Annotated in this window: 97 protein-coding genes, 2 tRNA genes and 1 pseudogene; 67 read left to right on the top strand and 33 right to left on the bottom strand. The window is 72.1% G+C overall.

Annotated features, from left to right (window positions below):
* Positions 1 to 4 precede the first annotated feature (4 nt).
* The 6 genes from AB0J10_RS18110 to AB0J10_RS18085 all read left to right on the top strand — a co-directional run bounded on the left by AB0J10_RS18110 (position 5) and on the right by AB0J10_RS18085 (position 4,494).
* Positions 5 to 148: a hypothetical protein gene (locus AB0J10_RS18110; RefSeq protein ID WP_363062644.1), complete on the top strand. Its 144-nt coding sequence runs from the start codon at positions 5 to 7 to the stop codon at positions 146 to 148.
* Between the two features lie 476 nt (positions 149 to 624).
* Positions 625 to 2,475, top strand: coding sequence for an ATP-binding protein (locus tag AB0J10_RS18105; protein WP_363062642.1), 1,851 nt, complete (start codon positions 625 to 627; stop codon positions 2,473 to 2,475).
* Between the two features lie 7 nt (positions 2,476 to 2,482).
* Complete coding sequence (locus AB0J10_RS18100) at positions 2,483 to 2,917, top strand: roadblock/LC7 domain-containing protein (RefSeq protein ID WP_093661476.1); 435 nt, start codon at positions 2,483 to 2,485, stop codon at positions 2,915 to 2,917.
* A gap of 2 nt (positions 2,918 to 2,919) precedes the next feature.
* Positions 2,920 to 3,291, top strand: a complete 372-nt coding sequence (locus AB0J10_RS18095) for a DUF742 domain-containing protein (protein ID WP_363062640.1) — start codon at positions 2,920 to 2,922, stop codon at positions 3,289 to 3,291.
* Positions 3,269 to 3,928: an ATP/GTP-binding protein gene (locus AB0J10_RS18090; protein ID WP_363062638.1), complete on the top strand. Its 660-nt coding sequence runs from the start codon at positions 3,269 to 3,271 to the stop codon at positions 3,926 to 3,928. The genes AB0J10_RS18095 and AB0J10_RS18090 overlap by 23 nt, the downstream gene beginning before the upstream one ends.
* Positions 3,925 to 4,494: a GAF domain-containing protein gene (locus AB0J10_RS18085; protein ID WP_363062636.1), complete on the top strand. Its 570-nt coding sequence runs from the start codon at positions 3,925 to 3,927 to the stop codon at positions 4,492 to 4,494. The genes AB0J10_RS18090 and AB0J10_RS18085 overlap by 4 nt, the downstream gene beginning before the upstream one ends.
* A 96-nt stretch (positions 4,495 to 4,590) precedes the next feature.
* Here the strand turns inward: AB0J10_RS18085 and AB0J10_RS18080 are convergent, their stop codons facing one another.
* Positions 4,591 to 5,787, bottom strand: a complete 1,197-nt coding sequence (locus AB0J10_RS18080) for an acyl-CoA dehydrogenase family protein (protein ID WP_363062801.1) — start codon at positions 5,785 to 5,787, stop codon at positions 4,591 to 4,593.
* Positions 5,788 to 6,527: 740 nt separating this feature from the next.
* Between AB0J10_RS18080 and AB0J10_RS18075 the strand changes: the two genes are divergently transcribed.
* The 4 genes from AB0J10_RS18075 (at position 6,528) to tgmB (ending at position 9,658) form a co-directional block, all read left to right on the top strand.
* Positions 6,528 to 7,484 (top strand): alpha/beta hydrolase, encoded by a 957-nt coding sequence (locus AB0J10_RS18075; protein WP_363062634.1) that lies wholly within the window; start codon positions 6,528 to 6,530, stop codon positions 7,482 to 7,484.
* A 113-nt stretch (positions 7,485 to 7,597) separates the two neighbouring features.
* The gene (locus AB0J10_RS18070; RefSeq protein WP_363062632.1) at positions 7,598 to 7,966 is read left to right on the top strand and encodes an MmcQ/YjbR family DNA-binding protein; all 369 of its coding nucleotides are present in this window, start codon (positions 7,598 to 7,600) and stop codon (positions 7,964 to 7,966) included.
* Positions 7,967 to 8,512: 546 nt separating this feature from the next.
* Positions 8,513 to 8,704 (top strand): putative ATP-grasp-modified RiPP, encoded by a 192-nt coding sequence (gene tgmA / locus AB0J10_RS18065; protein ID WP_138051927.1) that lies wholly within the window; start codon positions 8,513 to 8,515, stop codon positions 8,702 to 8,704.
* Positions 8,705 to 8,719: 15 nt separating this feature from the next.
* Positions 8,720 to 9,658: an ATP-grasp ribosomal peptide maturase gene (gene tgmB, locus AB0J10_RS18060; RefSeq protein WP_363062629.1), complete on the top strand. Its 939-nt coding sequence runs from the start codon at positions 8,720 to 8,722 to the stop codon at positions 9,656 to 9,658.
* 42 nt (positions 9,659 to 9,700) lie between these two features.
* Here the strand turns inward: tgmB and AB0J10_RS18055 are convergent, their stop codons facing one another.
* Together AB0J10_RS18055 and AB0J10_RS18050 are read right to left on the bottom strand one after the other, a co-directional pair.
* The gene (locus tag AB0J10_RS18055; RefSeq protein ID WP_363062627.1) at positions 9,701 to 10,609 is read right to left on the bottom strand and encodes a transketolase C-terminal domain-containing protein; all 909 of its coding nucleotides are present in this window, start codon (positions 10,607 to 10,609) and stop codon (positions 9,701 to 9,703) included.
* Positions 10,610 to 10,693: 84 nt separating this feature from the next.
* A complete protein-coding gene (locus tag AB0J10_RS18050; RefSeq protein ID WP_363062625.1) occupies positions 10,694 to 11,410 on the bottom strand; it encodes a transketolase in 717 nt (238 codons plus the stop codon).
* Between the two features lie 125 nt (positions 11,411 to 11,535).
* Here AB0J10_RS18050 and AB0J10_RS18045 point away from each other — a divergent pair.
* Positions 11,536 to 11,609: transfer RNA gene (locus AB0J10_RS18045), tRNA-Pro, on the top strand.
* Positions 11,610 to 11,872: 263 nt separating this feature from the next.
* Here AB0J10_RS18045 and AB0J10_RS18040 read toward each other — a convergent pair.
* Positions 11,873 to 14,797: an AAA family ATPase gene (locus AB0J10_RS18040; protein ID WP_363062623.1), complete on the bottom strand. Its 2,925-nt coding sequence runs from the start codon at positions 14,795 to 14,797 to the stop codon at positions 11,873 to 11,875.
* 193 nt (positions 14,798 to 14,990) lie between these two features.
* Positions 14,991 to 16,685: a S8 family serine peptidase gene (locus AB0J10_RS18035; RefSeq protein WP_363062799.1), complete on the bottom strand. Its 1,695-nt coding sequence runs from the start codon at positions 16,683 to 16,685 to the stop codon at positions 14,991 to 14,993.
* A 594-nt stretch (positions 16,686 to 17,279) separates the two neighbouring features.
* On the opposite strand from AB0J10_RS18035, the gene AB0J10_RS18030 reads away from it, so the two are divergent.
* Entirely contained in the window at positions 17,280 to 17,699 is a 420-nt protein-coding gene (locus AB0J10_RS18030) for a DoxX family membrane protein (protein ID WP_363062621.1), read from the top strand.
* A gap of 344 nt (positions 17,700 to 18,043) precedes the next feature.
* On the opposite strand, the gene AB0J10_RS18025 is transcribed toward AB0J10_RS18030, so the two are convergent.
* Entirely contained in the window at positions 18,044 to 18,529 is a 486-nt protein-coding gene (locus AB0J10_RS18025) for a DUF309 domain-containing protein (protein WP_363062619.1), read from the bottom strand.
* A 146-nt stretch (positions 18,530 to 18,675) separates the two neighbouring features.
* On the opposite strand from AB0J10_RS18025, the gene AB0J10_RS18020 reads away from it, so the two are divergent.
* The 5 genes from AB0J10_RS18020 (at position 18,676) to AB0J10_RS18000 (ending at position 23,810) form a co-directional block, all read left to right on the top strand.
* A tRNA-Pro gene (locus AB0J10_RS18020) sits at positions 18,676 to 18,749 on the top strand.
* Between the two features lie 533 nt (positions 18,750 to 19,282).
* Positions 19,283 to 19,450 (top strand): hypothetical protein, encoded by a 168-nt coding sequence (locus AB0J10_RS18015; protein WP_363062617.1) that lies wholly within the window; start codon positions 19,283 to 19,285, stop codon positions 19,448 to 19,450.
* Complete coding sequence (locus AB0J10_RS18010) at positions 19,447 to 19,941, top strand: hypothetical protein (protein WP_363062615.1); 495 nt, start codon at positions 19,447 to 19,449, stop codon at positions 19,939 to 19,941. The genes AB0J10_RS18015 and AB0J10_RS18010 overlap by 4 nt, the downstream gene beginning before the upstream one ends.
* A 686-nt stretch (positions 19,942 to 20,627) precedes the next feature.
* Entirely contained in the window at positions 20,628 to 20,831 is a 204-nt protein-coding gene (locus AB0J10_RS18005; protein ID WP_363062613.1) for a DUF6229 family protein, read from the top strand.
* Positions 20,832 to 20,960: 129 nt separating this feature from the next.
* Positions 20,961 to 23,810 carry a type 2 lanthipeptide synthetase LanM family protein gene (locus AB0J10_RS18000; RefSeq protein WP_363062611.1) on the top strand — a complete coding sequence of 950 codons (2,850 nt, stop codon included), beginning with the start codon at positions 20,961 to 20,963 and terminating at the stop codon, positions 23,808 to 23,810.
* Positions 23,811 to 23,927: 117 nt separating this feature from the next.
* On the opposite strand, the gene AB0J10_RS17995 is transcribed toward AB0J10_RS18000, so the two are convergent.
* From AB0J10_RS17995 to AB0J10_RS17980, 4 genes are all read right to left on the bottom strand, one after another.
* On the bottom strand, positions 23,928 to 24,587 hold the full coding sequence (locus AB0J10_RS17995; RefSeq protein ID WP_363062609.1) for a 4'-phosphopantetheinyl transferase superfamily protein: 660 nt from the start codon (positions 24,585 to 24,587) through the stop codon (positions 23,928 to 23,930).
* Positions 24,584 to 25,447 (bottom strand): metallophosphoesterase, encoded by an 864-nt coding sequence (locus tag AB0J10_RS17990; protein WP_363062797.1) that lies wholly within the window; start codon positions 25,445 to 25,447, stop codon positions 24,584 to 24,586. The genes AB0J10_RS17995 and AB0J10_RS17990 overlap by 4 nt, the downstream gene beginning before the upstream one ends.
* 239 nt (positions 25,448 to 25,686) lie before the next feature.
* A complete protein-coding gene (locus tag AB0J10_RS17985) occupies positions 25,687 to 26,148 on the bottom strand; it encodes a cyclic nucleotide-binding domain-containing protein (RefSeq protein ID WP_138051910.1) in 462 nt (153 codons plus the stop codon).
* A gap of 347 nt (positions 26,149 to 26,495) precedes the next feature.
* Positions 26,496 to 26,930: a hypothetical protein gene (locus tag AB0J10_RS17980; RefSeq protein ID WP_363062607.1), complete on the bottom strand. Its 435-nt coding sequence runs from the start codon at positions 26,928 to 26,930 to the stop codon at positions 26,496 to 26,498.
* Between the two features lie 368 nt (positions 26,931 to 27,298).
* Between AB0J10_RS17980 and AB0J10_RS17975 the strand changes: the two genes are divergently transcribed.
* The 3 genes from AB0J10_RS17975 (at position 27,299) to AB0J10_RS17965 (ending at position 31,452) form a co-directional block, all read left to right on the top strand.
* The gene (locus tag AB0J10_RS17975; protein ID WP_363062605.1) at positions 27,299 to 27,700 is read left to right on the top strand and encodes an STAS domain-containing protein; all 402 of its coding nucleotides are present in this window, start codon (positions 27,299 to 27,301) and stop codon (positions 27,698 to 27,700) included.
* A 65-nt stretch (positions 27,701 to 27,765) separates the two neighbouring features.
* Positions 27,766 to 28,215, top strand: coding sequence for an ATP-binding protein (locus AB0J10_RS17970; RefSeq protein WP_363062795.1), 450 nt, complete (start codon positions 27,766 to 27,768; stop codon positions 28,213 to 28,215).
* 126 nt (positions 28,216 to 28,341) lie between these two features.
* Positions 28,342 to 31,452: a HAMP domain-containing protein gene (locus tag AB0J10_RS17965; protein ID WP_363062603.1), complete on the top strand. Its 3,111-nt coding sequence runs from the start codon at positions 28,342 to 28,344 to the stop codon at positions 31,450 to 31,452.
* Between the two features lie 70 nt (positions 31,453 to 31,522).
* On the opposite strand, the gene AB0J10_RS17960 is transcribed toward AB0J10_RS17965, so the two are convergent.
* Both AB0J10_RS17960 and AB0J10_RS17955 read right to left on the bottom strand, forming a co-directional pair.
* Positions 31,523 to 33,847, bottom strand: coding sequence for a SpoIIE family protein phosphatase (locus AB0J10_RS17960; protein WP_363062601.1), 2,325 nt, complete (start codon positions 33,845 to 33,847; stop codon positions 31,523 to 31,525).
* A gap of 118 nt (positions 33,848 to 33,965) precedes the next feature.
* The gene (locus tag AB0J10_RS17955) at positions 33,966 to 34,232 is read right to left on the bottom strand and encodes a DUF6381 family protein (protein ID WP_363062599.1); all 267 of its coding nucleotides are present in this window, start codon (positions 34,230 to 34,232) and stop codon (positions 33,966 to 33,968) included.
* Between the two features lie 341 nt (positions 34,233 to 34,573).
* Between AB0J10_RS17955 and AB0J10_RS17950 the strand changes: the two genes are divergently transcribed.
* Entirely contained in the window at positions 34,574 to 35,002 is a 429-nt protein-coding gene (locus AB0J10_RS17950; protein ID WP_363062597.1) for a CBS domain-containing protein, read from the top strand.
* Between the two features lie 225 nt (positions 35,003 to 35,227).
* Here AB0J10_RS17950 and AB0J10_RS17945 read toward each other — a convergent pair whose 3' ends face one another.
* The 4 genes from AB0J10_RS17945 to AB0J10_RS17930 form a co-directional block, all read right to left on the bottom strand.
* Positions 35,228 to 35,575 (bottom strand): PRC-barrel domain containing protein, encoded by a 348-nt coding sequence (locus AB0J10_RS17945; RefSeq protein ID WP_363062595.1) that lies wholly within the window; start codon positions 35,573 to 35,575, stop codon positions 35,228 to 35,230.
* A gap of 123 nt (positions 35,576 to 35,698) precedes the next feature.
* Positions 35,699 to 36,595: a SigB/SigF/SigG family RNA polymerase sigma factor gene (locus AB0J10_RS17940; protein ID WP_363062593.1), complete on the bottom strand. Its 897-nt coding sequence runs from the start codon at positions 36,593 to 36,595 to the stop codon at positions 35,699 to 35,701.
* 216 nt (positions 36,596 to 36,811) lie between these two features.
* A complete protein-coding gene (locus AB0J10_RS17935) occupies positions 36,812 to 37,012 on the bottom strand; it encodes a hypothetical protein (RefSeq protein ID WP_093661412.1) in 201 nt (66 codons plus the stop codon).
* Between the two features lie 352 nt (positions 37,013 to 37,364).
* Positions 37,365 to 37,787, bottom strand: a complete 423-nt coding sequence (locus AB0J10_RS17930; protein WP_363062591.1) for a DUF350 domain-containing protein — start codon at positions 37,785 to 37,787, stop codon at positions 37,365 to 37,367.
* Positions 37,788 to 38,224: 437 nt separating this feature from the next.
* Between AB0J10_RS17930 and AB0J10_RS17925 the strand changes: the two genes are divergently transcribed.
* Together AB0J10_RS17925 and AB0J10_RS17920 are read left to right on the top strand one after the other, a co-directional pair.
* The gene (locus tag AB0J10_RS17925; RefSeq protein ID WP_363062589.1) at positions 38,225 to 39,433 is read left to right on the top strand and encodes an RNA ligase; all 1,209 of its coding nucleotides are present in this window, start codon (positions 38,225 to 38,227) and stop codon (positions 39,431 to 39,433) included.
* Positions 39,434 to 39,435: 2 nt separating this feature from the next.
* The gene (locus AB0J10_RS17920; protein ID WP_363062587.1) at positions 39,436 to 40,350 is read left to right on the top strand and encodes an AAA family ATPase; all 915 of its coding nucleotides are present in this window, start codon (positions 39,436 to 39,438) and stop codon (positions 40,348 to 40,350) included.
* A 142-nt stretch (positions 40,351 to 40,492) separates the two neighbouring features.
* Here the strand turns inward: AB0J10_RS17920 and AB0J10_RS17915 are convergent, their stop codons facing one another.
* The 3 genes from AB0J10_RS17915 to AB0J10_RS17905 form a co-directional block, all read right to left on the bottom strand.
* Positions 40,493 to 40,807: a hypothetical protein gene (locus AB0J10_RS17915; RefSeq protein ID WP_363062585.1), complete on the bottom strand. Its 315-nt coding sequence runs from the start codon at positions 40,805 to 40,807 to the stop codon at positions 40,493 to 40,495.
* A gap of 300 nt (positions 40,808 to 41,107) precedes the next feature.
* Positions 41,108 to 42,166 carry a YihY/virulence factor BrkB family protein gene (locus AB0J10_RS17910; protein WP_363062583.1) on the bottom strand — a complete coding sequence of 353 codons (1,059 nt, stop codon included), beginning with the start codon at positions 42,164 to 42,166 and terminating at the stop codon, positions 41,108 to 41,110.
* Positions 42,167 to 42,219: 53 nt separating this feature from the next.
* A complete protein-coding gene (locus AB0J10_RS17905; protein ID WP_363062581.1) occupies positions 42,220 to 42,495 on the bottom strand; it encodes a DUF6343 family protein in 276 nt (91 codons plus the stop codon).
* Between the two features lie 366 nt (positions 42,496 to 42,861).
* Between AB0J10_RS17905 and AB0J10_RS17900 the strand changes: the two genes are divergently transcribed.
* The 4 genes from AB0J10_RS17900 (at position 42,862) to AB0J10_RS17885 (ending at position 47,483) form a co-directional block, all read left to right on the top strand.
* Complete coding sequence (locus tag AB0J10_RS17900; protein WP_363062579.1) at positions 42,862 to 43,089, top strand: DUF5133 domain-containing protein; 228 nt, start codon at positions 42,862 to 42,864, stop codon at positions 43,087 to 43,089.
* Between the two features lie 514 nt (positions 43,090 to 43,603).
* Entirely contained in the window at positions 43,604 to 44,248 is a 645-nt protein-coding gene (locus tag AB0J10_RS17895; protein ID WP_363062577.1) for a ScbR family autoregulator-binding transcription factor, read from the top strand.
* Between the two features lie 467 nt (positions 44,249 to 44,715).
* Positions 44,716 to 46,203: an FAD-binding oxidoreductase gene (locus tag AB0J10_RS17890; RefSeq protein WP_363062575.1), complete on the top strand. Its 1,488-nt coding sequence runs from the start codon at positions 44,716 to 44,718 to the stop codon at positions 46,201 to 46,203.
* 50 nt (positions 46,204 to 46,253) lie between these two features.
* A complete protein-coding gene (locus AB0J10_RS17885) occupies positions 46,254 to 47,483 on the top strand; it encodes an acyl-CoA dehydrogenase family protein (protein ID WP_363062573.1) in 1,230 nt (409 codons plus the stop codon).
* Positions 47,484 to 47,539: 56 nt separating this feature from the next.
* On the opposite strand, the gene AB0J10_RS17880 is transcribed toward AB0J10_RS17885, so the two are convergent.
* On the bottom strand, positions 47,540 to 48,538 hold the full coding sequence (locus tag AB0J10_RS17880; RefSeq protein ID WP_363062571.1) for an NAD(P)-dependent oxidoreductase: 999 nt from the start codon (positions 48,536 to 48,538) through the stop codon (positions 47,540 to 47,542).
* A gap of 101 nt (positions 48,539 to 48,639) precedes the next feature.
* Here AB0J10_RS17880 and AB0J10_RS17875 point away from each other — a divergent pair, with 101 nt between their 5' ends.
* Entirely contained in the window at positions 48,640 to 49,404 is a 765-nt protein-coding gene (locus AB0J10_RS17875) for a glucose 1-dehydrogenase (RefSeq protein WP_363062569.1), read from the top strand.
* Positions 49,405 to 49,807: 403 nt separating this feature from the next.
* On the opposite strand, the gene AB0J10_RS17870 is transcribed toward AB0J10_RS17875, so the two are convergent.
* On the bottom strand, positions 49,808 to 50,680 hold the full coding sequence (locus AB0J10_RS17870) for a ScbA/BarX family gamma-butyrolactone biosynthesis protein (RefSeq protein ID WP_363062567.1): 873 nt from the start codon (positions 50,678 to 50,680) through the stop codon (positions 49,808 to 49,810).
* Between the two features lie 598 nt (positions 50,681 to 51,278).
* On the opposite strand from AB0J10_RS17870, the gene AB0J10_RS17865 reads away from it, so the two are divergent.
* The 32 genes from AB0J10_RS17865 (at position 51,279) to AB0J10_RS17710 (ending at position 89,696) form a co-directional block, all read left to right on the top strand.
* On the top strand, positions 51,279 to 52,865 hold the full coding sequence (locus tag AB0J10_RS17865; RefSeq protein ID WP_363062565.1) for a class I adenylate-forming enzyme family protein: 1,587 nt from the start codon (positions 51,279 to 51,281) through the stop codon (positions 52,863 to 52,865).
* Entirely contained in the window at positions 52,862 to 53,314 is a 453-nt protein-coding gene (locus tag AB0J10_RS17860; RefSeq protein ID WP_363062563.1) for a hypothetical protein, read from the top strand. Before AB0J10_RS17865 ends, AB0J10_RS17860 begins: the two co-directional genes overlap by 4 nt.
* A gap of 105 nt (positions 53,315 to 53,419) precedes the next feature.
* Positions 53,420 to 53,767, top strand: a complete 348-nt coding sequence (locus AB0J10_RS17855) for a LysR family transcriptional regulator (RefSeq protein ID WP_363062561.1) — start codon at positions 53,420 to 53,422, stop codon at positions 53,765 to 53,767.
* Between the two features lie 413 nt (positions 53,768 to 54,180).
* Positions 54,181 to 55,716, top strand: coding sequence for an FAD/NAD(P)-binding protein (locus AB0J10_RS17850; RefSeq protein ID WP_363062559.1), 1,536 nt, complete (start codon positions 54,181 to 54,183; stop codon positions 55,714 to 55,716).
* A 59-nt stretch (positions 55,717 to 55,775) separates the two neighbouring features.
* Positions 55,776 to 56,588 carry a class II aldolase/adducin family protein gene (locus AB0J10_RS17845; protein WP_363062557.1) on the top strand — a complete coding sequence of 271 codons (813 nt, stop codon included), beginning with the start codon at positions 55,776 to 55,778 and terminating at the stop codon, positions 56,586 to 56,588.
* 109 nt (positions 56,589 to 56,697) lie between these two features.
* Positions 56,698 to 57,882, top strand: coding sequence for a chorismate synthase (gene aroC, locus AB0J10_RS17840; protein WP_363062555.1), 1,185 nt, complete (start codon positions 56,698 to 56,700; stop codon positions 57,880 to 57,882).
* 8 nt (positions 57,883 to 57,890) lie between these two features.
* Positions 57,891 to 59,027 (top strand): 3-dehydroquinate synthase family protein, encoded by a 1,137-nt coding sequence (locus AB0J10_RS17835; RefSeq protein ID WP_363062553.1) that lies wholly within the window; start codon positions 57,891 to 57,893, stop codon positions 59,025 to 59,027.
* 6 nt (positions 59,028 to 59,033) lie between these two features.
* Positions 59,034 to 60,284: a transposase gene (locus tag AB0J10_RS17830; protein ID WP_363062551.1), complete on the top strand. Its 1,251-nt coding sequence runs from the start codon at positions 59,034 to 59,036 to the stop codon at positions 60,282 to 60,284.
* A gap of 27 nt (positions 60,285 to 60,311) precedes the next feature.
* Entirely contained in the window at positions 60,312 to 62,447 is a 2,136-nt protein-coding gene (gene tkt, locus AB0J10_RS17825) for a transketolase (RefSeq protein WP_363062549.1), read from the top strand.
* On the top strand, positions 62,444 to 63,559 hold the full coding sequence (locus AB0J10_RS17820; RefSeq protein ID WP_363062547.1) for a transaldolase family protein: 1,116 nt from the start codon (positions 62,444 to 62,446) through the stop codon (positions 63,557 to 63,559). The genes tkt and AB0J10_RS17820 overlap by 4 nt, the downstream gene beginning before the upstream one ends.
* 160 nt (positions 63,560 to 63,719) lie before the next feature.
* A complete protein-coding gene (locus AB0J10_RS17815) occupies positions 63,720 to 64,667 on the top strand; it encodes a helix-turn-helix domain-containing protein (protein WP_363062545.1) in 948 nt (315 codons plus the stop codon).
* Positions 64,664 to 66,367 (top strand): AMP-binding protein, encoded by a 1,704-nt coding sequence (locus tag AB0J10_RS17810; protein ID WP_363062543.1) that lies wholly within the window; start codon positions 64,664 to 64,666, stop codon positions 66,365 to 66,367. The genes AB0J10_RS17815 and AB0J10_RS17810 overlap by 4 nt, the downstream gene beginning before the upstream one ends.
* Positions 66,364 to 68,304: a BTAD domain-containing putative transcriptional regulator gene (locus tag AB0J10_RS17805; protein WP_363062541.1), complete on the top strand. Its 1,941-nt coding sequence runs from the start codon at positions 66,364 to 66,366 to the stop codon at positions 68,302 to 68,304. Before AB0J10_RS17810 ends, AB0J10_RS17805 begins: the two co-directional genes overlap by 4 nt.
* Before the next feature lie 121 nt (positions 68,305 to 68,425).
* The gene (locus tag AB0J10_RS17800; RefSeq protein WP_363062539.1) at positions 68,426 to 68,626 is read left to right on the top strand and encodes a hypothetical protein; all 201 of its coding nucleotides are present in this window, start codon (positions 68,426 to 68,428) and stop codon (positions 68,624 to 68,626) included.
* A 476-nt stretch (positions 68,627 to 69,102) separates the two neighbouring features.
* Positions 69,103 to 70,338, top strand: coding sequence for a transposase (locus AB0J10_RS17795; RefSeq protein ID WP_363062537.1), 1,236 nt, complete (start codon positions 69,103 to 69,105; stop codon positions 70,336 to 70,338).
* Between the two features lie 218 nt (positions 70,339 to 70,556).
* Entirely contained in the window at positions 70,557 to 72,188 is a 1,632-nt protein-coding gene (locus AB0J10_RS17790; protein ID WP_363062535.1) for a carboxylesterase family protein, read from the top strand.
* A 172-nt stretch (positions 72,189 to 72,360) separates the two neighbouring features.
* Positions 72,361 to 73,530: a 3-deoxy-7-phosphoheptulonate synthase gene (locus tag AB0J10_RS17785; protein ID WP_363062533.1), complete on the top strand. Its 1,170-nt coding sequence runs from the start codon at positions 72,361 to 72,363 to the stop codon at positions 73,528 to 73,530.
* A gap of 59 nt (positions 73,531 to 73,589) precedes the next feature.
* On the top strand, positions 73,590 to 74,360 hold the full coding sequence (locus AB0J10_RS17780; protein WP_363062531.1) for a 2,3-dihydro-2,3-dihydroxybenzoate dehydrogenase: 771 nt from the start codon (positions 73,590 to 73,592) through the stop codon (positions 74,358 to 74,360).
* A 61-nt stretch (positions 74,361 to 74,421) separates the two neighbouring features.
* Positions 74,422 to 75,045, top strand: a complete 624-nt coding sequence (locus AB0J10_RS17775; RefSeq protein WP_363062529.1) for an isochorismatase family protein — start codon at positions 74,422 to 74,424, stop codon at positions 75,043 to 75,045.
* Positions 75,042 to 77,000 (top strand): anthranilate synthase family protein, encoded by a 1,959-nt coding sequence (locus AB0J10_RS17770; protein ID WP_363062527.1) that lies wholly within the window; start codon positions 75,042 to 75,044, stop codon positions 76,998 to 77,000. The genes AB0J10_RS17775 and AB0J10_RS17770 overlap by 4 nt, the downstream gene beginning before the upstream one ends.
* Positions 77,001 to 77,091: 91 nt before the next feature.
* A complete protein-coding gene (locus AB0J10_RS17765) occupies positions 77,092 to 78,138 on the top strand; it encodes a ketoacyl-ACP synthase III (RefSeq protein WP_363062525.1) in 1,047 nt (348 codons plus the stop codon).
* 67 nt (positions 78,139 to 78,205) lie between these two features.
* Positions 78,206 to 79,006: an arylamine N-acetyltransferase gene (locus tag AB0J10_RS17760; protein ID WP_363062523.1), complete on the top strand. Its 801-nt coding sequence runs from the start codon at positions 78,206 to 78,208 to the stop codon at positions 79,004 to 79,006.
* A gap of 5 nt (positions 79,007 to 79,011) precedes the next feature.
* Positions 79,012 to 80,706, top strand: coding sequence for an FAD-dependent oxidoreductase (locus tag AB0J10_RS17755; RefSeq protein WP_363062521.1), 1,695 nt, complete (start codon positions 79,012 to 79,014; stop codon positions 80,704 to 80,706).
* On the top strand, positions 80,703 to 81,188 hold the full coding sequence (locus AB0J10_RS17750; RefSeq protein WP_363062519.1) for an Rrf2 family transcriptional regulator: 486 nt from the start codon (positions 80,703 to 80,705) through the stop codon (positions 81,186 to 81,188). Before AB0J10_RS17755 ends, AB0J10_RS17750 begins: the two co-directional genes overlap by 4 nt.
* A 74-nt stretch (positions 81,189 to 81,262) precedes the next feature.
* Positions 81,263 to 82,744, top strand: coding sequence for an MFS transporter (locus AB0J10_RS17745; protein ID WP_363062517.1), 1,482 nt, complete (start codon positions 81,263 to 81,265; stop codon positions 82,742 to 82,744).
* A gap of 179 nt (positions 82,745 to 82,923) precedes the next feature.
* The gene (locus AB0J10_RS17740; RefSeq protein ID WP_363062515.1) at positions 82,924 to 84,117 is read left to right on the top strand and encodes an MFS transporter; all 1,194 of its coding nucleotides are present in this window, start codon (positions 82,924 to 82,926) and stop codon (positions 84,115 to 84,117) included.
* 100 nt (positions 84,118 to 84,217) lie between these two features.
* Complete coding sequence (locus AB0J10_RS17735; protein WP_363062793.1) at positions 84,218 to 84,844, top strand: NAD(P)H-dependent oxidoreductase; 627 nt, start codon at positions 84,218 to 84,220, stop codon at positions 84,842 to 84,844.
* Between the two features lie 59 nt (positions 84,845 to 84,903).
* The gene (locus AB0J10_RS17730) at positions 84,904 to 85,713 is read left to right on the top strand and encodes an arylamine N-acetyltransferase (RefSeq protein ID WP_363062513.1); all 810 of its coding nucleotides are present in this window, start codon (positions 84,904 to 84,906) and stop codon (positions 85,711 to 85,713) included.
* A gap of 186 nt (positions 85,714 to 85,899) precedes the next feature.
* Entirely contained in the window at positions 85,900 to 86,277 is a 378-nt protein-coding gene (locus AB0J10_RS17725; RefSeq protein ID WP_363062511.1) for a DUF4440 domain-containing protein, read from the top strand.
* Positions 86,278 to 86,411: 134 nt separating this feature from the next.
* Positions 86,412 to 87,059, top strand: coding sequence for an NAD(P)H-dependent oxidoreductase (locus tag AB0J10_RS17720; RefSeq protein ID WP_363062509.1), 648 nt, complete (start codon positions 86,412 to 86,414; stop codon positions 87,057 to 87,059).
* A 198-nt stretch (positions 87,060 to 87,257) separates the two neighbouring features.
* Complete coding sequence (locus AB0J10_RS17715) at positions 87,258 to 88,862, top strand: AMP-binding protein (RefSeq protein ID WP_363062507.1); 1,605 nt, start codon at positions 87,258 to 87,260, stop codon at positions 88,860 to 88,862.
* A gap of 249 nt (positions 88,863 to 89,111) precedes the next feature.
* Complete coding sequence (locus AB0J10_RS17710; protein ID WP_363062505.1) at positions 89,112 to 89,696, top strand: NAD(P)H-dependent oxidoreductase; 585 nt, start codon at positions 89,112 to 89,114, stop codon at positions 89,694 to 89,696.
* Between the two features lie 138 nt (positions 89,697 to 89,834).
* Here AB0J10_RS17710 and AB0J10_RS17705 read toward each other — a convergent pair whose 3' ends face one another.
* The 9 genes from AB0J10_RS17705 to AB0J10_RS17665 all read right to left on the bottom strand — a co-directional run bounded on the left by AB0J10_RS17705 (position 89,835) and on the right by AB0J10_RS17665 (position 103,059).
* Entirely contained in the window at positions 89,835 to 91,049 is a 1,215-nt protein-coding gene (locus tag AB0J10_RS17705) for an FAD-dependent oxidoreductase (RefSeq protein ID WP_363062503.1), read from the bottom strand.
* Complete coding sequence (locus AB0J10_RS17700; protein ID WP_363062501.1) at positions 91,046 to 92,500, bottom strand: FAD-dependent oxidoreductase; 1,455 nt, start codon at positions 92,498 to 92,500, stop codon at positions 91,046 to 91,048. The genes AB0J10_RS17705 and AB0J10_RS17700 overlap by 4 nt, the downstream gene beginning before the upstream one ends.
* On the bottom strand, positions 92,497 to 94,581 hold the full coding sequence (locus AB0J10_RS17695; RefSeq protein ID WP_363062791.1) for a molybdopterin oxidoreductase family protein: 2,085 nt from the start codon (positions 94,579 to 94,581) through the stop codon (positions 92,497 to 92,499). Before AB0J10_RS17695 ends, AB0J10_RS17700 begins: the two co-directional genes overlap by 4 nt.
* A gap of 19 nt (positions 94,582 to 94,600) precedes the next feature.
* The gene (locus AB0J10_RS17690) at positions 94,601 to 95,974 is read right to left on the bottom strand and encodes a nitrate/nitrite transporter (RefSeq protein WP_363062499.1); all 1,374 of its coding nucleotides are present in this window, start codon (positions 95,972 to 95,974) and stop codon (positions 94,601 to 94,603) included.
* Between the two features lie 97 nt (positions 95,975 to 96,071).
* A complete protein-coding gene (gene pcaB / locus AB0J10_RS17685) occupies positions 96,072 to 97,439 on the bottom strand; it encodes a 3-carboxy-cis,cis-muconate cycloisomerase (RefSeq protein ID WP_363062789.1) in 1,368 nt (455 codons plus the stop codon).
* A gap of 149 nt (positions 97,440 to 97,588) precedes the next feature.
* Positions 97,589 to 99,568, bottom strand: coding sequence for an FAD/NAD(P)-binding protein (locus AB0J10_RS17680; protein ID WP_363062498.1), 1,980 nt, complete (start codon positions 99,566 to 99,568; stop codon positions 97,589 to 97,591).
* Positions 99,569 to 99,700: 132 nt separating this feature from the next.
* Entirely contained in the window at positions 99,701 to 101,266 is a 1,566-nt protein-coding gene (locus tag AB0J10_RS17675; protein WP_363062496.1) for an AMP-binding protein, read from the bottom strand.
* A 112-nt stretch (positions 101,267 to 101,378) separates the two neighbouring features.
* Positions 101,379 to 101,930, bottom strand: coding sequence for an SRPBCC family protein (locus AB0J10_RS17670; protein ID WP_363062494.1), 552 nt, complete (start codon positions 101,928 to 101,930; stop codon positions 101,379 to 101,381).
* A gap of 151 nt (positions 101,931 to 102,081) precedes the next feature.
* Positions 102,082 to 103,059 carry an NADPH:quinone reductase gene (locus tag AB0J10_RS17665; RefSeq protein ID WP_363062492.1) on the bottom strand — a complete coding sequence of 326 codons (978 nt, stop codon included), beginning with the start codon at positions 103,057 to 103,059 and terminating at the stop codon, positions 102,082 to 102,084.
* 134 nt (positions 103,060 to 103,193) lie between these two features.
* Here AB0J10_RS17665 and AB0J10_RS17660 point away from each other — a divergent pair, with 134 nt between their 5' ends.
* The 5 genes from AB0J10_RS17660 to AB0J10_RS17640 all read left to right on the top strand — a co-directional run bounded on the left by AB0J10_RS17660 (position 103,194) and on the right by AB0J10_RS17640 (position 107,910).
* Positions 103,194 to 103,646 carry a GNAT family N-acetyltransferase gene (locus AB0J10_RS17660; protein WP_363062490.1) on the top strand — a complete coding sequence of 151 codons (453 nt, stop codon included), beginning with the start codon at positions 103,194 to 103,196 and terminating at the stop codon, positions 103,644 to 103,646.
* 105 nt (positions 103,647 to 103,751) lie between these two features.
* The gene (locus AB0J10_RS17655) at positions 103,752 to 104,138 is read left to right on the top strand and encodes a hypothetical protein (RefSeq protein WP_363062488.1); all 387 of its coding nucleotides are present in this window, start codon (positions 103,752 to 103,754) and stop codon (positions 104,136 to 104,138) included.
* On the top strand, positions 104,139 to 104,774 hold the full coding sequence (locus AB0J10_RS17650; RefSeq protein WP_363062486.1) for a DsbA family protein: 636 nt from the start codon (positions 104,139 to 104,141) through the stop codon (positions 104,772 to 104,774).
* A gap of 454 nt (positions 104,775 to 105,228) precedes the next feature.
* The gene (locus AB0J10_RS17645; RefSeq protein WP_363062484.1) at positions 105,229 to 106,239 is read left to right on the top strand and encodes a 2-oxoglutarate and iron-dependent oxygenase domain-containing protein; all 1,011 of its coding nucleotides are present in this window, start codon (positions 105,229 to 105,231) and stop codon (positions 106,237 to 106,239) included.
* Between the two features lie 147 nt (positions 106,240 to 106,386).
* The gene (locus tag AB0J10_RS17640; protein ID WP_363062482.1) at positions 106,387 to 107,910 is read left to right on the top strand and encodes an FAD-binding oxidoreductase; all 1,524 of its coding nucleotides are present in this window, start codon (positions 106,387 to 106,389) and stop codon (positions 107,908 to 107,910) included.
* A gap of 135 nt (positions 107,911 to 108,045) precedes the next feature.
* On the opposite strand, the gene AB0J10_RS17635 is transcribed toward AB0J10_RS17640, so the two are convergent.
* Together AB0J10_RS17635 and AB0J10_RS17630 are read right to left on the bottom strand one after the other, a co-directional pair.
* Positions 108,046 to 108,690, bottom strand: coding sequence for a TetR family transcriptional regulator (locus tag AB0J10_RS17635; protein ID WP_363062480.1), 645 nt, complete (start codon positions 108,688 to 108,690; stop codon positions 108,046 to 108,048).
* A 477-nt stretch (positions 108,691 to 109,167) separates the two neighbouring features.
* Positions 109,168 to 111,159 carry an AAA family ATPase gene (locus AB0J10_RS17630; protein WP_363062787.1) on the bottom strand — a complete coding sequence of 664 codons (1,992 nt, stop codon included), beginning with the start codon at positions 111,157 to 111,159 and terminating at the stop codon, positions 109,168 to 109,170.
* Between the two features lie 214 nt (positions 111,160 to 111,373).
* Here AB0J10_RS17630 and AB0J10_RS17625 point away from each other — a divergent pair, with 214 nt between their 5' ends.
* Positions 111,374 to 112,297, top strand: coding sequence for a BTAD domain-containing putative transcriptional regulator (locus AB0J10_RS17625; protein WP_363062478.1), 924 nt, complete (start codon positions 111,374 to 111,376; stop codon positions 112,295 to 112,297).
* A gap of 90 nt (positions 112,298 to 112,387) precedes the next feature.
* On the opposite strand, the gene AB0J10_RS17620 is transcribed toward AB0J10_RS17625, so the two are convergent.
* Positions 112,388 to 113,608, bottom strand: coding sequence for a metallophosphoesterase (locus AB0J10_RS17620; protein ID WP_363062476.1), 1,221 nt, complete (start codon positions 113,606 to 113,608; stop codon positions 112,388 to 112,390).
* Positions 113,609 to 114,392: 784 nt separating this feature from the next.
* Here AB0J10_RS17620 and AB0J10_RS17615 point away from each other — a divergent pair.
* Positions 114,393 to 115,343 (top strand): annotated as a pseudogene (locus tag AB0J10_RS17615) (IS110 family transposase); the annotation flags it as partial.

The raw sequence follows: 115,343 nt of genomic DNA, 5'->3' as shown, positions 1-115,343 counted from the left end.
ATCGGTGATCGAATCCGGCGGCGAGATCCGCGAGATCCGCGAGATCCGCGAGATCCGCGAGATCCGCGAGATCCGCCAGATCCGCGAGGTGCCGGGGTTGCCGGAGTCGGCGGCGACGTCCCCACCGGCCTGCCCCACGTCGGGATGAGGCTGATCGACCAGCCCCGCAACTGGGCCCGGTCCTCGCTGCGGGTCGGTCGGGGACGCGCCGGTCCGGTCCGCGGAGCACATCCGAGCCTCGGGAGGCGGTGCCGGCCGGTGCTCTCCCGAGGAGGGGGGTCGAACCGCCGGTCCTCCCCGGGCACCGTCCCGGCCCCGGACGTCGGGCGATCCGCCGCACGGCCGGCTCTCTCACGAATTGTCCGGACACTCCGCCCCATCAGCCGAGGACGAGGACGTACCCGGGCACACGCCCCGCCGTCGCCCTGGGAAATTTCGCCTGTGCGTGCGATCCCTCATACCAGAGCGGGACGCTCTACGGGCAAGTTTGTCAACTGCCCACCGCACATGAACGGTTCACGACTACCGTGAGTGCCCGGTGATCAACGGTGGGCTCTCACACCCCCCTTGGCGCCGCGCACACCGATCGGTACACGATTCCCGGGCCACGTACCAAGGACGCTGATGTCTCAACTACGCGCACCCGCCGCGCGGCAGGACCGCCGCGAGGGCGGGCGGCACGGCCGGTCAGGCGCCCGCGCTCTCTCCTCCGCGGGCCGGCCGCAGTCCACGCCGCCGAACTCCGAAGCCCGTACACGTTCCCAACTGATGCGAACCGCCGTGCTGCCCGCCGTCGTCGTGTCGCTCAGCGGGGCGGCCGCGGTGCTGTTCACGATCCGCTCCACCGACGCGCGGCCGTCCGCCGCGCTGTGGGTCGCGCTCGCCGGCTCGGCGGCCCTCGCAGCCGTCGCCGTGGTGGCGGCGGCCCTGGGCGCGGAGCGCACGGCCCGAACCATGCTCGACCGCGCGCAGAACCTGCGCCGGTCCAGCGCCCGCCGGCAGGCCGAGCTCACGGCCGTGGTGGACGGACTGCGCCGCGGCGAGCGTCCGCCGCCCCGCGAGGACCTGCCCGCCCCGGCCGCCGGTGGCGACGAACTCGATCTCCTCGCCCAGGAGCTGACGCGCTCCCACGAGACCGCCGTCACCGCCGTGGTGCAGGCATCCAGGCTGTCCAGCAGCGTGGGAAACGAGCAGAAGGTCGAGGTCTTCGTCAATCTCGCCCGCAGGCTCCAGTCGCTGGTGCACCGCGAGATCCAGCTGCTCGACGAGCTGGAGAACGAGGTCGAGGACCCGGAACTGCTCAAGGGCCTCTTCCACGTCGACCACCTCGCGACCCGGATCCGCCGGCACGCGGAGAACCTCGCCGTCCTCGGCGGAGCCATCTCCCGCCGTCAGTGGTCCAACCCGGTCACCATGACCGAGGTCCTCCGCTCCTCCATCGCCGAGGTGGAGCAGTACCCCCGGGTCAAGCTGGTGCCGCCGATCGACGGCACGCTGCGGGGTCACGCCGTCGCCGACGTCATCCACCTACTCGCCGAACTGGTGGAGAACGCCACGCTGTTCTCCGCCCCGCACACCCAGGTGCTGCTGCGTGCCTCGCACGTCACGGCGGGGCTGGCGGTGGAGGTCGAGGACCGGGGGCTCGGCATGCCCCTCTCCGAGCAGAACAAGATGAACGCCCTGCTCGCCGACCCCGACCAGGTCAATGTGGCGCACCTGCTGCAGGACGGTCGCATCGGACTGTTCGTGGTCTCGGCGCTCGCACGCAGGCACGGCATCGCGGTCCGTCTCCAGTCCAACATCTACGGAGGCATCCAGGCCGTTCTGGTGCTGCCACAGGGGCTGCTCGGTGCCGAGCCGGGAACCCAGGGCGGAGCCGGGCAGCAGGGCGCCCAACGCCACGCCGACCATCCGCCGGCCGCGGCCGCCGCGGTGGCGGGCGGGGTCGCCGGCCGTGAGCGCGCCGCAGCCCCCGCCGTCGAGCCGCCGCACACCGCCGACGCACGACACACGGGCGGTCAGCGCACCCTCAGCTACGCGGCGAGCATGCCGGGCATGCCGCACCAGCAGCCCGCGGCGGACCCGGCGGCCGGGCCGCTGCCGGTGCGCGGCGAGCACCCGGACCGGGCCAACCCGGCCACCGTCCGGACCGGCGCGGCCCACGCGGGCACCCCACCGGCGCAACCGCCTCCGCGACCCCCCGCGCCGCGCCACGCGTCCTCGTCGTCCGACTCCTCGGCCGTACGCGGCACCATGGGCCGCCCACAGCTGCCCAAACGGCGCGCCCAGGAGCACCTGGCGCCCCAGCTGCGGGACGAACCCGCCCCGCGCAGGACCGAGGAACAGGCCCTGCACGACCCCGGGCTGATGGCGGCCTTCCAGCGGGGCATCGGCCTCGCCGAGTCCCGGGCGCCGGAAGCCGCGGACCCCGTCCCGCACGAACCGCAGCGACAGCTCGACACCCACAAGGAGTAGATGCACCATGGCGAGCGATGTGCCCACGGGCCATTCCTCGGATCTCGACTGGCTGCTCAGCGGCCTGGTCCAGCGCGTGCCGTACACCCGTAACGCGGTTCTGCTCTCCTCCGACGGCCTGGTGAAGTCAGTGCACGGCCTCGATGCGGACAGCGCCGACCACATGGCCGCGCTGGCGTCCGGGCTGTACTCGCTCGGCCGCAGCGCCGGCGCCCGGTTCGGCGACGGTGGGGAGGTCCGTCAGGTCGTGGTGGAGCTCGACTCCACCCTGCTGTTCGTGTCGACGGCCGGATCGGGCACCTGCCTGGCCGTGCTGGCGGGGCGGGAGGCGGACGCCGCGGTCCTGGGGTACGAGATGGCGATGCTGGTCAAGAGCGTACGGCCGTATCTGGTCACTCCGGCCAGACAGGCCGCCGGGGCGCCGAGCGCCACGGGGCTCTGACCGTGCCGGCCCCCAAGGACGGGCCGTGGCTGGACGATGCGGCAGGCCGGCTGATCCGCCCCTACTCCGTGATCGGGGGCCGTACCCGTCCTACGGCCGCCCTCGATCTGCTGTCCCTGGTGATGGCCACCGGCACCGTCCCGCAGATGGCGCTGGGGCCGGAACACGCGCTGGCCCTGGGGCTGTGCGGCGGGCCCACGTCGGTGGCGGAGATCTCGGCGCACTTACGGCTCCCCGCGGTCGTCACCAAGGTGCTTCTGTCCGACCTCGTGGACTGCGGGGCGGTCACCGCCAGGGCGCCCCGCTTCCAGGACTCCCCGACCGACCGTTCCCTGCTGGAGGCAGTGCTCGATGGCCTACGACGACGGCTCTGACCACCGCCCTGACCGCACCCCCGAGCACAGCCGGAGCTGCCCCGACCGCGACGACCCCTTTCCCACCGCACTGAAGATCCTGGTCGCGGGCGGCTTCGGGGTGGGCAAGACGACCTTGGTGGGCGCGGTGAGCGAGATCGAACCGCTGAGCACCGAGGAGCTGCTGACGGCCGTGGGCGTCGGCACCGACAGTCTGGCGGGAGTGGAGTCCAAGACGACCACCACGGTGGCCATGGACTTCGGCCGGATCACCCTCGACGAGCGCCATGTGCTGTACCTCTTCGGCACACCGGGCCAGGAGCGCTTCTGGTTCATGTGGGACGAGCTCTCCGGAGGAGCGCTCGGCGCGGTCGTCCTCGCCGACACGCGCCGGCTGGAGGACTGCTTCTCCGCCGTGGACTTCTTCGAGCGGCGCGGCATCGGGTTCGTCGTCGCCGTCAACGAGTTCGACGGCTCCTACCGCTACGAACCGGACGAGGTCCGGGCCGCGATCGACCTCAAGGAGGAGGTCCCGGTCGTGCTGTGCGACGCGCGTATCGCCAGCTCCGGGATCGGCACCCTGGTCACCCTCGTCCAGCATCTGCTCACCACCACCCCGGCACCGGCAGCGGCGCCGAGCTACGGAGCTCAGTCATGACCTACGACCCGACCGGCCATCTGCTGCTGACACCCGTCGACCGGGAGGCCCCCGCCCGGGTGCAGCGGCTGCGTCAGCTCGGGCTGGGCGAACGCCCCGAGCCGGCGTTCGACGAATTCGCCCACAAGCTCGCGGAGGTGACCGGGGCCCCGTACTCGATGGTCAACTTCATCGACGAGCACCGGCAGTTCTTCGCCGGGCTGCACACACCCGCCGGCACCCACGCGGGCGGGGGCGACCTCGCGGCGGCGGGCGGCGGGGACGTGGGCCGGTTCATGGCGCGTGACCACGGCTACTGCCCGCACGTGGTCGTGCGGCGCAAGGCGCTCGTGCTGGAGGACGTCTGCGACTACCCCCGGTTCGCGGGCAATCCGGTAGTCGACGAGATCGGCATCCGCTCGTACCTGGGGGCGCCGCTGATCGACCGTACGGGCATCGCCCTGGGCACGATCTGTGTGGTGGACACCGAGCCGCGGCCGTGGGGCCGGGCGGGCCTGGAGACCATCAAGTCACTCGCGGCCGAACTGGTCGAACAGATCCACCGCCGCGAGGACGGGCTGCTGTGACCGTGACGCGGTGACGTCCCCGGGAGCCGTACGGCCCTCCCGGGGACGTCGCGCTCTCCGCGTCCCATCCGCGGGACCCCTCTCGTCCGCCCCGGGTCAGACCAGGGCCTCCATGCACGTCAGCTCGGCCAGCCGCTCCGACCACTGGCCCTTCGACTGGCCCAGGGCCACTTCGGCCAGTCTGAGCAGCTGGATGTCGGAGGTGCCCGCGGGCGCGAAGATGTGGTGCGCGTCACGGAGGTAGCGTTCGATCGGATGCTCCGTGAACAGCCCGGACGCCGCGTGTATCTCCATCGCGTTCCGTGCCGAGTCGAGTGCGGACTCGACGTTGACGAGTTTTGCGTTCATCAGCTCCGCGTCGCATGCCAGTCCCTGGTCCAGCAGGTGTACCGCGTGGTAGGCGGCGAGCCGCGCCGTCATCAGCCGTGACTGGAGCTGCCCCAGCTTCAGCTTGATGGACGGCAGTTCGTGCAGTGGCCTCCCGTAGCGGTGGCGCTCGGCGCAGAACCGTGTCGTCTCCTCCAGGACGGCCTGGTGTATGCCGAGTGCGACGGCGGTCAGATTGGCCCGGCCGTAGAGCACGCTGGAGGAGTAGGCGACGGCGAGGCCGTCCCCCTCCTCGCCGAGCCGGTTGGCCGCCGGTACCCGGCAGTCGTCGAAGTGGAGCTCACCGAAACTGAAGCCGTGCAGTCCCATGGTGGGCTTCTGCTCGCCCGTGCGGCAGCCCGGGCGGCCGGACTCCACCAGCAGGGCCGTGAGCCCCCTGGAGCCGGGCCCCGTCCGGACGACCACCCCGTGCAGATCACCGACGTGACTGTTGCCGACATACACCTTGCGGCCGTTGATGACGTAGTCGTCGCCGTCACGTACGGCGGTGGCGCTCATCCCCAGTACATGGCCGCCCGACTCGGGTTCGGTGACCGCGATCGTGGGCAGGCACTCGCCCGCCGCGATCAGGGGGAGCCATGTCTTCTTCTGCTCCTCGTTCCCGAAGTGGACGATCTTGGCGACGCCCAGCTGGGAGGCCTGGACCATGGCTCCCATCGCGCCGCTCACGCGGGACAGTTCCTCGATGATGATGGTCTTGGCCAGATGTCCGACGCCCATCCCGCCATGGCCCTTGCTGATCGTCGCTCCGAGCCAGCCCTGGCGTGCGATGAGCCGCGAGAGGTCGCGGTGCACCGTGCGGGCGGCCTCCATGGCCGGAATGCGCGGGCGGACCTCGCACTCGGCGAAGTGTCGTACCCGCTCACGGAGCTGATGATGAAGCCGACTGGCGAAGTACCCGTCCATCGCGAGCCCTCCTCTGCGAAACGCCTGCTCGTGCGAGTGTTCGAGCAGGTGGTGCATCGGCATGGTCCCGTCCCGTACAGGCCGACCACCTCATGGTGTTGATCGCTTACGAGTGGTACAACTCGGTGGCCAACTTTGGCCGAAATGGAATCCATTGACGTGTGATTGAGGCTGTGTCCCTGGTGGTAGTGGCCCGTCCGGTCACCCGCAGGGCTTGCCCACGGGTCTTCTTTCTGCCACATGCCCTGGGCAATGGGCTCTTGGGCATATGGCTCCGAGGGACAGCATTCCGCTTCCGGGGACGGCCGACCAGGCCTCGGGGACACGGAAATGCCCGCAACTCGGTCGGAATCAACGGGCTTTGAGCGGAAAACGGCCCGGGCGTAGAGGGGCGCTGACCGGCGCACGCCCTTCCGTGTGCACGCCCCGATCCCGCACCGCCGTCCGGGGACGGTGCCCACCCTCCGCTGCGCCGCACCCCGGCGAGAGCGATGTCTCGGCCTCGAGCCCGACGGACGTGCCCGGACCCGACAGGTGCCCGGGATGGCGTAGGCCACGCCGGCCCCACCTCGGCCGGGGACCGGCCGAGAGCCGAACCGTCCCGGCCCGAGGGTCCCGGTCGCCGGTCCGGACACGACGGGCGCGGCGAGCGCATTCGGGGCCTGGTGGGTGTGACCGGCGGCGACCGGGGGAGGGACCCCCACGTACCCGTGACCGTCCGACCGAGGAGGCCGGCCCCCATGACCGCGACCGCATACCGCCCCGGACTGCTGGACGCCGCCGACGGCGTGCAGATCGCCACGTACTCCTGGCTGCCGGAGAGCGGCCGCCCCCGGGCCCTGGTGCAGCTCGTCCACGGGGCGGCGGAGCACGCGCTGCGGTACGACCGGTTCGCCCGCCACCTCGCCGCCCACGGCTACGGGGCGATCGCCTCGGACCACCGCGGTCACGGCGCGACGGCCCCGTCCACCGGCGGCTACGGGGTCGCGGAGACGCCGGACGCCGCACCGGTCGACGGCTACGACAGCTGGCGCGCGATGGTGGAGGACATCAAGGCGGTCGGTGACCAGGCGCGGCTGCTCCATCCGGGCGTTCCCGTGGTCGTCCTCGGGCACAGCCTGGGCTCCATGCTCGCGCGCGACTATGCCCAGGAGTACCCGGACGACCTCAGCGGCCTGATCCTCTCCGGCGCATTCCGTACGCTGCCGGGCGCCGACATCGAGGGCTCCATCGCCCGTCTGGAGGAGCGGGCGGCCACCGAGGGCCGCTCGGCCCCCTCCGAGTACGTCTCCGAGCTCTTCGCGTCCTTCAACGACCCGTACCCGCACCGGACCGGCTTCGAGTGGCTGTCCCGTGACGAGGACGAGGTGGACGCCTACGTCGTGGACGAGCGCTGCGGCTTCCCCTTCAGCACGGGTCTCGTGCTCGACTGGCTGCGCGCCGTGCGGAAGATCAACGACCCGAGCAACCTGGCACGTGTCCCGGCCGATCTCCCCGTCCACGTCGCCGTCGGCACGGAGGACCCCTGCCACCAGGGGATGACACTGGTCCACGCACTGCTGGAGGACTTCCGCCACGTCGGTACGGAGTCCTTGACGTGGAAGGCGTACGAGGGCGCCCGCCACGAGATCCTCAACGAGACCAACCGTGAGGAGGTTCAGCAGGACCTGGTGGAGTGGCTGGACAAACACGTGTGAACAGGTGTGAACCGGCAGGTGGCGCGCGTCGCGGGGGCGGGCGTGAGCGGGAGGTCCGGGCGCGGGGCCGGGTGACCCCGGGCGCTGTCGGTGGGGCGCCGTACCGTCGGAGTATGGCCACTGCCGACGACGTACGCAGAATCGCGCTCGCCCTCCCCGGCACGGTGGAGAAGCCCGCCTGGGGCCTGCCCACCTTCCGGGCGGGACCGGGCGGAAGGATCTTCGCCTCGCTCGACGGCGACGACCAGGTGATCGGGGTCAGGTGCCCCAGGGAGGACCGCGAGGAGCTGATCGCCTCCGAGCCGCACAAGTTCTTCATCCGCGAAGGGCACGACGACGCCTACGCCTGGCTGAGGGTGCGGCTCGGCGCACTGGAGGACGAGGAGGAGCTGTACGCCGTCCTGCTCGACTCCTGGCGGCAGGCGGCTCCGCGGAGGCTGCGCGAAGCCCATCCCGAGCTGGGCGCGGTGTCCGGGCCCTGACCCTGGCGACTCCTTGCGCCCGGGCGAGGCCGGCAGAGCCGTACCGGCGCGGGACGAGGGGCGCGGATTGCTGCAGGCGCACGCCTGTCGCTCCGGCGCGCGGGGCGCATGCGCACGCGAGGTCCGCGCGCGGGCCGGTGCGCGCCTGTCACGTACGGTGATGGTATGCGCACGGCCCACTGGCACGCGTGACGCACGGTCATGACGCGTGCGCGGGTGACGGAAGTGTGTGACACATGGTCATGGCGTGTGCGCGGAGGACGCACACGCATGACGGACGGTCATGACGTATGTGCGCGCGATCACGGGTGATGGCTCAACTCACCCGTCTTCACGGGATGTTCACAACGGTCTACACCATTCAGTGCTCTCATGGGGGAACCCCACGCATTCCCCCATCCGTCTACCGATGGGGCGATCCCGTGGGGTCCGTCCACTGTGACGACATTCACTGCCAGCACGTCCGGAAGTAACGGATAGTAATGAGTGCCCTACATCATCGGCACGTACTGTTACGTGTGCCCAGACAGACGACGAAGGAGACTCATGCGACCGTTCGTACTGAACTACGTACTTCCGGCCGAGAGTCCTGCGGTCACGCTGCCGTACACCTACGACTCCGCGCTGCAGCTGAACGTGCTGCCGGACGGGCGGCCCGCCATCGTCGACCGCGATCTGATCCTCGTCACCGGCACGACGACGTCCACCGCCGGCTCCAAGACGCACTTCGACGACTGACGGACCGGCACAGCGATGACCGTACTGATACTGACGTGCCGTCAAGACGTCACCGCGGACATGGTGATCGCCAAGCTGCACGACCGGGGTGTGCCCCTCGTGCGGCTCGACCCCGCCGATCTCCCGGGCGAGGCCGCCCTGTCCGCCGAGTACGTGCGCGGTGACTTCTACGGCCACCTCTCGACCGACGGCCGGCTGCTGAGCATGGGCGCCCTGCGGTCGATATGGGTGCGCAGACCCGGCGAACCTGCCGCGCACGCCGAGGAGCCCTCCGCCTGGCTGACCGCGGAGACCGAGCAGGCCCTGTACGGAATGCTGTACTCGGCCGCCGCGCGCTGGATGAACCACCCCTGCGTGTCCGCGCAGGCCCGCTGCAAACCCTGGCAGCTCAGCCTCGCGCAGCGCAGCGGCTTCGCCGTGCCCCCCACCGTCGTCACCACGTTCCCCCGCGTGGCCCGGCAGTTCGCGGCGCAGTACCAGGACATCGTGGTGAAGTCCGCGTCCGGGCCCCCGCCCGGCGATCCGCCGGTGTCCCTGCCCACCACCCGCATTCCCCCCGACGCAGACTTCTCCGGTGTGGCCGCCGGGCCCACGCTGCTCCAGCAGTACGTGCCCAAGTTGTCCGACATCCGCCTGACCGCCGTGGGTACACGCCTGTTCGCCGCCCGGAAGGTCTCCGAGGACGGACAGGTGGACGGACGGTACGGCGACACCGGTCAGCCCTGGAAGGCGGTGGACGTACCGGAACGCATCGCCCGGGCCGTGCGGGACTACATGGGCCTCGCCGGACTCGCCTACGCCGCCTTCGACTTCGCCGAGGACGAGGAGGGGCTGTGGTGGTTCCTGGAGTGCAACCAGGGCGGCCAGTTCGGCTTCATCGAACTGGAGACCGGTCTCCCCATCGCCGAGGCCGTCGCCGCGTGGCTCGCCCCGCCGGCCAGGGACCAGGGGTGACAGCCGCGGGCAGGGCCCGCGCGGACGTACGGGGCCGCCCGCTCAGTGGTGACCGCCGGAGCCCAGGAAGCGCCCGATCCGCTCGCGCAGCCCGGCCGGGTCCAGACCGTGCGCCACGAGGTGCTCGTCCATCCGCCCGTACCGCCGGAGCTCACGCCGGGCGACACCGAGCCCCAGCACACGGTGCGGCACGTCCGCCAGCGCGTCGTTGACGGCGGAGGTCGAGGTGCCCGCAAGATACGGCTCGACGACCACCACGTCTGCGGATCCACGCCCGGCCGCCCGGCGGACCGCGGAGGCGTCGAAGGGGCGGACGGTCGTCGCGTACAGCACCGTCACGTCCATGCCCTCGGTCGCCGCCACGACGGGCTCCAGCATCGGCCCCACGGCGACCACCACGCCGCCGCGCCCCTCCCGTACGACCGCGAACCGGGTGCCGTCGACCGGCCGCGCGTGTGCGTTCGACTGGAGCGATAGGCGTACGTAGACCCGGTCGTCCCCGCGGGCAGCCGCCCGCAGCAGGGCCTCCGCCTCGTCCGGGTGCCCGGGTACGTGCACGGTCCACTCGTCTAGGGTGCCGAGCAGGGCCACATCGCCGGGCGCCATGTGGGTGAAGCCGCCCGCCGGCCAGTCGTACGAGGCGCCCGCGCTCACCAGCACCCCGCCGACGCCCTGGTGCCCGAAGTCGAGCTTGATCTGCTCGAACGGCCGCTCGACGAGAAAGCTCGCGAAGGTGTGCACGACCGGCCGCAGCCCCGTCAGGGCCAGTCCGCCTCCCACGCCGATCATCAGCTGCTCGCGGATGCCGACGTTGATCACCCGGTCGGGGTGTGCCCGTGCCGCGGGCCCGAAGCCGTCCCCGCTGACATCGGCCAGGACGAGCGCGAGCCGGGGGTCCTCGTCCAGCAGTCGGGTCGTCGTCGAGATGAAGCGTTCCCGCATCGTGTCCATGATCAATTCCTTCGTGGTGTCCGGGTACCCGTGCTCCCGTGCCGGGGTCCGGCGTCCGGGCCGGGCGCGCGGCCGGTGTGCCGGTCAGGCGCCCTTCGCTTCGACGCGGGCCACGACGGCTCGCGGGCGCCCGGAATGGGGTGCGGTGAACGCCGTGTGCAGCGCCTCGTGGTCGCGTCCGTCCACGGTCGTCGCCGACCAGCCCGCCGCCTGGAAGCGGGAGGCGATGCCGCCGTGCCAGCCATGGGTCGCGGACCCGTTGTCGATCACCAGCGTGTGGAGGCGTCGGAGTCCCGCCGCGCCGGCGTAGGCGATCGCCTCGTGGTTGCTCCCCTCGTCCAGCTCGGCGTCGCCGATCAGCACCCACACCGCGGGACCGTCCAGCCCCTGCGCCCGCAGGCCCAGTGCGGTGCCGACCGCGAGGGGCAGTCCGTGCCCGAGCGAGCCGCTCCCGATCTCCACACCGGGCACGAGCACCCGGTCCGGGTGATGGCCGAGCGGGGAGTCGTACGACCCGAACCCGGTCAGCGACTCCTCGTCGATGAACCCCTTCGCCGCGAGCACCGCGTAGTAGGCCATGGGGCCATGGCCCTTCGACAGCAGGAACCGGTCGCGTTCGGCCGAGCCGGCGGTCTCCGGGGTCACCCTGAGCACCCGGTCGTACAGCACCCACAGGGCGTCGAGCGTGGAGGTGGCGGCGGGCCCGTGCTTCTCGTCGCCCGTCATCCGGGCCATCAGGCGGTCCAGGTCCTGGTGGGTGTGGGTGCGGTCACGAGTCGTGGTCGGTCCTGTGAGCGTCATGGGACCCACCGTGCAACTTCAACCGCACTTGAGGTCAACCGGCAATCGGTTCGTGACCACCCGGCGAAGTGCGGTATGGTTCTCGTGCGCGTTCGGCCGGGGGAAACCCCAGGTCAGACGGGCACCGGGACGTGGCGCAGCTTGGTAGCGCACTTGACTGGGGGTCAAGGGGTCGCAGGTTCAAATCCTGTCGTCCCGACGGAAGCTCTGCTTCGTAGTCGCAGGTGAGAGGCCGTGTCGGAGTCAATCCGACACGGCCTCTCCGCGTCCTCCGGCCACCGTGCGAAGGTGCGGCCACCGGCCGGACCACGTTCGGTCCGCCGCCAGGTGTCCGTGCTGGGCCGGCTCGCCTCCCGACCTGCCGGGACCGCGGCTGCGGCACTGCCGCGTACGGTGATCGCCACCGGGTGGGGGCGGCGCAGGGATCCGCAGGACTTTGCGGCGCCCCGGGGCCGGCGGCGCTCAGCCGACCGCGGGCCCGCCGGCCGGGATCTCCGGCGGCCTCAGCCCGGGCCAGACGCTGAGCGCGGTGGCCAGCTGGGCCCGCGAACGCACGTCCAGCTTCTGGTAGATGCGGGTCAGCCGGGCCTCTACCGTCTTCACACTCAGATAAAGTCGCGCCGCCGCCTCCTGGTTGCTGGCGCCCTGCCCGACCAGCAGCGCCAGATGCAGTTCCGCCTCCGTCAGCGACGACAGCGCGCCGTCGCGGGAGGGCGCGGGCTCGGCCGAGCCCGACGGCGACTCCGACGCCAGCGCCAGCCAGGGCGCCGCCCCCGACCGTTCGAAGACCGTCGCCGCCGACTGCAGGGCCTGCTGCGCCGCCGAGCGCCTGCGGCGGCGGCGCTCCACCCGGGCGAGCGCGATCAGCGCCCGGCCGCGCTCCAGCGGCAGCCCCGCGTCGCCGAACCGGTCGGCCGTCTCCGCCAGCAGCCCGGTCGCCTCGTCGGCCTTCCCGCTCGCCGCCAGGTACAGCGCGTACACCCGGTCGCAGCCGAGCAGCACCGTCGTACGGCCCAGCCGCTCCGCGACCGGCCTTACGTCGAAGAGCACCGCTGCGGCCTCCTCCGGGGCGTCGTTGGCGATCAGCGCCTCGGCCAGTTCCTCGTGCCAGCGCAGCATGGACGGGTCCACGGCGGACTGGGCGCGCTCCCCGGCCTGGACCCGTCTCAGGGTCTCCAGGGCGTTGGCCACGTCGCCGGTGACGAGCTGGACCCGCCCGAGCGCGTAGAGGCTGCGGGACAGGAAGACATGGTCGCCCTCCTCCTCGGAGGCCTGGGCGCTGCGGCGCGCGTAGCCGGCGGCGCGGGCGAAGCTGCCGCCGGCCGTTTCTGCGAGGGCCAGCGAGTACCAGGCGGGTCCCGGGGAGAGGCCCGCCTCCAGCGTCAGGGCGAGTGACCGTCCGGCGTGCGACAGCGCCGCCGCGCACTGGCCACGGCGGGCCTCGACCTCCGCGGACGTGTTGAACAGCTCGATGGCGTCCTCGACGGTGCCACGGCGCTCGACCAGCGGCAGCAGCGCGTTGAGCTGGTCCCGGGCGTCGCCGAGCCGGTCGTCGAAGAGGGCGTGACGGATCGTCAGTATCTGTGCGGCGTTGCGGATCCCGGGCGGCCGCTCGACCATCTCCAGGGCCCGCGCCTCGGCCAGCACCCGCTCCGCGTCCGGCGAGCCGAGGAAGCGCTCCATGCGCGCCCGCACGGTCAGGGCCCTGGCCGCCGTCCTCGCGTCGCCGACGGAGGAGGCCAGTTCCGCCGAGTCGACGGCGGCCGCCCGTGAGCGTACGGGGTCGCCGTCGGCGAGGACGTACTTCACGGCGAGGCGGAGCTGTACGGCGGCGCGCAGCGCGGTGTCGCCCTCGGAGTCCTCCATCGCGTGCACATAGATCTCGTCGAGGCCGGTGAGTCCCTGACCGGCGGTGTCCAGCACCGCGAGGCGGGCCCGGACCCGGTCGGCGGGAGCGGCGTCCCGGGAGAGGAGATCGGTGGCGGCGCGCACCGCGAGGTCGGCGCGGGCGGCGCGGGCGGCTTCCTCCGCCGCGTCGACCAGCCGGGCGATCCGCTGCGTTCCCTCCCGCCCCGGCGTGGACTCCGCGGCGAGCAGGGCGAGTTCGGCCGCCAGGGCGCTGTTGCCGCGGCGCCGTGCGGAGTCGGCCGCGGCGGCGACCTCGGCCGCCAGCCGTTCGTCGGGTACATCGGTGGCGAGGGCCCGGTGCCGTACCTCCTCCACCGGGTCGTCCACGACCCGCGCGAGCGCGGCGTGGCCCTGGCTGCGCTCGATCCAGCAGGCGTCGTGCACGAGTGTGGACGGCAGCACACCCGCCGTGAAGGACACCGTGCCGTCCTCGGTGAGAGCGATCAGTCCGGCCCGTTCGGCCATGGCCAGGTCGGACTCCGCGGTGGGCCGGCCCGCCCTGCGGATCAGCGACGCCGAGGGCCGCAGTGCGAGCGCGGCGAGCAGCAGCGTGGCGCGCACGGCGGGGGAGGCCACACCGAGGAGCTGCCGGGCGAGGTCGCGGGCGCGGCCGGACAGGGACAGCGCCTCGGCGTGGTGCACCGGCGTCCGCGCGTCGGCGAGGGAGCGACCGATGGCGAGGGCGAGCCGTGGGTTGCCGCCGCTGGCCCGGTGGATGCGGCCGGCCATCCGGGAGGGGAGACGGTGGTGGATGAGGAGTTCGGCGATCTCGTCCGCGTGCAGCGGCGCCACGTTCAGCACGTCCGCCTCGGACGGGACCCACAGCGGTTCCGGGCCTTCGCCGGAGGAGCCGGGTCCGTACGCCTCGGCGTCCGGGGTCTCGACGGCGACGACCCGCAGCGCGGGCGGGGCGAGATGGAGGGCGAAGCGCAGCAGATCGGCGCTCTCCGGGTCCACCCGCTGGACTCCGTCCACGACGAGCAGGACCGGACTGCCGGCGGTGAGCGTCCGGAGGATCCCGGCGAGGGCGAGTCGCAGGGCGATGCGGTCCCATCCCTCCTCGGGCACGGGTGCCTCCCGGCACAGCATCGCCACGGCGGCGCGCTGCGGTCCGGGCAGCAGCCGGAGGGAGTCCTGCTCCCCGGCCGGATTCCCGCCGCTCGGGGCGAGGCCCGTCCGAGGCCCCGGGTCGGTCGCCGACGCGGCGACGGAGGCCACGAGCGCCGCCGCGGCCGCGCCGGGAATCCCGCGGTCGGTGGGGAGCGTGGCCAGCCACAGCACCTTCTCGCCGCGCGCCTCGGCGCGCGCCGCGATGGCGAGCGCCACTTCGGACTTGCCGACCCCCGCGGGGCCGGTGAGCAGGGCGCGCCCGCGGGCGTGCAGGACCCGGTCGAGGCGGTCGAGGAGTTCGGCCCGGCCGACCGGTACGTGAGGCCTCCCCGCGTGCGCGCGCGGAGGGAGGTACGCGCCGACGTTCACGTACCCACCACCACCTTCCGGCGTGCGCGGGCCCCCTGCCCGTTCGAGCAGAGGATACGAACCCGATCGGCCCAGTCCAGGCCCGGTGTCCGGCATGCGGACAGGTCCGGACCGGGCCGACCACGGGGCGCGCCCGCGGACCGTGCCCGCGAACGCGCCCCTGACCTGCGTGAATGCTGGTCGTACCGGTGTCTCAGAAGGTGAGACTCCAGCTGTCGATGTAGCCGGTGTCACCCGACGCCACGTCGCGGACCTGCAGCTTCCAGGTCCCGTTCGCGACCTCGCTGGAGGCGTCGACGGTGTACGTCGCGAGGACGTCGTCGGCGCTGTCCGAGCCGGACGAGGTCTTCAGGTTGCGCACGGTCCCGTCCGGGGCGATCAGGTCGATGACCAGGTCGCCGCGCCAGGTGTGCTTGATGTCCACGTCGACCTTGAGGGCGGCGGGGGCGTTGCCGGAGCGGCCGGTGACGGTGATCGAGGACGAGACCGTTGAGTTGTCCGAGATCGTGACGTTCGTACCGTTGGTGAAGGTCGTGCCGCCGGGCGTGGTGCCGGAGACCGCGTTCACCGTCTTGGTGGCGTCGGCGATGCCGCTGCCGCAGCCGCCGGTGCAGGTGCCGGGCAGCGGACGGGCATTGGCCTTGATCGCCGACTCGATGTCGGCCGGGGTCAGCGCCGGCTTCACGGACTCCAGCAGGGCGGCGAGCCCGGCGATGTGCGGTGCGGCCATCGAAGTGCCCTGGTAGGGCTTGTAGTTCTCGGCCGACTGGGTGGTGGTGCCCGAGTTCAGCGTGGAGAGGATGCCGTTCTCGGGGGTGGTGACGGTGCCGGGTGTGTCGGTGGCACGGCGGGTCTCCCCGCCGGGCGCCGCCACGTCGACGACCGAGCCGTAGTTGGAGTAGAAGGACCGGTTGCCCTCACGGCTCGTCGACGCGACGTTGATGATGTTCGCACAGTTGGCCGGGGTGAACCCGGAGGCGTTGGCGTTGCTGTTGCCGGCCGCCACGACCACCGTGGTGCCGCGGGACACGGCTCCGTTGATGGCGTTCTGGTAGACGCTCGGGCAGGTGGAACTGGCTCCACCGAGGCTCAGGTTGATCACCTTCGCCGGGGTCGCGTTGGCCGGGACGCCCGGGACGCTCCCGCCGGACGCCCAGGTGATGGCGTCGGCGATGTCCGAGGACGAGCCGCCGCACTTGCCGAGCACGCGCACGGGCTGGATCTTCGCCTGGTACGCGATGCCCGCGACGCCCTTGCCGTTGTGGGTGGTGGCGGCGATGGTGCCCGCGACGTGCGTGCCGTGCCACGACGAGTCGCTCGCCTTGGAACCGAGACCGCACTCGTTGTCGGTGGCGTTCCAGTCGCCCTCGTCCCTGGCGTTGCTGTCGCGGCCGTTGCCGTCACGGGCGTCCGCGGAGCTGGAGATGAAGTCGTAGCCCGAGACGATGTTCGCCGCCAGGTCGGAGTGGGTGGCGTAGCCGGTGTCGATGACGGCGACGGTGACACCGCTGCCCGTGGTCTTGTCCCAGGCGCCCGGGACGTTCATGCCGCCCGTGGCCTCGAACAGGTCCCACTGCTTGGTGTAGTCGGTGTCGTTCGGGGTGACCGCCATGGCGTAGGCGCGGATGTCCGGCTCCACCGAGGCGACCGAGGGGTCGGCGCGGTAGGCGTCCATCACCTCGGCGAGGTCCTTCTTCGAGGCCTCCCCGCCCAGGTCGACCAGGGCGGCACCGCCGGCGAGACGGCGCTCGAAGCGCAGGCTCTCCCCGGTCTCGGAGCCCTTGGCCTTGGCGTCACCTGCGGCGGCGGCGTTCGAACCCGCCTCCGCGGCCTGGGACTTGTAGGTGACGATGACCTTCTCGACGGGCGAGGAGGGGAGTTCGGTCATCGCCTGCGAAGCCGGTGCGGGCTTCGGCGAGGGCTCCCCCGAGGCGGCGGCGAACGCCACGGAGGAAGTGGCCGCGGCACCCAATATCGTGGCGCTCGCGGCCACGACGGATATGAGTCTCCGTCCGGAACCGTTCAAGATGATCCCTTTCAAATGACGGTGCGGAACGCAGAGGGGCGGCGCATGGCTTCCGCGGTTCGCTGTGGGGGTGCGATCCGTGGTGCCCCGGGCCGGGTGAGCCCGTGCGCCGCCGCCTGCGTGACGGCCCCTGGTCAAGAGCCGCCACCGGATGTCACCCAGCATTAACATGCACCTGACATTCAGGTCGGGATGGCCGGGATCCACCGGTGCGGCAGACAGTAGGGAAAGGCGCGGTGAACCCGATACGGGGAAAACCCTTGTCACCCCCCGCGTGCCCCCGGGAACCGGTGCGGGCCTCTCCTGCCCGCGGTGCTGACCTGCGACGACGCTCCGATCTGAGCGTTCCTCCGGCCGGATGGACAATGGAGGCGGAGGCCGGCGCCCCCTCGAACGACGAGACCATCGGTCTCCCGGCCGCGGAGACCGTCGCCCTCGTGAACCCCGGAGGCCGGAATGGATGTCCTGGTCCTGATCGGGCGCGTCCTGTTCGCGATCGTGTTCCTCTTCTCCGCGGTGGGACACCTCACCCAGCACAAGCAGATGGGCGCCTACGCCGCCTCCAAGGGCCTGCCCGCCGCGGAGGCCGCGACCGTGCTGAGCGGAGTGCTCCTGCTGCTCGGCGGCCTGAGCGTCGTGCTCGGCGTCTGGGCGGACCTCGGCGCCCTGCTGATCGCGGTGTTCGTCCTGCCGACCGCGCTGATCATGCACGCGTTCTGGAAGGAGACCGACCCCCGCACCCGACAGACGGAGCAGATCTCGTTCCTGAAGGACACCGCCCTCGGGGGCGCGGCGCTGGTGATGCTGGCGTTCTTCGCCTACGCCGGACACGACCTGGGGCTGACACTCACGGGGCCCCTGTTCCACCTGGGGTGAGCCCGCCCGTGACCCCGGGCCCGGCGCCCGGGATCGACGGCCCGACGGGCCTCACTGCGGTCCGGTGCCCTGCCCCAGCCCTGCCGCGCGGAGCGTCGGACAGCGCCGCTCCGGCAGGCTCTGCCGCCGCCGCGCAGTGGTCACCGGCCGCGCGGCCTGGCGGTTCCCGGCCGGTTCCGGCAGGTGCGCCCGTGCCTCCGTGCCTGCCCCCGTGCCCCCGTGCGGCCGGTGACGGCGCCGCAGGTCGCCGATCGCCGAGCGGGACCAGTCCGCCCCCAGGCCCGGTCCGGGCCGTGCTTCCGGCATGAGTGAGCAGCGTCAGCGCCGCCCGCGCTGCGGCCGGCTCAGCCCGCGCGCAGCCGCGGTGCCCGTCCCGCGGCGGGGACCGGGCTCCCGTCCTGCCGCAGTTCGTCCCGCAGCTCCTCCGCCCAGCGGGCCAGCCCCACGACATCGATCGCATACGGCCGCCCCGACGCGTACGGGGCGATGGAGTGGGCGCCCCGGGTCAGCAGCGCGGCGCCGCCCGTGGGATTGCCGCGCGCCGCATGAGTCAGCCCCACGGCCAGCTGCGCAAGGCCCCGCCACAGCCCGCGTTCCTCCTCCGGTCCGGACTTCCAGGCGTCCTCCAGCACCTCGTGGGCGTGGAACGGCATGCCCGCGTCCAGCAGGCGCTGCGCCTCGGCCAGAGTCTCATCGGGTGACCGGACCACCCCTTCCGGTTGCCGCTGCACTCCTTCCTGCCCGTACTGGAGCGGCCGCCCCAGCCCGTCCCTCGGACGGGCGTTGCGCGCCCGGCCCTCGTCATCGCGATCCCTCGACGTCCTGGTCACGCCCCGATTGTCACTCCTGACCGGGCGACGGGCCCACCGGCGGGCCCGTCGCCCCCGGCGGGGGTCGTGTCCCCGGGCGAGGTGCGGATTGGGGTAATGTTCTCTTGCGCGGTCAGCCGGGGGCAGACCCTGGGGGATGCGCGCATCGGGACGTGGCGCAGCTTGGTAGCGCACTTGACTGGGGGTCAAGGGGTCGCAGGTTCAAATCCTGTCGTCCCGACTCGGAAGAGTCGCAGGTCAAGGGGCCGTTTCAGAGTGATCTGAAACGGCCCCTTGATCGTTCTTGGGGGCCAGTCGGGGACCAGCGCCCCTGTCCGGGGCGAAGCGCACCTTGACCCGGTCAGGATGCGCTTCGGGCGGGGTTCAACGGCCGGTCTGTCGCCGATCGGTGGGCGCGCGGGCTGGTGAGCGGCGATGCGTGCGGCATGGTGGTCGAGTACTTGCCGTTGGGCTCACTCACCATCCGGGCTGCTGCGAGGAGGGGATGGAGCACGATCCGTGCACACGTGGGGTGAGCCGGACCCCTCGGCGGCCGGGGGACTGCTGACTCCCGTTCCGATCGCCGGTGACACGGTCCAACGCACGGTGGACTGTGGCCTGGCGCCTCCCTGACGACGACAACGCCGGCATCGGCGCCGCGACTTCGGGCCCGGGAGGGTGACGTTCACCTCGCTCTTCCCGGCCGGCCCGAGCGGTCGTCGTCCCGGTCAGGTCGATCACCGATGGGATGACCCTCGCCGATACAGTTGCGCCATGACGACCGCTTCTCGCCGTGGACTCTCGTTTCACTCCGGCCGAGCCCACCCCGGACCGGCCGCACGGGCCGAGGGCGTCCCTGTCCACACCGCCGACGTCCCGGAGCTCGCGTTCCGGACGGAGGCCCGGACGGCCTTCATCGGCGGCTGGCGGGTGCCGCGTTGAGCGAGGAGCCGGTCTTCGTCAGGAGCAGGTGGGGAACCAGCCGGTACGTCTTCAACCACCGCAACCCGGTCGGTCTCGCACTCATCATCCTGACGCCGCTCATCGCGTTCGGCGCGCTGTTCGGCATGCGGGCCGAGTCGACGTGGAGCGAGGGCGAATTCCGCGACGCCGTCGAACAGGGCGTCGCGGACCTGGACGGAGAACGGCACTACACGAGCCTGGACGGCGACCGTGGCTTCCTGATCGCCGAGGCGATCCGGGAGAGCGGCATCGGACCCGGGCACGGCGTCGACACACACAAGGAGGAGGACGGCGGCTACACGGTCAGCACCGAGGACACCGAGACCGAGTACTGCGTCCGCGTCACACTGACTCCGGACGAGCAGCCGCCCCTGGTCTTCCCGGGAGCCGAGGACCTGCCGCCGCCCGGCCCGGACACGCCCGCCTTCCACCTCTCCCACGCGACCTCCAGCGAGGGCGCCTGCAGCTGACCGCGGTCACCCCTGAGACCGCGGCCGCCGTGCAAGGGCGCTCGTATCGCCGAACGCCCGTGCGCGTGGGCGGCTGTGGCCGCTCGGGGTGAGCCCCACCTCCGCTCCCACTTCTCAGCGGACCTCGCCGACGACCTGGCCGTTCAGCCCGGTACTGCCACCGGCAAGCTGCCGATGACAGCGGCCCTCTGCCCGGCCCCGAGCCCGGACGGCCGCGAGCTGTGCGTGGCCACCCACGGGCGCGGCACGGGAAGACCGCGATGCCGTAGCCGACCGCATGTGTACGACCGACCGCCGCCGCCCCGCGTCTCGTGTGTACGAAGGCGGCGGCGTATGCCGCACTCTCGCGGTCGGCGGCGCGGACCGGGATACCGCCCAGGGAGTGAATGGCCGGATGTGTATGGGCCGCGCCTCTTGACAGGCGCCGTCGCCGTCCCCTTCGGGGCCCCACGGTGGTCTCGCCGGACGGGGCCGCGCACGGGCGGACACCGCCCGCCATCATGGATGGCGTCCTCGGTGCGCCGGCGGCGGCCGCGGGCCCGGCCGTGCGACGGCGATCTCCGGAGCGGGCCGGGTGCGCCCGGATTCCCGCTCGACGATTGGCCGGTTCTGGGAGATCCCGGATGGATCGATTCCGGTGGATTCTGTAGCCCCGTGCACTTCCGGCGATTCGTAGGAGGAACTCCATGTCTGTCATGTCCACGACGCATACGGACGAGGTGGTCATCGCCTGGCTCCAGGGTGCAGAGACGGCCTTCGGTGCTGACAACCCGGCCGGCCCGCTCTACGTGGGCGGTGCGGCCGGCGAGGCCGCGCTGACCGACGGCACCGAGGCGCTGTTCACCGGGTGCAGCAGCTGCACCGGTTCGTGGCACAGCTACTGCTGCTGACGAACCGTCGTACCGCACCGAACGCACCACCCGGGGAGCCCTCACGGGTTCCCCGGCCCGCGCCGGCCGGACCCGCGGGTCCGGCCGGCACCACCCGGGGAACCCCCAGCCGTCAGGAGAGGAAGCAGCATGGTGGAACCGGTGGCAGCGGCCCGTCCGGCCGACGGACCGCCGCCCGAGGGATGGTTCGCCGGCCCGGTGGACGCCTTCGCGGCCCCGCTGTTCGCGGAGCTGGACGAGCGGATCCCGGGGACGGCCGGGCTGGCCTCCGACGAGCGGGAGGTTCTGCGCGAGGCCACGCGCGAAGTCCTACGCCGCACCCTCCAGCTCCGGCTCAACCGGGTGCTGCTGCTCGAACTGCAGGCCGCCGCCCTGGCCGGTGGCCTGCCCGGCGCGGACCCGTCCACGCGATGGGACGCCTTCCTCCTGCACGCCTCCGCCCCCGGGTTCTCCGAGACCCTGCACCGGCGCTATCCGGCACTGCGTCGACGGGCCTTCGCCTCCGGGCGCCTGCTCATCGACGGCGCCATGGAACTCGGCACCCGGTTCGCCGCGGACCGGCGCGCCGTCGCCGACCTGCTCGGCGGCGACCCCGGACCACTGCGCACCCTGGAGCTCGCCCGCGGGGACACCCACCACGGGGGCCGGGCGGTGGCCCGGCTGGTCTTCGACAGCGCCGGCGTCATGTACAAGCCGCGGCCCGTGGACGTGGACGCGGCGCTGCGCTCCTTCGTCGCCGCCGTCCCCGGCGCCGAGGACCTGGGCGTGCCGAGGGTCGTGGTCCAGGACGGCTACGGCTGGGCCGAGCACCTCGGTCACGACTACTGCCGGGACGAGGCGGAACTCGCCCGCTTCTACCGTGCCCTGGGCGGCTGGCTGGCGGTGATGCGCCTCCTCGGCGGGACCGACCTGCACGCCGAGAACCTGGTGGCCCACGGTCCGGTGCCCGCCGTGGTCGACGCCGAAGCCCTGTTCACCCCCGACGTCGAGGTACCGCCGAGCGGGCGCGGCGACGCCGTGGACCGGGCGGCCCGGACCATCCGCAACACCGTGCTGCGCACCGGCATCCTCCCGCTCCGCACCGACGGCTACGCCCTCGCCGGCGTGGACCTCTCGGCCGCCGGCGGCCTGCCCGGCCAGCAGCCGCAGATCCGCGTCCCGGTCATCGTGGACGGCGGACGGGACACCGCCCGGATGGAGATCGGCGTGGTGGACCTGCCGGCGGCCCGCAACCACCCCAGCCCCGAACCCGTACTGATCCGCCACTGGGACCAGGTCCTGGCCGGTTTCGACGGGCTCACCGAAGCCCTCGCCCAGCTCGACGCGGACGGTCGGCTCGACGCGCTGTTGCGGGTGTTCGACGGATGCCGGGTCCGCAGGATCCGGCGGCCCACTCAGACGTACACGGACATCGGCCGGATGCTCTGGCACCCGGCCTCGCTGCACGACCCCGACGCCGCCCTGGCACGGGCCCGGGACATCCTCCGCCGCAACGCCCTCGCCGCCCCGGGAGCACCTCGCGAACCGGCGGTGATCGACGGGGAGATCGCGGACCTCCTGGTCGGGGACGTCCCCGCGTTCGGCGAGCAGGTGGACGCACAGCGGCTGGACTCCTTCCTGACGGGGTGGCGGCGCGCGGACCTCACCCGTGAGCGGGACACTATCCGCAGCGCCCTGGTCGGCGCCTATCTGAACGAACGCCGGCTGCCCGACCGGGTACGCACCCCCGCCCGTGCGCCGCACACCGAGGACCTGGACAGGCGGCGGCGCACATTGGCGGCCGAGGTCGTGCGGACCATCTGCGCGGCCGCCGTGCGCGGCGCCGACGCCACCGCGACCTGGATCAGTCCGGTGCTCACGGACTACGGCTGGGCGATCCGCCCGCTCGGCGCGGACCTCTACACCGGGCAGGGCGGCGTGGCGGTGGCCCTCGCGGAGCACCTGCGGGAGCAGCGGGCCGGCCGAGCCGATCCGGTGGCCGATGCCGAATCCGTGCTGGCCGGCACCCTGGAAGTGCTGGCCGCCACCGAGGACACCACGCCGACCCGGCCGCTCGGGGCCTTCACCGGAATCGCCTCGCAGGTGTGGACCTGGAGCGTACTGCACCGCCTCCTCGGCACGCCCGGGCTCCTCGACCGCGCCCGCGCCAGGGCCGCGCTGCTGACCCCGGAGATCCTCGCCGAGGACCGGGCGCTCGACGTGCTCAGCGGCGCGGCCGGAATACCGGTCCCGCTGCTCGATCTCGCCGAACTCACGGGCGAGGAGCGGTGGTTGGACGTCGCCGCAGAGGCCGGGCGGCAGCTGGAACGGACTGCGGTCCTCGACGACCGCGGAGCCCGGTGGTCCACGCTGATGTTCCCCGAGGGCATCGGCGGATTCGCCCATGGCGCCACCGGTGCCGGGTGGGCACTCACCCGGCTCGCCCTGTCCGCTGCCGGGAGCCCGGCCGACCGGCGTCGATGGCACGAACTCGGCGCTCTGGCCCACGACTTCGAGGAGTCGCTGTACGTGCCGGAGGAACGCGCCTGGGCCGACGCGCGGATCGGAGGAGACGTCGACTTCCCCACCGCGTGGTGCCATGGCAGTACGGGCATCGGCCTGGCCGCCGTCGACCTCCACCGGCGCACGGGCGATCCCCGGTACCTGGACACCGCCCTCCGCTCGGGTCCGGCCGGCCTCCGCGAGGGGTTCGGCTGGAGCCACACCCTCTGCCACGGCGACCTCGGACTCTGGGAGCTCCTCCACCACCTGCGCGGCCTGAAGGGGTACGAGGGCCCCTCCGCCGCCCAGGCCGACGCCGAGTTGATCACCGGCATCGAGCAGCGCGGTCCGGTCGGCGGCCTCGCCAAGGAAGCGTTCGCACCGGGGCTGCTCCCCGGCCTCTCCGGGGTGGTGCACCACTTGCTCCGGATGCACCCCGACGCCCGGCTGAGCCTGCCGCTCCTCCTTGCCCACTCCGGGCCTGACAGCCCCGGGTAGTACTTCGTCGGGTTGTGCTGGACGGTGCGGCGGCCTTGATCGTGGATGGGCGTGGGGCTGAGCCCGGACGTGAGTGCGGGGCGATGCCGTCACCGTCGCGCTCCATGCGCTCGCGCCTCAGCGCACCACCGCGATCGCCGTGACCACCAGCCCCGACTCGACGAGCCAGCGCCCGTCGAATCCCGTCAGCGGGCGGCCGTCGACGACCGGGCCGTCCACCAGCAGCCGGGCGTGGAAGGTGGCGTCGTCGGGGTCGATGGTGAGGGCGGCCTCCTCGAAGTCCAGCCATCGCCGGGCCAGCGGGAACCAGGCCTTGTAGACGCTCTCCTTGGCGCTGAACAGGAGCCGGTCCCAGCAGACATCCGGGCGCAGGACGCTCAGCCGGTCCAGCGCCGCGCGTTCCTCGGGGAGCGTGACCAGGTCGCGGACTCCCTCGTCCGGCAAGGGCAGATGGGGCTCGGCGTCCAGGCCGATCGTCAGGACGTCGGCGGCGTGTGCGACGGCCGCCGCACGGTAGCCCTGGCAGTGGGTCATGGCGCCGACCGCACCGGGCGGCCACTGCGGGTCCCTCGCGGCTCCCGGCAGGATCGGCCCGGGCGCGTAGCCGAGTTCTCCGAGCGCCTTGCGGGCGCACGCCCGGACCGTGCCGAACTCCTGCCGGCGTTGGGGCACGGCGTTCGCCACGACGGCGCGTTCCTCGGGGTACATCTCCAACACCGGTGGGTCGCGGAAGGCTTCGCAGACCGCGATCGGCGGGGGCAGCAGCTTGCCGATCACGTGCACGCTCCGTCCGGAACCAACGGGAAGACCTCCACGGGACGGCCGGGCGTACCCGGACGCCTGCGCCACTCGCGCGGATACCCGAGGGAGACCTCCTGGTGGGGTACGCCCTCCCACCACACCAGCCCAGGGATGTGCAGATGGCCGTACACGACGGCGGAGGCACGGAACCGGCGCGGCCAGTCCGCCGTCGCCTCCGTCCCGCACCAGAGGGCGAACTCCGGGTGCCACAGCACCTTGGTGGGCTCGCGCACCAGCGGATAGTGGTTGACGAGGACGGTCGGCAGTTCCGGCGGTACTTCGGCCAGCCTGGCCTCGGTGACCCGGAGCCGGGCGCGGCACCAGGCGTCCCTCGACGGATGGGGGTCCGGGTGCAGCAGGAACTCGTCCGTGCACACCACTCCGGCCTCCTCGGCGATCGCGAGGGCCGACTCCTTGGAGTGCGCTCCGGCGGGCCGGAAGGAGTAGTCGTACAGCACGAAGAGCGGGGCGATCGCCACCGGTCCGCCGGATCCCTCCCACCGCGGGAACGGGTCCTCGGGAGTGACCACCCCCAGCTCCCGGCAGAGCCGCACCAGGTGCTCATAGCGCTCCTCGCCGCGCAACTGCACCGGGTCGTCGGGAGGCGTCCACAGCTCGTGGTTGCCAGGCGTCCAGACCACCTTGGCGAACCGCCCGGCCAGCAGGTCCAGTGCCCAGCGCACGTCGGCGACGTACTCGCCGACGTCACCGGCGACCAGCAGCCAGTCCTCGTCCGACTCCGGGCGCAGCCGCTCGACGACGGAGCGGTTCTCGGCGTAGCGGACGTGCAGATCGCTGACGGCCACGAGCCTGGGCCCGTCGCCCCGGCGGCCGATGCCCGCGCGGGCCTCCGCCGGCTCCGCCGGACCGCCACGGACCTCATAACTCACGGTGCACTTCCCAGCTCCTCGGAACGACGGCGTGACGAACGGCGGTACACCGGCGTGACGACGGCAACCGCCGGGGCGCCGGGCTCCCGGGGGCGCATGCCGGGGAGGTCCCCGGCTGCGGGCCCGGGAGCGGTGATCGCGGTCCGCCGCCCGGAGCCAGGATACGGTGCTGTACGGTGCTCAGTTCACGGTGTGAGACCGCTGCCGTACGGGGCGTACAGATCGAGCAGCCGCACCCGGGCCGAGTGCAGCCGATGGGCCAGGACGCGCCCGACCCACTGGCCGATCGCCGAGCCGAACGCGGGATCGGCGTCCATCAGCATGCGGACCGGTACCGCGTCGAACTCCTGGGCCCGTACCGGGGTCATGGCCTCGGCGCCCAACTGCCAGACGTACGGCGGGAACAGCCACGACCATCCCACGAGTTCACCGAAGCCGAGGTTCTCGATCACGGCGGGGCGCCGGCCGGGAACACGGATGTCCAGCGTGACGGTCCCCGACCGGATGATCCAGAACCGGTCGGCGAGGCGGCCCTCCTCGAAGACACGGGCCCCTTCCGGGAACTTGACGTCCTTGGCCATCTCCATCAACCGGCCGCGGTGCTCGGTGGACAGGGCGGCCGTGATCCGTATCGAAGAGCTGCTCATCGCTGTGCCTCCGTTCGCCTCAAGCCCATCGTGAGCCGTCCGGGCGCCGAACGCACGGCCTGGTCCGGGGAGGACCGGGCCGGCGTCGTACGCACGGGCCGGGGCGTCGCCGGGGGCGTGCTCGGCAGCAGTCCGGCCGCCGTGGGCCGCACGCCCCTGCCGACATCTCGAGCGCCGCCGCGCCGGCGACAGATCCAGGGCGGCGATCCGCGGTCCGAGGGTGCACGGGCCGTGGCCGTGCAGTGCTGCCGCTCCCCCCGCGACGGGTCGCAGTGAGGCCCCCGGGCGAAGGGTCGCGGCGAGGCCCCCGAGTGGGCGGCCACACCGGGGCCAGTCGCCGGGCGTGCTCAGTGGGGCCAGTCCTTGGTGATCTCGAAGCTGTGGGACTCGCAGCCGAGGACCCGGCCCTCCTCGTCCACGAAGGTGCCGATCACCTGGTAGACGTCGCGGGCCATATGGCCGATCGGCAGCCGTTCCGGCGGCAGCACGATCTCGTACGGACCCCCGCGGCGGTAGTCGCCGAGCAGGATCTCCTGATGGCCGACGGTCACGCCCTGACGGGTCCGCTCGTCGATGAACCGCAGCCCCTCCAGGTCCCGGCCCGCCCCCACGGCGAATTCCAGCCGCACCCGGAATTCCGACCCCTCCCGCAGCACCAGGGGTGTGGGCGGCGGCCCGGTACCGCGCCGCTGGGCGGCGGGCGCCAGACGTACGGGCATGTCGGGGCGCCCTTCCACCTGGATCGTCACGCCCAGCAGCTCGAAGTCGGAGGTCACGTTCATCGCATGCGCCAGCTTTCGCCGCTTGTGAGAAGAATCGACGGGTATTTCAGCCTAGCCATGCGAGCGCTGGGTAGTCGCCGCGTGAGGACCGAAGCGGCCTGTGGATGACCGGACCGGGGCAGAGGCCGGGTCCGGTGCCGCCGCGCCGTCGCGAGCCCGTGGAACGGGAGCGGTACGGCGGAGGCGGTGCCATAGTCGGGTTGTCACCGGCGGAACGGCGCGACGTCCCGGGGGCGACGCGCGGGGTCCCGGCGGGGACGGGCGGAGCAACGGCAGGCGGTGGGGCCGACGCGCGAGAGCAGGCGGGTACGCACGGAGAGCCGGCGGGGACGGACGGAGAGCCGGCAGGGACGGACGGAGAACCGCGCATGGTGTCAGCACAGGACGGCTGGGCCGGCAGTGGCAGCAGTGGTGGTGGCCGGTTCACGGTCACGGCCCGGCCCGGCCCGGAACCGGGCATCGTGGTGGTCGAACTCACCGGCGAGCTCGACCACGACACGGCGGAACCGCTGCGCACGGCCCTGGACGACGCGGTCGCCGGCGGGGCACGGCGAATTCTCGTCGACTGTGCGGAGCTGCTGTTCTGCGACTCCACCGGGTTGAACGTGCTGCTGCGGGCGAGACTCGCCGCGCAGGGGAGCGAGGCCCGCGTGGAGCTCGTGGCACTGCGGCCACAGGTGACCCGCATGCTCACCATCACCGGTGCGGGGGCGGTCTTCCCCCGGTACGCGAGCCTCGGCGAGGCGCTCGCGGGCCCACGGCAGGAATAGCCGTGAGCGCGGCACTTCCGCAGCAGGGCCAGACCCGTCGTCTCGGGATCTCGGGGACGAGGGGCGTGGTCGGCCGCTGCCGGGACTTCAGCGCGACGGCCCTCGCCGACTGGGAATGGCTGCCGCCCGGCGGTCTCGCCCGGTCCGCGGAGGCGTTCCCCGGGGGCGACCCGTACGCCTGGGACACGAGCACCGACACGGCACCGGACTGGGACGAGGAACGGCGGGCGGTCGCCGAGGACGTCCTGATGGTGGTCTCCGAGCTGGTCACCAATGCCTGCCTGCACGCCGGTGGGCCGCTGGAGCTCGTTCTCAACTGCACCCCCGAGCGGCTCCGCATCGAGGTCAGCGACGCGAGCCCCGTGCCGCCCCGGCCGCGTCCGCACGCCGACCCGGCCGTGCCCGGCGGGCACGGTCTCGTGGTGCTGGGCCGGCTCGCCCGGGCGTGGGGCTCGGTGCCCCGGGACCCCGGAAAGACGGTGTGGGCCGAGGTCACGGCCCCCCGCCGGCCGTGAGCGGCACGGGGCGCCGACCCGGTCCCACCGTGCGACAGTCGGTAGGGGAGCCGGGGCCGGGTGCACTGCCCGCCGGGTGGTGCGCGGGCCACGGGACGCAGGACGATTCGGCACACGAGGTCGGCCATGGATGAATCCGGACACACTCGGCCCGCCACGGGGCGCGAGGCGCTGGGAGAGGTCCGGCCACCGGCGGAGCTGAGCGAGGAAGGGCTCAGGAAGCTCCTGGCCGGGCTGACGGCCGTGCGCGACGGCGACTTCTCCGCGCGGCTCCCGGAGGAAGCCGACGGGATCATGGGCGAGATCGCCGCCGTCTACAACGGCATGGCCGACCAGCTGTCGCTGGTCACCTCCGAGGTCACCCGGGTCGCCAGTGAGGTCGGCGGCGAGGGACGCCTCGGCGGGCACGCCCGGGTGAAGGGCGTCAGCGGGGTCTGGCAGGAGCTGACCACCGGTGTGAACACCATGGCCGACAACCTCACCTCGCAGGTGAGGTCGATCGCGCAGGTCGCCTCCGCGGTCGCCCGGGGCGACCTGACGCAGAAGATCCGGGTGGACGCGCGGGGCGAGATCCTGGAGCTCAAGGACACCATCAACACCATGGTCGAGCGGCTGTCGTCGTTCGCCGAAGAGGTCACCCGGGTGGCCCGCGAGGTGGGCACCGAGGGCGATCTGGGCGGTCAGGCCACCGTCAGCGGGGTGTCGGGCACCTGGAAGGACCTCACGGACAACGTCAACTCCATGGCGACCAACCTGACCAACCAGGTGCGCAACATCGCCCAGGTCACCACCGCCGTCGCCCAGGGCGACCTCACCCGGAAGATCGACGTGGATGCCCGGGGCGAGATCCTGGAGCTGAAGACGACCATCAACACGATGGTCGACCAGTTGTCGTCGTTCGCCGCCGAGGTGACCCGGGTCGCCCGTGAGGTCGGCAGCGAGGGGCGGCTGGGCGGCCAGGCCGAGGTCGAGGGCGTCTCCGGCACCTGGAAGCGGCTCACGGAGAACGTCAACGAGCTGGCCGGGAACCTCACCCGCCAGGTCCGCGCCATCGCCGAGGTCACCAGCGCCGTCGCCGAGGGCGACCTCACCCGGTCCATCACCGTCGACGCCTCGGGCGAGGTCTCCGAACTCAAGGACAACATCAACATGATGGTGGAGTCCCTGCGCGCCACCACCCGCGCCAACCAGGAACAGGACTGGCTCAAGACCAACCTCGCCCGGATCTCCGGGCTGATGCAGAGCAGCCGCGACCCGGTCCAGGTGGCCCACGTGATCATGGAAGAGCTGCCGCCGCTGGTGTCCGCCCAGTACGGCGCGTTCTTCCTGGCGGCGCCGGCGGGTGAGTGCGAGGGCGCGGGGACGAGGGGAGGAACGGGGACGAGCGAGGGCGCGGGGACGAGGGGAGGAACGGGGACGAGCGAAGGCCCGGGCGCAGGAGAGGGGGCGGCGCGGGACGAAGGCACGGGCGCAGGAGAGGGGGCCGCCGGTACCGAACTCGTCAGGATCGCCTCCTACGGGGCGCCGCCCGCCGGCCCGTCCCAACCGCCTTCGCGCTTCCGGCTCGGTGAGTCCCTGGTCGGGCAGGCCGCGCTCAGCCGCCGCACCATCGCCGTCGACGATCTGCCGCCCGGCTATCTCACTATCTCCTCCGGGCTCGGCGCCGGACCGCCGGGGGCGCTTGTCGTGCTTCCGATCCTCGTCGAGGGCCAGGTGCTCGGCGCCGTGGAACTCGCGGCCCTGCGGCCGTTCTCCGGCCTCCACCGCGACTTCCTCGACCAGTTCATCGAGACGGTCGGCGTCATCGTCAGCTCCCTGATCGCCCACGCCCGCACCGACGAACTGCTGGAGCAGTCCCAACTGCTCACCGCGGAACTCCGTGCCCGCTCGCAGGAACTGCAGGTGCGGCAGGAGGAGCTGCAGAGCTCCAACGCCGAACTCGCCGAGAAGGCGGCCCTGCTGGCCGACCGCAACCGCGACATCGAGCGCAAGAACCTGGAGATCGAGCAGGCCCGGCAGGAGCTCGAGGAGCGGGCCAAGCAGCTCTCCCGCACGTCGATGTACAAGTCCGAGTTCCTCGCCAACATGAGCCATGAGCTGCGCACCCCGCTCAACAGCCTGCTCATCCTGGCCCAGTTGCTCGCTCAGAACCCCGAGGGAAACCTGACGGAGAAGCAGGTCGACTACGCGGAGGTCATCCACTCCGCCGGCTCGGACCTGCTCCAGCTGATCAACGACATCCTCGACCTGTCGAAGGTCGAGGCGGGGAAGATGGACATCCACCGCGAGCCGTTCGCGCTTGGCCAGTTGCTGGAGTACGTCGAGATGACCTTCCGGCCCCTGGCGACCGAACGCGAGCTGGACTTCCGGGTCGTCACCGCACCCGGCGTACCCGCGGAGATCACCACGGACGAGCCGCGGCTGCGTCAGGTGCTGCGCAACCTGCTCTCCAACGCCCTGAAGTTCACCGAGCGCGGCGGCGTCGAACTGCGGGTCCACAAGGCCGCCGACGACGAACTCCCCGAGCGGATGCGCGGCATGTCGGTGGTCGCCTTCCGGGTGCGGGACACCGGAGTCGGCATCGCGCCCGAGCACCTGGACACCATCTTCGGCGCGTTCCAGCAGGGCGCCCTCGCCACCGGCCGCCGCTACGGCGGCACCGGACTGGGCCTCTCCATCAGCCGTGAGGTCGCCCAGCTCCTGGGCGGGGTGATCGTCGCCGAGAGCCGGCTCGGTGAGGGCAGCGAGTTCACCTTCTACGTGCCCATCGGCGGCAGCCTGCCGCGCGGCCCGGACTCCGCCGCCCCCGAGGAATCCCTCGAACCCGGCGGCGACGCCTCGGCCGACCGTCGCGGATCGCTCGCCGGACGTGTGGTGCTCATCGTGGACGACGACGTACGGAACGTGTACGCGCTCACCGAGATCCTGGAGGCGGAAGGGGTGCATGTGCTCACCGCCGCCGACGGGCGCTCCGGTATCGAACTGCTCACCGCCCACCGGGAGGTGGACCTCATCGTGATGGACGTGATGATGTCCGGCATGGACGGGCACACGGCCACCGCCGCGATCCGCGACATGCCGGGCTTCGCCGATGTTCCGATCATCTCGGTCACCGCGAAGGCGATGCCCGGGGACCGGGCCAAGAGCCTGGAGTCCGGGGCGAACGACTACATCACCAAACCCGTCGACGCCCACGACCTGGTCGAGCGCGTGCACCACTGGCTCGACCACGACTGAAGCGGCCGGGACCGGGTGGGGACGACGGCCTCACACGCCGGCGAGCAGCGGGGCGGCAGTCCCCGATGTCTCAGGACACCCGGACGACCACCAGGCTCGTGTCGTCGTCGGTGTCCCCGGTGACCGCCGCCAGCAGCGCGTCCGCCTGCTCGTCCAGTCCGGCGGGGGCCAGCCGTTCCACCGCCCGCCGCAGCCTGTGCAGTCCCTCGTCGATACCGGAGCGGCGGCTCTCCACCAGCCCGTCCGTGTACAGCATCAGGGTGTCCCCGGGCTCCAGCCGCGTCACCGTCTCCCGGTACGAGGCCGCCGGGACCGCGCCGAGAAGGATGCTCCGCGGCGGTTCGAGCAGATCGGCGGCCCCTTCACGGAGCAGCACCGGCGGAAGGTGACCGGCGCTGGCCCAGCACAGCGAGCGGTCCGACGGGTCGTACAGGCCGCAGACGGCGGTGGCGGTCGGATGCCCGTGCGTCTGCAGCGTGACCTCGTTGAGCCAGGCCATCAGCCGGCCCGGGGTGTGCCCGGTGAACGCGAGCCCGCGCAGGGCGTTGCGCAGCGCCACCATCCCCGTCACCGAGTCGATGCCGTGCCCCGCGATGTCCCCGGTGACGACGAGCACCCTGCCGTCGGGCAGCGGCAGCACGTCGTACCAGTCGCCGCCCACCCGGTACTCCTCGGCCGCCGGCCGGTAGCGGGCCGCCACCTGCAGACCGGGCAGTCGCTGGAGTTCCGGCACCTCCGGGACGATCGCCTGCTGGAGCTGGAGGACGAGCTGGTGCCGCAGCGCGGCCTGGGTCTGTGCGGCGGTCAGCCGGTCGAAGGTGGCGCTCAGCGCGATCTCGGTGTGGTGCTGCGCCGAGACGTCCTGGTACACGCCCGTGATCCCGGTGAGGACTCCGCCCGTCAGCAGCGGTTCCGCGGCGATCCGCAGATGCCTCAGACCGCCGTCCTCGCGGACCGCCCGCACCACGGTGTCGGTGCCCTCCCGGCGCTGCGTCAGTTCCATCAGGAGTTCGTTGAGCTTGCCGGTGTCCTCGCGGTGCAGATGCGGGGCGAGCCGTCGCAGGGGCACCGGGGAACCGCCCGGCTCGAGGCCGAAGATCCGGTAGGCCTGCTCGCTCCACCGGGATCTGCCCGTGATCAGGTCGTCCTCGAACGCGGCCAGGTTCTCCAGCCGGCCGAGCACCCGGCTGAGGGAGAGTTCGGGATTCGTGGCACCGTGCCAGAACACCACCGTACGGTCGGGGCCGACGGGGAGCACCCGTACGTCGTGCAGCGGGTCGGGGTCGCCGGACCGGTGCACGACGGGCACCCGCGCCACCCGCTGCGGCGCCGCCGACTCCCGGGCCGTTCGTGCGAGCCGTACGAGGTCGTCGTGCATGGCCGGAAACACCTGGGCGAGCGGCCGGCCGGCGGGACCGTGCACATGGCGCGCGGAGTCCAGCGCCGGCCGGTTGAGGTGCTCGATGTGCAGGGTGCCGCTCTCCGGGTCCGCCCGCAGGGCCATGGCGGGATGCGTCAGCAGATCGAGCAGCGGGGCGAGTACTCCGGGATCGGGGGTGCCGGGAGCACCGGCGTCCAGGATCCGTGCGGCCGGAACGGCCAGCCCGGTCAGCGACCGCCGGACGGACTCGTCCAGAGCCACGGGGCCCGGCCAGTCGACCAGGGCGAGCCCGGTCACCACACCGCGCTGCCGCAGCGGCAGCACCGCCCGCGCGGAGCCGGGCGCGGGGCCCGGCAGCGCTTCGGCCGCGGACGTACCGTCGGGCAGCCACAGGGGCGTTCCGTCGTTCAGCACCCGGTGCAGGGCGCTGCCCGCCGCCGGCGGCACCCAGCGCCAGTGGGCCGCCTCCAGCGGGTTCGCCCCGGCCTGGCCCGCCAGTCGCAGGCAGTCCGTCTCCGTGCGACGGAACAACCACAGTGCGCGGGCGCCGAGCGGGCGCATTCCGCCGTTCAGCAGGGTCGCGGCGATCTCGTCGACCGTGCCGCCCGTCTGCGCAGCCGCATCGGCGGCGGCCTCGGCGAACCGCGCCCTGCGGCCCTCGGCCCGCTCCTCGCCGGCCTCGGCCGATGCGGCACCGTAGGCCGTCAGCGGACCGGTGCTCCCCTCGGGCGCCGGACCGCCGGCCGCCCCGGACGGGCCGGTGGCGCCGTTGACGATGTCGGCGGCGATGTCCTCCGGGCCGACGTTCATGGTCTCGGCCAGCCGGCCCAGGTGGTCCATCGCCTCGCCGGGGCCGAGGGAGTGCCGTGCGACGAGCACACCGCAGGCCAGGTCGAGCAGATGACGGCGGGCGACATCGCGGCGCAGCGCGGCGAGTTCGGCGGTGAGCTGTGTGACCGCGTCGGCCAGCGGGTCGGGTCCGGGCTCGTCCGGTCCCTGCTCGGACATGGTCATGTCGTCTCCAGCGTGACGAACCGGATTCTACCCGTGCACAACGCCCCGGGTGCCGGGCCGCCGGGTGGCGGACGGCCGCCGCACCCGGTGGCGGGTCCGGCGGCCGTCGCCTCGACAGTCAGGTGCCACGCGGCCGGTCGGTCCGGCGGCCCTGCGGCCCTCTGGAGCCGTGCTGCTGGGGTCGGTACGCCTCCTGCCTCGCGTGCGCCGGTGACCTCTCCTCCGAGCCCTCGCCGGTGTCGCACTGGCGGCGCAACTCCTCCGCCCTGCGGTGCAGTCGTTCACGATGTTCGGGGTCCTTGCAGCGCTCCGCGCCGCGGGTGAGCTCGTCGGCCATGAACCGGAGCTCCTCCGACGTCCTGACCGGTTCGCGTGCTGTGCTCATGGCTCCTCCTTCCGGGCCCGGACGCCTGAGCCGCCGGGCCGGGGGCCATCTGCCAGGCAAACACGACGGAGCCGCCCCCGCATCCGCACGACGTCACCCGGTGTGACGAAGTGGCCCTTCGCCTGGGCGTTCCTCTCCCTCCAGGCCGGCCGCCCACCGGGACGGAGGGGGAGCCCCCCGTACTCGGGGTGACGGCGCACCGGGCCCGGACGGAGGTCTCGTGTGCTCGGGTTCCCGTACGACGGCGTTCACGCCGGTGCCCTGGCCCTCCCTTCCGGCGCTTCCCGGGATAACCGGGAGGAACCCGGGCAGGCGCGGAGTGTCAGGGAAGGGAGCGAGTCATGACGCAGCTGGTGAAGGACGTGATGACGGCCGGAGTGCTGACACTCCCGCCCGAGGCGTCGCTCGTCGAGGCGGCCCGGCTGATGCGTGACATGGACGTCGGGGACGTCCTCGTCGCGGACAGTGACCGATTGCTCGGGATGCTGACGGACCGGGACATCGCGGTGCGGTCGGTGGCCATGGGGCACAACCCGCACGTCATGCCGGTGCGGTCCGTCTGCACTCCGGACGTTCTCACGGTGCGCCCGGACGCGGACGCCTCGCAGGCGATGAGGGCGATGAGGGAGCACGGGGTGCGCCGGCTCGCGGTGGTGGAGGACGACGGCCATCCGGTCGGCGTCGTCAGTCTGGGCGACCTCGCGAGGGCGCGTGAACCGGGGTCCGCCCTCGCCGGCATCAGTGCCGCGCCGCCGAACAACGGCGCCTGAGCGAGGCGGACGCGGAACCACGGGCCCCGGCCCGGCGGAGAACCATGGCCCCGGCCCGGCGGAGGTGTCGTGTCGGCAGGCGTCCCGTGCCGGCGGAGGTGGCGCGCCGAGGGCCGCCCGAGCCGCCCGAGCCGGCCAAGGCGCGGAGAGCCGCCCGGTTCGCGTTCCGGCCCGCCGACCCCGGCCTCGCGGGCGCCGGTTGACCGAACTCGTACGCCTCGCGCGTCACAGGTGCCAGTGCGCGTAGTGCTGCTCGATGAGCTGCGCGGTGGCCGCGTCGTCGTACCGTCCCCGCTCGAAGTCCGGCGCTTCCCTGATCTGCTCCTTGGTGCAGTCGAGGTGCACCACTTCCCGTTCCCGGTCGATGCGCGACACCACTCCGGCGGGGATCAGCCTGTGGTGACCGAAGATCCAGGGGCCGGTGTCCACGACGATGTAGCTGCGGCCCACGTCCTCCGAGTGCTTGTCGATCCTGCCGATGGACCCGTCGGTGGCCTCGACGCGGAAACCGACGAGTTCCGCGCCCGGTGCGTGTCCCGAACCCTCCGGGAAGCCCCATATGCCCGCTTCCATGGCGTCGTCCTTTCCTGAGCGGCCCGGGCGGGGGAGCGGCCGGCGACCCGCCCGGCCCTGCGGAGCACACGGCCGCAGACGGCACGCGCGCGGGGCGGCGCCGCTCTCGGCGCCGCGGCCTCATCAGCGCCGCGGCCTTCCGTGCTCCGGTGTGCCGTCGTCGGCGAGCAGCGCCGCGCGCAGCTCGGCCAGGACGCGGGCCAGGAGCCGGGAGACGTGCATCTGCGAGATGCCGAGCCGTTCGCCGATCTCGGACTGGGTCAGGTCCTCCCCGAACCGCAGGGACAGGATGGTGCGTTCGCGTTCCGGCAGCCGGGCGATCAGCGGCTTGAGGCACTCCAGGCACTCGACGACGTCCAGGGCCGGGTCCTCGTGGCCGAGGCGGCGGGTGAGGGGGCTCTCGTTCTCGTCGTCCTCGAGCGGCTCCATCGAGCGGGCGACATAGCCGTTGGCGGCCTGCTGGCCCTCGACGACCTCCTCCTCGGTGAGTTCGAGGTGGGCGGCCAGTTCCGCCGCCGTGGGGGCGCGGCCCAGGTCCTGCTCCAGCACGTCGTACGCCTTGGCGAGGTCCAGGCGGAGTTCCTGGAGCCGCCTCGGTACGCGTACCGCCCAGCTGGTGTCGCGGAAGAAGCGTTTGATCTCGCCGACCACGGTGGGCAGTGCGAAGGAGGTGAACTCGACTTCGCGCTCCACGTCGAAGCGGTTGATCGCCTTGATCAGGCCGACCGTGCCGACCTGCACGATGTCCTCCATCGGCTCGCTGCGGCCGCGGAACCGGGCGGCGGCGTACTTCACGAGGCTCAGATTGAGTTCCACCAGCGTGTTGCGGACGTACGAGTACTCCGCCGAGCCCTCCTCCAGCGTGCGCAGCCGCTGGAACAGGGCGAGCGACAGGGAGCGCGCGTCGAGCGCGCTGACGGTCCGGAAATCCGGGATCTCCGGCAGGTCGTCGAGCGCCGCCGGCCGGCTCGGCCGGGCGGCACCGACGTCGGGGTCACGGGTGATGGGGAAGCTGGACATGAGCGTCCTTCGACGGAAGGGGGCCGGCGCCACCGGCTGTGGCGGGACCGTCGGTCGGGCTCTGTCGGCCTGATACCCAAATGTGCCTATTTGACGCATTCGGCGTTCGGGCGTCGTCGATGGGATGCCCGAACGCCCGAGAAGTCGCGATGAGCCTACGCGCGGTCAGCGGGCGCCGACCGTGCGTGGCGGCGGGCGAGGTGAACGGGGCCGCCGTCAGGGCAGGTAGCGCTCCAGCGCGGCGGCACCCTTCTCGGCGATCTCCTTGCGGGCACGGGCCACGTTTTCGGGCGTGCACTCACGGCCGGACGCCATCACCAGGTCCTCGGGGTCGAAGGGCCGTTCCGATCCGGTGAAGAGCTGAACCGGCCGCTGCCTGCTCTCGGGCTGCTGCTCTCCTGTGTTGTCCTGCTTCATGATCTGCCTCCGGGCGAATCCCGTAGCTGGGGACTGAATACCAGCATCACGCGGTATCCGGCCCGGTGCAGCCCGGCAGGCGAAACGAGCCGGGAATCCGGCCCGTTGTGAGCGGACGGTCACACCGCGCGAGGGGCCGACCGGATGCGGGTCCGGTCGGTCCGCGGCTCGTCCGTCCCTCGCCGGGGCCGTACCGGACCGGGTGGTGCGAGGCGTCCGGGCGGATGCGGGACGGGCACCCCCCGGGTCGGGCGGAGGCGAGTCCGGCACTCTCCCCGGGCCGGGCGGATGCGGGGAGCGACCCCGGCCGGGCCGGACCGTCGCAGGTGTGTCCCCGCCGTCGGCCGGGCCGTCAGGCGATCGACGCCGAGACGATCGCGGCCACCGCGAGGTTGCACGACGCCGTGACCCAGACCGCCGGGTGGGGCTCCGGCTCCACCAGCGTCGCCCCGAGCTTGCCCGGGGTCACCAGGTCCACCACCCAGAACGCCACAGCCATCAGCACCAGACCCAGCACGCCGAACGCGGCCGTCGACGCCAGCCCCTTGCCGAAGTCGTCGTACGTCGTCCAGATCGAGGTGAAGACGATCCCGCCGATCCCCAGCAGCGCCGAACTCAGCAGAACCGCGGCGTTCCGGTTGCGCTCCTCCCAGATGAGGCGGCCGAGCCTGCCGGGCGTCAGAACGTCCACCAGCACGATGCCGAGGACCAGCAGCACGACGCCGAGGGCACCGTAAGCGGTGGCCCGGCCGAGTCCGTTGACTATGTCCGTCATGGGGAAGGCAGTCTCCGTCGTCCGAGAATGATCGTGGTCAAGGCGCGGCAAAATGTATCGCACGCGCATCGCGGCGGCGACGGACTCGGGCCTGAGCACGCGGGGGAGAACGCCGCACCGGTGGTGGCGGCTCCGCGAACCGGGGACGGCGGAGCCCGCCCGGGCCGCGCACCCGGGCCCGCGGGCCCGCAGGCACTCGACACCGGTGCGGCCGGGCGGGGCGGCGCGCAGGGCACGCAGTACCGCATGCCAGGGCAGGGAGCCGACCGGGCGGTGGGTCCCGCCCTCGTCGGCGCCCCCGGAGACGGCCGCGCGTGCCCGGCCAACCGGCACCGGCTCGCCCGTGACCTGCGTCTCCACCACGGGCCCGGGCGCTAATTCAGTACGCAAGTACGCCTTCCGCAGCCGAGAATCAAGGCTCACGAACGGGAGGACGCATGAGCCGGGCGAACCTGACTCTCCATGAGCTGCTGCCGCCGCAGGAACTGGCGGAGGCCATCGACGCGGGGCACGTGACCCGAAAGGGTCACCCCCGACTGCCGCTGTCGATCTACACCTACACGAGGACGTGCCAGTACGAGCGGGTGTGGAACCGGGTGACCACGCGCTGCCGCGGTCTCGTCGCCGACGACGTGACCGGCGAGGTGGTGGCCCTGCCGCTGCCGAAGTTCTTCAACGTCGGTGAGCACGAGGCCGGTCTGCCCCACGCCCCCGCCCTCCCGGACGAGCCGTTCGAGGTGTACGACAAGGTCGACGGAAGCCTCGCCGTGGTGTTCCACTACGCGGGCCGCTGGCATGTCGCGTCCAAGGGCTCCTTCATCAGCACCCAGGCCACCTGGGCGCAGCGGCTGCTCGACGGCAGGGACACGTCCTCGCTGGTGCCCGGGGTGACCTACCTCGCCGAGATCCTGTACCCGCAGAACCGGATCGTCGTCGACTACGGGGACCGCCGCGACCTGGTGCTGCTCGCCGCCTTCGCCGAGGACGGCGGCGAGGTCCCGTTGGACGAGGCCGCCGCCGACTGGAAGGCCATCGGCTCCGTCGTGACCGTCTGGCCGGCCATGCCGCTCGCCGAACTGCTGGCGCTGGCCGAGTCCAACCGGCTCCCCGGGGGCCGGAAGGCCACCGGAACCGACGCCGAGGGATTCGTGCTGCGCTTCGCCTCGGGAGTCCGTGCCAAGGCCAAACTGGCCGAGTACGTACGGCTCCACAAGGTGCTCACCGGCGTGACGGAGCGGGACATCTGGCGCGGCCACGGCATCCAGCGCTTCGCCGGGCGTCCCGTCAAGCAGCTCGCCCAGGCGCTCAACTGCTCCGCGGCCGACATCGAGGCGTCCGGCGGCAGACCCCTGGACGCGCTGCTGGAGCAGGTGCCCGACGAGTTCGACGCCTGGGTGCGGCAGGTGATCGCGCGGATCGACACCGAGGTGGCGGAGCGCGAGCGCGCCATCGACGATGCCTACCGCTCCATCGCCCATCTCGCCGGGGACCGGGGCGCGTTCGCCCGTGCCGCGAGGACGCTGCCCGACCCCGCGGTGCGGCCCGCCATGTTCCAGCGCCTGGACGGCCGTCCCACCGAGCTGATGACGTACCGGTCCGTCCGGCCCGAGGCGTCCGACCCGTTCACGTCCGACGAGGAGAACTGAAAGTGCCCGTAGTACACGTCATGACCGGCCTCCCGGCCTCGGGCAAGACCACCGCCGCCCGCGAACTGCAGGCCGGTGCCGAGGGCCGGATGCGCCGCGTCAACCTCGACGACCTGCGGCGGATGCTCGACGTGCCGGCGCCCGAGCGGGGCCGGTCGCACGCCCACGAGCAGACCGTTCTGGCGATCCAGGACGCCGCGGTGCGGGCGGCCGTCGAGGGCGGCTTCGACGTCGTCGTGGACAACACCCACCTCACGCCCCACATCCCCAAGCGGCTGAAGGCAGCGGTCGCCGGGCAGGCGACCTTCGTCGTGCACGACTTCACCGGCGTCCCCGTGGAGGAGTGCGTCCGGCGTGACGCCGGACGGGAGCGGGCGGTGGGTGAGGAGATCATCCGGATCCTCGCCGAGAAGCACATCAAGGCCACCAGGGGCGGCTGGCGGCTGACCGCGGAGTGGCTGAACGACGAGCCGGCGGTGCGGCCGTACGCCGCCGACCCCGCGTTGCCGACGGCGGTGATGTGCGACATCGACGGCACCCTCGCCCTGCGGGGCGACCGGGGGCCCTACGACTTCACCCGCTGCGGGGAGGACCTGCTCAATGCGCCGGTCCGCGACGCGCTCGGCTCCTTCCGCCGCGCCGACGGCGATGTGATCGTGCTGCTCTCGGGCCGCGGCGAGGAGCACAGGGAGCGGACGGAGGCGTGGCTGGAGCGGTACGACGTGCCTTACGACGAGCTGTGGATGCGCGCGGCCGGCGACCACCGGCGCGACGACGTCGTGAAGGCGGAACTCTTCGACCGCCACGTCCGCAGCCGATTCGCGGTACGCGTCTCGCTCGACGACCGCGACCGTGTCGTGGCCGTCTGGCGGCGAATGGGCCTGCCGACCTGGCAGGTCAACTACGGCAGCTTCTAGGTGTAGTGATCACGAGCCTCGCCGACGCCCACCGGTGCTTGACCCACCCGCCCGGCAGCCGTCCGTACGGCGGCGTCGCCGTACGGACGGCGTGCGGCGGCACCTCCTGACGGAGGTCAACGGCGTTTCCTCGCAACGGAGGTCAACGGCGCCTCCCATGGCGCCGTGCTCCGGCCAGCAGCATCAGCCCCGCCGCGACGATGCCGCCCGCCGCCAGGGCCGGTCCGGGCCGCCGCCGTGCCGCACCGGCGAGGGCGCGGGCCCGTTCCCCGGTACGGGCGTTCAGGTCCCGTGCCACGGCCACCGTCCCGTGCCCCCTCGCGGCCCGGGCCGCGACGGACTTCCCGCGCGTCCGCGCCGTCGCCCGCAGCGCCTTCTCCTTGGCCTGCGCGGCGACGGTCGACGCCCGCGCGCTGATCCGGGTCTTCGCGTCCGTCCGCGCCGTCGATACCGCCACGGTGTCACCTGCTCTCGTCGGGGTCCGGTGTCCGCGGAGCGGTTACCCGCGCTCAACGGGCCCACACGGGAGGGGCCTTCGGCAGCGCGGCGGTCCGGTCGGCGGCCTACGGCCGCGGAACGGACCGCCGGGCGCCGGCTCCGGGGCGTCCAGCCGGCGGGTTGGAGCCCCGGCCTCCGAGCCGGCACACCAGCGTTCCGCGGCATGCACATCGTGCTCGGGGAACGGCTCTTGTGCGCCGGGGGCCGGGGCGACTCTCGTTCCGGGCCCTGTTCATGGCGAACGCCCGCCGGGGAGCGCTCAGCATCCGGCCCGGCGCTCGTCCTCCTCGCTCCACGCGGTGGTGTCCCGGGGCTCGACGTACGGCTCCTCGTCCGCCGGATGTCCGCCGGCGATCGCCCGCCGGCGCGCGAGTTCGGCGTCGAACTCCAGACCGAGCAGAATGGCGAGGTTGCTGATCCACAGCCACACCAGAAAGATGATGACGCCGGCGAGGGTCCCGTAGATCCTGTTGTAGGAGCCGAACCGGGACGCGTAAAGCGCGAACCCGCCCGAGGCCGCCAGCCAGATGAGCACGGCGAGGGCACTGCCCGAGGTGACCCATTTGAAGCCGTGCCCGCGGGCGTTCGGCGCCGCCCAGTAGAGGAGCGCGATCATCAGGGTGACCAGGACGACGAGCACCGGCCACTTGGCGATCGACCACACCGTGACCGCGGCCTCCTCGATGCCGAGTGCCTCGCCGGTCCTGCGGGCCAGACCGCCCGTGACGACGACGATCGCGCCGCTGACCACGGCGAGCACCATCAGCACGACCGTGAGGCCCAGCCGCAGCGGCGCGATCTTCCACAACGGCCGGCCCTCCGGCACGTCGTACACCGTGTTCGACGCGCGGATGAACGCCCCGACGTATCCGGAGGCCGCCCACAGCGCAGTGACCAGACCGATGACGGCCAGCGCCGATCCGAGCCCCGTGCGCCCCTGCAACTGCTGCACCGCGCCGGTCAGGATCTCGCGTGCGGCACCCGGGGCCAGTTGTCTGACCATGCCGAGGATCTGGGTGGTCAGCCGCTCTCCCGCGGCACCGAGCAGCGCCACCAGGAGGAGCAGGGCCGGGAACAGCGACAGGATTCCGTAGTAGGTCAGGGCAGCGGCCCGGTCGACCAGATCGTCCTGGCGGAACTCCCTGACCGTGCCGCGCAGTACGGCCGCCCAGGACCTCCGCGGCATCCCGGTGGGCTCGTCCGGCGCACGGCGCCGCACCGCCTCCGCCGGACCGTGGCGGTCCCGGTCCTCAACGTCCCCGGCCTGGTGCCCGGGTCCGCGTCCCGCGTCGTCCGCCTGCCCTGACGTGCGTGTCATACCCGGCGAATAACCGGCATTCTGGACTGCAAACGGCGACATCGCTCAGACGATCACCCGGTGTGCCGGTCACCGTGCTTCCCGTGCGAGAGCCGCCGCCCGAGTACGAGCAGGTCAACCGCCGCGACCAGGGTGAGGACGCCGCACGCCACGGCCAGTGCCACGAGCACGGCCGGGGCGGGGGAGTCCAGGGGGCCGGACGCTCCCGCCCAGGCCGCGAACAGGACGGTACCCGCCACGAAGACGGGCACGGCGACGAGTGAGAGCACCAGGCGCAGGGTCAGCGCGCTGCGGGCGGTGACGGGCTCCGTTCCGCTCCTGTGTGACATGTGACCTCCCGCGTTCCCGCTGGACCGGGTTCCGAGCCGATCGCCGGGCCATCGCCGCGGCGTGGTTCGTTCCGCCCCCGTTCCGCGAGTACCCGGTCGGAGCGGGCCGACACGGCGCGGGATCGTGCGGGACGGTCCCCGCGCCGGGGCGTCTCCATCCGTGTCCCTGGTGACACGGGCAGCGACGACCGCACGGGTGGCCGACAGCGGTTGTACCGTAAAGGGAACTGCTTGCCGCGTGCGGCCGGTGACCGCGGAGGCACGGGTCGAGCCCGGTTTCGGCTCGCCGGCTCCTCCGCCGGTCGCGGCAGGTGCGAACCGCGGCACCGGGGCGGTGGTCCTCCGGCCGAAGCGAGGCGACTTTCGATGCTGATGGCACACCCTGCGGTCCTGGACAACCTCGTGGAACAGTACGAGACGCTCCGGCTCCTGCATGCCGAGAACGGCAGCGAGCCCGTGCGACGGCGCATGGAGGACGTGGCGTACACCCTGTGCGTGTCCACGGGCACGAGCGACGTCGACGCGGCGCTGATCGCCGCGCGCTTCCATCTCCCGGGCGCGCGCCCGGAGGACGACTCGGTTCTCACCGCCTGACCGGCCCGGAGGCCCCGGCGCTGGTCCGGCACGGCTGGGCCGACGCCATCGGTGCCGCTGGGCGGGGCAGGCGCCTCCGCACCTCGCGCACGGAGGCTCACGTCGTGGAGGCGGTCCCGCGGGCACTGGATTCGGAGCGCATACGACCGGGCGCTCCGCCGTGAGGTGCGGTCGCCCCGGGGACGCCGGACAGGCAGGCTGTTCCGGCGAACCGGAATCCCGATGCGACCGTGGGGACGCCGACGGGACCGGGGTCGGGGGTGTGCGCTGTTCGCGAAGAAATTGTCACGGTGTGTGGTTGTGTCATGATCGCTACCGCCTTGTGGGGGGCGGAGTCGCCCGGCGAAACGGCCGTAGGGTCGAAGGTTGCGCGGCTCGGTGGATGCCCGCCATCGCGCGACTGGCCCCGAGGTGGTTGCACGCAGTAAGATACGTGCCTGCGGGTTTGTTTTGGCCTCCTGGAAACAGCACGGTCCGCCGGAACCAGGCGGCGGCAGGCAAGAGGGGAGTCCGCATGGCACAGCAGGAGCGTGCGGTCAGGACGAGGCAGGCGATTCTCGAGGCCGCGGGCGCGGTGTTCGCGGAACGGGGTTACGGATCGACGAGGATCTCCGACGTCTACCAGCGAGCAGGGATGACGAAGGGAGCCTTCTACTTCCACTTCAGTTCGAAGGAGCAGCTGGCCCAGGAGGTCCTGGACACGCAGATGGTGAGTCAGACCGGTCATCTGCCCGGGTACACACGTGAGGTGAAGCTGCAGGAGGCGGTGGACTCGGCTCTGCTGGTCGCCCACCGGCTCCACTTCGACACTCTGCTGCAGGGCAGCATCCGGCTCTCCATCGACCAGGGCAGCGATCTGGACCGGCGGCCGCCGTATCAGGCATGGGTCGACTTCCAGACCGAGGTGCTCAACGAGGCGAAGCAGCGCGGCGAGCTGCTGCCGGACGTCGATGTGAGGATGTACGGCGAACTCCTCGTCGGCGTCTTCTCCGGTGTCCAGATCATGTCCGGAGTGATGACCGGGTGGGCCGACCTGGAGGAGCGGATCGCGAACCTGTACTCGATCCTGATGCCCCTGATCGCCACGCCGGAGACTCTCGCGCAACTGGACATCTCCCCGGACCTCGGCCGTCGCCTGATGGCGGAGCGCGAGGCATAGTGCCGCGTCAGGCAGGGTTTGGCCGTCGAGGAGCGGCGGCCGGTGCCTGGGGTCTCCCCAGGCCCGCCGGGCCGAGGGGAGGGATCGCAAGGCGCCGGATCGACCTCGTGGTGGGTCCGCTCTGTTGATTCGGCAACGCCGCGAGTCGCCGTGCCGGGCGTCGCGACGGGGCAAAACCTGCCTGACGCGGCACTAGTGTCACGCCGGCCGGGTTCCTCCGGGCGAACCCAGCCCGACGCGGCTCCGGCCCCCGCGCCTGAGGCCGGTGCGCGAAGTGCGCAGAAGGCGTGCGCGACCACGCGAGAGCGGGCTCTCGCCGCCGTCTAGAGTCGGCGACGGCGCGGGACCTCGGCGGAGTGAGCGTGCACCGTCCGGGTGCGCCCGCCGCGGCCGGATGCCCGTTCACGCGGAGAGCTGCCGGCCCCGGAAGGCTTCAACCAGCGACGAAGGTGCCCCGAGGTGCTCCCATGACTGTTCTGCGCACCGAAGAGACCGAGCGCGAAGCGCCGTCCGCACGCCACCGCCGAACGGGCCTGGAGATCGCGGCGGAGGTGGTGGGCGCCGACCGGGTCACCCCGCTGGCGGCCGGGCTCGGGCCGAACGCGAGCCGTTACCGCTCCCGCGCGGTCGCCGGTGTCGTCAGGCCGCGTACGGCCGAAGAGGTGCGCCGCCTCGTCGAGTTGTTCGCCGACGACGACCTGCCGCCGCTGCATGCCTTCAGCACCGGCGGCAACTGGGGCCTGGGCTCGCGGGAGCCGGCGCGGGACGGAGCCGTGGCACTGGACCTCGCCGGACTCGACCGGATCCGTGCCCTCGACACAGCCGGGGGCTGGGCCGTGCTCGAGCCCGGAGTGACCCAGGTCCGTCTCGCCGAACGGCTCGCCGGTACCGGGCGGATGCTCAACCTCACGGCCTCGTCCGCCCACACCAGCGTCGTCGGCAACGCCCTGGACCGCGGCGTCGGCCTGCGACGTCAACGGGTCGACGATCTGGCGGGACTGGAAGTCGCCCTGCCCGGCGGTGAGTTGATACGGGTGGGCTGGTGGCCCGCCCCGGGCAGGACCACGCCCGTGTACGCCCATGGGCTCGGCCCCTCGCTGCTGCCGCTGTTCGTCCAGTCGAACCTCGGGGTGGTGACCGCCGCGGCCGTACGTCTGCTGCCCCGCCCCGAAGCCCTGCGGGTCATCCGGCTCGACTTCCGGCCCGAGGCGCTCGGGCAGGTCGCCGCCGAGATCCGCAGCTGGGTGAGCCAGGGCCTGGCCAGGGGTGTGGTGAAGATCTACAACGAGGCGGCGGCGCGCGCGTACGGCAGTCCGCCCGGGCTCCGTCTGGCGCACGTGTGCGTCGACGGGACCCGGCGGTCGGTCGATGCGCTGACCCGCATCGTCACGGAGGAGGCCGCCGGCTCCGGCCTGTTCCAGGACGTCTCCTCGACCGACGCCACCGACCCCGACGGTCCGCGCCACGAGGTCGCCCGGTGGGTCGAGCGGGCCTATGCCGGCGAACCCGACGCCGCGGACGGCCTGTTCGAGACCAAGACGGGGGCCTCGGCAGCCCGCCTCGACCAGGACGGCGGATTCCTCTTCTTCCTGCCCCTGGTGCCCTTCACCGGCCCCGACCTCGCCCGGGCGGACGAACTGCTCGCCCAGGTGCGGGCCGAGACGGGCGTCCGCTGCGGATGTACCGCCAACGCCCTCGACGCCGATGTCGTCGACTGCGTCATCACGATCAGGTTCGACCGCGACGACGACGCGGCGGTCGAGCGTGCCCATCGGGCGCTCGACAGGCTCCACGAACTGTTCGCCGCGGCCGGCTTCGCCCCGTACCGGCTCGGCATCGAACACACCGACTGGGCCGACCGGCTGGCCCCCGACCCCGGGGCGCGGGCCCTCGCCCGGCGCCTGAAGGAGCTGCTCGACCCCCACCGTGCCATCGCGCCCGGCCGCTACGCCTGACCCGTCTCACATCGCCGCCCGTGCCCGTGCTCACGCTGGGAGAGCCCCCGATGAGTCTGCTTCACATCCCGAACGTCCCCGACGTCCCGAAGTCCGAGTCCCGAACGGTGGTGGACCGCCTCACCGCGGAGCAGATCCTGGCGCGGGCGAAGCAGGCCGCACCCAGGCTCCGCGAACGCGCCGAGGAGATCGAGCGGGAACGTCGGCTGCCCTCCGACGTCGTGGAGATGCTGCGTACGACCGGCGTGTTCCGGATGGCCCTGCCCAGGTCGCGGGGAGGGCCAGAGCTCGACGCGGTCCAGCAGACCGAGGTGATAGAGGCACTGGCGCACGGGGACGCCTCGGCCGCGTGGTGCGCCATGATCGGTATGGACACTCCCATCTACGCCGAATACCTCGACGAAGACGTCGCCCGCGGCCTGTTCACCGACCCCGACGCCATCACGGCGGGCGCCATCATGCCGATGGGACGGGCCGAGCGGGTACCCGGTGGCTTCCGGGTCGGCGGCCACTGGCACTTCGGCAGCGGCATCACCCACAGCGCCTGGGTCGTGGGCGGTGTCCTGGTGACCCGTGACGGCGAGCCCGAGCCGGGTCCGCGCGGCGCCCCCGAGCACTGGCGGATCGTCGTGGCGCCCGTGACTGCCTTCGAGATCATGGACACCTGGCACAGCACCGGACTGGCCGGCAGCGGCAGCCATGACTACCGGGTCGAGAACCTCTTCGTTCCCGAGGAGCACACGTTCAGCTTCGCCGAACGGCGGCCCGGCGGTGTGACACCGGGCCCCGACGCGGTGCTGCGCAACATGCCCGGTGTGCCGCTCGGGGTGGCGCGGGCCGCTCTGGACCATGTACGCGAACTGGTACCCACCCGCTGGGACCGGCCGACGGGGACACCGTGGTCGGAGAGCTATCGCGTCCACATGACCGTCGCCGAGGCCGAGATGGATCTCTCCGCCGCGCGGTACGCCGTGTACGGGAGCCTGCGCGACCAGGGGAGGATCCTGCGGTGCGGCGGCACTCCGACCCCGGACCAGCAGGCCGCGACCGTGCTCGCCCGGGTGGGCGCGTTCCGGACCGCCCGGTCCGTCGTGGCCCGGCTCTTCGACCTGATGGCCACCGCCGCCGTCTACCGGCCTTCGCCCCTGGACCGCTGGCTGCGCGACCTCAACACCATGTGCCAGCACGTCATCGCGCAGGACCAGGTCATCCAGTCCGTGGGTGCCCAACTGCTCGGTGGCACCCCGCACAACCCGTACAGCGTCGGAGTCGTCGGGTGAGCCGTGCCGAGGGCCGCCGGGCCGACGGCGCCGGCTCACCGGCGACGGTGCGGGGTTCACTGCCCGGCGAGCACACCACCCGGGGCGGCAGCCCGACGCGGCGACAGGCCGGCCGACGCCCGGTACCACGGCACGCTCTCGGCGAAGTCCGCGGCGAAGTCCAGGGCAGGGCTGATGCCGAGCAGATTCCACAGGTGGGAGCTGTCGTACCAGTGGTCGACCGTGAGCAGGGACAGCCTGCGCCGCCACGTCGCATCGCGCGCCGCGCCGAGCCGTTCGGCCGCCTGTGCCCGGGTCAACTCACCCTGCGGAAGCGGCAGGTCGAGGGCGGCTGCGGTCGCCTCCATCAGAGCGCGCACCCGCACCGGCTCGGGGCGGCTCGCATGCAGCACCTCGCCGACCGGCAGGGAATCCCGCACCGCGAGCGCCGCGATCACCCGGGCCAGGTCGGCCACCCCGATCACCGAGATGCGCGCCAGGCCGCCCGCCACCCAGTGCGGCACCACCCTCAGGAACTCGGCGAGCGCGGGCACCACCCAGGTGTCACCGTCCCCGTAGATGAGGTGGGGCCGCAGCACGAGCCCGCCCGAGGCGAGCACCCGCTCCTCGCCCGCCAGCCGCGTCACACTGGTCGCCGTCGTCGGTCCGACCGCCAACTCGTCTTCCCGTGCGCAGAGATGGCGACCGTCCCGGTACACGGCGGTGGTCCCCAGCTGGATCACCCGGCGGACCCCGGCCCGCTCGGCTTCCGCGAGCAGCGCAGCCGTGCCCCCGTCGTTGACCTCCGCACAGGTCCGAAGGGTGCCGCCGATCTTCGAAGCCAGATGCAGCACCGTGTCCACCCCGTCGCAGATGCCGCGCAGGGAGTCGGGCCGGTCCAGACTCCCGGACCGAACCTCGGTCCGGACGCCGGGGCCGAGCCGGGGTCGTCTCCGATGGGCGAGAAGCCTGATCGCGGGCGAGGAGCCCGTCGCGTCGCCGGTCGAGAGGAGGGCGGCGACACGGGATCCGACGAATCCCGTGGCGCCGGTTATGAGTATGCGTCTGCGAGTCATTCCTGCGTGCCTTTCCGGCGGCATACCGACCACCGTCCGAGAGTCAGCTCCTGCATTCCGGTGCGACCTGGCAGAGGTGGAAATTCTGATAGCGTTCCGACATGACAAGAGATGGAATTCTGGCAGGCAAGAACACGCTTATCGCCGGGGCCAGCAGTGGAATCGGTGCTGCGGCCGCCAGGGTCTTCTGCAAGGAGGGGGCGACCGTCACCCTGGTGGCCCGGCGCGAGGACAGACTCGCCGCGCTCGTCGCTGAACTCCGAGAGCAGGGGCACGAAGCCGACTATGTGGTCGCCGACGTCGCGTGCGACGCCGAAGTGGCCGCCGCCGTGCAGCATGCGGTGCGACGCTTCGGAAGGCTTGATGTTGCTTTCAATAATGCCGGTGCCGGTGCTGCGCAAATTCCGATGCACAGCATGCCGGAAGAAATCTACGACATGATTATGGACACCAATGTGAGAGGTGTCTGGAACTGTATGCGTCATGAGATCTCCGCAATGCTTGAGCACGGTGGATCCATTGTGAACACCAGCAGTACGGCGGGCCTTGTCGCCACTCCTGTCGCAGCGCCCTACATCGCCTCCAAACACGCCGTACTCGGTTTGACGAAAGCCGCCGCGGCCGAATACGCCGCGCAGGGCATCCGGGTCAACGCGATTACCCCGGGAACGACGCACAGCGAGATGATCGACGGCTGGATCGCAAGCGACCCCGAAGCCGAGGGACGGCTGCTGGGGGCGGCGCTGCTGCCCAGGATCGCCGAGGCCGAGGAGATCGCCGAGGCCGCGGCCTGGCTCGGCAGCGACCGTTCGTCGTTCGTCGTGGGCGCCACGCTGCCGGTGGACGGCGGCTGGACGGTCCGCTGAGACGACTCCCCACCCGCCGGACGTCCCTGACGATGCATCCCGTACCGGGATGCATCGTCAGGGGTGAGGTGGAGTCGAGCGACCCGTTCCGCCGGAGACGTGGCGACGGCTCACGCACCGCGCCGGCGGATCGGGTTGCTCGATGCTGCGGTGGTGCAGGGTGGCCGAGCGGACGACGGCGACGAGGTGGGGCCCGTTGCGGGCGGTCGACCGGGCTCGTACCTGTGGTGAGCCGATGCGCTGGACCTCGGGAGCGGTGTGGTCGGGAGGTGTGATCGAGCGAGCAGAAGCGCTGGGGTGCGTCGGACCGGCACTGCGGCAGCGGTCCGGATCCGGAGGAGTTCGGATGCGGCGGGACGGTGCCGCATCGGTCTCTGGGGGGACTCCGGTCTGGCGCTGCTTGTCAGAGCGGGGTTGCCTGGTGGAACTGGACGACGAAGGCGGGCTGTTGACCCTGCTCGCCGGTGACGCGGAGGGACGGTGAGCCGTCCTGGCCCGCGGCGAGCTCCGCCTGTATCCAGCAGGGGGAGTCGAACTCCACGTACCGGGTGCAGGTCACCTCGCAGGACGACGCCGCGAACGGCCGTCCGCCGAAGAGGGGATGCCCGGCCTGCAGGGCCGCCTCGAGCAGTACCATCGCGGGCACGTGGTTGTTGCTGTGGTCGAAGAAGAGTTCGTTGGCGGTGTCGGCCCGTAGCTGCCACCGGCCTGGTTCCCCGCCCGGTGAGAGCGCGACGTCGCACTTCCTGGTGCGGCGGACGGCGGCGGGATCCACCGGCTCGGGCAGTGTGATGTCCGTGGGCGGCCACTCGATGTCGTGCCGTTCGCCGCGCAGCCGTCGGTACGCGCCGGGCGAGACGATGCCGTAGCGGGTGGATCCCCTGCCGACGACCTGGCCGCCGATCCGGATCGCCATCCGCAGGGAGACCTCCGCGGGGGTCCTTCCCCGCATGCGCATGTCGCTCACGTACACATCGAGTTCGAGATCCGTGGGTGCGTGCGCCTTCTCCAGGAACCGCGGATCGAAGTGCTGGCTGATCTCCCAGACCACGAACTGATGGCCGAGCGGCACACCCAGCTCCGCGTGCGACGTCAGCAGGCCGGCCTGGCGGACCGTTTCGATGACGAGTGAGGGAGTGTAGCGCCCGTCCCGCAGGTGCAGCGGGTGCGTGGCCGGCCATCGCACGGAGACGGTGAAGTGTTCGTCCGTGTGCCGGACGATGCCGGTCGGTAGAACATCGCGCAGATAGGTCCGGTGGACGAGCTTCTTGGCCACCGCCTCGACCGGGCGGTGAGGAGCCGGCTCGGGAGCGATGGCCGGAAGATGCGCCTGGTGTCTCCCCCCATGGGAGCCTCTCGGCCTTGCGGCTGCGGTGCTCGTAGTCATTGCTCTTCCTTCTCTGCTGCTGTGAAGGTGCATGACGGGTTGGCTGGTCCCACCCCCGTGCCCCGTAAGATACGTGCATGCGGGTTTGTTTTTCAATGGCCGAGAGCGGTTCCGTGTGAATCGCGAGGGCTGTCGCCCCTCGGGGGTGTCAAGGCGCGGGTGAGGCGCGGATCGCCGCCCCGGCGCCGAGCACCGAAGGGCGCGCGGGGTGGCGACCGCTCCACCGGGCGCGGCGACCAGACCGGCGACTCGGTGGCTTGTGCCGGGTTTCCGCCCCATGAGGTCGGCGGGCCCCGGCCCGTCACGGTGGCCGATTCTCCGGCGCCCCGGCGGGCTCCGGAACCCCTACCTGACACACGGCGGCGAACTCGCCGCTGCTTCGGATCGTTCTTTCCGATGGTAGTTGCATACCCGCATGCCGGTTTGTTTCTCTTCTCCTGGCTCCGCGGGGGCCCGCAGCTTCCGTGTCCAGGAGTGGAGAAGCCAGATGATCAAACTTGATGACATCCGTCGGCACGCTGCCGACCGCCCGCACAGGTCCGCCGTCGTGGACGGCGAGAAGCGGCTGTCCTGGGCTCAGTTCGCCGACGTCGTGGACCGGTTCACCGCAGGACTGGCGGCTCAACTGCCCCCGGGCCGCCCGGCCCGTGCCGCGTTCCTCGCGGGCACCGGATGGGAGCTCGCGGTCGCGATGGCGGCCTGCCGCACCCTCGGAGTCTCCTGCACGGGACTCGACCCGGACCAGCACCCCGACGCCCTGACGCACACGTTGCGGGAGCTCGATCCCGTGGTGGTTCTCGTCGCCGAGGAGTACCGGGCTGTGCTCGGATCGTGCTCCTGGCCCGCCGGCGAGGAGGCGCTGCGCGTCCTGCTGGACGGGGGCGAGGCGACCGCACCGGGCGAGAGCCCGTTCGCCGAACTCCTCGCGGCCCAGCCGCTGCGGCAACCTCCCGCGCCGCCGGAACAGGGGTCGTTCACCGTGGTCCCCCGTGGCGCGGCGCCCAGGGTCGCGGTCCGGCCGGCCGGTGCCGAGGAACGAGAACTCGGCGATCACATCGAAGAGTTCGGCTTCGATGCGAGCGACGTCCAGCTGACCTCCGCCCCACTGTGGGAACCGCTGGCACAGAGCGTGACCCGCACGCTCCTGGCCGTGGGCGCCACGGTCGTTCTCGACAGGTCCGGGATCCCCGAGCGGCTCTGCACGCTTCTCGAGGACGAGGGGGTCACCACCGCTGTGATCGCACCAGCGGTCCTCACCCGGCTGCTCGCGCACCCGGCCTCCGCCGGGCGCACCCCCTCCGGCCGGCTCCGTTGCGTCCTCGCCTCCGGTCGGGACCTGGGCCGCTGGGTGGTCAACACGGCATGGGAGCGACTCGGCCCGGTGCTGCACCTGGCGTACGCGCCGCCCGAGACCGGCCTTGCCGCGATCATGGGGCCGGACGAGTCCCTGGTGGCCCGGATGCGGTCGGGCCGGGCGGCACTCGGCAGCACCCTCGTCGTCCTCGACCAGGAGGACCGGCCGGTGGCGGCCGGAACGCCGGGCCGGGTCGCGGTCGCGGGTCATCGGCTGATGGAAAGGTATCTCGACGACGAGCAGCCCTTCGTCATGGTCGACACCGGCCGGGGCCTACAGCGGTTCTTCGTGACGGACGACCGCGGTGTGCTGGACGGCCAGGGACTGCTGTCGCTGACGGGGCGCAGCGGCGGGGTGACGCGGCCGCTCCGTGACGGCGCCGTCGATGCGGCGCTCTTCCGGCTCGAGTCCGATCTGCTCAACCTGCCGTGCCTGCGGGACACCGCCGTACTGCGGGTCGACCTGCCCGCGCTCGGCGATGCGCTCGTCGTGCCCTTCACCGCGGTGGCCGTTGGTCGCGAGATCACCGGCCACCGGGCGCTGAGCGAGGCCTGCGCCCGCAGGGTGCCGTCGATCCCGGCGCATGTCATCGCCGTCGACTGCATTCCCTACAGCCCCACCGGCCGGATCAGGACGGCGGAGCTGCTCGAGGCGGTCGTCCCGATCATCACCCTGAAACTGCAGCTCGAGCAGTCGGAGCACCAGGAGATTTCCGCATGAGTGACACCTACGGTCACGAACCCTTCGACGTGGACGACTTCGCGTACGACGACTTCGCGTACGACGAGCACCCCTACGAGGCCGACGCAGGTGACCAGTTCGACACCGTCGGCGCCCGTGGCCTCGACGACGGCTTCTTCGCTCTGGAGCTGGACCTGCTGGAACTGCCCTGCATCCAGGAGTCCGCGATCGTCTGCACCGAACTGCCCGAGGTGGGCGAGACGGTGATCGCGGTGTACGTTCCGCTCTCGCCCGAACTGGAGATCGCCGGGCGCCGGGCCGTGCTCGCCGCCTGTGAGCGCCGCCTGCCCCGGCTGTTCTCGCACGCCGTCGCCCAGGACGGCATACCGCGCTCCGTCGAGGGCGCGGTGCGTGAGGACCTGCTGCTCGACCGGGTGCTGCCGCAGGTCGCGCGCGACCTGATGTCTCCGGCCGCGATGTCCGACTGAACCGGGCGGCATCCATGAGTCGTGTCGCGACACTGGAAAAATACATCCATGCTGGTATGTTATTTGGAGTGGGGGCGGTGCGTGGCCGCGGGAAGGGGCTGTGACGTGCAGATCCAGCAGTTGCGTGCGTTCCGCGAGGTGGCGAGGGAACTGAGCTTCACCCGTGCTGCGAGGAACCTCCATTACGCGCAGTCGAGCGTCACCGCCCAGATCAAGAGCCTCGAAGAGGCCATGGGCGCCGTGCTGTTCGACCGCAGCCGACGCCAACTCGGCCTCACCGAAGCCGGTCTGCGGCTGCTGCCGCACGCCGAGCGGATCATCGAGATCACCGAGGCCGCCCACCGCGACGTGGCGGGTGTGAAGGAGGCCGGCTGCCCGCCGCCGGAGCGCGGGCGGCGCACCCGCCCGCACGGCACGGCCCCGCGGCCGGCCGCGCGGCGCATCCCGGCCTGAACGCACGGCGCGCACGCCACCGAGGCACCGCGCTCGGCCTCGCCGAGGTCGCCCGGATCGCCGCCGCAGGCGAGGGCGACCTCGGGCTGCTCACCGCCACGAGGGGGGTGCCCTTCGAGGACGGCGGGCTGCGCCACGGCGATCCGGCACGCGCTCAGGGCGCCGGTCGCACCCGGTCGTGAGAGGGCCCGGTGGTGCCCCTGTCGCGCCCGGTCGTCGCCGTCCCGGCGCGGATCGGGCCGCGCGTGATTCGGCAAATGCCGGTGCGCGGCACGGCAACTGAGCGGTCGAGCCCGTTCCTAGAGTCAGATCGTCGGACCGTGTCCCCGAGACCTGGACACCCGTGTTCCCCGAGGCGCCGCTCTGCGCGTCGTACGAGAGCCGCCGCCCGCATACTGATTGGTGACTGACACATGTCCCGTGGAATTTCGATCGGCGTCGTCGGGGGCGGCGCGGCCGCCGTCTGCCTGATCGACGCGCTGGCCCGGAGCGCGAGCGAGCCCGGCCGTCTCACCGTCTTCGAGCCCTCACCGCACCTGTGGCGCGGCCGGGCCTACCAGGTGGACAGCGAGATCCTGCGGGTCAACTCGACCCCGGACGACATGTCCGTGCGCGCGGGAGACTCCGGCCACTTCACGCGCTGGCTGGAGGCCCGGGACCGTATCACCGGTATCGCCCAGGGCGTCGACCGGCTGTCCGGCGCCCGGTTCCCGCCGAGGACCGTCTACGGCGAGTACCTGGAGCAGACCGCCCACGAAGCCCTGCGCGGACTGCGCCGCGACGGCTGGCGGGTGGACATCATCGGCGGAGCCGTCACCGCCGCCGACCGGATGCCCGGCCAAGTGCTGCTGCACACCCGCCGGGGCCGCACCCGTGCCTTCGACTACGTCGTCCTGAACGTCGGCGGCGACGGCCCCAAGGACATGTACGGGCTCACCGGGACACCCGGCTTCATCGCCGACCCGTACCCGGTCGCCGGCAAGCTCCAGGACATCGACGTCCACGACGAGGTAGCCGTCATCGGCTCCGGCCTGACCGCCGTCGACGTGGTGCTCGCACTCGCAGCCGAGGGGCACCGGGGCCGGATCAGCCTGCTCTCCCGGCGCGGTGTGCTGCCCGGCGTCCGGCAGCGGCCCGCCTCGTTGCCGTTGCGCCACCTCGTCCCGCAACGGGTGGCCGAACTGGCCCTCAACCGCGGCGGCGTGAGCATCGAGGACCTCGCCGCCGTGCTGCGTGCCGAGTTCCGGGACGCCGGGGCCGACCTGGACACAGTGGTCCACGACATGCTCCGGGTGGACCTCGAGGAGCCGGTGGACCGGCTGCGCCGCCAGATCGACGAGGTCGACTCGCCCAACATGGGCCTGCGCATCCTCCAGCGCGCCGTACCGGAGACCGGCCCCGACATCTGGCCGCTGCTGCGCGAGGAGCAGAAGGTGCAACTCCTGCGAGCGCACTACCGCACCATCATGAGCCTGTGCTGCCCGATGCCGCCCAGCAGCGCGTCGGTCCTCCTCGACCTCGTCCGGTCCGACCAGTTGGAGATCTTCTCCGGACTGCAGGACATCACCCCGGCCGCGGACGCCGGCTTCGACATCGTCACGGCCGACGGCACACAGTTCCACGCGGACCGGGTGGTGAACGCCGTCAACGCCTCCGAGGGCCGCATCCCGCGAGACGCCCAGCCGCTCGTGACCTCCCTGATCCACACACGCGCGGCCAGTCGCCATCCGCACGGGGGCGTCCAACTCGCCCGCGCCACCAGTCGGCTGACCCGAAACGGCTGCCCCGACCCGCGCCTCTACGGCCTGGGCAACATCGCCGCCGGAGCGCTGTTCTTCACCTTCGGCATCCCCTCCCTGGTCGACCGCAGCCAGGACATCGTGGCCGCGATCCGCGAGCACGCCGAGACCGTCGGCCACGCCCGAGGCGACGCCGAATCCGCCGCCTGAGTCCGGACCCGACGGCTGCACCGCCCGCACCGCCCGCACCGAAAGGAGTGCCACGCGCCATGAGACCCACGGCCACCGAGCCCCGCCCCGCCTTTCTCGCGGACACCGCCACCGGACTGCCGTTCCCCGTCGAGCCGGACCCCTCCGGACCGGACGAGGCCCGCAGGCATCGCAAGCAGCGGCTCGCCGCCGCGCTTCGCCTGTTCGGCAAGTACGGTTTCGGCGAAGGCATCTCCGGCCACATATCAGTGCGCGACCCCGAGCACCCGGACCGGTTCTGGGTCAATCCGTTCGGCGTCTCCTTCCGCCGGGTGCGGGTCGCCGACCTGATCTGTGTCGACGCCACCGGGCGCGTGGTGCACGGCAACCACCGGGTCAATCCGAGTGCCTTCGTCATCCACTCCCGGATCCACGAACTCGGACCGGGTGTCGAGGCCGCCGCGCACGCCCACACGCCGCACGCCCGCGCCCTGGGCGCCCTCGGCCGACTCCTCGACCCCATCGATCAGGAGTCCGCGGCGTTCTACGGCCGACAGGTGCTCTACGGCGACTACCAGGGCCCTTCCGTCTCCGTCGAGCAGGGCCGGGACATCGCCGAGCGGCTCGGCGACAACCGCGCGATCCTGCTGCGCCACCACGGGCTGATCACTGTGGGGGGCTCCCTGGAGGAGGCCGTGCACTGGTTCCTCACCTACGAGAGCTGCGCTCAGGTGCAGCTGCTCGCCCGGGCGGCGGGCACGCCGCAGACCTTCACCCATGAGCAGGCCGTCGCCGCGGGCGCGGGTTTCGGTGACGAGCAACTGGGGCGGTTCAGCTTTCGGCTGCTCTGGGACGAGATCACCGCCGAGCAGCCCGATCTGCTCCACGAGTAGCCCCTGGCGGCCTCCGCACCCGCGCCGGCTCACCCCGGCCCCGGCACCCCCCACCCGGCCACCCTCTGCCTGCAAGACCCCGCACCCGGAACACAACGAAGGAACTGCTTTGGCTACGTTGCGATGGCTCACCGCGGGTGAGTCGCACGGACCGGCACTGACCGCCGTGCTCGAAGGGCTGCCGGCCGGGGTGGAGACCTCCACCGGCCACCTGGCTGACGCGTTGGCCCGCCGTCGCCTCGGTCACGGCCGGGGCGCCCGGATGACGTTCGAGCGTGACGAGGTGGCCTTCCTCGGCGGTGTACGCCACGGCCGGACCCTCGGCGGCCCGATCGCCGTCCAGGTCGGCAACGCCGAGTGGCCCAAGTGGCGGACCGTCATGGCCGCGGACCCGGTCGCCCCGGAGATCCTTTCCGGGCAGGCACGCAACGCACCGCTGACCCGGCCGCGGCCCGGTCACGCCGATCTCGCCGGAATGCAGAAGTACGGGTTCGACGACGCCCGGCCGGTCCTGGAGAGGGCCAGTGCCCGTGAGACGGCGGCCCGAGTGGCACTGGGCGCTCTCGCCGAGGCGTTCCTCCGGCAGGCCATGGGCATCGAACTCGTCTGCCATGTGGTGGCGTTGGGCGGTGTCCGTTCCGACACCGGATCACTGCCGGGCCCCGGCGACACCGAACGTCTCGACGCGGACCCCGTCCGCTGTCTCGACCCCGAGGACTCCGCCGCGATGGTGGCCGAGGTGGACCGCGCACGGCGTGCGGGGGACACCCTCGGCGGGGTGGTGGAGGTGGTCGGGCACGGCCTGCCGCCGGGCCTCGGGTCCCATGTCCAAGGCGATCGCCGGCTGGACGCGCGTCTCGCCGGAGCGCTGATGGGCATCCAGGCGATCAAGGGCGTCGAACTCGGCGACGGGTTCGCCCTCGCGGGCGTTCCCGGATCCCGTGCGCACGACGAGATCGTTTCCACCGGCGGGCGGATCGGCCGCAGGACGGCGCACTCCGGTGGGGTCGAGGGCGGCATGTCCACGGGCGAACTCCTGCGCGTCCGGGCCGCGATGAAACCGATCGCCACGGTCCCGCGCGCCCTCGCCACGGTGGACGTCGCCACCGGCGAAAGCGCCACCGCCCACCACCAGCGTTCGGATGTCTGCGCGGTGCCCGCCGCGGCCGTGGTCGCGCAGGCCATGACGGCGCTGGTGCTCGCGGACGCCGCCCTGGAGAAGTTCGGCGGCGACAGCGTCCCGGAAACCGCCCGCAACTTCCGCTCCTACCTCACCCACCTCGCTCCCGGATGACGGAACTCATGCCTCCCACACTCAGCGAAACCATCTCCCATGCGGCTCCCGCGGCCCGTACCCTGCCCGCCACCGCACCCTCAGCCCGCCTGACCGTTTCCGGGAAGGCGCCCTGTTCCGTCGTCATCGGGGCCGGCGTCTCCCGGAAGGCCGGCGAACTGCTGGGCACGTCGGTGCGGGTGGCCCTTGTGCACCCACCGGTCGCAGCCGTCCATGCCCGGCGGATCGCCGCGGAACTGGAGCAGAGCGGCCGCACGGTGCTGCCGCTCGTCGTACCGCCCGGTGAAGCCGCCAAGGACGCGGGGGTACTGGTGTATCTGTGGTCGCGCCTCGCCGAGGAGGGGTTCACCCGGTCCGACGCCATCGTCGCGGTGGGCGGCGGGGCGACCACCGATCTCGCCGGGTTCCTCGCGGCGAGCTGGCTGCGCGGAGTGCCGCTGACCCTGGTCCCCAGCACCCTGCTCGGCATGGTCGACGCCGCGATCGGCGGCAGGACGGCCATCAACATGCCCCGGGGCAAGAACCTCGTGGGGGCCTTTCACACTCCGGACCACGTGCTCTGCGACCTCGACCTGCTCCAGGGGATGGAACGCGCGGACTACGTCAGCGGGCTCGCCGGGGTCATCAAGGCGGGGATGACCGGTGACCCGGGAATCCTCGACCTCGTCGAGGCCGACCCGCGTGCGGCCACCGACCCGCGCAGTCCGGTGACCGCCGAGCTCGTCGAGCGCGCCGTGCGGGTCAAGGCCGGCTTCGTCGCCGAGCCGCCGCACGGCCACGGGCGCCCCGAGTTCCTCGACTACGGCCACACTCTCGCCCATGCCGTCGAGCACGCCGAGGGCTACCGGGTCCGGCACGGACACGCCGTTGCCATCGGGATGAGTTTCGCCGCCGAACTCGCCGCGCTCGACGGCCGGCTGGACCCCGAGCACGTCGAGCGCCAGCGCGAACTGCTCGTCTCCGTCGGACTGCCCACCGGCTGTCCGCGCGACACCTGGGAGCGGCTGCGCCCGGCGTTCGCGGTGGACAACGAGCCCGGCGGCCACCGGCTCCGCCTCGTCGTCGAGGCCCCGGGCCGACCGGTGCTGCTGGAGAACCCCGAAGAGGCGCTGCTGACCGAGGCCTTCTCCCGGATCGGCACGTGAGCCCCTGTGGGCTCGTTCTCGGACACCGCACGGGCCGGTCGGCAGCGGCCGGGAGGAAGCCGGCCGGAGGACCCGGCCCGCGCCGGGTCGGCACCGCCGGCCGGCTCCGACCTCGTGGCCGAACTGGCCCGGCAGGTGCTGCACTCGCTGCCCCGCAGCGACCAGCGGCGCAGCGGCGAGCTCTACATCAGAGGTCTCCTCGCCGCCCAGGGGCGCAAGACGATCCGCAATGTCGCCTCATCCACCGGCAGGACCGCCGACGCCCAGCGGCTGCACCACTTCATCAGCGAGTCGACCTGGGACTGGGTTCCGGTGCGGCGGGCCCTGGCCGACCGACTGGGGCGCGATGTACAGCCGTCGGCGTGGGTGGTGCAGGCCGTCACCGTCCCGCGCACCGGTGGCGTCCCCGTCGGGGCCGGCTCCGGTGCGGCCCTCCGCTCCGGAGCCGGTGTCAACGAGCAGCGCTCCGTGGGACTCTGGGCGGTCACGCCGCTCGGCGGCTTCCCGGTGGACTGGCGGCTGCTGCTCCCGCAGCGTCGGCCGGACGACCCCCGGCTGCGAGCGCGAGCAGGCATCCCGGAGGACGCCCGCCCGCTCGACGCGGTCGCGGCAGGGCTCGACATGCTCCCCGGGATTACGCGGCACGGTGCCCGGGGGCATGCACCGGTGCTGCTCGACGTCCGGCGCGCGTGTGCCGCCCGGACGGCGGCCGCTCTCGGTGTGCGCGGCCTGCCCCATCTGCTCCGCGTCAGCGCGTCGGAACTGCTCGTTCCGGTGGGGGTGCCGCCGCGACGCACAGGAGCTGCCGTCACGGCGGGGCAGCTGGCCGCGTACGCCGCCGCGGCCACCCGTTTCGCCGCGACCGGCCCGACGGGCGCGCCCCATGAGGTGAGCCGGTTCGTCTGCCGGGTGCCGGGCGCCGGGGCAGCGCGGCAGTCGGTCCTGCTCGTCGACAGGGATCCGCGCCGTCCGCGGCGCGCCGCGTTCTGGCTCACCGATCTGACCGACCACCCCGTCGACGCCCTGGTCCGACTGACCCGTGCCCCCGGCCTCGTGGCCGGGGAAGCGGCCGGTACCGGCCGCCGGGTCGGTCTGTACGACTTCGCGGGCCGCTCCTTCGCCGGCTGGCACCGGCACACCACGCTCGCCTCCGTCGCCCACACCGCGGCGCTGCTGCTTCCCACCCAAACCCCGGGCGCCTCCCGAACCGGGCCCGCCCGTACCGAAGACGCTTCCCGAACCGGCATCGCCTGCTGAGCGCCGGCCCGACCGAAGGAGGAAACCATGACCACCGCGTCGACCGGGGACCACCACCCGAGAACGACCACGCCGCCGTGGACGGACATCGACCGCAAGGCGGTCGATGTCGCCCGCGCCCTCGCCGCCGACGCGGTGGAGCGCGCCGGGCACGGCCATCCGGGCACCGCGATCAGCCTGGCCCCGGCGGCCCACCTGCTGTTCCAGCGGCTGCTGCGGCACGACCCGGCCGACCCGCGGTGGGCGGGCCGGGACCGCTTCGTGCTCTCCTGCGGACACTCCAGCCTGACCCTCTACACCCAGCTGTACCTGAGCGGTTACGCGCTCCGCCTCGACGACCTCAAGGCGCTGCGCACCGAGGGCAGTGCGACACCGGCCCACCCCGAGTACGGGCACACTCCGGGCGTGGAGACCACCACGGGGCCGCTCGGGCAGGGCCTGGCCAACGCGGTCGGCATGGCGATGGCCGCCCGCCGCGAGCGAGGCCTGTTCGACCCCGATGCCGCGCCCGGCGACTCCCCCTTCGACCACACGATCTGGGCCTTCGCCTCGGACGGGGACCTGGAGGAAGGCGTCAGCCATGAGGCGAGTTCGCTGGCCGGGCACCAGAAACTCGGCAACCTGGTTGTGCTCTGGGACGACAACCGGATCTCGATCGAGGACGACACGTCCATCGCCGTCTCCGAGGACGTGCTGGCCCGCTACCGGGCCTACGGCTGGCATGTGCAGCGGGTGGACTGGACCGAGGGCGAGGGCTACGCCGAGGACGTCCCGGCACTGCAGGATGCGCTGACCGCTGCCCGCGGCGAGAGCGACCGGCCGTCACTGGTGGCCCTGCGCACCGTGATCGGATGGCCCTCTCCCGGCAAGCAGAACTCCGGCAAGATCCATGGCGCCGCGCTCGGCGCCGCCGAACTGGCCGCCCTCAAGAGGGAACTCGGGCTCGACCCCGAGCTCACCTTCCAGGTGCCCGACGGCGTCCTCGCGCACACCCGCGGCGCCGCCGAGCGCGGCCGGATCGCCCACGAGGAGTGGGACAAGCGGTTTCGTGACTGGCGGACCGCCCAGCCGGAGCGGGCCGCCGAGTTCGATCGGATCAGCGCGCGCCGGCTCCCGGACGGCTGGCAGCGGGCACTGCCCGAGTTCCCCGCCGGTGAGCAGATCGCCACCCGCAAGGCGTCGGGCGAGGTGCTGACCGCCCTGGCCGGTGCCCTGCCCGAACTGTGGGGCGGGTCCGCCGACCTCGCCGACTCCAACCTCACCACGATGAAGGGCGAGCCGTCCTTCGTCCCCGAGGAGCACGCCACAACTGCCTTCCCGGGCCACCGACACGGCCGCACCCTGCATTTCGGCATCCGGGAGCACGCGATGGCCGCGATCCTCAACGGCATCGCGCTGCACGGCGGCACCCGTCCGTACGGCGGGACGTTCCTGGTGTTCTCCGACTACATGCGTCCCGCCGTCCGGCTCGCCGCGATGATGGCGCTGCCCGTGACGTACGTCTGGACGCACGACTCGATCGGTCTGGGCGAGGACGGTCCGACCCACCAGCCCGTCGAGCACCTGTGGTCGCTGCGCGCCATCCCCGGACTGGACGTGGTGCGCCCGGCGGACGCCAATGAGACGGTCGCGGTGTGGCGCGGCATCCTCGAGCGCACCGACCGCCCCGCCGGGCTCGCCCTCAGCCGGCAGAACCTGCCCGTGCTGGACCGCTCCCCGGCCTCCGGGCTCGCTTCTGCCGAGGGCGCCGTGCGGGGTGGCTACATCCTCGCGGAGGCCACCGGCGAAGTCCCCGACGTCGTCCTCATCGCGACCGGCAGCGAGGTCCCGATCGCCCTTGAGGCCCGACGCATCCTGGAGGAGGAGTCCGTCGCCACCCGCGTGGTGTCCATGCCGTGTCTGGAGTGGTTCGCCGAGCAGGACCAGGAGTACCGCGACACGGTGCTGCCGCCGGACGTCGAGGCCCGGGTCTCGGTCGAGGCCGGTTCGGCGCTCGGCTGGTACGTCCTCCTGGGGTCGGCCGGGGAGGCCGTCAGCATCGAGCAGTTCGGGGCGAGCATGCCCTACCGGCGGCTGTACGAGCAGTTCGGGCTCACCCCCGAGCGGGTGGCCGCGGCCGCCCGCAGCAGCCTGCTCCGCGCCGCGCGGAGGGCCGTGCGGTGAGGTCGGCGGGCGGCGGGCTCTGGTTGGACGGGATCGGCCGTCAGGAGCTGTACGACGGGACTCTCGGTCGGCTGGTGCGGGAGCACGGGGTACGCGGCGTCTGCTGCGTCCCGGCCGCCGGCGGGAGCGCGGGCCGGTCGGCGTACACACCCCATCTCGCCGTCCTGGCGTGGCGCGACCTCTCTCCCGGCGCGGCGCTCGGGGAGCTGCTCGCCTACGACGCACGCTGGGCGGCCGACCTGCTGCGGCCGCTGCACGAGACCTCCGCCGGGGCGGACGGGCAGGTCAGCGTCGCGCTCGACCCCCGTCTGGCGCATGCCGCGGACGCCTCGGTGGCCGCTGCGCGGCGGCTGGTGCGCGCCGTCGGCCGGAGCAATGTGCTGGTCGCGATCCCCGCGACCCTGCGGGGGCTCGGGGCGGTCGAGGAGTGCCTGGCCGCGGGGATCGGTGTGCATGCCACGAACGTCTACTCCGTCGAGCGGTACGTCCGCGTCGTCGATTCCTGTTTCGCCGGACTGGAGCGTGCCGCCAGGGCGGGGCGGGACCTCGCCCTGGCGGCTCCGGTCCTGTCGTTCGCCCTCGACGGCCTGGACGCGGCGGTCGAGCGGCGGCTGGGGGAGGCGGACGGGGGCGCGGCCGACGCGGTACGGGGCCGGGTGGCGCCGGCGAGCGCACGGATCGTGTGCGCACTCCACGCTCAGCTCCTCGGCAGCGCCCGCTGGGCCGATCTGGCCCGGCGCGGCGCCAGGGCGCCACGGCTGCTGTGGGGCACGCCCTCGGCCTCGCCGGACGACAACGGGACGGCGCACAGGGCCGGTTACGGTGCACGGCCGCCCGGGGGCGGTCTGGACCTGGTTGCGTGGGACGTGCTCCGGGCGGTGCCGGCGCCCGGTGGGGCACGGGCCGCGGTCGGTGCCGAAGAGGGGCCGCGCGACGAGGGTGAGGCCTGGGAGGTGCTCGCCGCCCTGCCCGGACTCGGTATCTGCTACCGGGAGCTGGCCACCGGGCTGGAGAGGGGGGCACTGGCCCGGTCCGGGCGGCGCAGGCACGAGGCTCGCGCGGCGGTCGCGGCCGCGCTGCGTGAGCGTCGCGCCTACCAGAGCGTGGCGTGAGCCGATCGCCCTCGCCGGACATGCCTCGTCGGTCCCGTGCGATCGAAAGGTGCGATCAGGTTTGAATACCAGCATGCTGGTATGTTTTCATGTAGGGGATCTGCCGGAGCCGTCCCACCGGGTCGGCTCCCCGGGTCCTCATGCATGAGGAGGGGTTGGGATGCCACGCGTGGAAGCCCTGGCACCACATGACCGGACGGCGGCAACGGGGGCCGGCAAGGCTCCCGTCGACCGTGGCGGCGTACGGATCGTCGAAGCGTGCGGCGAGACGCTCGACGGCACCACCACCCGCTACCGGTTCGGCGGGGTGACGGTGTCGCTGGTGCGGGGCGGGCCGCGCGAGCTGGTCCTCCCGAGCCATCGGATCGACGCGGCGCGGGACGGGTATTTGCGCGTGTGTCGCCCGCTGACCGGAGAGATCTGGGTGTTCCAGGACGGCCGGCACGGCGTGGTCCGCAGCCCCCAGCTGATCTGCTTCGACTCCACCCGACCGTACAAAGTGATCATGCCGGAGAACTTCCGCATGGTCGACGTGATGGTGCCGCACCGGCTGGTCGGCATCAGCGGCTCGGAGGCCGAGCACCTCACCGCGCAGCCCTGGGCCGGCGACCAGGGGCTCGCCGCGCTGCTGTCCACCCTCCTCGACGGACTCTGCCGGCACGGCAAGGAGGTCGAGACCGCGGTCGACCTGCTCGGCGGCAGCGTCGTCGGACTCGCCGCGGCCCTCTTCAGCGAGCGCATGCGCGATGTCGCGGCCGACTCCGAGGTCGCCAGACAGGCCCTCATGCTCCGGATCCAGGCGCACGTGCGCGAACGCCTCGCCGAACCCGACCTCAGCCCGGTCGTGATCGCCCGCCGCCACAACATCTCGCTGCGGTATCTGCAGAAGATCTTCCAGGAGTTCGGCATCAGCCCGGCCCGCTGGGTCAGGGACGAACGACTGGCGCGCTGCCGCTCGGAACTGGCCGATCCGGCCCTGGACCACCTGCCCGTCGCGCTGATCGGTGAACGGGCCGGCCTCTACGGCGCGTCCCGGTTCAGCCGGCTCTTCCGCGAGCGGTACGGCACCACACCACGGGAGTTCCGCAAGGAGAGGGCGGGACTGTGACGCCCCCTCAGGGCCTCGCGCTCCTCGACGGCGGTCGCGCCCCGGAACCCGACTGCGCGACCCTCGGCGAAGCGCTCTGCCGGGCGGCCGTGTCCGGCGCCCCCGAGGGCCTCCGCTTCATCGGTGCCGACGGCGGCGAGACCCACCGCACCTATGCCGAACTGCTCGACGAGGCGGCGCGGCTGCTCGCCGGTATCCGTGCCGCCGGGGTCAGCCCCGCGGAGCTGGTCCTGTTGCAGATCGCGGACACCCCCGATCTCGTCGCCGCCTTCTGGGCCTGCGTCCTGGGCGGCTTCGTGCCCGTCCTGGTCGGGGCCGGGGACACCGAGGCCGCGCCCCTGCTCCTCGACTCGGTCTGGACCCGGTACGGCAGACCACCGGCGATCACCGGGTGCGGCGTGCGCATCGGCGCGGACACCCGCTCCGACCCGCGCTGGGCCGGTGCCTGGCTCGGCACACCGGACCGGCTGCGCCGCCCCGGGGCCGACCGCGCGTGGTATCCGGCGCGCCCCGACGACCTGGCGCTGGTGCTGCTCACCTCCGGCTCCTCCGGCGCGCCCAAGGCCGTCACCCTCACCCACCGCAACATCCTCAGCCGCAGCACCGCCAACGCCCGTGCCCACGCGCTCACCAGCTCCACCAGAAGTCTCAACTGGATGCCGCTCGACCATGCGGGCGGACTCCTCCTGTTCCACGTCCGCGACGTCCTCGTGGGTGCCCACCAGGTGCACGCATCGCGTGCCTGGGTCCTGGAGGACCCGCTGCGCTGGCTCGACTTGGCCGACCGGCACCGGGTCTGCACCACCTGGGCACCCAACTTCGCCTTCGGGCTCGTCAACGACCAGGCACACCGCCTGGGCGGCCGAGGCTGGGACCTGAGCCGGCTGCGCTACATCCTCAACGGCGGCGAGGCGGTGCGCGGTGCCGTCGTGCGGCGTTTCCTGGACCTGCTCGCACCGTTCGGACTGCCCGCGGACGCGATGTTCCCCGGCTGGGGCATGTCGGAGACCGCTGCCGGGGTGGTGGAGTGCCGGTTTCCCGGGCCCGGCGCCGAGGAGGAGCGGTACGTCGCCGTCGGGCGCCCGCAGCCCGGTACAGCGGTCCGCTGCGTCGACGCCGCAGGGCGCACCGTGCCCCTGGGCACCCCGGGACATCTGCAGGTGACCGGCGCGTCGGTCACCCACGGCTACTACGACGACGCTGCGCAGAACCGCCGGTCGTTCACGGCGGACGGCTGGTTCAGGACCGGGGACCTGGCCTATGTCAAGGACGGTGTCCTCACCGTCACCGGTCGCGCCGACGATGTCATCGAGGGGACGGGCAGCGGGCCGGGCCGGCACGGCCACGAGGTCGAGGCGGCGGCCGAGGAACTCGACTTCGTCACCCCCTCGTACACGGTGGCCTCGACCGTGGCGGGCCGGGACGGACTCGCCGTGTTCTTCCATCCCCGGAACGGCGGCGGGCCCGGTTCCGACGCCTCGCGTGCTGCCGCCGCGATCCGGGAACGGGTGGCCGACCGGCTCGGGTTGCGCGTCGACCACGTCGTGCCGCTGTCCAAGGACGACGTTCCGAAGACGGGCGCGGGCAAGCTCCGCCGAACCCGGCTGCGGCGGTGGTTCGAGTCCGGCGGTGCCGGCATCGCCGATCCCGGCACTGCTGACGAACGGAACAGGACAGGACTAGGGGAGAAGACACCATGAACGAGGCCACTCCACCCAGAGCCTCCTCGGCCGCCGCCGCACCGGCGGCGCTGCGGATCGGGGTACTGGGCCCCCTGGAGGTCCGCACAGAGGGACGGGACCGAACACCGACGGCGCCCATGGCCAGGCGGGCGTTGGCGGCGCTGCTGCTGAACGCCAACCGGCTGGTCTCGACCTCGACCCTGATCGAGGAGCTGTGGGAGGGCGAGCCGCCGCGGCTCGCCCGCAAGACCGTGCAGACGTACGTCTACCAGATGCGCCAGGCCCTCAGGCCCGGCGACTCCGTCGGTACCCGGACCGACCGGCTGGAGACCGGGCCCGGCGGCTACCGGCTTGTGCTGCGCCCCGGTGAGCTCGACCTGTGGGAGTTCGAGCACCAGGTGGCCCGCGCACGCATCGCCCTGAGCGAGGGAGATGCCGCGGAGGGCGCCAGACTCCTGCGCGAAGGGCTCCGGCTGTGGCGCGGCGAGCCGTTCGCGGGCCTGGAGGCCGGTCCGCTCCTCACCGCCCAGATCGCCCATCTGGCCGACAGCCGGCTGGGGGCACTGGAACTGCGTATCGACGCGGAGCTGCAACTCGGACGTCACCGGGCCCTGGTGGGGGAGTTGCGCAAGCTGACCGCCGACCATCCGCTCAACGAACGGTTCACCGCCCAGCTGATGACGGCCGCACACCGGGCAGGTCAGCGCGGGGCGGCCCTCGACGCCTTCACGCGGTTGCGCCGGGGCCTGGTGGACGAGCTGGGCATCGAACCGTCGGAACAGCTGCAGGAGTTGCAGCGGACCGTGCTCGGCGCGGAGGCGCCCGTCGAGGCCGCCGCCGAGGCAGTGACCACGCGGTCCGTCGCGCCGTCCGGCCGGGCCGGGACCGCACCGGCCGTCGCGTCCCAGATCCCCGCGCCGACAGCCGATTTCGTGGGACGCGAGAGCGAGCTGGACTTCATCACCGGGTGTCTCGACGAGCCGGGCCCACGGGTTCTGACCGTGCTCGGCCCTGCGGGCGTGGGCAAGAGCGCCCTGGCCGTGCACGCCGCACACCTGCTGCGCGACCGATTCCCCGACGGCCGGCTGCACGCCCGGCTGCACGACGGCGCGGACGAACCTCGTGAACCGGCGGCCGTGCTGCGGGCGTTGCTCAAGGCCGCCGGCGCGGCGGAAGACCTGGACCCCCGGGGACCGGCCGACGAACTCGCCGCCGTCTTCCGCGACTGGAGCTCGGAACGCTCGCTGCTGGTGCTGCTGGAGGACGCCGCGGGCACCGACCAGGTGCTGCCCCTGCTGCCGGGAGGCACCCGGAGCCTGGTCCTGGTGACGTCCCGGATCAGGCTGCCCGGACTGACCGGTGCGCGAGGTCTGTCACTGGCGCCGCTGACCACCGACGACGCGGCCGCCTTCTTCACCCGCGTGGCCGGGGCCTCGCGGGTCGGCGGGGATACGGCGGCGCTGCGGGAGGTCGTGCAGCTGATGGGCAACTTCCCGCTCTCGCTGCGGGCGGTGGGCGAGAAGTTCGCGGCCCGTCCGATGTGGACGCTCCCCGATCTCGCCCTCGGTCTGCGGGACGAGAACCAGCTGGCGGCGGAACTGCGCGACGACGCCTGCAACGCGCTCGCCAGGGCGACCGGTGCCATCGCCAGGCTCGCCCCGCCGCTGCGCCGCGCGCTGCACCTCCTCGCGGCAGCACCCGGCCCGTTCGACATCGCGAAGGCCCGCGAGCTGCTCGACTGCGACACCTGGAGCGCCCAGTCCGTCGTGGGTCAATTGCTGGACCGTCATGTGGTGATGGCGACGGAGCAGGCAGAGGCGGCGACGGCCGCGGCCATGACCTTCCGGGTCCACGACCTCATCCGGATGGCGACGACCCGCGAGGAGGCGGCGGACGGCCGTGTCCTGCCCCTGACCGGACGTTCCGGCGCCGGCCGGTTCACGGCCACGGGGTGAGGCGCGGGCGTGCGGTGGCCCGGGCTTGGCCGCCTCTTCGCCCTGCCTTGATCGGCCGGCTCGACGCTGGGACCGTGGCCGGGCCCGTCCGGTCACGACCGACCCGATGAGGGGAAGCGGAATGGGTGCTGCAGAACAGGAACTCGCGCCGGCGTGGTTGGTGGTGCCGGCGGGGATCGAGATCGAACCGCCCCCGCCCCGGGAGACGTCCGCCGACGCGGCCGACGACCGCACGGCGCTCGGTCTCGGCTGGTGCCTCCCGCCCGCCCTGGGGCGTGCGGAGCAACGGGTCCGGTCCCGTCAGTCCGCCGAGGCGGCCTGACGGGACCGGCTCGGAGCGGGCGGGCCGCACGGGCCGGTGTCGGGGAGGCCGGTGGAGCGGATACCGGCCCGGCAGCCGGTCGGAGGGCTCCTCACGTCCCCACGGGCCCCGCGGCGGCCTGCCGCGGTACGGGCCGCGGAGATCGCTCCGGTACCGGGGCGTGCCGGGCTCGGCGCGCCGCGGGGAGGACACGGGCCGGCCCCGAACCCGGCGCTGTACGCCCCGCCTCGCTCACGCCTCGGACCCGTCGCCGACGGACGAACCGCCTCGTCCGAATCCCCACGTGCGAAGTCCCGTCGGAGGCCCTCCGCCCGAGGCCCCTCACGGACCCCGCCCGGAGGCTCCCACGAACCCCTGAAGTACCACCTGACCTGGCTCTTTCCCGCCGCTTGGCGGCTCCTTGGACGGGCCGGTCGAAGCTCCTGCAAGAGCGTTACGCAGGCCGATAACCGGAATGAGCGGCGAGGTGGATTGCGATGCGAACGACGAGACCGCAGAACTGGATGACGGATGGCGACTGGCCCGGCACCGTGCACGTGGAGAACCGGGCCACCGTCCTGGCGGAGCTCGGCTCGGTGCTCTTCGCCTCCCTGCCACGCAGGGACCAGCGCCGCAAGGGCGTCGAGTACGTCCAGGGCCTGCTCGGAGTCAAGGGGCGCAAGTCGATTCGCAACATCTCGTCCCTCTTCGGGGGCGAGTCGGCCGAGCAGAGTCTGCACCACTTCATCAGCGGCTCCACCTGGGACTGGGCCCCGGTGCGCCGGGCCCTCGCCCGGCACATGGAGGAGATATCCCCGACCCGGGCCCATGTACTGCGGCCGCTGGTCATCCCGAAGGCCGGGGACAGTTCGGTGGGCGTGGACCGCCGCTTCTGCGCCCACCGCGGCCAGATCATGAACGCGCAGCAGGCCGTGGGTGTCTGGGCCGTGTCCGACGAGAGCAGCACGCCGGTCAACTGGCGGTTGCACCTCCCCGCGGCCTGGCTCGACGACGAGATTCGCCGGCGCCAGGCATCGATCCCGGACACGGCGCTGCCGGAGACCCTCGACCAGTGCGCCGTCGAGGCGTACGTCGGCATCACCAAGGGGTGGGGGCTGCCGACCCGGCCGGTCGTCATGGACGCCCGGGAGGCGGATCTGGTGCGCACCGTACGCCACCTGTCTGCGGCGGGGGCACCGATGCTCCTGCGCATCGGCCCGGGGGAGCGCCTCACCGTGACCGACCCCGGCCTGCCTCGCATCCGGCCTGGGCTGACGGCATATCAGATCATGACGGTGGCGCGCCCGCTGCGGCACCCGGTGATCCAGCAGGAGACCGGCCGAGGCGATGCCGTCCGCACCGGACTCGCCGCCTGCGTCCGGGTGGAGATGCCCGCGGGGCCCGGATCGGCGCGCCGTTCCTCCCGGGAGATGGTGCTGCTCGGCATCGGCGAGAGCGGGGGCCGCTGGCCGGCCGAGCTCTGGCTCAGCGACATCGCGGGCGCCCACCCGGCTCAGCTCCTGAGACTGGCCCGGCTCACCCGCCAGGTCGACCGGGACTACGCGCGGATCGCCGAAGAGGTCGGCATCAGCGACTTCTCGGGACGCTCCTTCAGCGGCTGGCACCGCCACGCCACGCTCGCGTCGGCGGCCCACGCGGTCAAGGTGCTCTCCGGAACGGCGAACACCTCCATGGTGGCGACTCACGACCAGCAGGCGCGGGCCACTGCCTGATCCCGTGCGGCATGCCCCCAGCGCGGGCGCATTCTAGGACCGGTGACCCGGCCCGTCGGATGAGCCGACGTCGCTGCGTCAGGTCCGGGGAGCGGAGGATCCCGGACCTGACGTACTGACGGCACCATCTGACGGATTGCCGAGGCTCCGTTGGCCGCCTCAGAGCTCCCGACACACGATCGGCGGAAACCGAACCGCCCGAGTGTCGAGGAGCTCCGATGGCTGGAAAGCTACAGATCGCCGCTGGGCCGCGGTCTGCCCGTGAGGCGGCCGCGACCCGTTCGCCGGCGTCGGCCGGCGGACGTTCGGTGGTGCGCACCTCGGCCGGTCTCGTCGCCGGCGTACGCGACCACGGCGTCACGGTCTTCCGCGGCGTTCCCTACGCCAGGCCGCCGGTCGGCCCGCTGCGCTTCGCCTCCCCCCGGCCGCCGGTGCCCTGGCGGGGAGTGCGGGAGGCCGTGCGGCCGGCGCTGGCCTCGTGGCAGCAGCCCCTGCCGAACCGTCCGTCGCCCGCCAGTGGCGAGAACTCGCTGTACGCCGACGTGTGGACCCCCAGCACGCAGGGCTCACGTCCGGTTCTGGTCTATGTCCACGGCGGCGGCTGGACCACCGGCGCGGGCAGCCTGCCGGCGTACGACGCCACCCGTCTGGCCGACCGCGGGGACCTCGTCGTCGTCACCTTCAACTACCGTCTGGGAGCATTCGGCTTCGGACTGCACGAGGACCTCACCGACCCCGAGACGGGCGAGTTCGCCAACTGGGGGCTCCAGGACCAACTGGCGCTCCTGCACTGGGTGCACCGCAACGCCGCGGCCTTCGGCGGAGATCCCGGCAACATCACCCTGTGCGGCACATCCGCGGGCGGCGCCTCCACCTGGCAGCTGGCCCTGCTGCCGCAGGTGCGTGAACTGGTCCGGCGTATCGTGCCGATCAGCCCCAGCCATGCTCTGGCTCCCGCCACCTCGCTGACTCCGGACGATGCCCGCACGGTCTACGAGACCCTGGCGAGGCGACTGGGCAGCACGGTGGCCGGACTGCGCACGGTCCCGGCGGACCTGCTCGGCCGAGCCTGGCACGAGATCTTCGCGGGAGACCCGGACGACCGTGTCGTCAGCAGCGGCCGCTGGTACCGGGGGCCGGTCGTCGACGGGCGCACCATGCCGGACTACGCCCATGAACTGCCGACCGTGAACCTGCCCGTGCTGTCCGTGCACACCCGTACCGAGGGGTCCTTCTACACCGGGCCCGCCTCCCCGCAGCCCGCCTCCGCGCCCGACGGCCCGCTCGCCCTGCGCAAGGCCGTCCTGGACGTCATGCGGCTGGCGGTGCCGGAGGCGGACGGAGACCTTGCCGACTCCTGTGTCGCCACCTACCGGGAAGCCGCGGCCGTCGCCGGAGGCCCGTGCGACCCGCGGGCGCTGTGGACCGAGGTCTGGGGCGACCTGATGTTCCGGCACCAGATCGTCCGCTTCGCCGAGCGGCACGCCCGAGAGGGCACGACACCGTGGTACGCCATGGAGTTCGCGCACCCGGCGCGTGCGCCGCACTTCGGTACGCCGCACGAGGCCACCTCGCCCTTCCTGTTCGGCACCCATCGACTGCCGGAGTTCGCCGCCGTGTTCGGCGACGGACCGGTCGAACGGCTGCTCTCCGACATCCTCGTCGACGCCGTCGCGGCCTTCGCCCGCACCTCGCGTCCTTGTACGCCGAACATCCCCGACTGGCCCCGGTTCACCCCCGAGAGCCCCAGCACGCTGATCCTCGGTGGCCCCTCGGTGACGGCGACCGTCACACCGCAGCTCCAGCATCTGAGGTTCTGGGACTTCGTCAGCCGGCTGCCGAGCGCGTGAACCCGCCCCACCCGGTCCGGGGCCCGCCGTACGGCGCTCCGAGCCGTGTACGAACCGCCCGTACGGCACCACGCGGCCTCTTCGAACCGCCGTAGGCGGTCGAGGTCCCCTCGATGAGTTCCCGCACCGCACGACCCCATCCGCACACCGCACCTGTATGGAGGAGCAAACCGTGGACAACGTCCTGCTGGACCTTCAGGCCAGACCGACCCCGCAGCAGCCGCAGTGGGACGACCTTCCCCAAGTGCAGCGTGTCCGCGCCGAGTTGGCCAACCGGCCCGCTCTGGTGAGCGCGGACAGCGTCCGGACGCTGCGCTCCCAGCTGGCCCGGGTGGCAGCGGGGGAGGCCCTGGTGGTGCAGGCCGGCGACTGCGCCGAGGACCCGGACGACTGCACCCCCGGCGCCGTCGCCCGCAAGGCCGCCGTACTCGACCTGCTCGCCGGTGCACTGCGTCTCGCCACGGGGAAGCCGGTGGTGCGCGTGGGACGGGTCGCCGGACAGTTCGGCAAGCCGCGTTCCAACAACACCGAGCAGGTGGACGGCGTGGAACTGCCCGTCTACCGCGGTCACATGGTGAACAGCCCGGAACCCACCCCCGAGGGGCGCAGGCCCGACCCGCTGCGGCTGCTCACCGGATACATGGCGGCTGACGACATCATGCGCCATCTGGGCTGGCGCCGCCAGGACCGGCAGGCCGCCATCGACCCCGTCGTCTGGACCAGTCACGAGGCGCTGCTGCTCGACTACGAGATCCCGATGCTGCGCCGGGAGGGCGACGGTCTGCTGCTCTCCTCCACGCACTGGCCGTGGATCGGCGAGCGGACCCGGCAGGCCGACGGAGCCCATGTCGCGCTGCTCGCCGAGACCGTCAACCCGGTGGCGTGCAAGGTCGGCCCGAAGATGTCACCGGCCGAACTGCTCGACCTGTGCGAGCGGCTCGACCCGCGGCGGGAGCCGGGCCGGCTGACCCTGATCGCCCGGATGGGCGCGGACACCGTGGCCGACGCGCTTCCCCCGCTGGTGCGGGCGGTGCGCGCCGCAGGGCACCCGGTCATCTGGCTCACGGACCCCATGCACGGCAACACCGTCTCGACACCCGGGGGCTTCAAGACCCGCTTCGTGGAGACCGTCGAGCGCGAGGTCGTCGCCTTCCAGTACGCGGTCACCGAGAACGGCGGTACGGCCGGCGGGCTGCACCTGGAGACGACCCCCGACGCCGTCACCGAGTGCGTGCCCAACGAGGCCTCCGTCGACCTCGTGGGCGACGCGTACGCGACGTTCTGCGACCCGCGGCTCAACGCGGGACAGGCCGTCTCCGTGGTGTCCGCCTGGCGCGAGTGACCTCGACCGGTACTCCTGCCCGGGCTTCCCTCTGTCGCGAACCTAAGGAGAACTGCGCAATGGAGAACAAACTGGCCGTCGTCACCGGAGCCGCCGGCGGCATAGGCGCCGCCGTCGCCCGGGTCCTGTGCGAGCGCGGTGCGACCGTCGCCTGCGTCGACCGGGACGGCGAACGGCTGCGCGAGAGCGTGGAGAAACTCACCGCCGACGGGCTTCCCGCGGTCGCGTTCCCCGCCGACGTGACCGACAGCGCGGACGTCGAATCGGTCGTCGGCACCGTCGAAGAGCGTTTCGGCGCCATCGACTTCCTGGTCAACGCCGCCGGCGTACTGCGTCTCGGCGAGGTCAGCACCATGTCCGACGACGACTGGAACAGCACCTTCGCCGTCAACACCACCGGTGTCTTCCATCTGTCCCGGGCCGTCGTCAACCGGATGGTCCCGCGTGCCCGCGGCGCCGTCGTCACCGTCGCGTCCAACGCGGCCGCCACCCCGCGCAGCGAAATGGCGGCGTACGCCGCGTCCAAGGCGGCCGCCGAGATGTTCACCAAGAGCCTCGGCCTGGAGGTCGCCCGGTACGGGATCCGCTGCAACATCGTCGCCCCCGGGTCGACCGACACCCCGATGCTCTCCTCGATGTGGCGGGACGACTCCGGGCCACGGGGCACCATCGACGGCCGCCCCGACGCGTTCCGCGTGGGGATACCGCTGAGGAAACTCGCCAGCCCCGAGGACGTCGCGCACGCCGTGGCGTTCCTGCTGTCGGACGAGGCGGCCCACATCACCCTGCACACCCTGACCGTCGACGGCGGCGCCGGGCTGGGCGCTTGAGACGCCTCCACCGAGCAGACCCGCAGCACGTACACGTACCGAGAGAGGAAACGAGGACACCATGGCCGGCCTACCGACCATCGAGGCGTATCCGCTGCCGGCGCCGGGAGACCTCCCCGCCAACACGGCGCAGTGGAACGTCGATCCCGCCCGCGCGGTGCTGCTCGTGCACGACATGCAGCGCTACTTCCTGGAGCCCTTCCCCGATCCGCTGCGCACGCAGCTCGTCGACAACGCGTCGGTGCTGCGGCGCGGCGCGGCCGAACTCGGGGTACCCGTCGCCTACACGGCGCAGCCGGGCGGCATGAGCGAGCACCAGCGCGGCCTCCTCAAGGACTTCTGGGGACCGGGCATGCGTCCGGCTCCCGCCGACCGGGAGGTGGTCGAGCCGCTCACGCCGGGTCCCGGCGACTGGCTGCTCACCAAGTGGCGCTACAGCGCCTTCTTCCAGACCGATCTGCTCACCCGGATGCGCTTCCACGGCAGGGACCAGCTGATCCTGTGCGGCGTCTACGCCCACGTCGGCGTGCTCACCACTGCCATCGAGTCCTTCAGCCACGACATAGAGACGTTCCTCGTCGCCGACGCCGTCGCCGACTTCGACGAGAGCCACCACCGGACGGCCGTCGAGTACGCGGCCCGGCGCTGCGCGGTGGTCACCACCGCAAAGGAGGTATTCGCATGACCGGCACCCCGGAGAACGGGCCGCACACCGCCGACCTGTTCGGGCAGATCCTGAGGCCCGAGCCCCCGCCCTTCGCCCTGCTGCACCGGCCGGAGCGGAACGCCGACGTCCTGGACGTACTCGTCGGCGACGTCTCCACGCCCGACGCACTGGCGGGCATACCACTGCCGGAGCCGGGTGAGCCGGACGGCACACCTCGGCACGAGGTGCTCGCGCTCGTGCCCTTCCGGCAGATCGCCGAGCGTGGCTACGCCTGCACCCACGACGACGCCGACCTGGTGGCGCTGAGCGTCACCGGCCAGTCCACGGTCGACCTCGCCACCGCCAAGGAACGCATGCCGGACGGTCCGCTGCACACCACCGGTGGTCACTTCGACGTGTCCGACGACGCCTACGCCGAGACCGTGCGCCGGGTGGTCGCGGACGAGATCGGTACCGGCGCGGGTGCCAACTTCGTCATCAAGCGCACTTTCACGCTCGACATCACCGACTACACCCCGCACAGCGCGCTGACCTTCTTCAAGCGTCTCCTCGAGCGGGAGAAGGGCGCGTACTGGACGTTCCTGGTCCACACCGGCGACCGCACCCTCGTGGGCGCCACGCCCGAGCGTCACATCAGCGTGCACGACGGCACCGCCGTGATGAACCCCATCAGCGGCACCTACCGGTACCCGGCATCCGGTCCCGTGCTGCCCGAGGTGATGGACTTCCTCGCCGACCGCAAGGAAGCCGACGAGCTGTACATGGTCGTGGACGAAGAGCTCAAGATGATGGGCCGGATCTGCGAGCGCGGCGGCCGGGTGGTGGGGCCGTACCTCAAGGAGATGGCCCGGCTCGCCCACACGGAGTACTTCATCGAGGGTCGCACCACCGCCGACCCCCGGGAGATCCTGCGCGAGACCATGTTCGCCCCGACCGTCACCGGCTCTCCGCTGGAGAGCGCCTGCCAGGTCATCGGGCGGTACGAGGAACAGGGGCGCGGCTACTACAGCGGCGTTCTCGCGCTCATCGGCCGGGACGGCGACGGCGGCCGCACCCTCGACTCCTCCATCCTGATCCGCACCGCGGACATCGACGCCGGCGGCCGGGTGCGGATCGGTGTCGGTGCCACCCTCGTCCGCCACTCCGACCCCCAGTCCGAGGTCGCGGAGACACGGGCCAAGGCCGCCGGCCTCATCGCGGCCCTGGAGGCCGACGGGCCCACCCGCTTCGCCGCCCACCCCGACGTCCTCGGCGCGCTCGGCCGGCGCAACGAGACCATCTCCGGATTCTGGCTCGACGAGGACGCGTCCCGCACCCCGGAGCAGCCGGTACTCACGGGCCGCAAGGTCCTCGTGGTCGACGCGGAGGACACATTCACCTCCATGATCGGTCATCAACTGCGGTCGCTGGGACTGGAGGTGACGGTCAGCCGTTACGACGAGACCTACCACCTCACCGGTCACGACCTCGTCGTGATGGGCCCCGGACCGGGTGATCCGCGCGACACCGGCCATCCCAAGATCGCCCATCTGCGAAGCGCCGTACGCAGGCTGCTCGACGAGCGGCTGCCGTTCCTCGCGATCTGCCTCAGCCACCAGGTGCTCAGCCAGGAGCTCGGGCTCGACCTGGTCCGCAGGACCGTGCCCAACCAGGGCGTACAGCGTGACATCGACCTGTTCGGCAGGCGCGAACGCGTGGGCTTCTACAACACGTTCGCCGCCCGAACCGAGGAGGACAGGGTCGAGGCCACCGGGGTGGGCCCGGTCGAGATCGCCCGCGACCTCGAGAACGGCGAGGTGCACGCGCTGCGTGGCGAGCACTTCGCTTCCATGCAGTTCCACCCCGAGTCGGTCCTCACCCAGAACGGCGTACCGATCATCGCCGGCCTCGTCTCCGCACTGCTGTCCCCGGCTCCACTCGCCGTCCCGCAGCAGGCGAAGGGCTCCTACCTGACGTACTCCCCGACTACCTGACGGGTTCGCCGGCCGTGCTTTGCCCGTGTGTTCCGGCCCGGGAAGCATCTGCTGCGCGGGGAGACCCGAACTCTCAAGGAAGGGTCACACAATGATCACTACGGGCACTGCACGGTCCGGCCGGCCGTCTTCCGGCACAGCCATCCTGGGCACAGGATCCTGTCTTCCGTCCCACGTCGTGAACAACACGGAGGTGGGGGCGCGGGCCGGGGTCACCGACTCCTGGATCCTCGGCAAGACGGGCATCCGCAACCGCCGCCGGGCCAAGCCCGACGAGGCCACCTCCGACCTGGCCGTGGTGGCCGGCCGGGCGGCGCTCGAGGCCGCGGGTGTCCGGGCCTCCGAGCTCGCACTCGTCATCGTCGCGACGTCGACACCGGACTACCCGCAGCCGCCCACCGCATGTGTGGTCGCCGACGGCCTCGGCGCCACCGCCGGCACCGCCGCCTTCGACGTCAACGCCGTCTGCAGCGGCTTCCTCTTCGCCCTCAACACCGCCGAGCAGATGCTCAAGGGTGCCGATTCCCGGTACGCGCTGGTCATCGGAGCGGACATCTACTCGCGCATCCTCAACCCCGAGGACCGGCGCACCGCCGTCCTCTTCGGCGACGGTGCCGGCGCCGTGGTCATCGGTCCGGCACGCCAGGGACGTGGCCTCGTCGCCGGGCGACTGGCCAGCTTCGCGGCCGACCGCGATCTGATCGAGGTGTCGGGCGGCGGCAGCCGGTTCCCGGCCACCGCGGAGACCCTCGCCGCGGGGCTCCAGTACTTCACCATGAACGGCCGCGGGGTCCGCGACTTCGTGAACACCAACGTCGTTCCGGCCATCGCCGAGTTCGTCACGGAGGCCGGCCACCGCATCGAGGACCTGGCCCACTTCGTGCCGCACCAGGCCAACGGGCGGATGCTCGACGACATGTCGGCCGCACTCGGCATCCCGGACGGACGCACCCGCGTCAGCTACGAGGAGTTCGGCAACACCGGAGCGGCTTCCGTACCCGTCACCCTCGACCTGGCCGCGCGGTCCGGGGAGCTCGCCGACGGCGACCTCGTCCTGCTCGCCGCGTTCGGCGGCGGGATGGCGATGGGCCTGTCACTGCTCACCTGGCAGGGCCCGCAGCACGGCCGGGCCCACTGATCCCGCGACTCAGCCCTCGATCCCGCGACACCCCACCCCGATCCCACGTACACACAAGGAGACAGTGATGTTGGACGACATCATGGAGGAATACCTGCGCCGTATCGGTGCGACCCGGCCCGCCGAGGCCGACCTCGAAGGGCTGCGGCACCTGATGGACCGCCACATCCTGTCCGTGCCGTTCGAGAACCTCGACTACCATCTGGACGAAGAGATCTTCATGGACGAACGCGTCCTGGAGAAGATCGTCCGCAGGAACCGCGGCGGTGGCTGCTACGAACTCAACCCCGCCTTCGCCTACTTGCTGACGGCGCTCGGATACCAGGTCGACATACTGCCGGGTCGGGTGCACCGCCCCGACGGCCTCGGCCCGCTCCTCGGCCATCTGGCGCTGCGCGTGTGGCTGGACGGCGAGGCCTGGCTCGTCGACGTCGGCTTCGGCCGCAACAGCAGGCAGCCGCTGCGCCTCGGCTCCCGCGAGCCGCAGCAGGACCCCCACGGCACGTACCAGCTGTCCGACGCCGACAACGGCACCGTCGACATCCACCTCGGCGGCAAGCCGCTCTACCAGGTAGACGAGCGCACGGTGCGTGTCGCGGACTTCGCCCCCACCCTGTGGTGGTACCGCACCTCCCCCGAGTCGCCGTTCCTCCAGGGGCTGTTCTGCTCCATTCGCACCACCGACGGCCTGGTCACCCTCAAGGGCAACACCCAGATGAGCCGGGTCGCGGGACAGGAGCGCAGCAAGCAGACCCTCACCGACGACGCCGAGGTGTTCGCGGCGTACAAGAAGCACTTCGGCATCGGCCTGGACCGACTGCCCAAGGAGCCCGGCCTCGGCGTCACCGCCGGCGTGCGGACGGAATGAGTGGGATGAACGACAACGAATCGCCCGCGCCGGACGACTTCGACGTCCTTGTCGTCGGCGCGGGCCCCTCCGGCCTGCTGACCGCCGTCGAACTGCTGCGCCGCGGCATCCGGGTCCGCGTCATCGACCGCAATCCGGAGCCGGTGACCACCCCGAAGGCGCTGTCCGTCTGGCCCCGCGCCCTGGACATCCTCCGGGACGCGGGCCTGGGGGACGGCGTCCACCAGGAGTCCGTGCAGGTCAACCGGCTGAGCTACTTCTCCGAGCGCAAGCCGCTCGCCTCGTTCGCGCTGACCGAGGACACCGCCTGCCGGGTGCTGCCCCAGCACGACACCGAACGACTGCTCACCCGGCGGCTGCACGAGCTGGGCGGCAAGGTCGAGCGGTCCGTGCGGCTGCTCGCCCTGGAGCGTCTGGACTTCTCCGGAGACCTCGCGGCCAGTGACGGTGTCACCGCGGTCGTGGAGGACGCCGACGGCGTCGTGCAGCGCATCCGCGCGCCGTTCGTCGTCGGCGCGGACGGCGCCGGCAGCGCGGTCCGCGGCCAGCTCGGCATCGGCTTCGAGGGCAGCACCTACGAAATGGCGTTCGCTCTCATCGACGCCCGCATCGAGGGTGAACTTCCCCGGGACGAGTGCCTGTTCTACCAGGCACCCAGCGGCGCGCTGGTCATCGTGCCGATGCCGGACGGGGTCCACCGCTTCCTGTCCGTCATGCCTCAGGGCAGGGGCGAGGTCACCCTCGATCTGATGCAGGAACTCGTCGACGAGCGCGGCCCCCGCGGGGTGCGGCTGAGCGAGGCGGTCTGGCAGGCGGTGTTCCGGGTGCACGCCCGGCACGCGTCCCGCTTCCAGGCCGGCAGGGTCTTCCTGGTGGGCGACGCCGCACATGTGCACAGCCCGGCCGGCGGCCAGGGCATGAACAACGGCCTGCAGGACGCCCAGAACCTGGGCTGGAAGCTGGCCGCGGTCATCCGCGGCGAGTCACCCGCCACGCTGCTGGAGACCTACGGGTCCGAACGCTCCGAGGCCACCCGGCAGATCGTCCGCGACACCGACCTGCAGACCCGGGCGTGGGTGGCCGACAGCCGCGCCAAGGTCTGGGCCCGAGACGCGGCGTTCAGCCTCTTCGAGCGCACCGGCGCGGTCACCCGGTTCTACACGCCGGTGATGGCCGGACGCAGACTCGCCTATCCGCCGGTGCGCGACAGCCAGCGGCCCTCCGGTCTCACCCGCTGCAAGCTGCGTGACCGCGTCCCCGGCGGATTCAAGCCGGGGGCCGTCTTCCCGAGGCGGCACGCGGTCGCCCACGGCATCTCGGGGCCGGCCGTCGACCCGCACGCCTGGACCCTGGTGCTGGTGCCGTCCGACGCGGCCTGGCTGACCGAGGCCGGACACGTCGTCCACCGGTACGACGCGCGGGTGCGCACGGTCGTCCTGAGGCGCCGCGAACTGCGAGCCGCGACCGGCTGCGGTGGGCCCGGGTACTACCTGGTGCGACCCGACGGGCACATCGCGGCGCACGGTCACGAGGCCGATCTGGGGCGCCTGGAGACGGAGCTGAGGGCCGTTCTGACGGATCAGCGGCCCGCCACGGGCGACCCGCGACAGCGCCTCGGAACCGCCGGGGAAACGAACCTGACACTTAATTCGGGCGGCTCTTCTGGTGGACATCCCGGACGCATAACGTCGACGACATGAAGCTGAGAGAGGGCGTCGAATGGGCAGCGCACTGCTGTATCAACCTCTCCTGGATCGCACCTGAGAAGGCGGTCACGGCAGCGCGGCTCGCCGCGTTCTACGAGCTGCCCACCGCCTATCTGAACAAGCAGCTGAACGCTCTGGGACGAGCCGGCATCGTCTCGTCCCGATCCGGCCCGCGAGGCGGCTTCCGTCTCGGCCGCGGGCCGGACCAGATCTCCCTGATGGATGTGGCAGCGGCCATCGACGGCTCCGCGCAGGCATTCCTGTGCACCGGCATCCGCCACCGGGGTCCGGCCGGTGAACTCGCCGCGCCGGAAGAGCACCGCACCCGGTGCACGGTCGCCAGGGCCTTCTCCCTGGCGGATCTGGCCTGGCGGCGGCAGCTCGCCGCCAGGACCGTGGCCGACCTCGCGGCCGAGGTGCGGCGGGCCGACCCCGCCGCCTCCGACTACGTACGCCACTGGTTCGACCGGAACTGACCACGTCCGGAACGACCGCGGGCCCGCCCCAGGGACCGCCCCCCGTTTCCCACCCCGTATGGAAAGGCACAGTCATGCCGTCTTCGGCCACAGGCGCCGTCACCGAGGCGCCGCGTCGCCGGCCGGGTCTCCTCCTGGCGCTGCTGGCGTTCGCCCAGCTCATCATCTCCATCGACTACAACATCGTGTACGTCGCCCTGCCGGAGATCGGCTCCGATCTCGGGTTCTCCGCCCAGAACCTGCAGTGGGTGATCAGTGCATACGCGGTCGCCTTCGGTGGGTTCCTGCTCCTCGGCGGACGTGCGTGCGACCTGTGGGGCCCGCGCCGGATGTTCATCCTCGGCCTGTCCCTGTACGGCGTCTCCTCGCTCGTCGGAGGCCTCGCGACCTCGCCCGAACTGCTCATCGCCGCCCGCGCGGTGCAGGGCGTCGGCGGCGCCTTCCTCTTCCCGGCGACGCTGACGCTGGTCTCCACCAAGTTCGCCGAGGGCAAGGAGCGCAACCGCGCCTTCGCCGTCTGGGGGACCGCCGGTGGCTCCGGCATGATCGTGGGCTCGCTGCTCGGCGGAGTGCTCACCGAGGCATTCGGCTGGGAGTCGGTCTTCTTCGTCAACGTCCCGCTGGCCCTCGTCGCGATCCTGTTCGCCGTTCCCCTGATCGCCCGGGACGTGCTCGGCGAGGTTCGTCGCCGCTTCGACCTGGCCGGCGCGCTCACCGCCACGATCGGCACCACCGCCGTCGTCTTCGCCCTGGTCCAGGGCCCCGAGTCGGGCTGGGGTTCCTCGACCGTCCTCGGTGCCCTGGCCGTCGGTGCGGTTCTGCTGGTCTCGTTCTTCGTCATCGAGCAGCGCAGCAGTGACCCGCTGATGCCGATGCGCCTGCTCCGCAACCGCAATCTGAGCACCGGCAGCGCCGTGACCTTCCTCTACATGGCCACGTTCGGGACCCTGCTCTACTTCCTCACCGTCTACTTCCAGGGGGTGCAGGGCTACAGCGCCCTGGAGACCGGCCTCGCCTTCCTGGTCCCGATGGTCGCGATCGCCGTCGGCGCCCAGACCGCGGGCCGACTCGCCACCAGGTACGGCATCCGCGCGATCATGATCGCCAGCCTGGTCATCGGTCTGGTCGGCACCGTGATCGTGGGTCTGACCCTGACCACCGACACCTCCTACCTGGCACTCGTCCCGGGCATGATCGTGATGGGTATCGGCCAGGGCGCCGGCTACACCCTGATGTTCGGTGCCGCCACCGTCGGTGTCGACCCGATGGAGCAGGGCATCGCCTCCGGCACCGCCTCCACCACCCAGCAGATCGGCGGCGCCGTCGGCCTCGCCATCCTGGTGGCCGTCGCCAACTCGGGCCTGGAGGGTCTGAGCGGCGGGGCGCTCACCACCGCCACGACCGACGGCCTGCGCACCGCGATCTTCCTCGCCGCGGCGGGTATCGGTCTGACCGCCCTGGTCTCCCTCGGCCTCTCCAAGCCGGAGAAGAAGGCCGTCAGCTCGGCTCCGAAGGCCACCCCGGCCTCCGACGAGCCGCAGACCGTCCAGGTCTGACCCGCCGTCCGGAGCGGTCGTCGCCGGTCCCCGGCACGCGCCCGGATGCAGCCCCCGCACCCAAGTCCCCCGTGGTGCGGGGGTTCGGCGGTTCCGTGACACGCGGGCCGGGCGCGGCGACCTGACGGATGACGGTGTCCCGGGTTGTTTGCCCACCCGCCCGCCCAGAGGATCGTTGTATGCCGAACTCAAAGGTCCTCGAGGCGACTTCGAAGACGGCACCGCTCGCCGCGACCGTGGCAACGGTGTCCCTCATGGGCGTGCTCGTGGTCGGGCAGATGTATGTGACCATCCCGCTGATGCCGCAGATCGCGGACGCGTGGCAGGTCCCGACCGCGTCGGCCGCCCTGTCCACCACCGCCTTCGCACTCGCCCACGCCGTCGGCTCGCTCGTCAGCGGGCCGCTCTCCAACCGCTGGGGGCGGCGCACCGTGATGGTCGCCAACGTCCTCGCGATGGCCGTCGTCACGGCCCTGGTACCGCTCGTCCCCGACCTGCGCACCGGCGTCGCACTGCGCGCCCTCCAGGGGCTGTTCGCCGGCTCCTTCATCCCGATGGCGTACGCGTATGTCCACGCACGCGTCGCGAAGGAGAGCGTGCCACTCGCCCTGACCGTGGTATCCGCCTGCATGGGCGCCACCGTGGTACTCGGCCAGGTCGAGGCGCAGCTCCTGGAGTCGCTGCTCGGCTGGACCGCGGTGTTCTGGGTGACTGTGCCGCTGCTGCTGGCCGGTGCCGCCCTCACCTGGCGGGTGCTGCTGCCCGACCCGCCGTTCGTGCCCGCCGTCGTGCGGCCCGCCGCCGACCGCGACGCCACCCGCGGCGCGCTGTCGGGCCGCGTCGTGCCGCTGTACCTGGTCATCCTCGTCGGCGCGGGCGCCCTCACCGCGCTCTACACCGGCGTGGAGCTCTACGGGCCGCCGGAGGTGGCGGACAGCGGGGCCGCCATGCTCGCGCTGCGTGCCAGCGCCCTGCCGGCGCTGGTCATCGCGGTCCTGCTCGCGCCCGCGCTGGGCCGGTTCAGGGCCTCGCACCGTGCGTTCGGCGCGCTCGCCGTCACGGGCGCCGCCATGCTCGCAGTCGGCTGGGGCGGCGGCGACGCGGTGCTTCTGGGTGGGGCCCTGTTCGTCTTCATGCTGGGCTTCTCCACGCTCGGTCCCGCCCTCATCCAGGCCGTCGGCAGCCAGGCCGGGGCCGCGCAGACCACCGCCATCGCCCTCTACGGCTTCACGCTGAACGTGGGCGCCGGGGCGGGGGCGCAACTCCCCGGACTCTTCGACGGGTTCGGGCAGCTCGCGCTGGCGCTTGCGGTGGCTCTCGCCGTCGCCGCCTTCGGCGTCGGCCTCGCCGTGCGGGCCGCACGCAGGACTTGACGTACTGCCGGGCACGTCATTGCGACGCCCCGGCCCGCCGCAACACCATTCGTTGCGTCCCCATCCGCCGCACCTTCCGTATGTTCAGGAGCCCATGGCCATGACCAATGTCGCCGTCATCTACTACTCATCGACCGGCTCGACCCACCGGCTCGCCGTGGCCGCCGCCGAGGCGGCGGCCAAGGAGGGCGCCGAGGTCCGCCTGCGCCGGGTCGCGGAGTTCGCCGCCACCGGCCGGGCCGGCTCGGAGGAGCACGCCGCAGCCACCGCGGACATACCCGAGGCAGGCCTGGACGACCTTGAGTGGGCGGACGCCATCCTGCTCGGCTCGCCGGTCCACTTCGGTCTGGCCGCGCCACAGCTGATGCAGTTCATCAACACCACCTCGTCGCTCTCCATCCCGGGGAAGCTGCTCAACAAGGCCGTCTCCGCCTTCGCCTCCGGCTCCGCCGAGCACGGCGGCCAGGTGACCACGATCCTCGCCCTGCACAACGCGATCTGCCACTGGGGCTCGGTCATCGTGGCAACCGGCTCCACCGATGCCGTCCTGTACGAGAAGAACAACGGCAACCCCTACGGCGCCGGCACCGTCGCGGGCAACCGCCCCGGGTTCATCCACGAGGAGAACGTCGGCGCCATGGCCTACCAGACCCGCCGCACGATCGAAGTCGCCGCGGCGCTCACCACCGCCGCCACCGTGTCCGTCCCCGTCCCCTCCGCCGGCTGAGGCCGGACGCGGCAGGAGCGACGGGAAATGGGACGGGAAGCACGGGAAGTGAGGACGTCGTGATCGGCGAGAGCTTGGTGGACGCCTATCTGGAGCGCATCGGGGCCGAGCGTCCCGAGCGGGCCGATCTGGCGGCGCTTCGGCGGCTGCAGGAACGCCATGTCCTCTCGGTGCCGTTCGAGAACCTGGACTACCACATCGACCAGGGCACGGACATCGTCATGGACGAACGGGTCCTGGACAAGATCGTGCACCTGCGCCGTGGCGGTGGCTGCTACGAGATCAACCCGGCGCTCGGGCTCCTCCTCGAAGCCCTGGGCTACACCGTGAGCATCCTGCCCGCGCAGGTCCACCGGCCCGACGGTCTCGGCTCGCGCCAGGGCCATCTGGTGCTCCGGGTCGATCTGCCCGACGGCTCCTCCTGGCTCGTCGACGCCGGGTTCCGGCGCAACAGCCGGCGGCCGCTGCGGATCGGCGTCGCCGGGCCGCAGCAGGATCCGCACGGCAGCTACGAGCTGACCGAGACGGGCGGTGGACTTGAGCTCACCCTGGACGGAACACCGCTGTACCTGGTGGACCCCAGGCCGTGCCGGATCGAGGACTTCGGCCCCACGCTGTGGTGGTTCCGGACCTTCCCGGGTTCCCCCTTCCGCCAGGACCTGTTCTGCTCGCTGCCCACGAGCGAGGGCCGCGTCACACTCAAGGGCAATGTGCTCACGCGCACCGAGGGGGGCGAGCGCACGCGGCAGGTGCTGACGGACGACGCCGCCGTCCTGGCCGCGTACGAGAAGTACTTCGGCTTCCGTCTCGACCGGTTGCCCACTCCGCCGGTACTGCCGGAGGGCAGCACCGGCGTCCAACTCGACTGACGCCCCGCTCGACCGGTCTGCGGCTCGGCGATCCACCGCACGAAACAGCAGCAGAACCACCCACCCACCGCACGACGGAGCAACCGCACGCACCGCGAAGCCTGACTCCGGCCCCGCCCTGCGCAGCGACGGGGACGGAAGGGCGCTCTGCCGTCCTCCGACCGATCTCTTCACACAGGAGCGAGAATGGCCGTCAGTGATCCGTCACAACTGCCCGAAGTCTTCGTGGAGGCCTTCAACGCCAAGGATCTGAACGCGATCGACCGGCTCTTCGAGCCCGACGCGGTCCGCGTGCTCACCCCCGGCGTCGTCGTGACCGGCGATGGACGCCGCCAGGCCACCAGCAGCTTTCTGAGCCTCGGCGTCCCCATAGACATCTCGGTCCGGCACACGTACGTCTACGACGACATCGCCCTGGTGATAGGCGACTTCGTCATCGACGGCACCAATCCGGACGGTGAGCAGGTGCACATCGAGGGTACGGCCACCGATGTGGCGCGGCGCGGCTCCGACGGGCTCTGGCGCTATGTCATCGACAACCCGCCCGGCGTCGAGCACGGCTGACTTGACGGATTATTCGCATTCTCCTGACGGGTGCCGCTGTCCACGACAGGATATGTCGTCGATACAGTAGCCAGCAGGAATTGAGTTCGCCGCCGGCTTCGGCGCGCGCACCCCAGCAAAGGAGCACTGCGCTCATGACCAAGGTCGCCATCGTTTACTACTCGGCCACCGGCAATATTCACAGGATGGCCGTCGCCGCGGCGGAGGCGGCCGACAAAGCCGGCGCCGAGGTGCGCCTTCGCCGGGTCGCCGAGATCACCGATGAGCCGCTCGCGCCCAACTACAAGGAATGGTCCCAGGCGAACGCCGAGCACGTCAGTTCGAGCCGGGACGTCGAGGTGGCCACCATCGACGACCTGGACTGGGCCGACGCTGTCGTCTGGGGCACCCCGGGCCGGTACGGCCTGCTCGCCGGACCGCTCAAGCACTTCATCGACCAGACCTTCGAGCTGCACGCCCGGCGCGGACTGATGAACAAGGCGATGTCCGTGTTCACGTCGACGGGTACCCCGCACGGCGGCCAGGAGTCCACCGTCCTGTCCCTCAGCAACGTCTTCTACCACTGGGGCGCGATCATCGTGCCGCCCGGCGTGACCGACGACATCCTGTTGACGCCGAGCAACGGCAACCCCTACGGCGTGAGCGCCACCTCCGGACTGCAGGCCATTCCGGGGCACCTGGCGCAGAACGTCACGGACGACAACCTGGCTGCCGTCGGCTACCAGACCGTGCGCACCCTCGAGGTGGCCGAGGCCCTGCGGACGGGCCTGCGCAAGGCGTGAAGGCGCCTCCTCGCACCATTCCGGGAAGGCCGGACCGCGCCGCGGCGGTCCGGCCTTTCTCCTGCGTACCCTTTCGGCCGTTCGGACCGAGCTGACGCATTATCCGGTCACGCCTTCTTCGTGCCTGCGCGTCGTGGCAATTTATGTGGAGAGATGCCTGAGTTCGCGAGTCGACTTCAAGATGGGGAAGAAATCCTGATGTTCAAGGTTCCGCAGAGCAAGAAGTTCCTGTACCTCGGGGTGATGTCCGACCGTGCCGCCGTAAAGCACGGCAATACCCCGATCACCCTTGACCACGACATGGAGGCCTTCCCCGAGGCCGGCCGCAAGCTGACCGTCAGGGAGTTCGCCGGCCATGTCGCGGAGACCGCCAACCGGCTCTGGGCCGCGGGGGTGCGGCCCAGCGAGCATGTCGCCATCTACAAGACCTCCAACTTCGACATCACCGTCCTCGCCTGCGCCGTGGCCCGGATCGGCGCGGTGCCGGTGATGCTCTCGCCCCACCTGGACGGCGCCACCATCGACCAGCTCCTGCAGCGGCTCCAGGGCGCGACGCTCCTCACCGACGAGGCCAAGCTGACGGGTGAGCTGGCCGACTCGCCGCTCGCGGAGCTGACGGCCCGGGTCGTCACGGCTGTGGGGTCGTACCCCGGCGCCGTCCCGCTCGCCGACTTCGCCGGGGCGCCGGAGCGCCGGCCGGTGCTGCTCGCCCCGGACCAGCCGGCACTGATGACGCACACCTCCGGCACCACGGGCATCCCGAAGCTGGTGGTCCACTCGGCGCGTTCGCTCGGCGCCCGTGGAAACTGGCAGAACAAGGTCGTCCGGTTGATCCGCAAGCGCGAGACCGTCGCCATGCACGTGTCCTACGTGCACTCGCGGATGTATCTCGGTCTGGCCGTACTGCAGTTGCGCGGCATGCCCATGGTGTTCATGAACGACGCCTCTCCGGCGCACGTGGCCGATGTCCTCGTCAAGCACCGGCCAGGCGTTCTGGAGACCCACCCCAACTCGTTCCTCGAGTGGGAGGCGATGCTGGACGACCCGCGCCGGCCCATCTCCAACGTCAAGTACTTCAACAGCACCTTCGACGCGATCCACCCCAGCACCATGCACAAGTTCCTGCACGCGACCGACCGCGACCACCCCGTCTTCCTGCAGGTGTACGGACAGAGCGAGTGCGGTCCGCTCGCGGCCCGTACCTACCGCCGCCGGAACGCCCTCAAGGCCGACGGCCGCTGCCAGGGCTATCCGACACCCGGCATGACCAAGTACCGGCTGGTGAGCCGGGACGGGAAGCCGCCGACCAAGGAGACTCCCGGCTACATCGACGTCTCCACGGCGGGCCGTGCGCTGACGTACTTCGGCGAGCAGGAACGCTTCGACAAGCAGGTCATCGGCGAGTGGTGGCGCGGGGGCGACGTCGGATACCGCACCAAGTGGGGCTGTCTGCACCTGCTGGACCGCGAGGTCGACGTCATCCCGGGCATCGACTCCACGCTCGAGATCGAGGACGCGGTGCTGCACAGGCTGGAGGAGCTGACGGAGCTGGTCATCGTGCCCGGGCCGGACCAGGAGGCCATCCCGGTCGTCTGCACCCGTGACGACAAGCCTCTCGACCCGGCCCGCTGGGCCGCGGCCGTCGCCGACCAGCCGCCGCTGGCCCAGCCGCTGCAGCGCACCCTCGCCGAGTTGCCGCGCACCGCGACCGCGAAGATCAAGCGGCTCGAACTGGCCCGTCTGCTGGCCGAGTCCATCAAGGCGGAGCGGGACGCCGTGCGGGAGCCGCAGGCCTCCCGCTAGCGACGCCGCAGGCCTCCCGCTAGCAACGGAGGGCAACCGGCGAGCACCGGTCGCAGGCCCGCCGGGGGTCGGACGCGCTTCGCACCGCGAGGGCGCATCCGGCCCCCGGCGGGCCTGCGCCGCGTGGTCCGCAGGTCCGGACCTGCCGGCCCATCGAAATCTTCGATGCCGATTGAAAACCCGCATGCGGGTTTGTTTCACTGGTGGTCAAGCAAATGATCCGCTGTGGAGCTGTGAATGGGGACTGGAATGTCGAGCGAGCGTATCCGCGTGGCCGTGATCCTGGCGAGCGTCCGAAAGGGGCGCTTCGGCCCGACGATCGCCAACTGGTTCATCAGTACCGCCGCCCAGCGTGACGACATCGAGACCGACCTGATCGACCTGGCGGACTTCCCGCTGCCGACCGCTCTCACCGACGAGCCGACCCCCGAGGTCGCCGAAATGCACCGCGCGTTCTCCGCGCGGCTCGCCGAGGCCGACGGCTTCGTCATCGTGACCCCGGAGTACAACCACAGCTTCCCGGCATCGCTGAAGGTGGCCGCGGACTGGACACAGATGGAGTGGCACGCGAAGCCGGTCGGTTTCGTCGGCTACGGAGGCCTGGCCGGCGGCCTGCGCGCGGTCCAGCAGCTCAAGCACATCTTCACAGAGCTGCACGCGGTCCCGGTGCGCGACGCCGTCAGTTTCCACGGCCCGTGGGGGCAGTTCGACGAGAACGGCGCGCTGATCGACCCGACCGACGCCGAGGCGGCGGCGAAGGTGCTGTGGGACAAGCTCGGCTGGTGGGCGATGGCCACCAAGGAGGCCAAGGCGCGCCGTCCCTACGACGGCTGACGCCCCCCGGAACGCGGGTCCGCCCTCCCTGTCCCCCCGGACGCGTGGACCCGGCAGAGCCTGCCGGGCGCCCCTTCTCTCCAGGGCGCCCGGCAGGCCGCTCATGTTTGCCGGTCCTGTCGTTCGGCGTGTCCCGCGTCAGCGATGTGCCTCGGTGAGCAACCGCTCCGGTGCCATCGGAAGTTCCCTGCCGAGCAGGGCCCGTAGCGCCGGGTAGGCGCGGGCGTCTCCCGCGAGGACACCGCCGAGCAGGGTACGGCCGTCCGCTGCGAGGACCACCTTGGCGTAGCTGCCCGTGCCGTGGTCGTCCCGGATGAACTCCAGCGCCCCCTCGGAACGGGCATGGGCGTCACCGAACCCGGCGACGTCCACTCCCGGCAGTTTCAGCCTGGCCGAGGTGTCGGCGCCGGTGAAGGCGGGGCCCGCCCCGTCGAGCAGCCGGCGTGCGACACTCTCGGCCATCCGGTAGCCGGGGGCGGCCAGGCCGATGCAGCGCCCGGCCACCGCGGCGCACTCGCCGATCGCCCAGATGCGTTCGTCCGCGGTGCGGCAGTGTTCGTCCACCAGGAAGCCGCCACGCTCGCCCCGTGCGAGACCGAGGGGGGCGGCGAGGTCGTCCCGGGGCCGAACACCTGCGGAGAAGACCACGAGCGGACTGTCCAGGAATGTGCCGTCGTCGAGGGCCACCCCGCGCACCCGCCCGTTCGGCCCCGGTTCGACCGTGCGCAGGGTCCGGCCGCAGTGCACCCGTACCCCGAGCCGCCCGATCAGCCGGGCGAGGACCCGGCCGCCGCCGGCGTCGATCTGCTGGGACATCAGCCAGGGCGCCAGTTCCACGACATGGGTCCGCATCCCGAGCAGCCGAAGACCGCCCACGGCCTCCAGGCCGAGCAGACCGCCACCGACCACCACGGCGGGACGGCCGGGGACGGCCGCGGCGCGGATGGCTTCGATGTCCTCCACCGTCCGGTACACGAAGCACCCCGGCAGGTCGTGTCCGGGCACGGGCGGCACGAACGGCCGCGAACCGGTGGCCAGGACCAGCGCGTCGTATCCGACCCGCGACCCGTCCGCACAGCCGACGGTGCGCGCCCGCCGGTCGACACCGGTCACGGTCGTGCCCAGGCGCAGCTCGAGCCGCGGGTCGCCGAGGAACCCGGGTGTGGCAAGACGGAGCTGCTCAGCGGTGCGCCCACCCAGCAGGGAGGAGAGCGCGACCCGGTCGTACGCAGGCCGCGGCTCCTCGCCGAGCACCACGATCCGCCAGCGTTCCTGCGCGGGGTCCCTCAGCATCTCCTCGGCGAGTCGATGCCCGGCCATTCCGTGACCGACGACAACGAGCGTGCGGGTCATGGGGGTGTGCTCCCTTGTCTCTCGTCATCCACGCGGCTCTCCTCACCGGAGCGGCTCCGGTCGTCGGCGCGCCTGCCGAGGGTCGCGCACAGCGCGCGGACCACCGAGGCGCAGCTTCCGCAGCCCGTGGTCGCGCGGGTGGCGCCGGCGAGTGCGGCGACATCGTGTGCCCCCTGGTGAAACGCGTTGGTGAGGTCCTTCCTGGTGACGTTGTTGCAGTGGCAGACCACGAGGTGGTCCGGCGGCTCGGCCTCGTCGGCGTACCCGTCGTCCCTGCCGAGCAGCAGCGCCAACCGGTCGGGCGGCAGCGGAACGTCGCCGTCGTAGAGCCGGCTCACGGCAGCGACGGCGGGGGAGAGGCCCAGTAGTACCCCGTGGCCGACCCGGCCGCCGCGCAGGACCAGCCGGGCGTAGCGGCCGCCCGCCCGGTCCACGAAGGACACCGTCTCGTCGAAGGGCACCGTCCCGTCCGCGTCGTCCCCGGGGCGGCCGAGAACCAGGACGTCCGTGCCGGGGCTGCGCAGCCGCAGCGAGCGTCCGCCGGGGCGGTAGGGGGTGGACGGGCTCTCGGTGAGGATCCGGGCCAGGGCGTCCGCCTGCTCCCAGGCGTGCGTGAGGGAGCCGTGCGGTGCTCCGGGGAAGGACGCGCAGTCGCCGATCGCGTGGACGAACGGGTCGTCGGTCCGCAGAAGCCCGTCCACCAGGACGCCCTCGCGGACCGCCAGCCCGCAGGACGCGGCCAGTTCGGTGTCGGGGGTGGTGCCGGTGCACAGCAGCAGGGTCGACGCCCCGAGGACCTGCCCGTCGTCGAGCAGCAGTTTGCCGGGGAGGTACTGCACAGCGCTGCGGCCCAGGTGGACGAGGACACCACGCGAGGTCAGCCGCTCGGTCAGCATGGCGCCGGCCGTGGCGTCGAGATGGTCGTCCATGGGGTGTGCGGACGGATGCACCAGAGCCGTCTCGTGGCCGGCGCGGCGCAGCGCCAGGGCCGTTTCGACGCCGAGCACCCCGCCACCCAGCACCACAACGGGACCTTCCACGGCGGGACCGCAGTCGGCCGCGGTGCGGACCGTGCGCACCCCTTCGGACAGGGCACCGGACACGGTGCGCACTCCGGGCACCTCCGGGATGCGGGGGCGGGCACCGGTGGCCAGCACCAGGGTGTCGTAGGGGAGGCGGCAGCCGTCGTCGGTGTGCGCCACCCTGTGCGCGCGGTCGACCGAGGTGATCCGGGTGCCCGTGAGCACCCGCACGTCGTCCGGCAGGGCCGGCAGCGTCAACTGCCGCGGCCGCAGGGCTCCGTCGAGGACCGAGCCGAGCAGCGCACGGTTGTACGCCGGTGCCGGCTCGGCGCCCACCAGGGTCAGGGCACCTCGGTGGCCACGCCGGCGCAGCTGCCGGGCGAGACGGTGGGCGGCCGGGCCGTTTCCCGCGACGACGATGGTGCTCACGGCGCCTCACCTCCGATGGGGACTGCGCCGGCCGAGGGCATGACGGCGACCGCGGTCACCTTGAACTCCGGCATCCTGCTGAGGGGGTCGAGCGCGGCACCGGTGAGCAGATTGGCGGTGCCCGGCCCTGGAAAGTGGAAGGGCAGGAAGACCGTGTCGGCGCGCAGCGCCCGGGACAGCCGCACCCGCGCCTCGACGCTGCCGTACGCCGAACGCACCACGGCCGGCTCGCCGTCGGCGAGCCCGTACCGGAGCGCGGTGTCGGGGTGCACCTCGACGAAGGGGCCGGGCGCGGCGGCGAGCAGGGCGGGGACGCGCCGGGTCTGCGCGCCCGACTGGTAGTGGGCGAGCAGCCTGCCGGTCGTCGCGAGCAGTGGGAACGTGGCGTCCGGGACGGCTGCGGAGGGCCGGTGGTCCACCGACGCGAACCGTGCTCGCCCGTCCGGATGCGCGAAGCGGTCGAGAAAGAGCCGCGGCGTACCCGGGTGCACGACGTCGCCCGCCGGGCACGGCCAGTGCAGGACCTCGCCCGCGTCCAGCCGGTCGTAGCTGATGCCGGAGTAGTCGGCCCGGCCGCCGGCCGAGGCGCGGCGCAGCTCGGCGAAGACCTCACGGGGCGCGGTGGGGAACCGATGCGCGGGCTGGCCCAGACGCACGGCGAGGCCCTGCAGCACCTCCAGGTCGGTCCGTACCCCGGGAGGGGGGGTGAGCAGGCGACGGCGGCGCAGCACCCGGCCCTCCAGATTGGTCATCGTCCCTTCCTCCTCGGCCCACTGCGCGACCGGCAGCACCACATCGGCGAGCGCTGCGGTCTCGGAGGGCACGAAGTCGGCGACCACCAGCAGATCGAGGGCGGAGAGCCGGTCCGCGACGTGCGCGGCGCGGGGCGCGGAGACCACGGGATTGGACCCGAACACCAGGAGCGCCCGGGGCCCTTGCGCGGTGCCGAGCGCGTCGAGGAGTTCGTAGGCGCTGCGCCCCGGGCCCGGCAGTGCGTCGGCGTCCACCCCCCAGACCCCTGCCACATGGGCCCGCGCGTCAGGATCGGTGATCATGCGGTAGCCGGGCAGCTGATCTGCCTTCTGGCCGTGCTCACGGCCACCCTGCCCGTTGCCCTGGCCGGTGAGGGTGCCGTAGCCGCTGCCGATCCGGCCCGGAAGGCCGAGCGCGAGCGCCAGGTTGACGAAGGCCGCGGCTGTGTCGGAGCCCTTGCTGTGCTGCTCGGCGCCGCGCCCGGTCAGTACGTACGCCCGCGGCGCCCCGGCCAGCAGCCGAACCGCCTCGCGCTGGTCCGTGACGGGCACCCCGGTGATCCGCTCGACCCGTTCCGGCCACCACGCCACCGCCTGCTGCCAGGCATCCTCGAAGCCGGTGGTCCGCTCCTCGACGTACTGCTTGTCCAGGAGCCCCTCGGTGACCGCGAGGTGCAGCAGGCCCAGGGCCAGGGCGAGATCGGTGCCGGGCACGGGTCGCAGGTGCAGCGCGGCGCGTTCGGCGGTACGGGTGGTCCGCGGGTCGATCACGATCAGCTGCGGCCGTTCCAGATGGCGCATCAGCGGTGGCATGGTCTCGGCCGGATTGGACCCTGCGAGCAGGACGACGTCCGCCTCGCCCAGGTCGGTGACGGGAAAGGGCAGTCCACGGTCGAGGCCGAAGGCCGCGTTCGCCGCCGCGGCCGCCGAGGACATGCAGAAGCGGCCGTTGTAGTCGATCTGGCTGGTGGCGAGGGCCACTCTGGCGAACTTGCCGAGTGCGTACGCCTTCTCGTTGGTCAGACCGCCGCTGCCGAACACACCGACCGCGTCGGCGCCGTGCCGGGCGCGCAGCTCGCGCAGGCGGTCGGCCACCAGGTCGAGGGCGGCGTCCCAGTCCGTCGGCGTCAGCTCGCCGTCCGGGCCCCGCACCATCGGGGTGCGCAGCCGGTCGGGGGCCCGCAGCACCTCGGGTGCGGTCCAGCCTTTCTGGCACAACCCGCCCCGGTTGACGGGGAAGGCGGGGTCCGGGCGTACGGTCGCCGAGGGCGCGTCGGCGCCGGAGAGCAGTGTGGCGCACTGCAGCGCGCAGTAGGGGCAGTGGGTCATCGCCGTCGGAGTGGATTCCTCAGTGGACACGGAAGGCCTCCTTGCGCGGCGCGACGGCCGGCGGCTGGGTCCGGCCGTCCCGGAGATACACGGTCCGCAGCAGTACCGCGCACACCGCGTAGAAGGCGAGGAAGGCGTAGAACGCGGGCTCACCGGTGCCGAGGGAGCCGTAGGCGGACCGGAACGCCAGGTTGATGGCGACCCCGCCGAGCGCGCCCACCGCCCCGGCGATGCCGAGCACCGCACCGGAGAGCCGGCGGGCCCGCGCGAAAGCCTCGGCGGCGTCCCGGCCCGAGGTGACCGCATCCTCCGCCTGGCGGGCGAACACCGTGGGGATCATCTTGTACGTCGAGCCGTTGCCGACGCCGCTCATCACGAACAGGACGCTGAACCCGGCCACGAACAGCGGGAACGAGGACGCGTGGGTCGCCCAGAGGAGTGCCGCGATGCTCGCGGCCATGCCGGCGAAGCTCCACAGGGTGACCCTGGCGCCACCGCACCGGTCGGCGAGGCGGCCGCCGAGCGGACGCGTCACCGAGCCCAGCAGCGGACCGAGGAAGGTGAACGAGGCGGCCTCCAGCGGAGTGGACCCGAACTGGGACTGCAGGACCAGCCCGAAGGCGAAGCCGAACCCGATGAACGAACCGAAGGTGCCCACGTAGAGCAGGGAGATCCACCAGGTGTGGAGGTCGCGGGCCGCCTCCCGCTGCGCGCCGCGCTCCGTGCGTACCATCGCGACGTTGTCCATCCGCAGGGCCGCGAGCAGTGATGCCAGGACGATCAGCGGCAGATAGAAACCGGCGACGTACGCGGGGTGGGTGTCTCCGACCGTGGAGATCACCAGCAGGCCGAGCACCTGCACCACCGCGACCCCGAGGTTGCCGGCGCCCGCGTTGAGGCCGAGGGCCCAGCCCTGGTGCCGCTGCGGGTAGAAGGCCGTGATGTTGCGCATCGACGAGGCGAAGTTGCCGCCGCCGAGACCGGCGCTCGCGCCGATCAGCAGGAAGATCCACAACGGGGTGCCGGGGCGCTGCACGAAGAACGCCGTGAGCGACGCGGGCACCAGGAGCACGGCCGTGGAGAACACCGTCCAGTTGCGACCGCCGAAACGGGTCACCGCATAGCTGTACGGCAGCCGGAGCAGCGCGCCGACCAGCACCGGGACGATCACGAGCAGGAACTTCTCGTCGGCGGCGAAACCGAGGCCGATCTCGTCCGACAGGAACAGCACCAGGACCGACCACATGCTCCATACCGAGAAGCCGATGTGCTCGGAGAGAACGGAGAGCACCAGATTTCGGCGGGCGATCCGCTTGCCGGTGCGCTCCCACGCTTCCTCGTTCTCCGGATCCCAGTCCTCGATCCAGCGTCCGGAGACTCGTCCGGTGGTCATCTTCTCCTCAGCTTTCCACGCGGCTTCCACGCGTCGTTCCACGGTTCGGGAGTCCGCCCCCCGTGCGTGCCGACGGCCCGGGGCGGGACGGAGGGGGTCATGCGCGCAGGGCGCGGTCCACCAGGGCGGAGGCTGCGCCGGTGTACCCGGCCGGATCGCACAGCGCGGCGAGTGCGTCGCCGGTGATGCCCTCCGGCAGGTTCGGCAGCGCCCGGAGCACCTCGGCCAGCGGTCGGTCGGTGCGGGTGGCCGTCGCGGTGGCATCGGTCAGGAGCCGCTTGGCCGGCGCCTTGCCGACCAGCGGGGCGAGTACGGCCGCGATCCGCTCCGAGACCACCTGGCTGCCGGTCAGGCCGAGGTTCTCGCGCATGCGCCGGGGCCGTACCTCCAGGCCCGCGGTGAGCTCCACGGCCGTGTGGGCGGCCCCGCCCGTCAGCCGCAGACACTCCCGCAGCAACTGCCACTCGGCGTGCCAGGCACCCGCGGAGCGCTCGTCCTCGGAGACCAGGCACTGCGTCAAGCCGGCCGCGAGAACGGGCACTTGGAGCGCCGCGCTGCGCAGCAGTGTGGCCAGCACCGGGTTGCGCTTGTGCGGCATCGCGGACGAGCCGCCCCGCCCCGCCCCACCGGGCTCGGCCACCTCCCCGACCTCGGTCCTGGCCAGCGACTGCACATCGACGGCGATCTTGCCCAGCGCCCCGGCCGTGAAGCCGAGCGCGGCCGCCAGATCGGCCATCGGCGTGCGCAGCGCGTGCCAGGGCAGCACCGGAGGGGTCAGCCCCGTCTCCGTGGCGAACGCGTCGACCAGACGGTCCAGATACGCGCCGGGCTCGGGCCTGAGTCCTCCCGCGCCGATCGTCGCGTACTCCAGATAGCCGGCGAGCGTGCCGGCCGCCCCGCCGAGGGCGACGGGCAGTCCGTCCGACTGCACCTGGCCCAGGCGTCGCTCCGCGTCCAGCACCAACTGGCGCCAGCTCACCGCACGCAGGCCGAAGGTGGTGGGCACGGCGTGCAGCCCGAGCGTGCGGCTCACCGCCGGGGTGTCCCGGTGCTCCGCGGCGAGCGTGCCCAACGAGGCGGCCGCCGACCGCAGGTCGGCACGGATGATCCCCAGCGCCCGGTCGGCGACCAGCATCGCGCCGGTGTCGAGGATGTCCTGGCTGGTCGAGCCGCGGTGCACATACTCGGCGGCCGCCGGGTCGTCGGCCGTCACCAGCGAGGTCAGGGCCTGCACCAGCCCGACCACCGGATTCGCGGTTTCCCGGGCGGCGAGCGCCAGGGCCCGCAGATCGAGCCGGTCGGCGCGGGCCGCCGCCGTGATGGCGTCGGCGGCCCGCTGCGGCAGCGTGCCGAGCCGGGCCTGCGCCCGGGCGAGAGCGGCCTCGGCGTCCAGCATGGCCTGCAGCCACGCCGTGTCGCTGACGGCGGCTTCCACCGGGGTGCCGGCCCGGACCGGGGACAGCAGCCCGGCGTCGACGAGTGCCTCCCGGGCCGCCGTCCGGCCCGGCGAGGGGCGGACGGCGGCCGATGGCCGTCCGGTGAGGGTGGCGGCGCGCGCCCCGGCCGCAGGTGCTCCGTCCGTCCCGTGCGCGGTCCCCGGTGTCGGGAGCCGGGTCACACGATCACCCCGAACAGATCGCTGTCGGTCTCCATCGGCCGTACCGCGCTGGGGACACTGGCAGCCGGGGGAAGGCTCAGGACGGTCCGCGCGATGGCGTCCGAGTCGCCGATGGTCACGGAGTCCACCCCCGGCCGGATACCGGCAGCCGTCACCCAGTGCACCGACTCGGTGGGCACACCGTAGGCGAACCGCCTCGGGTGGGCATGGCCCTTGCCGTCGAGCAGCCGGTAGGGTCGTTCGGTCACGGCGAGACCTCCGGTCTCGTACTCGGTGCCTGCCTCGCCCTTGATGCGGAACGGAGTCGCCTGGTCGGTGTCGAGCAGGTGGCGGAGCAGCGGGTCGTCGGTGCGGCGCAGGTCGGGCTCGGGCAGCCGCGCCTCGATCAGAGTGGTGGCACGGATCGGCTCGCCCGGCACCACGGTGGAGTGGGCCACGTACACCTGGGCGGTGGTGTCGATGCGGACCTGGGTGCCGGGTCCCGTCACGGTGAGCAAGCCCGCCTCGACAAGTGCGATCATCTCCTCGATCCGGGAGGCCGGCGGGCCGATCGACAGGAAGGCGTTGAGCGGTGTGTACCAGCCCTCCAGGTCGTCCCGGTGCGAGTTGCCCTCCAGTCCTCCGTGGTCGACGGCGAGCCGGATCTCGTTGCGCAGATCGCGCAGTACGTCGAGGGCGGCCTTCACCGGTCCTGAGACATTGCCCGCCCGGGAGTGCTCGACATCGAGCCGCAGATACCGGAGCAGCCAGTCGGTGAAGTCGTCGCGGTCCGCGAACCGCCGCTCTCCGTAGGGCCGCGAGAGCTTCTTCCAGTCCCACTGGTCGTCCACGCCCAGGCCGTACTCGGCGAGCAGGGCCCTGGCGTCCGCGTCCGGGGCCAGGGAAAGGAACCGCTCGGTGAAACTCTCGCGCAGCCGACCCATCCCGCGGGTGGTGAGGAGCGCTCCGTAGTAGACGCTCTGCACCTCGCGGGAGATCAACGGCCACAGGTCGACGGTGAAGTTGACCGGGATGCCGTCCGCCGCGCGCTCACGCAGTTCGGCGATGTACTCGGGTGTGAGCAACCGCGGGAAGTAGCGACCGGTGGCGCCCTTCTGGTTCTCGCCCCGGGCGTGGTAGGGCACACCCCGGCGCGAGAACGCGAACAGGCGCGGCTCCTTGCCCGAGGCCCGGTACACCAGACGGCCGTCCACGCGTTCGAAGGTGCCTCCGCGGCCCAGGGTGAACAGGGCCATGTGGTCGAAGAAGTTGAGGCCGAGTCCGCGCAGCAGCACGTTCTCGCCGGGCCCGATGCCGTCGAGCGGCAGATCCGCCGGATTGGCGGGGGTGATGTAGGTGAGGTGGTGGATCCGGGCCAGGCTCGCGGTGCGTGCCTCGCGGGCCGAGAGCCTGGCCGGCACATGGCCCTGGGCCATCACGATGGCGTCCAGCTCGTTCAGCCGGGTGCCGTCCTCCAGGCGTATGCCCTGCGGACCGCCCGGCACGCCGTGGGTGTCGGCCATGGCGACCGCGCGCGAGCGGTGGACCCTGACCTCCGTGTGGGCGGGGGCGTTCGCCACCACTCGCTGGAAGCAGTCGTGCAGATAGCGGCCGTAGAACGCGCGGGTGGGGTAGGCGTCGGGGCCGAGGCGCTCCGCCTCGGCGAGCACCTCGGCGTCGTGGTCCGCCGGATCGCCGAGCAGGGCCAGGCTCTTGGCCCACTCGTACAGGCTCGGACCCGGCTCGACGGGCCCGTCGATGGTGGCACTGTCGTCGGTGAACACGGTGATCTGGGACGCGACCGTGTTCATCAGCAGATGCTGGGACTGCTCGGGGCGCCAGACGTTGCCGGCCCCCGGGGCCGAGGGGTCGACGACGTGGATGGTGACGGTCCGGTGCGTCGGCCGGTGGCGCTCGTTGGCCAGCAGCCGTTCCAGGACCGACAGACCGCGCGGCCCGGCTCCGACGATGCAGACTTCGAGGCGGGTTCCGTTCATGAAAAGGCTCCGTTTCGGGGCACTGCTACGAGTCACTGCTTCAGGTCACTGCTGCGGGACGCCGCCGAGCGGCGGCCGGTGCGCTGGGCACCGGCCGCGGCTGCGAGCAGGAGGCACGGGGGAGCGGTTGTCCTATGCCGCGCCGGCCGTCAGAAGCCTGGCCAGCTCAAGACGCTTGATCTTGGTGGTGGCCGTCTGGGGCAGGTCCTCCAGACGCCACTGCACGGGCTCGGCGAGCGCCGGGAGGTCGACGACCGCCGTCTTCCATGCGATCGGGTCGAGCGGCTGGTTCTCGCGGGTGCACACCACCGGCACCGGGCGGTTGTCCGCACCGGGCACGATGATGACCTCGATGAGCTCGGGCAGCCGGGTGAACAGTTTGTCCTCGATCTCGAGGGTCGACTGCACTCCGGGGATCTCGTCGACCTCACGGTCCAGCAGGTGCAGACAGCCCAGCTTGGTGCGGTATCCGACGTCGCCCATGCGCCACCAGCCGTCGTTCACCTGCTTCTGCCAGCGCTCGTGCTCGCCGAGGTAGGTGACGATCCGGCCGTCGCTCCTGACCTCGATGAATCCGGGGTTCTCCTTGCTGGGCGGATTGCCGTCGCGGCTGACCACTCGTACCCCGGTCATGCCGGGGAAGGGCACCCCGACACAGCGGCCGTTGAAGTCGGCGCCGTCCTTGAGGGAGTAGGTCCTGGCCGCGATCGGGCCTACTTCGCTCTGACCGTACGCCTGGGCGAACCGGCGGCCCTTCCGGCGGGAGGCCTGCAGCAGGCGGTGGACGGTGCGCGGGTGGATCGCGTCGAAGGTGCTGGAGAAGTACTTGACGTTTGCGAGCGGACCGCGGGGGTCGTCGGCGAGAACCTCCCAGCGCAGGAACGTGTTGGGGTGGGCCTCGATGAAGCCGGGCGGCACCTGGCTGAACAGCTCGCCGACGGTCGCCGGGTCGTCGTCCCGCAGGATGATCAGCGGGTGTCCCTGAAGGATCGAGATCGGCATCGCGGTGAACATCCGCGAGTGCACGAACGACACGTGCACGGCGATCGGTTCGCGTTTCGCCACCGCCGTGGCCACCACGGCCGCCTGCGGCCGGTAGCGGGCCTGGAAGCTGAGACCGGTGTGCACGGCCAGCTTCGGTGTACCGGTGGTGCCGGAGGTGTGCGTGATCAGGGTCGGGTGGTCGACGGGCATCGCGACCGCGGGCACCCGCTCCACCCCGGCGAGCGAGGCGAGGGCGGTGGCGCCCTCGTGCTCACCGCCGGCCAGCAGCACCGTGCGGGAGAGCTCGAAGACCTCGGTCGGCAGATCGTGGTCGAGCTTGTCCTGGTCGGTGACGAGGAACGGCTGCCCGACCCGGCGCAGCAACTCGGCCACGGTGGCGCCGTCGAGCTTGGGGGACAGCAGCACCGGGATGGCACCGGTCCGCGCGATGGCGCAGGCCAGCAGGGAGATGTCGAAGTTGTCGCTCTTGTGCACCACGACGTGGTCGCCTGGACGGACCTGGACGGCCCACAGCCGGGACGCGAAATCGTCCACCAGGTCGGCCAGTTCGGTCAGCGTGGAGCGGCGTGCGAGCTGCGGGGCGATGTCCAGGTCGTGGTCGAGGACCACGAAGTTCGCCGGGTGCCGAGCCGCCGCTCTTTCGAAGAGCGTGCCGAGGCGGATTCCCTTGCTTCCTATTCGCTGGAGAAACATGTACCCGATCTCTCGTCCATGACTGTGGATTCGTCAATTGATGGGGGAGGGGCGGGGAGGGGCGCGGGGGAATCCCCTGAACCGCCGCTGCGCGTCGAGATCTCGAGACGCGTCAGTTCTTCTCGATGACGTTCTTGATGCGGCTCAGGGTGGCGTCGAGGTCCTGCTCCAGTTTTGCGGTCCAGTCGTACACGAACCGCTTGCGGGCGTCCTCGTCGAGCTTCTCGACGATCTTGTGGATGCCGGCCGTCGCCCTGCCCATCCGGAAGTGGTGGATCAGCCACGAGGTGCCGTCGCCGGCATCCTCGATGTCGAAGCCCCAGATGGACTCCTGGTCCTCCCGGGCGTGGGTGAGCATCATCCAGCGGAAGGTCCTGCCGGGCTCCGCGGCGACCACGCGTGCCTCCGTGTGCCAGGTCCCGCGAACCAGCGGTGCCCAGCCGACCACGTCCTCGCCGCGCAGGTTCTCGCCGCGGAAGACCGAGCCGACGGCCGACGGCGGGCCGCTGATCCACTCACCGCCCATGCACTCGGGGCTCCACTCCTTGCTGCGGGTGAGATCGCTGACGACGGCGTAGATTTCCGTGGGGGACGCGGAAACCTGAATTCGGGCGTCGAGTTCGAAGAGCGGCGAATTGTTGATGACGCTTTCTTTGGTGGTCATGACGGCAATCCTGCCGACGGCTGCGAAGAACCGTCAATCAAGGGTTTCCGGGTCCGTCAAGTCGAATTCAGGACGCTCTGCGACCGTTCGGATCGGCGGGAAAGCGGTGACCTCGAGGTGCCTTGGCCGTTCCCCGGGCACGTCCCTTTGTTCAACGGCGCACCCCGAGCACCAGCTTGCCCCGGACCTTGCCCTCGTCGAGCCGGCGGTGCGCGTCGGCCGCCTCGCTCAACGGCAGCACCTCCGTGGCACGGGGGCGCAGGTGACCCGACGCGAGGAGACCGTTGATGCCCCGGGCGGCACCGGCGAGCTGCGCGGTGTCGGCGTGCGAGATGGCGAAGCCGTGGACCGAGCGATCCATCAGGTAGAGCGGCCCCACCGGCAGCACCGGCCGGGTCCGCAGCCCTGCCAGTAGGACCAGCCTGCCCCGGCTCGCCAGCAGGTCCACCGCGGTGTCGAGGTCGTTGCGCCCCGAGGTGTCCACATGGAGGTCGACCCCTGCCGGAGCGGCCGCGCGGATCCTGCCCGCGACATCGCTGTGCCGGTAGTCGACGACCTCGTCGGCCCCGAGTGAGCGGACGTACTCCTCGTCCCGGCCGGAGGCGACGGCGATCACCCGGGCTCCGGCCCTGGCCGCCATCGTCACGATGGCGCCGCCGACGTTGCCGCCCGCGCCGAGCACGGCGACGGTCTCACCGGCCCGCAGCCTTCCGTGGGCGAACAGGGCCAGATGGGCGGTGGCAGCCGGGTGCGCCAGGGCCACGGCCGCGACCGGGTCCGTCCCCTCGGGCAGGTGATAGAGGCGGTCCGCGGCCACCACGGCCTGTTCGGCGGCGGCGCCCTGGCGGCCGTCGTGACCCAGGCTGTTGCACCAGACCCGGTCGCCGGGGCGGAAGCCCGGGGCGCCGGGGCCCACGGCGGCAACGGTGCCGACCAGGTCGCGACCGATCACGAAGGGGAACGCGAGCGGAGTGCGCCAGGCTCCGGAACGGACGAAGCCGTCCACGTGGTTGACCGCGGTGACCTCGACGTCGACGAGGACGTCGTTGGGACCGGGTACGGGCGGGGGAAGCTCACCGTACCGAATGACGTCCGGTGAGCCGAGCTGGGTGATGAAAGCGGCACGCATGCGCCGGAGTCTGGCACCGGCGCACCCGAACGGCCGGCTCCGGCGGAAGAACCGGGGACGGTCCGTCAGGTCCGTCGACGGGTGTGTCAACTCGACCTGTGGAAGGACCGGTTCAGGACCCTAGGCTGCCCGCCATGACACCCTCGCCGACGCGGTACACATCCGACGTGGCGCCCGAGGACCCGCGATTCTCCTCGGACGTGCGACCCCTGCTGCGGGTCCTGCGCCCTGCCCTGACCGACACCGCCGCCGATGCATTCGCTCACGAGGCACATCGTCAGGGTCTGGTCTTCACGGCCGCGTACGACGCCTCCGGCCGCTGTCTCGGTGTGGGCAGCCACCGGGTACTGGCCACCAGCCGGGGGCGGGTGCTGTTCATCGACGACCTGGTCACCGATCCGGTCCAGCGGGGTGCCGGCACCGGCGCCTTCCTGGTCGACGAGCTGACGTCACGTGCTGCCCGAGCGGGTTGCGTCCGCGTCGAACTCGACTCCGGGGTCACCAACCACGAGGCCCACCGCTTCTACCACGCCCACCGCATGCGCATCGCCGCCCTCCACTTCGCCCTGGAGGTCCGGTCACCCTGAGGGGCCGCCGCCCTTCGCCACGCCTTGGTCCTTCCTTGACCGCCCGCGCCGACGGTGGGGAGCGCGGCAGTTCGGCCGTACGACCACAGGAAGCGACCTCACCACATGATGACGGAGACCACGAAGACCGCGGGAAGCACAGCCGCGGCCGCCGCCCCGGCCGGTGCCACCCCGGACGCCCTGCGCCGACAAGTGGCGCTGCTGGCGGAGGACATGGCCGGCGGAAGGTGGGTGCCCAGCCCGCTGGAGCGCCGGATCGCCGAGCGACTGGTCCTCGCCACCGCGGGGGACGGGCAGCTCACGAAGACCCGGATACGCGCCGCCTTCCGGGAGGGTTCGTGCGCTTTCCTCCAGGACAACGGCGGCCGGCTCGCCGCGCTTCTCGGAGACCTGCTGCCGCAGGTGAGCGGCGTCGGACCCGCGCCGCAGGAGACCCTGGCCGATGCCCACGCCCTGCTGACGCGTGTCGCGGACCACCGCGGAGGGGAATAGATGTCACCCGCGTCGAGAACCCCCGTCGACTTCTGGTTCGACCCCGTGTGCCCGTGGGCATGGATGGCTTCCCGCTGGCTCCTGGAAGCCGCACGCCTTCGTGACCTCGACGTCCGCTGGCACGTGCTGAGCCTCGCCGTTCTCAACGAAGGCAGGGAGGAGGGCCTCCCGGAGCGCTACCGGAGGCTGCTCACCGAGGGCTGGCCGCCGGTGCGGATCGTCACCGCTGTCCAGGAGAAGTTCGGGGGTGAGGCGGTCGGCCGCTTCTACACCGAACTGGGCACCCGTATCCACCGCCAGGGACTCGGCCCGAGCCGCGCGACCCTGACCGCCGCACTGGCGGCGGCGGACCTGCCCGCCGACCTCGTCCTCCATGCGGACCGGGACACCTACGACCTCGCGGTGCGCGCCTCCCACCGGCAGGCCATCGACCTGGTCGGTCAGGAGGTGGGCACTCCGGTGGTGGCCCTGCCGGGACCGAACGGCCGCAGACTGGCCTTCTTCGGCCCGGTGGTCACTCCCGCACCCAGGGGCGAGGCGGCTGCCCGGTTGTGGGACGGCATCCTCCTGGTGGCCGGGACCCCCGGCTTCTCCGAGCTCAAGCGAAGTCGCACCCGGGGCCCCGTCTTCGAATGACGGCGAGGTCCCCCGTTCCCGCGATCGACGGCATCGATGCCCGGGCGGCGGCTTGCGGCGGTGGTCCCGTGCGGGCGCAGGGTGCGGGGCCGGTGTTCGCGCGGTGCGGGGAGTCCCGCCCGCGCGCGGGGCCCTGTGCCGACGGGAGGTCGGGGGCGTGCGAAGTGTCGATCCGTCGAAACGCGCGGCCCGTCGATCCGCCCGGAGCGCCCGCGCGGCACTCCGTGGCGAAAGGTGACGGCCGGTCGGGTGCTCGCGGGACGGCACGGTGGGCGTCCCGAGTCTCGCCGAGCCGTCGGTGTCCGTCCGGGTGGTCATCCTCCGCAGCCGTCCGGTCGAGGCGTCGAGCACCGGGGCCACCGGCTCGAGTGACCAAGGCCGTCGATCCGCGACGGTACCGACCGGACCGGGACCGGTCCCCGACCTGCCCACAAGGATTGATCAAGGACATGTCATGCTGACAGAGATCCCCCTGGGGCCCCGCGGCGACCGGGACCACATCCGCGGCGCACTGCGCGACGGCAGCTTCCTCGTCCGCAGCACCGTGCCGGAATCCCTCCTCGACGAGGCCTACGGATTCCTCCGCGCCTTCTTCGACCTGCCCGCCGCGGCCAAGGCCGACTGCCGGGTGCCGGGTGGCAACGGCCAGTCCGGTTACGCCCCACCGCAGACGGCGAACGCCGAGAAGGGCACCACTCCCGACTGCGGGGAACGCTTCTGCTGGGGCTCCACGCTGCCGACCGGTCACCCGCTGCGCGTCCGCTTCCCCGCCCGCTACCCGGCCCCCTACTTTCCCGACCACCTGGTACCCGGCATCGGCTCGGCACTGCGCGAGTTGCAGGGGCGCATGGTGCGCCTCCAGCACGACGTGGCCCGCACGGTGGCAGGCGCTCTCGGCGCCCACCCGGACTACTTCAGCGAGATGCTCGAGGACGGGCCGGTGGTCAACCGGGCGGTCTGGCAACCGCCGTTGGACCCGGTGTCCACGGGCCGGGTGCCGGCAGCGGAGTACCGGCACTTCGACCTGATCAACGCACAGCCCAGGGCCACCGCGGGCGGACTCGAAGTATTCATCGACCACCGGTGGACCCCCGTCGACGTGCCCGAGGGGTACGCCGCCGTCAATGTGGGGACGGTCCTCGACCGGCTCACCGACGGGCTCGCTCGGGCCGCGGTGCACCGGGTCGTCGCCGGCCCCGGACAGCGCGAAGGGCGCCTGTCCATCGCTCAGTTCTGTCATCCCGCACCCTGGACGACGCTCGCGCCGCTGCCGATCCCCGGCCGGGCCGAGCGCCCGCACCGCTTCCCCGTGCTCACCGCGGAGGAGCTGTTCCAGCGGACCGCGTACCGCATGAGCCGGCTCGACAGCCGGCATCAGCCGCTCGAACACCCGGCGCCTCCCGGAGCTTCCGCCATGGCCGGGCACGCGCGGCGCGGCCTGCGGCACCTCGGCGACCGCATCTGACGGATTCCCGTTCGTCTCGGCCGTGCGGCCGAGCGCCTCGCCGATCCTTCACTACGCCACAGGCGTCCCTCCTCGGCGGGGCGGTGCCGCCCCGCCCGCACGAATCGCCCCGGGCCCGCGCCCGGACAGAACGGAGTGTGAATCCCCGTGATCAGCAGACGCTCGCTCATCCGCGCCGGTGCCGGCGCCACAGCGGCCGCCGCGCTCACCGCCGGAACCGGCGGGGTGATGCCGGTACAGGCCGCCGCGGCGGTGCCCTGGCCTGAGCTGCGGGGGAGGCTGAACGGCACCCTGGTGCTTCCGTCCGACTCCGGGTACGACACCGCCAAGGAGCTGCAACTCGCCCAGTTCGACGCGGTCCGCCCGCGGGCCGTCGCGTACTGCGCTGCGGAGAGCGACGTCGCCGCGTGCATCGTGTTCGCGAGGGAGAACGGGATACCCGCCGCCGTCCGCAGCGGCGGCCACAGCCATGCCGGGTACTCCACCGGGCCCGGCCTCGTCATCGATCTCTCCCGGGTCAACACCGTCCGCGTCACCGGCCACACCGTGCGTCTCGGCGCCGGCAGCCAGGGCGTCGACATCGTCGACGCGCTCGCTCCCCACGGCCTCCAGGTTGCGGGCGGCACCTGCCCGACGGTCGCGACCGGCGGCTGGATTCAGGGCGGCGGACTCGGCTTCGCCTCCCGCAAGTTCGGCATGGGCTGCGATCTGCTGGAGTCGGCGAGGGTCGTGCTCGCCGACGGCCGTGTCGTGACGGCCTCGCGGTACGAGCACCGCGATCTGTTCTGGGCGCTGCGCGGAGGCGGCGGCGGCAACTTCGGCGTCGTCACCGACTTCGAGGTGCGGCCCGTCCACATCCCCACCCTCACCACGTACAACCTCAACTTCCTCTGGGCGGACGCGACCCGGGTGATCCTGGCCTGGCAGGAGTGGATGTCCACCGCTCCCAGGGAGCTGGCGTCCGAGCTGATGTTCCTGCTCTCCACCGACGCTCCCGCGGGTACCGAGCCCAATGTCGTCCTCACCGGGGCCTTCCACGGCTCCAAGGCGGACTGCGACCGGGTCCTCGACCGGCTGGTGGCCTCCGCGGCACCCACCATCAGCCGCGAGTCCGTCGAACTCCCCTACCGGCAGGCGATGACGGGCGTCTTCGGCTGCGGGGACAAGACCGTTCCGCAGTGCCACCGCGTGGGTTACTCGCCCGAGGCGCAGCTGTCCCGCGACAACCACTCCACACAGCGCAACCAGTTCTTCGCCGTGCCCTGGACCCGCACCGCCGCCGAGGCGGCTCTCGATGCCTTCACGGCCGCGCCGACGCCCGGCCAGTTCCGGTTCATGGGCTTCTTCCCCTACGGCGGGAGGATCAACGAAGTCGCTTCCAGAGCGACGGCGTTCGTGCACCGCGACGCGCTGTTCAACGTCGGCCTCTCGGTCGGCCTGCACCGCCCCGACCCCGCACAGGACGCCAAGGACCGTGCCAGGGCCTGGGTGGACGGCGGCTTCGGCGCCCTCGCCCCGTACTCCAACCACCGCTCCTACCAGAACTACATGGACCCGGCGCTCACCAGCTGGCGCGAGGCGTACTACGGCCACAACTACCCTCGGCTGCGGGCCGTCAAGAAGTCCTACGACCCGGACCGGTTCTTCCGCTTCGCCCAGGGCATCGACTGAACCGCCGCGCGAACCCCTCCGGCTCCGTCCGGGGGGAGAACTCCCCGGCGTGGACACGGCCTCTCTTCCGAAGATCAGGGCCCGGCTCCACCGGCTCCCTCGACCTCCTGGGAGGCGGGGCCGCCGTCGGCGGCCTCACCTCTGCGGGCCGACGCCGGCCAGGCCGTGCCGCAGCAGTCCGTAGGCGTGGTCGGCGTCGGCCACCGCCTCGGGGTGCACATCGTCCGCGGACCGGCCGGCGACGATGCGCTGCCAGTTCACCGACGCCAGGATGCGCTCGGTGGCGATCACCTGGCCGGCCAGCAGGGCCGCGGTGATCTCGCGGTCCGAGTCGAGCGCGTCGGCCAGGGTCTCGGCCAGCGCCTCCTCGGCCCGGGCCAGGTACTGGCTGACGCGCGCCACCAGGCTCGGCGTGGAGTACACGAGATGGTGAAATGCCAGGACGTCCTCGTCGTCGTTGAGCCCCGTGATGGGGTCCCGGGCCGCCAGCCCGTCCAGGAAGTGCCGGTGCAGCGCGTCGATCGCGGACACCCCGGGCGGCCGCTCGGCCACGACGCTGCTGGCCACCGTCTGGTGGTCGGCGAAGCGGTGGACGACCAGGTCTTCCTTGGTGGGGAAGTACTTGAACAGCGTGGGCTTGGAGACCTCGGCCACCGCCGCGATGTCGACGACCGAGACCTGGTCGAACCCGTGCTCCAGGAAGAGGGTGATCGCCGTGTCGGAGATCGTCTTCCGCGTTCGCTGTTTCTTGCGCTCCCGCAAGCCCATCGGGGCATTCACCAGGCCATCCTAGCGTATCTCTTACCGAGGTAATCAGGTGATCAGGTATGAGAACTGACTCGGACAAGGAATCCATTTCCTGTCCGCCGCGGAAACGAACCGATTCCGCGGTGAAGGAAGACCTAAGGGCATGGTGCAGGCTGCAGAGGCCGCAATCGAGAGGTCGCTGCGCTACCGGTGGTGCGAGCCCTCGCGAGCACCTATCGGCAACTGTGCCGCTCCATCGGCACGCCGCTCCCCGAGCAACCGCTGCCGTGTCACGGCTTCGGTGCGGCTTCAGCCGTCATATGACCTCGGGGAGCCGATGGAACCGTCGGTGACCCTCGCCGCAGCAATGTGAGGCAAGTGCGAGGCCCAGAACGGGAATTCGCGCAGCACCGAGAGTGGCGGGATTCCCGCCTCGGTGTCGATGGTCGCAAAGAGAACACTGCCCCGGGGGAACTCCGGGTCGTACGCCTCGGCCACCACCTGGCACCGTCAGGGGGCGAGCGGCTCCGGCAGCGGCCGGGAGTGCAGCATGTCGAGCCGGGACACCGCACGCGTCACCACCACGTACAACCGGTGCAGTCCCCGCGGCTCGGACTCGGCGATCGCGGCCGGTTCCACGACGACGACATGGTCGTACTCCAGGCCCTTGACGACCGTCGCGGGCAGCACGGTCACCCGGGCGGCCGTGCCGACCTCCTCGGCGGTCGCTGTCTCGATGCCCGCCCTGTGCAGGGCCGCCGAGGTCGCGGCCACCGCGTCGTCGGCGGCGATCACGGCGACCGACCCCTCACGGTCGAGTGCCGCGCGGACCGAGGACACCGTGGCGGCCGCCACGTCGTCGACCGCGCTGACCGTCAACTCGCCGTCGTGGCGCAGCGAGCGGGCCGCCGGCACGTCCACGCCGAGGGCGCCCACCAGCCGGTTGGCCAGCTCCATGACCGCGGCGGGCACACGGAAGCCGGTGGTCAGCGGGACGACCGTGGCCCGCGCCTTGCCCAGGTACGTCAGCTGCTGCTGCCAGTTCCGCGCCGACCAGGGCGCCGTCGCCTGGGCCAGGTCGCCCAGCACGGTGACGGATCCGAACGCGCTGCGCCGGGCGATCGCCCGGCACTGCATCGGCGACAGGTCCTGGGCCTCGTCCACGACCACATGGCCGTAGCCCTCGGGGCGTTCGATGAGCCCCGCGACCTCGTCGAGCAGCAGCATGTCCTCGATCGACCAGGTGGCGCTCTTCTCCGAGCTCGGCGGCTTGGCCCACAGCAGGGCCCGCCGCTCGGCGGCGTCGAACACCCCGTCCGCGGCGGCCTCCATTACCGCCGGATCGCTCAGCAGCGTGGCCACGACCTCCTCCGGCCGTGCCACCGGCCAAGCCGTCTTCAGCAGCGCGGCGACCGGCTTCGAACGGCCGGTCTTCCGCGCCCACGTGACGCTCTTCGGTCCGGCCCTGCGCTCGGCCTGCTGCTGGATCAGCGTCACCACCCGCGAGCGCACATGCTCGCGGCCGATCGCGTACGGCACGCCCATGTCCCGCACCTCGTCGACGACCCGGGCCAGGTCGTACGAGTCCAGCCGCCAGCGGTACGAGCCGTCGGTGACCGCGATGGACTCCTCCGGATGCCTCACCCGGGCGTACAGCGCACGCTCGAGCACGGTGGCCATGCGGTCGCTGTGCTTCAGGACGACGGCATCCTCGGAGTCCACCCGCCGGACCGGGTGCCGGGCGACGACGTCCTCCACCGTCAGTTGGGCGATGTCGATCTCGCCGAGCGAGGGCAGCACCTCCGAGATGTAGCGCAGGAAGGTGCGGTTCGGGCCGATGATCAGCAGACCGCTGCGCTGCAGCCGCTCGGGGAACGTGTAGAGGAGATACGCGGCGCGGTGCAGGCCCACGGCGGTCTTGCCGCTGCCCGGCGCGCCCTGGACACAGACCGACTCGTTCAGTTCGCTGCGGACCAGGTCGTCCTGTTCCGGCTGGATGGTGGCGACGATGTCGCGCATCGGGCCGAGCCGGGGCCGCTCGATCTCGGCGGCGACGATCGCGCTCGCCGCGTCGCCGTCATGTTCGCCCAGGGCGTGGTCCAGGTGCTCGTCCTCGAGCCCGGTGAGGTCCTCGGGGGCGCCCTGGCTCCACGGTGCCCAGCCGAAGCGCCGCCGCACCGCGACGCCGCGCGGGTCCAGGGCGCCGGCCTGGTAGTAGGTGCGGGAGACCGGCGCGCGCCAGTCGATCACCAAGGGCGGTGCTGCAGGGTGCTCCGAGACCCGCCTGCGGCCGATGTAGTAGCGCTGCCGCCGGTGGTCCCCCGCCTCCTCGGAGTCCTCGAAGTCGAGGCGGCCGAAGAACAGCGGGCTGTCGGGCTCCTCCGCCATCTGCCGTGCGCGGGTGCGCAGATAGCGTCCGAGCGCCTCGGCGCTCGCGCCGTCGCCCGACACGTCCTCGCCCGCGACGACCTGGTACTGGGCATCGTCCACCTGGCGGGTCATCGCCTCGCGGCACACCGCGACATACGCCTGCTCCAGGGCCAGCTCGTCGTCGAGTCCGCCGGCCTCCGGGGTGCCGTACGTGTCCTGGACGTGTGACGTCATCGATCGACCTTTCCGAAGTGATGGCCTGCGCGCCGGCCGGCTGGGGTGCGCGACGGATTCCGGCCGACAGCATACTGAACCGAGTTAATAGATTGGCCGGGTTGCCTTATTGATGACGGGTTCTGGACGGGCCGCGATCAGTGCCCCCGGCGCCGCCACCCCTGGCAGCGGGTCAACGAGGCCACGGAGTGCGTCATGTCTGTCCAGGTCGTCCAGTGCACGGCGGGCGGCCTGTACTGCCCGTGGTGCACTCGGCGCAGGGGAGCGGTCCGCCCGTCCTGCCGGAACGCGAGGGGCCGCTCCCCGCGTCCGCACCGTCTGCCGCAGGGCGCGCAGCCGACCTGCCGCTCCTTCCGGCACAGCGGCAACCGAGCTGAGCATCGGCGGGATCGAGAACTCCACCCACACCCGGATCGCACTTCTCGGCAGCCGGACGGTGTCCGGCTTGCCGATCTGCGTCGGGGCAGTCGGCCTACTGCGGGGCCCGGAGCCGCCGGGCGCCGGTGCCAAGGTCATCCCGGTCCATCTGCACCAGTTGCGCCGGCGTCCGGCCCCCGGAAGCACGGTGTACCTCCGGGTCCGTGATCGTGACCGAGCGGGGTGGCTACCGCTTGGATGCGCGAAGCGTCCGGACGGACGTGGCCCGACTGAGGGAACTGTCGAGGAGGCCCGCGGCGCGCGGGATTCCGGTGATCTGGCCGCCGCGGTGGGCGCGTGGTCCGCCGCTTTGAATCTGTTCCACGGTGAACCCCTGTCGGCGATCCCGGACCGTTTCGCCGAGGCGGAGCGTCTACGGCTGTCGGAGTACAGGCACGTGGTGGTGCGGGACAAGGTGGGGCGCCAGCTGCGGCTGGGCCGGCACGCCGAGGTCGTCGCGGAGCTCGCTCTCTCCGCGACGCACCCCCACAACGAGTCTGTGGCCGCCCTGTTGATGCGCGCCCTCTATGCCGCCAACCGGCAGGCGTATGCGCTGGCCGGCTTCGTCAAGGTGCGCCGCCGTCTGGTGGAGGAACAGCGAGCGGAGCCGGGGCGGTGAGCAGCGGCGGGTGCACGAGACCGCGCTCGTGGTGCGCGCCGCGCGGGCGCTCAAGGACGCCTGCAAGCACATGTGTTGGCCCGTCCACTGCTACGGCGCGGTGGGCATGTGCGGGCTGCGGAGCACGAGCAGGGTGATCTCGCTGGGGGCGAAGACGCGGAACGGCGGGCCCCAGAAGCCGGTGCCGCGGCTGGTGTAGAGGAGGGTGCGGGGGCCGTGGTGGCTGAGGCCGGCGAGGGCGGGCTGGTCGATGCGGACGAGGTGGTGGAAGGGCCAGATCTGGCCGCCGTGGGTGTGGCCGGAGAGTTGGAGGTCGATGCCGGCGGCTGCCGCACGCCCGACGAACTTGGGCTGGTGTGCCAGGAGCAGGACGGGCAGGTCGGGGTCGGCGCCGTCCAAAGCACCGGCGAGGTGGGCGCCGTGGCCCGCCAGGCCGGAGGACTCGGCGGTCACGTCATCCACCCCGGCGACCACGAGGGTGTCGCCTCCGCGTTCGAGCAGCAGATGGCGGTTGCGCAGCGGCACCCAGCCCAGCTCGTCCATCAGATCGACCCAGCCCTGGGCCTCGCTGTAGTACTCGTGGTTGCCGGTGACGTACACACGCGCCCGGGTGGCCCGCACGGTACCGAGTGGGGCGGCCTGGGCGCGGCGGCGCTCGGCCGTGCCGTCCGCGATGTCGCCGGTGTGGCAGACCAGGTCCGCTTCCAGGGCGTTCACCTTCTCGCACACCCGTGCCGACCAGCGGGCGCGATCGAGCGGACCGTAGTGGGTGTCGGTGACGAGCACGACGCGGAGGCCGTCCAGCCCGGCACCCAGCCGTGGGAGTCGCACGTCGAGGCGGCGTACGCGCGGCACGCGGCGGGCCTCGGCGTACCCCCAGGCGAGCAGTACGGCGGTCGTGCCGAGGACGGCCCACGTGACGATTCGGGCCCGGTCCTGACTCTCGCCGACGCCGGCCACGGTCAGGACGAGCCGCAGAAGGACGCCGAGCAGAACGGACCAGGTGAACAGAACCCAACTGGTGCCCAGCAGGATGTCACCGACGATCGCCGCCCGGTCCCGCTGGCGCCGGCCGTGGCCGCGCACCATCGCGAGCGGCATTCCGACGAGGCCGAGCGCGAACAGGGCGGTGCCGACCAGCGTGACGGGCAGCGGCCAGTGCTGGCCGCTGTGCAGGAGCACCCAGCAGGGCACGGTCCACAGCAGAACGGGGGCGATCAGGGGGACGTAGCGCATCAGGCGGTGCAGCCTGCTCTGCCGCGGCGCTCGTGCTCCACCCTCGTCGGGCCGGGTGTCGCTGGTGGCGGTCACGCTTCCCCTCCCTGGCCAGGCTGCTGACTCGCGCACTGTATCCGGTCGCACTCGGGCCGGCCGGACCGGCATTCATGAGCGCGGTCACTTGGGGCGAGGGGTTCGCTTCGGGACCCAAGGCCCGCCGTGGACACCTTCCTTGGCATCAGTTGCCATCAGGGTGCGGTCCGCGCGGCGCGCTGTCCACAAAGTGACGGGGTGTAGCGTCAGCGTGCTCATCGGCGAAGTCGGGCCGACCGGTCTGACCCTCGGGCTCGAACCAGCCCACCGGGGCCTATCGGTGCGGCATATCGACAACAGGCGAGGGGAGAGCCCTACCTTCAATGAGTAGCGATGTTCCTCACAGTCGTCGACGCCGACGTGCGCCGGTGTACGGTGAGCAACGCCCTTGACCTGCACAAAGCAGGCAGGGAGCCGTCCTCCAGGAGTTCTCCGTGATGCGAACCATGTTCAATTCCAAGATCTAGCATTTGGGCGTTCTTGCAGGTCAGCGACTCAGCGCACCTTCGGTGCGCGCCGGGGGCGTGGTAAATGCCGTGGCGTGCGCCGGGGGTGCTTCTGTCTGCCCTGATGTGGGCTGCGGCCGGTCCGGGAAGCTGAAGGTGTTCGTTCCGGCCGAAACCGAGGCTTCTGTGATGCCGGTGAGCTCGCAGGTCAGCATGGTGCGAGGGCCGTCCACGGGAACCGTGGAGTGTTGCTGTGAGCACGCGCGTCAGAATTCCTGTTCCACCCTGGCCCTCCCGGAACGGCGTACCGCTCGGCCGTTGAGGGAGGGAGCAGGGCCGTGGACGTGCTGCACGAACGCTGCGCCGGCCTGGACATCAGCAAGAAGGACGCCAAAGCGTGCGTCCGCGCCCCGAGCACGAAACGGCGGGGAACATTCACCACCCAGACCACGACCTGGGGTTCGACCACGAACGCCGTGCTCGCCCTGCGGGATCATCTGGTCGCTGCCGGGGCCACCCTCGTCGTGATCGAAGCGACCTCGGACTACTGGAAGCCGTTCTACTACCTGCCGGCCGAGGACCTGAACGTGATCCTGGTCAACGCCCGGCAGGTCAAGAACCTGCCCGGCCGCAAGACGGACGTCTCCGACGCCGCCTGGCCGGCCCAGCTCGGCGCGCACGGCCTGGTCCGTCCCTCGTTCGTGCCACCGCAGCCGGTGCGCGAACTGCAGGACCTGACTCGGGCCCGCACCCAGATGACCCGCGAACGCGGGCAGATCGTCCAGCGCCTGGAGAAGCTGCTGGAGGACACCGGCATCAAACTCGCCGCGGTCGCCTCCGACATCATGGGCGTCTCCGGCCGGGCCATGCTGGAGGCTCTCGTCTCGGGCGAACGCGAACCACAGACCCTCGCGGAGCTGGCCAAACGCAAGCTCCGCAACAAGATCCCCGAACTCACCGAGGCCCTGACCGGACGCTTCCGCGCCCACCACGCCTTCCTGGTCCGGCTGCACCTGGACCACTACGACCGACTCACCGATGCCATCGGACAGCTCGATGAGCGGATCGAGGAGGCGATGGCCCCCTTTCGAAGCGCCCTCGACCTGCTCGACACCATCCCCGGCATCAACCAGGCCGTCGCCGGAGTGATCATCGCGGAGACCGGCGGCGACATGACCGCTTCCCCTCCGCCAAACACCTCGCCTCCTGGGCCGGGGTCTGCCCCGGCCACCACGAGTCCGCCGGCCGCACCAAGAACACCAAGGTCCGCCCCGGCAACCCGTATCTCA

Source organism: Streptomyces sp. NPDC049887 (genome assembly GCF_040656535.1).
GTDB lineage: Bacteria > Actinomycetota > Actinomycetes > Streptomycetales > Streptomycetaceae > Streptomyces.
The sequence above is the reverse complement of the archived record's forward strand: the minus strand, read 5'-3'. Positions and strand labels throughout refer to the sequence as shown.

Bases quoted from the DNA above. Each gene is read 5' to 3' on its own strand.
- AB0J10_RS18105 (WP_363062642.1), top strand. From the start codon at position 625: ATGTCTCAACTACGCGCACCCGCCGCGCGGCAGGACCGCCGCGAGGGC.
- AB0J10_RS18100 (WP_093661476.1), top strand. From the start codon at position 2,483: ATGGCGAGCGATGTGCCCACGGGCCATTCCTCGGATCTCGACTGGCTG.
- AB0J10_RS18090 (WP_363062638.1), top strand. From the start codon at position 3,269: ATGGCCTACGACGACGGCTCTGACCACCGCCCTGACCGCACCCCCGAG.
- AB0J10_RS18085 (WP_363062636.1), top strand. From the start codon at position 3,925: ATGACCTACGACCCGACCGGCCATCTGCTGCTGACACCCGTCGACCGG.
- AB0J10_RS18080 (WP_363062801.1), bottom strand. From the start codon at position 5,787: ATGGACGGGTACTTCGCCAGTCGGCTTCATCATCAGCTCCGTGAGCGG.
- AB0J10_RS18075 (WP_363062634.1), top strand. From the start codon at position 6,528: ATGACCGCGACCGCATACCGCCCCGGACTGCTGGACGCCGCCGACGGC.
- AB0J10_RS18070 (WP_363062632.1), top strand. From the start codon at position 7,598: ATGGCCACTGCCGACGACGTACGCAGAATCGCGCTCGCCCTCCCCGGC.
- tgmA (WP_138051927.1), top strand. From the start codon at position 8,513: ATGCGACCGTTCGTACTGAACTACGTACTTCCGGCCGAGAGTCCTGCG.
- tgmB (WP_363062629.1), top strand. From the start codon at position 8,720: ATGACCGTACTGATACTGACGTGCCGTCAAGACGTCACCGCGGACATG.
- AB0J10_RS18055 (WP_363062627.1), bottom strand. From the start codon at position 10,609: ATGGACACGATGCGGGAACGCTTCATCTCGACGACGACCCGACTGCTG.
- AB0J10_RS18050 (WP_363062625.1), bottom strand. From the start codon at position 11,410: ATGACGCTCACAGGACCGACCACGACTCGTGACCGCACCCACACCCAC.
- AB0J10_RS18035 (WP_363062799.1), bottom strand. From the start codon at position 16,685: ATGACCGAACTCCCCTCCTCGCCCGTCGAGAAGGTCATCGTCACCTAC.
- AB0J10_RS18030 (WP_363062621.1), top strand. From the start codon at position 17,280: ATGGATGTCCTGGTCCTGATCGGGCGCGTCCTGTTCGCGATCGTGTTC.
- AB0J10_RS18015 (WP_363062617.1), top strand. From the start codon at position 19,283: ATGACGACCGCTTCTCGCCGTGGACTCTCGTTTCACTCCGGCCGAGCC.
- AB0J10_RS18005 (WP_363062613.1), top strand. From the start codon at position 20,628: ATGTCTGTCATGTCCACGACGCATACGGACGAGGTGGTCATCGCCTGG.
- AB0J10_RS18000 (WP_363062611.1), top strand. From the start codon at position 20,961: ATGGTGGAACCGGTGGCAGCGGCCCGTCCGGCCGACGGACCGCCGCCC.
- AB0J10_RS17985 (WP_138051910.1), bottom strand. From the start codon at position 26,148: ATGAGCAGCTCTTCGATACGGATCACGGCCGCCCTGTCCACCGAGCAC.
- AB0J10_RS17980 (WP_363062607.1), bottom strand. From the start codon at position 26,930: ATGAACGTGACCTCCGACTTCGAGCTGCTGGGCGTGACGATCCAGGTG.
- AB0J10_RS17975 (WP_363062605.1), top strand. From the start codon at position 27,299: ATGGTGTCAGCACAGGACGGCTGGGCCGGCAGTGGCAGCAGTGGTGGT.
- AB0J10_RS17965 (WP_363062603.1), top strand. From the start codon at position 28,342: ATGGATGAATCCGGACACACTCGGCCCGCCACGGGGCGCGAGGCGCTG.
- AB0J10_RS17960 (WP_363062601.1), bottom strand. From the start codon at position 33,847: ATGACCATGTCCGAGCAGGGACCGGACGAGCCCGGACCCGACCCGCTG.
- AB0J10_RS17955 (WP_363062599.1), bottom strand. From the start codon at position 34,232: ATGAGCACAGCACGCGAACCGGTCAGGACGTCGGAGGAGCTCCGGTTC.
- AB0J10_RS17950 (WP_363062597.1), top strand. From the start codon at position 34,574: ATGACGCAGCTGGTGAAGGACGTGATGACGGCCGGAGTGCTGACACTC.
- AB0J10_RS17945 (WP_363062595.1), bottom strand. From the start codon at position 35,575: ATGGAAGCGGGCATATGGGGCTTCCCGGAGGGTTCGGGACACGCACCG.
- AB0J10_RS17940 (WP_363062593.1), bottom strand. From the start codon at position 36,595: ATGTCCAGCTTCCCCATCACCCGTGACCCCGACGTCGGTGCCGCCCGG.
- AB0J10_RS17935 (WP_093661412.1), bottom strand. From the start codon at position 37,012: ATGAAGCAGGACAACACAGGAGAGCAGCAGCCCGAGAGCAGGCAGCGG.
- AB0J10_RS17930 (WP_363062591.1), bottom strand. From the start codon at position 37,787: ATGACGGACATAGTCAACGGACTCGGCCGGGCCACCGCTTACGGTGCC.
- AB0J10_RS17925 (WP_363062589.1), top strand. From the start codon at position 38,225: ATGAGCCGGGCGAACCTGACTCTCCATGAGCTGCTGCCGCCGCAGGAA.
- AB0J10_RS17910 (WP_363062583.1), bottom strand. From the start codon at position 42,166: ATGACACGCACGTCAGGGCAGGCGGACGACGCGGGACGCGGACCCGGG.
- AB0J10_RS17905 (WP_363062581.1), bottom strand. From the start codon at position 42,495: ATGTCACACAGGAGCGGAACGGAGCCCGTCACCGCCCGCAGCGCGCTG.
- AB0J10_RS17900 (WP_363062579.1), top strand. From the start codon at position 42,862: ATGCTGATGGCACACCCTGCGGTCCTGGACAACCTCGTGGAACAGTAC.
- AB0J10_RS17895 (WP_363062577.1), top strand. From the start codon at position 43,604: ATGGCACAGCAGGAGCGTGCGGTCAGGACGAGGCAGGCGATTCTCGAG.
- AB0J10_RS17890 (WP_363062575.1), top strand. From the start codon at position 44,716: ATGACTGTTCTGCGCACCGAAGAGACCGAGCGCGAAGCGCCGTCCGCA.
- AB0J10_RS17885 (WP_363062573.1), top strand. From the start codon at position 46,254: ATGAGTCTGCTTCACATCCCGAACGTCCCCGACGTCCCGAAGTCCGAG.
- AB0J10_RS17880 (WP_363062571.1), bottom strand. From the start codon at position 48,538: ATGACTCGCAGACGCATACTCATAACCGGCGCCACGGGATTCGTCGGA.
- AB0J10_RS17875 (WP_363062569.1), top strand. From the start codon at position 48,640: ATGACAAGAGATGGAATTCTGGCAGGCAAGAACACGCTTATCGCCGGG.
- AB0J10_RS17865 (WP_363062565.1), top strand. From the start codon at position 51,279: ATGATCAAACTTGATGACATCCGTCGGCACGCTGCCGACCGCCCGCAC.
- AB0J10_RS17860 (WP_363062563.1), top strand. From the start codon at position 52,862: ATGAGTGACACCTACGGTCACGAACCCTTCGACGTGGACGACTTCGCG.
- AB0J10_RS17850 (WP_363062559.1), top strand. From the start codon at position 54,181: ATGTCCCGTGGAATTTCGATCGGCGTCGTCGGGGGCGGCGCGGCCGCC.
- AB0J10_RS17845 (WP_363062557.1), top strand. From the start codon at position 55,776: ATGAGACCCACGGCCACCGAGCCCCGCCCCGCCTTTCTCGCGGACACC.
- AB0J10_RS17835 (WP_363062553.1), top strand. From the start codon at position 57,891: ATGCCTCCCACACTCAGCGAAACCATCTCCCATGCGGCTCCCGCGGCC.
- tkt (WP_363062549.1), top strand. From the start codon at position 60,312: ATGACCACCGCGTCGACCGGGGACCACCACCCGAGAACGACCACGCCG.
- AB0J10_RS17815 (WP_363062545.1), top strand. From the start codon at position 63,720: ATGCCACGCGTGGAAGCCCTGGCACCACATGACCGGACGGCGGCAACG.
- AB0J10_RS17805 (WP_363062541.1), top strand. From the start codon at position 66,364: ATGAACGAGGCCACTCCACCCAGAGCCTCCTCGGCCGCCGCCGCACCG.
- AB0J10_RS17800 (WP_363062539.1), top strand. From the start codon at position 68,426: ATGGGTGCTGCAGAACAGGAACTCGCGCCGGCGTGGTTGGTGGTGCCG.
- AB0J10_RS17795 (WP_363062537.1), top strand. From the start codon at position 69,103: ATGCGAACGACGAGACCGCAGAACTGGATGACGGATGGCGACTGGCCC.
- AB0J10_RS17790 (WP_363062535.1), top strand. From the start codon at position 70,557: ATGGCTGGAAAGCTACAGATCGCCGCTGGGCCGCGGTCTGCCCGTGAG.
- AB0J10_RS17780 (WP_363062531.1), top strand. From the start codon at position 73,590: ATGGAGAACAAACTGGCCGTCGTCACCGGAGCCGCCGGCGGCATAGGC.
- AB0J10_RS17775 (WP_363062529.1), top strand. From the start codon at position 74,422: ATGGCCGGCCTACCGACCATCGAGGCGTATCCGCTGCCGGCGCCGGGA.
- AB0J10_RS17770 (WP_363062527.1), top strand. From the start codon at position 75,042: ATGACCGGCACCCCGGAGAACGGGCCGCACACCGCCGACCTGTTCGGG.
- AB0J10_RS17765 (WP_363062525.1), top strand. From the start codon at position 77,092: ATGATCACTACGGGCACTGCACGGTCCGGCCGGCCGTCTTCCGGCACA.
- AB0J10_RS17760 (WP_363062523.1), top strand. From the start codon at position 78,206: ATGTTGGACGACATCATGGAGGAATACCTGCGCCGTATCGGTGCGACC.
- AB0J10_RS17755 (WP_363062521.1), top strand. From the start codon at position 79,012: ATGAACGACAACGAATCGCCCGCGCCGGACGACTTCGACGTCCTTGTC.
- AB0J10_RS17750 (WP_363062519.1), top strand. From the start codon at position 80,703: ATGAAGCTGAGAGAGGGCGTCGAATGGGCAGCGCACTGCTGTATCAAC.
- AB0J10_RS17745 (WP_363062517.1), top strand. From the start codon at position 81,263: ATGCCGTCTTCGGCCACAGGCGCCGTCACCGAGGCGCCGCGTCGCCGG.
- AB0J10_RS17740 (WP_363062515.1), top strand. From the start codon at position 82,924: ATGCCGAACTCAAAGGTCCTCGAGGCGACTTCGAAGACGGCACCGCTC.
- AB0J10_RS17735 (WP_363062793.1), top strand. From the start codon at position 84,218: ATGACCAATGTCGCCGTCATCTACTACTCATCGACCGGCTCGACCCAC.
- AB0J10_RS17725 (WP_363062511.1), top strand. From the start codon at position 85,900: ATGGCCGTCAGTGATCCGTCACAACTGCCCGAAGTCTTCGTGGAGGCC.
- AB0J10_RS17720 (WP_363062509.1), top strand. From the start codon at position 86,412: ATGACCAAGGTCGCCATCGTTTACTACTCGGCCACCGGCAATATTCAC.
- AB0J10_RS17715 (WP_363062507.1), top strand. From the start codon at position 87,258: ATGTTCAAGGTTCCGCAGAGCAAGAAGTTCCTGTACCTCGGGGTGATG.
- AB0J10_RS17710 (WP_363062505.1), top strand. From the start codon at position 89,112: ATGTCGAGCGAGCGTATCCGCGTGGCCGTGATCCTGGCGAGCGTCCGA.
- AB0J10_RS17705 (WP_363062503.1), bottom strand. From the start codon at position 91,049: ATGACCCGCACGCTCGTTGTCGTCGGTCACGGAATGGCCGGGCATCGA.
- AB0J10_RS17695 (WP_363062791.1), bottom strand. From the start codon at position 94,581: ATGACCCACTGCCCCTACTGCGCGCTGCAGTGCGCCACACTGCTCTCC.
- AB0J10_RS17690 (WP_363062499.1), bottom strand. From the start codon at position 95,974: ATGACCACCGGACGAGTCTCCGGACGCTGGATCGAGGACTGGGATCCG.
- AB0J10_RS17680 (WP_363062498.1), bottom strand. From the start codon at position 99,568: ATGAACGGAACCCGCCTCGAAGTCTGCATCGTCGGAGCCGGGCCGCGC.
- AB0J10_RS17675 (WP_363062496.1), bottom strand. From the start codon at position 101,266: ATGTTTCTCCAGCGAATAGGAAGCAAGGGAATCCGCCTCGGCACGCTC.
- AB0J10_RS17670 (WP_363062494.1), bottom strand. From the start codon at position 101,930: ATGACCACCAAAGAAAGCGTCATCAACAATTCGCCGCTCTTCGAACTC.
- AB0J10_RS17665 (WP_363062492.1), bottom strand. From the start codon at position 103,059: ATGCGTGCCGCTTTCATCACCCAGCTCGGCTCACCGGACGTCATTCGG.
- AB0J10_RS17660 (WP_363062490.1), top strand. From the start codon at position 103,194: ATGACACCCTCGCCGACGCGGTACACATCCGACGTGGCGCCCGAGGAC.
- AB0J10_RS17655 (WP_363062488.1), top strand. From the start codon at position 103,752: ATGATGACGGAGACCACGAAGACCGCGGGAAGCACAGCCGCGGCCGCC.
- AB0J10_RS17650 (WP_363062486.1), top strand. From the start codon at position 104,139: ATGTCACCCGCGTCGAGAACCCCCGTCGACTTCTGGTTCGACCCCGTG.
- AB0J10_RS17645 (WP_363062484.1), top strand. From the start codon at position 105,229: ATGCTGACAGAGATCCCCCTGGGGCCCCGCGGCGACCGGGACCACATC.
- AB0J10_RS17630 (WP_363062787.1), bottom strand. From the start codon at position 111,159: ATGACCCGCCAGGTGGACGATGCCCAGTACCAGGTCGTCGCGGGCGAG.
- AB0J10_RS17625 (WP_363062478.1), top strand. From the start codon at position 111,374: ATGACGGGTTCTGGACGGGCCGCGATCAGTGCCCCCGGCGCCGCCACC.